110 protein-coding genes, 3 tRNA genes and 1 pseudogene (2 of these 114 only partly in view) are annotated in these 113,639 nt (G+C 62.6%); 47 read left to right on the top strand and 67 right to left on the bottom strand.

Translation table 11 applies throughout. The features are described from left to right. On the top strand, positions 1-1,455 hold the 3' portion of the coding sequence (locus P3T42_RS05235) for a PAS domain S-box protein (protein WP_429305352.1). The gene continues 894 nt to the left of window position 1, outside the view; the window shows 1,455 of its 2,349 coding nt (coding positions 895-2,349); its start codon lies beyond the left edge, outside the window; the stop codon is at positions 1,453-1,455. Between the two features lie 24 nt (positions 1,456-1,479). Here the strand turns inward: P3T42_RS05235 and P3T42_RS05230 are convergent, their stop codons facing one another. From P3T42_RS05230 to P3T42_RS05215, 4 genes are all read right to left on the bottom strand, one after another. Next, entirely contained in the window at positions 1,480-1,707 is a 228-nt protein-coding gene (locus P3T42_RS05230; RefSeq protein WP_074301701.1) for a sulfurtransferase TusA family protein, read from the bottom strand. Positions 1,708-1,863: 156 nt separating this feature from the next. Beyond that, positions 1,864-2,898, bottom strand: coding sequence for a Gfo/Idh/MocA family oxidoreductase (locus P3T42_RS05225; RefSeq protein ID WP_429305615.1), 1,035 nt, complete (start codon positions 2,896-2,898; stop codon positions 1,864-1,866). Further along, on the bottom strand, positions 2,898-3,920 hold the full coding sequence (gene iolG / locus P3T42_RS05220) for an inositol 2-dehydrogenase (RefSeq protein WP_074300182.1): 1,023 nt from the start codon (positions 3,918-3,920) through the stop codon (positions 2,898-2,900). The genes P3T42_RS05225 and iolG overlap by 1 nt, the downstream gene beginning before the upstream one ends. Then, entirely contained in the window at positions 3,913-4,794 is an 882-nt protein-coding gene (locus P3T42_RS05215) for a MurR/RpiR family transcriptional regulator (RefSeq protein ID WP_074300183.1), read from the bottom strand. Before P3T42_RS05215 ends, iolG begins: the two co-directional genes overlap by 8 nt. A 279-nt stretch (positions 4,795-5,073) precedes the next feature. Between P3T42_RS05215 and P3T42_RS05210 the strand changes: the two genes are divergently transcribed. The 7 genes from P3T42_RS05210 (at position 5,074) to iolB (ending at position 14,173) form a co-directional block, all read left to right on the top strand. Further along, positions 5,074-6,120, top strand: a complete 1,047-nt coding sequence (locus P3T42_RS05210; protein ID WP_074300184.1) for a sugar ABC transporter substrate-binding protein — start codon at positions 5,074-5,076, stop codon at positions 6,118-6,120. 203 nt (positions 6,121-6,323) lie between these two features. Then, positions 6,324-7,496 (top strand): ABC transporter permease, encoded by a 1,173-nt coding sequence (locus P3T42_RS05205; protein ID WP_429305351.1) that lies wholly within the window; start codon positions 6,324-6,326, stop codon positions 7,494-7,496. 14 nt (positions 7,497-7,510) lie between these two features. Next, the gene (locus P3T42_RS05200; RefSeq protein WP_253190211.1) at positions 7,511-8,353 is read left to right on the top strand and encodes an ATP-binding cassette domain-containing protein; all 843 of its coding nucleotides are present in this window, start codon (positions 7,511-7,513) and stop codon (positions 8,351-8,353) included. A 97-nt stretch (positions 8,354-8,450) separates the two neighbouring features. Further along, positions 8,451-10,484: a bifunctional 5-dehydro-2-deoxygluconokinase/5-dehydro-2-deoxyphosphogluconate aldolase gene (locus P3T42_RS05195; RefSeq protein WP_429305350.1), complete on the top strand. Its 2,034-nt coding sequence runs from the start codon at positions 8,451-8,453 to the stop codon at positions 10,482-10,484. Beyond that, the gene (gene iolD / locus P3T42_RS05190; protein WP_429305349.1) at positions 10,481-12,442 is read left to right on the top strand and encodes a 3D-(3,5/4)-trihydroxycyclohexane-1,2-dione acylhydrolase (decyclizing); all 1,962 of its coding nucleotides are present in this window, start codon (positions 10,481-10,483) and stop codon (positions 12,440-12,442) included. Before P3T42_RS05195 ends, iolD begins: the two co-directional genes overlap by 4 nt. Positions 12,443-12,452: 10 nt before the next feature. Next, positions 12,453-13,379, top strand: a complete 927-nt coding sequence (iolE, locus tag P3T42_RS05185) for a myo-inosose-2 dehydratase (protein WP_074300188.1) — start codon at positions 12,453-12,455, stop codon at positions 13,377-13,379. Continuing rightward, on the top strand, positions 13,376-14,173 hold the full coding sequence (iolB, locus tag P3T42_RS05180; RefSeq protein WP_074300189.1) for a 5-deoxy-glucuronate isomerase: 798 nt from the start codon (positions 13,376-13,378) through the stop codon (positions 14,171-14,173). The genes iolE and iolB overlap by 4 nt, the downstream gene beginning before the upstream one ends. A 666-nt stretch (positions 14,174-14,839) precedes the next feature. Here the strand turns inward: iolB and P3T42_RS05175 are convergent. The 6 genes from P3T42_RS05175 to P3T42_RS05150 form a co-directional block, all read right to left on the bottom strand. After that, complete coding sequence (locus P3T42_RS05175; protein ID WP_429305348.1) at positions 14,840-17,098, bottom strand: hypothetical protein; 2,259 nt, start codon at positions 17,096-17,098, stop codon at positions 14,840-14,842. A 431-nt stretch (positions 17,099-17,529) separates the two neighbouring features. Then, positions 17,530-17,979 carry an acyl-CoA thioesterase gene (locus P3T42_RS05170; protein ID WP_429305347.1) on the bottom strand — a complete coding sequence of 150 codons (450 nt, stop codon included), beginning with the start codon at positions 17,977-17,979 and terminating at the stop codon, positions 17,530-17,532. Positions 17,980-18,017: 38 nt separating this feature from the next. Continuing rightward, a complete protein-coding gene (locus P3T42_RS05165; RefSeq protein WP_429305346.1) occupies positions 18,018-19,169 on the bottom strand; it encodes an iron-containing alcohol dehydrogenase in 1,152 nt (383 codons plus the stop codon). Between the two features lie 197 nt (positions 19,170-19,366). Continuing rightward, a complete protein-coding gene (locus P3T42_RS05160; protein WP_074300193.1) occupies positions 19,367-19,897 on the bottom strand; it encodes an NUDIX domain-containing protein in 531 nt (176 codons plus the stop codon). 78 nt (positions 19,898-19,975) lie between these two features. After that, positions 19,976-21,007 carry a threonine aldolase family protein gene (locus tag P3T42_RS05155; RefSeq protein WP_074300194.1) on the bottom strand — a complete coding sequence of 344 codons (1,032 nt, stop codon included), beginning with the start codon at positions 21,005-21,007 and terminating at the stop codon, positions 19,976-19,978. 94 nt (positions 21,008-21,101) lie between these two features. Further along, positions 21,102-22,340: a YbfB/YjiJ family MFS transporter gene (locus P3T42_RS05150; protein WP_429305345.1), complete on the bottom strand. Its 1,239-nt coding sequence runs from the start codon at positions 22,338-22,340 to the stop codon at positions 21,102-21,104. 154 nt (positions 22,341-22,494) lie between these two features. On the opposite strand from P3T42_RS05150, the gene P3T42_RS05145 reads away from it, so the two are divergent. Further along, complete coding sequence (locus tag P3T42_RS05145; protein ID WP_074300196.1) at positions 22,495-23,415, top strand: LysR family transcriptional regulator; 921 nt, start codon at positions 22,495-22,497, stop codon at positions 23,413-23,415. A 177-nt stretch (positions 23,416-23,592) separates the two neighbouring features. On the opposite strand, the gene alaS is transcribed toward P3T42_RS05145, so the two are convergent. Continuing rightward, positions 23,593-26,217, bottom strand: a complete 2,625-nt coding sequence (alaS, locus tag P3T42_RS05140) for an alanine--tRNA ligase (protein ID WP_429305344.1) — start codon at positions 26,215-26,217, stop codon at positions 23,593-23,595. A 334-nt stretch (positions 26,218-26,551) separates the two neighbouring features. Between alaS and P3T42_RS05135 the strand changes: the two genes are divergently transcribed. After that, entirely contained in the window at positions 26,552-27,772 is a 1,221-nt protein-coding gene (locus P3T42_RS05135) for a CaiB/BaiF CoA transferase family protein (RefSeq protein WP_429305343.1), read from the top strand. A 64-nt stretch (positions 27,773-27,836) separates the two neighbouring features. On the opposite strand, the gene P3T42_RS05130 is transcribed toward P3T42_RS05135, so the two are convergent. Together P3T42_RS05130 and ggt are read right to left on the bottom strand one after the other, a co-directional pair. Next, complete coding sequence (locus tag P3T42_RS05130) at positions 27,837-28,400, bottom strand: RBBP9/YdeN family alpha/beta hydrolase (RefSeq protein WP_429305342.1); 564 nt, start codon at positions 28,398-28,400, stop codon at positions 27,837-27,839. Between the two features lie 38 nt (positions 28,401-28,438). Beyond that, positions 28,439-30,184: a gamma-glutamyltransferase gene (gene ggt, locus P3T42_RS05125; protein ID WP_429305341.1), complete on the bottom strand. Its 1,746-nt coding sequence runs from the start codon at positions 30,182-30,184 to the stop codon at positions 28,439-28,441. A gap of 251 nt (positions 30,185-30,435) precedes the next feature. On the opposite strand from ggt, the gene P3T42_RS05120 reads away from it, so the two are divergent. Both P3T42_RS05120 and P3T42_RS05115 read left to right on the top strand, forming a co-directional pair. Continuing rightward, positions 30,436-32,145 carry a glutamine--tRNA ligase/YqeY domain fusion protein gene (locus P3T42_RS05120; RefSeq protein WP_074300201.1) on the top strand — a complete coding sequence of 570 codons (1,710 nt, stop codon included), beginning with the start codon at positions 30,436-30,438 and terminating at the stop codon, positions 32,143-32,145. 151 nt (positions 32,146-32,296) lie between these two features. Next, entirely contained in the window at positions 32,297-33,211 is a 915-nt protein-coding gene (locus P3T42_RS05115; protein WP_429305614.1) for a transporter substrate-binding domain-containing protein, read from the top strand. Positions 33,212-33,234: 23 nt separating this feature from the next. Here the strand turns inward: P3T42_RS05115 and P3T42_RS05110 are convergent, their stop codons facing one another. Together P3T42_RS05110 and P3T42_RS05105 are read right to left on the bottom strand one after the other, a co-directional pair. Continuing rightward, positions 33,235-33,684 carry an NUDIX hydrolase gene (locus P3T42_RS05110; RefSeq protein ID WP_429305340.1) on the bottom strand — a complete coding sequence of 150 codons (450 nt, stop codon included), beginning with the start codon at positions 33,682-33,684 and terminating at the stop codon, positions 33,235-33,237. Between the two features lie 88 nt (positions 33,685-33,772). Beyond that, positions 33,773-34,162, bottom strand: a complete 390-nt coding sequence (locus P3T42_RS05105) for an RT0821/Lpp0805 family surface protein (RefSeq protein WP_429305339.1) — start codon at positions 34,160-34,162, stop codon at positions 33,773-33,775. A 177-nt stretch (positions 34,163-34,339) separates the two neighbouring features. On the opposite strand from P3T42_RS05105, the gene P3T42_RS05100 reads away from it, so the two are divergent. The 5 genes from P3T42_RS05100 (at position 34,340) to yfcF (ending at position 38,633) form a co-directional block, all read left to right on the top strand. Then, positions 34,340-34,570, top strand: coding sequence for a hypothetical protein (locus P3T42_RS05100; RefSeq protein ID WP_074300205.1), 231 nt, complete (start codon positions 34,340-34,342; stop codon positions 34,568-34,570). 140 nt (positions 34,571-34,710) lie between these two features. Beyond that, positions 34,711-35,334 carry a glutathione S-transferase family protein gene (locus tag P3T42_RS05095; RefSeq protein WP_429305338.1) on the top strand — a complete coding sequence of 208 codons (624 nt, stop codon included), beginning with the start codon at positions 34,711-34,713 and terminating at the stop codon, positions 35,332-35,334. 184 nt (positions 35,335-35,518) lie between these two features. Further along, entirely contained in the window at positions 35,519-37,471 is a 1,953-nt protein-coding gene (locus P3T42_RS05090) for an AI-2E family transporter (protein WP_429305337.1), read from the top strand. Then, complete coding sequence (locus tag P3T42_RS05085) at positions 37,459-37,965, top strand: YgjP-like metallopeptidase domain-containing protein (RefSeq protein ID WP_074300208.1); 507 nt, start codon at positions 37,459-37,461, stop codon at positions 37,963-37,965. Before P3T42_RS05090 ends, P3T42_RS05085 begins: the two co-directional genes overlap by 13 nt. 35 nt (positions 37,966-38,000) lie before the next feature. Next, positions 38,001-38,633, top strand: a complete 633-nt coding sequence (gene yfcF, locus P3T42_RS05080) for a glutathione transferase (RefSeq protein WP_429305336.1) — start codon at positions 38,001-38,003, stop codon at positions 38,631-38,633. A gap of 41 nt (positions 38,634-38,674) precedes the next feature. Here yfcF and P3T42_RS05075 read toward each other — a convergent pair whose 3' ends face one another. From P3T42_RS05075 to P3T42_RS05060, 4 genes are all read right to left on the bottom strand, one after another. Then, positions 38,675-38,914 carry a hypothetical protein gene (locus P3T42_RS05075; protein ID WP_074300210.1) on the bottom strand — a complete coding sequence of 80 codons (240 nt, stop codon included), beginning with the start codon at positions 38,912-38,914 and terminating at the stop codon, positions 38,675-38,677. Positions 38,915-39,008: 94 nt separating this feature from the next. Beyond that, entirely contained in the window at positions 39,009-39,218 is a 210-nt protein-coding gene (locus P3T42_RS05070; RefSeq protein ID WP_143788456.1) for a hypothetical protein, read from the bottom strand. Positions 39,219-39,398: 180 nt separating this feature from the next. Further along, positions 39,399-39,475 (bottom strand) — tRNA-Arg (locus P3T42_RS05065). Positions 39,476-39,729: 254 nt separating this feature from the next. After that, positions 39,730-40,560, bottom strand: coding sequence for an undecaprenyl-diphosphate phosphatase (locus P3T42_RS05060; RefSeq protein ID WP_074300211.1), 831 nt, complete (start codon positions 40,558-40,560; stop codon positions 39,730-39,732). A gap of 562 nt (positions 40,561-41,122) precedes the next feature. Here P3T42_RS05060 and P3T42_RS05055 point away from each other — a divergent pair. The 3 genes from P3T42_RS05055 (at position 41,123) to P3T42_RS05045 (ending at position 43,415) form a co-directional block, all read left to right on the top strand. Continuing rightward, positions 41,123-42,067: an aldose epimerase gene (locus tag P3T42_RS05055; RefSeq protein WP_429305335.1), complete on the top strand. Its 945-nt coding sequence runs from the start codon at positions 41,123-41,125 to the stop codon at positions 42,065-42,067. 175 nt (positions 42,068-42,242) lie between these two features. Next, the gene (locus tag P3T42_RS05050) at positions 42,243-42,971 is read left to right on the top strand and encodes a peptidoglycan DD-metalloendopeptidase family protein (protein WP_429305334.1); all 729 of its coding nucleotides are present in this window, start codon (positions 42,243-42,245) and stop codon (positions 42,969-42,971) included. A 117-nt stretch (positions 42,972-43,088) separates the two neighbouring features. Then, complete coding sequence (locus P3T42_RS05045) at positions 43,089-43,415, top strand: hypothetical protein (protein ID WP_074300214.1); 327 nt, start codon at positions 43,089-43,091, stop codon at positions 43,413-43,415. Between the two features lie 698 nt (positions 43,416-44,113). Here P3T42_RS05045 and P3T42_RS05040 read toward each other — a convergent pair. Beyond that, positions 44,114-44,824: a pentapeptide repeat-containing protein gene (locus P3T42_RS05040; RefSeq protein ID WP_074300215.1), complete on the bottom strand. Its 711-nt coding sequence runs from the start codon at positions 44,822-44,824 to the stop codon at positions 44,114-44,116. A gap of 188 nt (positions 44,825-45,012) precedes the next feature. Here P3T42_RS05040 and P3T42_RS05035 point away from each other — a divergent pair, with 188 nt between their 5' ends. After that, positions 45,013-45,321, top strand: coding sequence for a DUF2288 domain-containing protein (locus tag P3T42_RS05035; RefSeq protein ID WP_074300216.1), 309 nt, complete (start codon positions 45,013-45,015; stop codon positions 45,319-45,321). Between the two features lie 273 nt (positions 45,322-45,594). On the opposite strand, the gene P3T42_RS05030 is transcribed toward P3T42_RS05035, so the two are convergent. Continuing rightward, a complete protein-coding gene (locus tag P3T42_RS05030; RefSeq protein ID WP_429305333.1) occupies positions 45,595-45,792 on the bottom strand; it encodes a hypothetical protein in 198 nt (65 codons plus the stop codon). Between the two features lie 169 nt (positions 45,793-45,961). On the opposite strand from P3T42_RS05030, the gene P3T42_RS05025 reads away from it, so the two are divergent. Then, positions 45,962-46,135: a hypothetical protein gene (locus P3T42_RS05025; protein WP_171991714.1), complete on the top strand. Its 174-nt coding sequence runs from the start codon at positions 45,962-45,964 to the stop codon at positions 46,133-46,135. Positions 46,136-46,241: 106 nt separating this feature from the next. On the opposite strand, the gene P3T42_RS05020 is transcribed toward P3T42_RS05025, so the two are convergent. Beyond that, entirely contained in the window at positions 46,242-46,847 is a 606-nt protein-coding gene (locus tag P3T42_RS05020) for an XRE family transcriptional regulator (RefSeq protein ID WP_429305332.1), read from the bottom strand. Positions 46,848-46,970: 123 nt separating this feature from the next. Here P3T42_RS05020 and P3T42_RS05015 point away from each other — a divergent pair, with 123 nt between their 5' ends. The 4 genes from P3T42_RS05015 (at position 46,971) to P3T42_RS05000 (ending at position 49,949) form a co-directional block, all read left to right on the top strand. Then, the gene (locus P3T42_RS05015) at positions 46,971-47,717 is read left to right on the top strand and encodes an SDR family oxidoreductase (protein WP_429305331.1); all 747 of its coding nucleotides are present in this window, start codon (positions 46,971-46,973) and stop codon (positions 47,715-47,717) included. Beyond that, entirely contained in the window at positions 47,714-48,823 is a 1,110-nt protein-coding gene (locus P3T42_RS05010) for an S-adenosylmethionine:tRNA ribosyltransferase-isomerase (protein WP_429305330.1), read from the top strand. Before P3T42_RS05015 ends, P3T42_RS05010 begins: the two co-directional genes overlap by 4 nt. A 144-nt stretch (positions 48,824-48,967) precedes the next feature. Beyond that, a tRNA-Pro gene (locus P3T42_RS05005) sits at positions 48,968-49,044 on the top strand. 95 nt (positions 49,045-49,139) lie between these two features. Continuing rightward, positions 49,140-49,949 (top strand): AbiJ-NTD4 domain-containing protein, encoded by an 810-nt coding sequence (locus P3T42_RS05000; protein ID WP_429305329.1) that lies wholly within the window; start codon positions 49,140-49,142, stop codon positions 49,947-49,949. 102 nt (positions 49,950-50,051) lie between these two features. Here P3T42_RS05000 and P3T42_RS04995 read toward each other — a convergent pair whose 3' ends face one another. From P3T42_RS04995 to P3T42_RS04905, 19 genes and pseudogenes are all read right to left on the bottom strand, one after another. After that, positions 50,052-50,852 carry a hypothetical protein gene (locus P3T42_RS04995; protein WP_429305328.1) on the bottom strand — a complete coding sequence of 267 codons (801 nt, stop codon included), beginning with the start codon at positions 50,850-50,852 and terminating at the stop codon, positions 50,052-50,054. Positions 50,853-51,478: 626 nt separating this feature from the next. Further along, positions 51,479-52,150, bottom strand: a complete 672-nt coding sequence (locus tag P3T42_RS04990) for a hypothetical protein (RefSeq protein ID WP_429305327.1) — start codon at positions 52,148-52,150, stop codon at positions 51,479-51,481. After that, positions 52,150-52,479: pseudogene (locus P3T42_RS04985) on the bottom strand (bifunctional DNA primase/polymerase); the annotation flags it as partial. The gene P3T42_RS04990 and the pseudogene P3T42_RS04985, both read right to left, overlap by 1 nt. A 207-nt stretch (positions 52,480-52,686) precedes the next feature. Further along, the gene (locus tag P3T42_RS04980) at positions 52,687-53,322 is read right to left on the bottom strand and encodes a GIY-YIG nuclease family protein (protein ID WP_429305326.1); all 636 of its coding nucleotides are present in this window, start codon (positions 53,320-53,322) and stop codon (positions 52,687-52,689) included. A gap of 57 nt (positions 53,323-53,379) precedes the next feature. After that, a complete protein-coding gene (locus tag P3T42_RS04975) occupies positions 53,380-53,679 on the bottom strand; it encodes a hypothetical protein (RefSeq protein ID WP_429305325.1) in 300 nt (99 codons plus the stop codon). 320 nt (positions 53,680-53,999) lie between these two features. Beyond that, entirely contained in the window at positions 54,000-54,527 is a 528-nt protein-coding gene (locus tag P3T42_RS04970) for a hypothetical protein (protein WP_429305324.1), read from the bottom strand. Between the two features lie 25 nt (positions 54,528-54,552). Next, the gene (locus P3T42_RS04965; protein WP_429305323.1) at positions 54,553-54,816 is read right to left on the bottom strand and encodes a hypothetical protein; all 264 of its coding nucleotides are present in this window, start codon (positions 54,814-54,816) and stop codon (positions 54,553-54,555) included. Between the two features lie 19 nt (positions 54,817-54,835). Continuing rightward, complete coding sequence (locus P3T42_RS04960; protein ID WP_429305322.1) at positions 54,836-55,369, bottom strand: hypothetical protein; 534 nt, start codon at positions 55,367-55,369, stop codon at positions 54,836-54,838. A gap of 347 nt (positions 55,370-55,716) precedes the next feature. After that, a complete protein-coding gene (locus tag P3T42_RS04955) occupies positions 55,717-56,082 on the bottom strand; it encodes a type II toxin-antitoxin system VapC family toxin (protein ID WP_429305321.1) in 366 nt (121 codons plus the stop codon). Continuing rightward, positions 56,076-56,294 (bottom strand): ribbon-helix-helix protein, CopG family, encoded by a 219-nt coding sequence (locus P3T42_RS04950; RefSeq protein ID WP_429305320.1) that lies wholly within the window; start codon positions 56,292-56,294, stop codon positions 56,076-56,078. Before P3T42_RS04950 ends, P3T42_RS04955 begins: the two co-directional genes overlap by 7 nt. 181 nt (positions 56,295-56,475) lie before the next feature. Next, positions 56,476-57,180, bottom strand: a complete 705-nt coding sequence (locus P3T42_RS04945) for a tyrosine-type recombinase/integrase (RefSeq protein ID WP_429305319.1) — start codon at positions 57,178-57,180, stop codon at positions 56,476-56,478. 251 nt (positions 57,181-57,431) lie between these two features. Beyond that, entirely contained in the window at positions 57,432-58,181 is a 750-nt protein-coding gene (locus P3T42_RS04940; protein WP_429305318.1) for a hypothetical protein, read from the bottom strand. A gap of 39 nt (positions 58,182-58,220) precedes the next feature. Continuing rightward, positions 58,221-58,937 (bottom strand): hypothetical protein, encoded by a 717-nt coding sequence (locus P3T42_RS04935; protein ID WP_429305317.1) that lies wholly within the window; start codon positions 58,935-58,937, stop codon positions 58,221-58,223. Beyond that, entirely contained in the window at positions 58,934-59,221 is a 288-nt protein-coding gene (locus tag P3T42_RS04930) for a recombinase family protein (protein ID WP_429305316.1), read from the bottom strand. Before P3T42_RS04930 ends, P3T42_RS04935 begins: the two co-directional genes overlap by 4 nt. 200 nt (positions 59,222-59,421) lie before the next feature. Beyond that, the gene (locus tag P3T42_RS04925; RefSeq protein WP_429305315.1) at positions 59,422-59,913 is read right to left on the bottom strand and encodes a hypothetical protein; all 492 of its coding nucleotides are present in this window, start codon (positions 59,911-59,913) and stop codon (positions 59,422-59,424) included. Between the two features lie 14 nt (positions 59,914-59,927). Further along, positions 59,928-60,917 carry a hypothetical protein gene (locus P3T42_RS04920; RefSeq protein ID WP_429305314.1) on the bottom strand — a complete coding sequence of 330 codons (990 nt, stop codon included), beginning with the start codon at positions 60,915-60,917 and terminating at the stop codon, positions 59,928-59,930. Further along, positions 60,917-62,440 carry a DUF4150 domain-containing protein gene (locus tag P3T42_RS04915; RefSeq protein WP_429305313.1) on the bottom strand — a complete coding sequence of 508 codons (1,524 nt, stop codon included), beginning with the start codon at positions 62,438-62,440 and terminating at the stop codon, positions 60,917-60,919. The genes P3T42_RS04920 and P3T42_RS04915 overlap by 1 nt, the downstream gene beginning before the upstream one ends. Then, positions 62,433-63,854: a DUF2169 family type VI secretion system accessory protein gene (locus tag P3T42_RS04910; RefSeq protein WP_429305312.1), complete on the bottom strand. Its 1,422-nt coding sequence runs from the start codon at positions 63,852-63,854 to the stop codon at positions 62,433-62,435. Before P3T42_RS04910 ends, P3T42_RS04915 begins: the two co-directional genes overlap by 8 nt. A 7-nt stretch (positions 63,855-63,861) precedes the next feature. Beyond that, complete coding sequence (locus P3T42_RS04905) at positions 63,862-65,958, bottom strand: type VI secretion system Vgr family protein (RefSeq protein ID WP_429305311.1); 2,097 nt, start codon at positions 65,956-65,958, stop codon at positions 63,862-63,864. A gap of 146 nt (positions 65,959-66,104) precedes the next feature. Between P3T42_RS04905 and P3T42_RS04900 the strand changes: the two genes are divergently transcribed. The 4 genes from P3T42_RS04900 to P3T42_RS04885 all read left to right on the top strand — a co-directional run bounded on the left by P3T42_RS04900 (position 66,105) and on the right by P3T42_RS04885 (position 70,681). After that, entirely contained in the window at positions 66,105-67,271 is a 1,167-nt protein-coding gene (locus tag P3T42_RS04900) for a hypothetical protein (protein WP_429305310.1), read from the top strand. A gap of 9 nt (positions 67,272-67,280) precedes the next feature. Continuing rightward, positions 67,281-68,051: a hypothetical protein gene (locus P3T42_RS04895; protein ID WP_429305309.1), complete on the top strand. Its 771-nt coding sequence runs from the start codon at positions 67,281-67,283 to the stop codon at positions 68,049-68,051. A gap of 39 nt (positions 68,052-68,090) precedes the next feature. Then, on the top strand, positions 68,091-69,917 hold the full coding sequence (tssF, locus tag P3T42_RS04890; protein ID WP_429305308.1) for a type VI secretion system baseplate subunit TssF: 1,827 nt from the start codon (positions 68,091-68,093) through the stop codon (positions 69,915-69,917). A gap of 392 nt (positions 69,918-70,309) precedes the next feature. Continuing rightward, positions 70,310-70,681: a Rap1a/Tai family immunity protein gene (locus P3T42_RS04885; RefSeq protein ID WP_074300228.1), complete on the top strand. Its 372-nt coding sequence runs from the start codon at positions 70,310-70,312 to the stop codon at positions 70,679-70,681. A 186-nt stretch (positions 70,682-70,867) separates the two neighbouring features. Here the strand turns inward: P3T42_RS04885 and P3T42_RS04880 are convergent, their stop codons facing one another. Next, positions 70,868-71,185 (bottom strand): DUF4148 domain-containing protein, encoded by a 318-nt coding sequence (locus P3T42_RS04880; protein WP_074300229.1) that lies wholly within the window; start codon positions 71,183-71,185, stop codon positions 70,868-70,870. Positions 71,186-71,400: 215 nt separating this feature from the next. Here P3T42_RS04880 and P3T42_RS04875 point away from each other — a divergent pair, with 215 nt between their 5' ends. Both P3T42_RS04875 and P3T42_RS04870 read left to right on the top strand, forming a co-directional pair. Continuing rightward, a complete protein-coding gene (locus P3T42_RS04875) occupies positions 71,401-71,538 on the top strand; it encodes a hypothetical protein (protein ID WP_171991715.1) in 138 nt (45 codons plus the stop codon). Positions 71,539-71,711: 173 nt separating this feature from the next. Continuing rightward, a complete protein-coding gene (locus P3T42_RS04870; protein WP_171991716.1) occupies positions 71,712-71,882 on the top strand; it encodes a hypothetical protein in 171 nt (56 codons plus the stop codon). Between the two features lie 127 nt (positions 71,883-72,009). On the opposite strand, the gene P3T42_RS04865 is transcribed toward P3T42_RS04870, so the two are convergent. From P3T42_RS04865 to P3T42_RS04855, 3 genes are all read right to left on the bottom strand, one after another. After that, a complete protein-coding gene (locus tag P3T42_RS04865; protein WP_429305307.1) occupies positions 72,010-72,414 on the bottom strand; it encodes a hypothetical protein in 405 nt (134 codons plus the stop codon). 289 nt (positions 72,415-72,703) lie between these two features. Continuing rightward, positions 72,704-73,024 carry a DUF4148 domain-containing protein gene (locus P3T42_RS04860; protein ID WP_074301705.1) on the bottom strand — a complete coding sequence of 107 codons (321 nt, stop codon included), beginning with the start codon at positions 73,022-73,024 and terminating at the stop codon, positions 72,704-72,706. A gap of 196 nt (positions 73,025-73,220) precedes the next feature. Then, positions 73,221-74,114 carry an AraC family transcriptional regulator gene (locus P3T42_RS04855; RefSeq protein ID WP_429305306.1) on the bottom strand — a complete coding sequence of 298 codons (894 nt, stop codon included), beginning with the start codon at positions 74,112-74,114 and terminating at the stop codon, positions 73,221-73,223. A gap of 159 nt (positions 74,115-74,273) precedes the next feature. On the opposite strand from P3T42_RS04855, the gene P3T42_RS04850 reads away from it, so the two are divergent. Further along, complete coding sequence (locus P3T42_RS04850; RefSeq protein ID WP_429305305.1) at positions 74,274-75,053, top strand: SDR family NAD(P)-dependent oxidoreductase; 780 nt, start codon at positions 74,274-74,276, stop codon at positions 75,051-75,053. A 55-nt stretch (positions 75,054-75,108) separates the two neighbouring features. On the opposite strand, the gene P3T42_RS04845 is transcribed toward P3T42_RS04850, so the two are convergent. Both P3T42_RS04845 and P3T42_RS04840 read right to left on the bottom strand, forming a co-directional pair. Beyond that, positions 75,109-75,267, bottom strand: coding sequence for a hypothetical protein (locus P3T42_RS04845; RefSeq protein WP_171991717.1), 159 nt, complete (start codon positions 75,265-75,267; stop codon positions 75,109-75,111). 199 nt (positions 75,268-75,466) lie between these two features. Beyond that, positions 75,467-75,793, bottom strand: coding sequence for a DUF4148 domain-containing protein (locus P3T42_RS04840; protein ID WP_074300233.1), 327 nt, complete (start codon positions 75,791-75,793; stop codon positions 75,467-75,469). A 318-nt stretch (positions 75,794-76,111) separates the two neighbouring features. Here P3T42_RS04840 and P3T42_RS04835 point away from each other — a divergent pair, with 318 nt between their 5' ends. The 3 genes from P3T42_RS04835 to P3T42_RS04825 all read left to right on the top strand — a co-directional run bounded on the left by P3T42_RS04835 (position 76,112) and on the right by P3T42_RS04825 (position 78,149). Further along, entirely contained in the window at positions 76,112-76,432 is a 321-nt protein-coding gene (locus P3T42_RS04835; RefSeq protein WP_253190213.1) for a hypothetical protein, read from the top strand. A 308-nt stretch (positions 76,433-76,740) separates the two neighbouring features. Next, positions 76,741-77,199 (top strand): phosphohistidine phosphatase SixA, encoded by a 459-nt coding sequence (gene sixA, locus P3T42_RS04830; protein WP_074300235.1) that lies wholly within the window; start codon positions 76,741-76,743, stop codon positions 77,197-77,199. A gap of 134 nt (positions 77,200-77,333) precedes the next feature. Continuing rightward, the gene (locus tag P3T42_RS04825; RefSeq protein WP_074300236.1) at positions 77,334-78,149 is read left to right on the top strand and encodes a GNAT family N-acetyltransferase; all 816 of its coding nucleotides are present in this window, start codon (positions 77,334-77,336) and stop codon (positions 78,147-78,149) included. A gap of 144 nt (positions 78,150-78,293) precedes the next feature. Here P3T42_RS04825 and ppx read toward each other — a convergent pair whose 3' ends face one another. Next, complete coding sequence (gene ppx, locus P3T42_RS04820) at positions 78,294-79,874, bottom strand: exopolyphosphatase (RefSeq protein WP_429305304.1); 1,581 nt, start codon at positions 79,872-79,874, stop codon at positions 78,294-78,296. 211 nt (positions 79,875-80,085) lie between these two features. Between ppx and ppk1 the strand changes: the two genes are divergently transcribed. Continuing rightward, on the top strand, positions 80,086-82,149 hold the full coding sequence (gene ppk1, locus P3T42_RS04815; RefSeq protein ID WP_429305303.1) for a polyphosphate kinase 1: 2,064 nt from the start codon (positions 80,086-80,088) through the stop codon (positions 82,147-82,149). A gap of 3 nt (positions 82,150-82,152) precedes the next feature. Here the strand turns inward: ppk1 and phoR are convergent, their stop codons facing one another. From phoR to P3T42_RS04760, 11 genes are all read right to left on the bottom strand, one after another. Beyond that, positions 82,153-83,466, bottom strand: a complete 1,314-nt coding sequence (gene phoR, locus P3T42_RS04810; RefSeq protein ID WP_074300239.1) for a phosphate regulon sensor histidine kinase PhoR — start codon at positions 83,464-83,466, stop codon at positions 82,153-82,155. A 127-nt stretch (positions 83,467-83,593) separates the two neighbouring features. Beyond that, positions 83,594-84,295 (bottom strand): phosphate regulon transcriptional regulator PhoB, encoded by a 702-nt coding sequence (gene phoB, locus P3T42_RS04805; RefSeq protein WP_006051991.1) that lies wholly within the window; start codon positions 84,293-84,295, stop codon positions 83,594-83,596. 27 nt (positions 84,296-84,322) lie between these two features. Continuing rightward, positions 84,323-85,027 carry a phosphate signaling complex protein PhoU gene (gene phoU, locus P3T42_RS04800; RefSeq protein WP_074300240.1) on the bottom strand — a complete coding sequence of 235 codons (705 nt, stop codon included), beginning with the start codon at positions 85,025-85,027 and terminating at the stop codon, positions 84,323-84,325. A 29-nt stretch (positions 85,028-85,056) separates the two neighbouring features. Further along, on the bottom strand, positions 85,057-85,905 hold the full coding sequence (gene pstB / locus P3T42_RS04795) for a phosphate ABC transporter ATP-binding protein PstB (RefSeq protein ID WP_074300241.1): 849 nt from the start codon (positions 85,903-85,905) through the stop codon (positions 85,057-85,059). 16 nt (positions 85,906-85,921) lie between these two features. Next, positions 85,922-86,818, bottom strand: coding sequence for a phosphate ABC transporter permease PstA (gene pstA / locus P3T42_RS04790; protein ID WP_074300242.1), 897 nt, complete (start codon positions 86,816-86,818; stop codon positions 85,922-85,924). Next, positions 86,815-87,801, bottom strand: a complete 987-nt coding sequence (gene pstC, locus P3T42_RS04785; RefSeq protein WP_429305302.1) for a phosphate ABC transporter permease PstC — start codon at positions 87,799-87,801, stop codon at positions 86,815-86,817. The genes pstA and pstC overlap by 4 nt, the downstream gene beginning before the upstream one ends. A 111-nt stretch (positions 87,802-87,912) precedes the next feature. After that, positions 87,913-88,944, bottom strand: coding sequence for a phosphate ABC transporter substrate-binding protein PstS (pstS, locus tag P3T42_RS04780; RefSeq protein ID WP_074300244.1), 1,032 nt, complete (start codon positions 88,942-88,944; stop codon positions 87,913-87,915). Positions 88,945-89,328: 384 nt separating this feature from the next. Continuing rightward, positions 89,329-90,687 (bottom strand): phosphoglucosamine mutase, encoded by a 1,359-nt coding sequence (gene glmM, locus P3T42_RS04775; RefSeq protein WP_429305301.1) that lies wholly within the window; start codon positions 90,685-90,687, stop codon positions 89,329-89,331. A 28-nt stretch (positions 90,688-90,715) separates the two neighbouring features. Then, complete coding sequence (folP, locus tag P3T42_RS04770; RefSeq protein ID WP_429305300.1) at positions 90,716-91,615, bottom strand: dihydropteroate synthase; 900 nt, start codon at positions 91,613-91,615, stop codon at positions 90,716-90,718. Between the two features lie 78 nt (positions 91,616-91,693). Beyond that, positions 91,694-93,583: an ATP-dependent zinc metalloprotease FtsH gene (gene ftsH, locus P3T42_RS04765; protein WP_074300247.1), complete on the bottom strand. Its 1,890-nt coding sequence runs from the start codon at positions 93,581-93,583 to the stop codon at positions 91,694-91,696. A gap of 193 nt (positions 93,584-93,776) precedes the next feature. Continuing rightward, entirely contained in the window at positions 93,777-94,439 is a 663-nt protein-coding gene (locus tag P3T42_RS04760; protein WP_429269310.1) for an RlmE family RNA methyltransferase, read from the bottom strand. Between the two features lie 200 nt (positions 94,440-94,639). Here P3T42_RS04760 and P3T42_RS04755 point away from each other — a divergent pair, with 200 nt between their 5' ends. Continuing rightward, entirely contained in the window at positions 94,640-95,173 is a 534-nt protein-coding gene (locus tag P3T42_RS04755) for a YhbY family RNA-binding protein (RefSeq protein ID WP_429305299.1), read from the top strand. 247 nt (positions 95,174-95,420) lie between these two features. Here the strand turns inward: P3T42_RS04755 and P3T42_RS04750 are convergent, their stop codons facing one another. From P3T42_RS04750 to gloB, 7 genes are all read right to left on the bottom strand, one after another. Further along, a complete protein-coding gene (locus P3T42_RS04750; protein WP_074300250.1) occupies positions 95,421-95,936 on the bottom strand; it encodes a DUF4149 domain-containing protein in 516 nt (171 codons plus the stop codon). 32 nt (positions 95,937-95,968) lie between these two features. Further along, the gene (greA, locus tag P3T42_RS04745; RefSeq protein ID WP_074300251.1) at positions 95,969-96,445 is read right to left on the bottom strand and encodes a transcription elongation factor GreA; all 477 of its coding nucleotides are present in this window, start codon (positions 96,443-96,445) and stop codon (positions 95,969-95,971) included. Positions 96,446-96,597: 152 nt separating this feature from the next. Then, positions 96,598-99,852 carry a carbamoyl-phosphate synthase large subunit gene (gene carB / locus P3T42_RS04740; protein ID WP_074300252.1) on the bottom strand — a complete coding sequence of 1,085 codons (3,255 nt, stop codon included), beginning with the start codon at positions 99,850-99,852 and terminating at the stop codon, positions 96,598-96,600. Between the two features lie 215 nt (positions 99,853-100,067). Next, positions 100,068-101,231 (bottom strand): glutamine-hydrolyzing carbamoyl-phosphate synthase small subunit, encoded by a 1,164-nt coding sequence (carA, locus tag P3T42_RS04735; protein ID WP_074300253.1) that lies wholly within the window; start codon positions 101,229-101,231, stop codon positions 100,068-100,070. Positions 101,232-101,677: 446 nt separating this feature from the next. Next, the gene (locus tag P3T42_RS04730) at positions 101,678-102,919 is read right to left on the bottom strand and encodes an MFS transporter (protein ID WP_074300254.1); all 1,242 of its coding nucleotides are present in this window, start codon (positions 102,917-102,919) and stop codon (positions 101,678-101,680) included. A 192-nt stretch (positions 102,920-103,111) separates the two neighbouring features. Then, complete coding sequence (locus tag P3T42_RS04725) at positions 103,112-104,815, bottom strand: transglycosylase SLT domain-containing protein (protein ID WP_074301706.1); 1,704 nt, start codon at positions 104,813-104,815, stop codon at positions 103,112-103,114. Positions 104,816-104,970: 155 nt separating this feature from the next. Then, entirely contained in the window at positions 104,971-105,762 is a 792-nt protein-coding gene (gene gloB, locus P3T42_RS04720) for a hydroxyacylglutathione hydrolase (RefSeq protein WP_074300255.1), read from the bottom strand. A 19-nt stretch (positions 105,763-105,781) separates the two neighbouring features. Here gloB and P3T42_RS04715 point away from each other — a divergent pair, with 19 nt between their 5' ends. From P3T42_RS04715 to P3T42_RS04675, 9 genes are all read left to right on the top strand, one after another. Then, positions 105,782-106,597 (top strand): class I SAM-dependent methyltransferase, encoded by an 816-nt coding sequence (locus P3T42_RS04715; protein WP_074300256.1) that lies wholly within the window; start codon positions 105,782-105,784, stop codon positions 106,595-106,597. Then, positions 106,594-107,040 (top strand): ribonuclease HI, encoded by a 447-nt coding sequence (rnhA, locus tag P3T42_RS04710; protein ID WP_429305298.1) that lies wholly within the window; start codon positions 106,594-106,596, stop codon positions 107,038-107,040. The genes P3T42_RS04715 and rnhA overlap by 4 nt, the downstream gene beginning before the upstream one ends. A gap of 95 nt (positions 107,041-107,135) precedes the next feature. Continuing rightward, positions 107,136-107,870 carry a DNA polymerase III subunit epsilon gene (gene dnaQ, locus P3T42_RS04705; protein ID WP_074300258.1) on the top strand — a complete coding sequence of 245 codons (735 nt, stop codon included), beginning with the start codon at positions 107,136-107,138 and terminating at the stop codon, positions 107,868-107,870. Positions 107,871-107,918: 48 nt separating this feature from the next. Further along, positions 107,919-107,993, top strand: a tRNA-Val gene (locus P3T42_RS04700). Positions 107,994-108,634: 641 nt separating this feature from the next. Then, positions 108,635-110,524: an ABC transporter ATP-binding protein gene (locus P3T42_RS04695; protein ID WP_074300291.1), complete on the top strand. Its 1,890-nt coding sequence runs from the start codon at positions 108,635-108,637 to the stop codon at positions 110,522-110,524. A gap of 157 nt (positions 110,525-110,681) precedes the next feature. Next, the gene (locus tag P3T42_RS04690; RefSeq protein WP_074300292.1) at positions 110,682-111,248 is read left to right on the top strand and encodes a TetR/AcrR family transcriptional regulator; all 567 of its coding nucleotides are present in this window, start codon (positions 110,682-110,684) and stop codon (positions 111,246-111,248) included. A 171-nt stretch (positions 111,249-111,419) separates the two neighbouring features. Then, positions 111,420-111,845 carry an organic hydroperoxide resistance protein gene (locus tag P3T42_RS04685; protein ID WP_074300293.1) on the top strand — a complete coding sequence of 142 codons (426 nt, stop codon included), beginning with the start codon at positions 111,420-111,422 and terminating at the stop codon, positions 111,843-111,845. A gap of 35 nt (positions 111,846-111,880) precedes the next feature. After that, positions 111,881-112,909 (top strand): alpha/beta hydrolase, encoded by a 1,029-nt coding sequence (locus tag P3T42_RS04680; RefSeq protein WP_074300294.1) that lies wholly within the window; start codon positions 111,881-111,883, stop codon positions 112,907-112,909. Between the two features lie 135 nt (positions 112,910-113,044). Next, entirely contained in the window at positions 113,045-113,320 is a 276-nt protein-coding gene (locus P3T42_RS04675) for a hypothetical protein (protein ID WP_074300295.1), read from the top strand. 105 nt (positions 113,321-113,425) lie between these two features. On the opposite strand, the gene P3T42_RS04670 is transcribed toward P3T42_RS04675, so the two are convergent. After that, positions 113,426-113,639, bottom strand: partial view of an NAD-dependent epimerase/dehydratase family protein gene (locus P3T42_RS04670; protein WP_429305297.1) — the final stretch only. The gene runs 656 nt beyond the window's last position; the window shows 214 of its 870 coding nt (coding positions 657-870); its start codon lies beyond the right edge, outside the window; its stop codon occupies positions 113,426-113,428.

Below are 113,639 nucleotides of genomic sequence, written 5' to 3'. Positions count from 1 at the left end.
CGCGGCAACCTCGAACTGCTGGACAAGCGTCATGCCGGCGACGTCTGGACGCGCGAACGGCTCGACAAGGCCCTCGACGCCGTCGAGCGCGGCGCGAAGCTCGCCTCGCAACTGCTCGCGTTCGGTCGCCAGCAACCTTTGCAACCGGTGGTGATCAACCTCGCACCCGCGATCCGCGGCATGGACGACCTGCTGCGGCGCGCCCTCGGCGAGACCATCGAAATGGAAACGGTGGTGGCCGGCGGTCTGTGGAACACGCTGGTGGACATCCATCAGCTCGAAAACGTCATCCTGAATCTGGCGATCAACGCGCGCGACGCGATGCCCGACGGCGGCAAGCTGACCATGGAACTCGCCAACGCGATGCTTGACGACCAGTACGTGACGGGAGTCCCCGACGTGCCTGCCGGTCAATACGTCATGCTGGCCGTGACCGACACCGGCACGGGCATGCCGCCCGAGGTGGTCGAGCAGGCCTTCGAGCCGTTTTTCACCACCAAGGCGGAGGGCCAGGGAACCGGCCTGGGCTTGAGCACGGCCTATGGCTTCGTGCGACAAAGCGGCGGACACGCCCGGATCTACAGCGAGGTGGGATACGGTACGACCATCAGGATCTACCTGCCGCGTTCGACCGAAACTGCCGTCGAACCGCCGCCGCGACCGAGCGTCAAGCTGCAGGGCGGCACTGAAACGATCCTCGTCGTGGAAGACGACCTGAAGGTGCAATCCACGGTGGTCGACACGCTATCCGGCCTGGGCTACCGCGTACTGAAGGCGGACAGCACGGAGGAGGCGCTGACGGTCATTCGCAGCGGCGTTCACCTCGACCTGCTGTTCACCGATGTCGTCATGCCGGGCTTGCCGCGCAGTCCCGAGATGGTGGCCCAGGCGGTACGGCTCCTGCCGGGCCTGAAGGTGCTGTTTACGTCCGGCTATACGCAGAACGCGATTGTGCACGGCGGACGGCTGGACCCCGGCGTCGAGCTGTTGAGCAAGCCCTACAGCCGCGAACAACTCGCCGCCAAGATTCGCCAGATGCTGCGCGCCACCGGCGCGACCGAACCCGACCGGCCGGCAACCCTAGCCGCAGCGCACGCGCGCACGCCAGGTCTGCGCGTGCTGCTGGTCGACGACGACGTTGCCTTGCTGGAGGCCACGAGCGAATTGATCAGGATGCTCGGTCACGAGCCGGTGATAACCGGTTCGCCGGACGAGGCGCTGCGCTGGCTCGGCGAGCGGACCTTCGACGTGCTGCTCGCCGATCTCGCCATTCCGGGCAAGTCGGGTATCGAACTGGCGGCAAAAGCGGTGCAATTGCGGCCGGCGTTGCGCGTGATCTTCGCCTCGGGCAACGAAATGCCCGACGCGCCGGCGCTGACATTCAACTGGAAGGCCTTGCGCAAGCCCTATACGTTAGACCAACTGAGCAAGGTCCTGGACAGTTCCCGGCCTTGATGGATAGAGCATGCGCCGCGCCGCTCAGCGGCGCCGCATCAGGAACACGAACACCTTGTCCTGGCTCGACACTTCGACGATCTCATTGCCGGTCTGTTTGGCGAACGCGGCGAAATCGCGCTGCGAGCCGGGATCGGTTGCAAGCACCTTGAGGATCTGGCCGCTTTCCATGTCGGCGAGCGCCTTCTTGGCGCGCAAAATGGGGAGCGGGCAATTCAGCCCGCGCGCATCGACTTCCTTGTGAACCTGAATTTGCATCGACGATGACCTTCGGGATGAGGCGCCGCGAACGGCGCCGGACAGAGGGGCAATTCTACCGCAGCCGTCATATCCACGCCGGAAGCGGCCTGGATATGAGCGCCATCGCAGAGGCGCCCGCGCAGCGCCTTTGCCGCCCCTCGCGCCCCGTTACAGCGTCACCGCCTGCCCGGTCTGCAGCGACTGCCGCAGCGCGCTGCCGATGCGCGTCGCCTCCAGCGCGTCGGCCAGTGTCGCGCCCGCGGACGCCCCGCCCTGCACCGCCGCGACGAACGCCCGCGCTTCGTACAGAAACGCGTCTTCGAAGCGGTCGAAGAAGGTCGGCGTGCATTCGTTGCGAATGCCGGTGGCGTCGGTAATTTCCACGCGGTTCGAACGCGGATTGTGACCGATCGACAACGCACCTGCCGTGCCGATCACCTCGCTGCCGCTGTCGTTGCCGTGCGCCATCGTGCGCGAGGCGTAGAACATCGCGAGACGCCCGTCCTCGAATTCGCAGATCGCCACGCCATTGTCGACGTCGCCGAATTCGCGCAGCCCTTCATGCAGCGCGATCGTGCCGCTCGCAAACACGCGCCTGGCGCGCGGCTTGCCGAGCAGCCAGCGTGCGACGTCGATGTCGTGTACCGTGCAGTCGAGAAAAATCCCGCCCGAGGTCGGCGCGAAGCGCACGAAAAAACCATCGGGATCGTTCTTGTCGGTGGTCTGCGAACGCACCATGAACGGCCGGCCGATCACCCCCGCCTCGATCTTGTCGAACGCGTCGCGATAGCTCGGATCGAAGCGGCGCATGAAGCCGATGGTGGCCTGCAGATGCGGGTGCCGTCCGGCTTCCGCGAGCACGCGCTCGCACTCCGCCAGATCCAGCGAGAGCGGTTTCTCGCAGAACACATGCTTGCCGGCGCGCAGCGCGTCGACGATCTGTTGCGCATGCAGCGCCGAGGGCGTGACGAGCCACACCGCGTCGACGTCGCGGTCCGCCAGCAACGCGGCGTAGTCTTTGTACAGACGCGGTGCCGGCAACGCTTCGCCGGCCCATGCCAGTTCGTCTTCCACGGGACTGCAGGCGGCGACCAGCGCCGCGCCCGGCACACGATACGCCAGGTTCTCCGCGTGACGCTTGCCGAGCCGCCCGAGCCCGACCACACCCACACGCACGGGCGCGCGATTGGAGGCTGTCGTCATCATGCGCTCTCCCCAAGACGCACCGGCCGTCCTTCGCGCCACGAACGGGTTGCGGCATCGGCCAGTTCCAGCGCCTTCAGTCCGTCCGCCACGGTGGTGCGAACCGGCTTGCCTTGCGTGACCGCTTCGAAGAAATGCGCGATTTCCGCGGCGTACGCCGCGCGATAGCGTTCGAGGAAGAACGCTTCGGGCACGTCGCTCGACACTTCCGTCTTCGAATACGCCACGACTTCCGTAGGACGCACGTTGCCGGCTTGCAGCATGCCGGTACTGCCCAGTACTTCGAAGCGTTGGTCGTAGCCGTAGGCCGCGCGCCGCGCCGTGTTGATCTGGCACAGGCGCCCGCTCTTCGTGCGGATCGTCACGGCCGTGGCGTCGATGTCGCCCGCCTCGGCGATCGCCGGGTCGCTCAGACAACTGCCGGTGGCATGCAGCGTCTCGGCTTCGTCGTCGAGAATCCAGCGGAAAATATCGAAGTCGTGGATCAGCATGTCCTTGAAGATGCCGCCCGAGTGCTTGATGTACTCGACGGGCGGTGCGCCCGGATCGCGGCTCGTGACGATCAGCATTTCCGGCGTGCCGATCTCGCCCGCATCGATGCGCGCCTTCAAGGCGGCGAAGGTCGGATCGAAGCGGCGCTGAAAGCCGATCATGCACACCACGCCCGCGCGTTCCACAGCCTGCGCGCAGGTGCGCGCGCGTTCGAGCGTGAGATCCACGGGTTTCTCGCAGAACACGTGTTTCTTCTGCGCCGCCGAGTACTGGATCAGGTCCGCGTGGGTGTCCGTGCTCGAACAGATCACCGTCGCGCCGATCGACGCGTCGCCCATGGCGCCGTCGATATCCGCCACCTGTGCGCCGTGCAAGGCGGCCAGCGACGCCGCCGCGTCCTTGTTCACGTCCACCACATACTTGAGCCGCACGCCCGGTTGCCGCGCCAGATTAGCCGCATGAATCCGGCCGATGCGTCCCGCACCGAACACCGCTACGTCGATTGTCTTGCCGCCTGCCACGTCAGTCATCGTATCCTCCAGTGTCTTTCGATTCTTCTACGTTTAATTCCAGCTTGTACGCGAGCGCGATGAACAGCGCCTGGCACAAACAGATGGTGCTGGTGAGCGAGCGGAACGCAAACGCACTCCCCTCTTTCACATAAAGTTGCGTGGTGGCGTAGCGCGCGAGCGGCGACAACTGACTGTCGGTGATCACAAGCGTCTTCGCCTGATGGTGATGCGCCACACGTAAGCAGTACTGCGTTTCCTTACCGTACGGCGCAAAGCTGATCGCGATCACCACGTCGCCCTTGCGGACGCTGCGGATCTGCTCGCGATACATGCCGCCGAAACCGGATACCAGATGCACGCGCTTGGGCGTGTGCTGCAGCGCGTAGACGATATAGCTCGCCACCGGAAACGAACGCCGCACTCCGACCACGTAGATGTTGTCGGCCTGCTGCAGCATCTTCACGGCTGCGTCGAACTCCGTGTCGTCGAGGCCCGCTTCGAGTTCTTCGAGTCCGCCGCGCGAGGCCGCGATGAATTCGCGCGCCACCGCGCCGCCCGAAAGCGCGCCCGGCTTTTCGTCGATCAGCTTGCGGATACGCTGCTGATAGCTCGGCGACGACGTGCCCTGCCCCGTGTACGCCTGACGAAACACCGCCTGCAGATCGGAGAAACCCGAGAAGCCGAAGCGCTGCGCAAAACGCACGACCGCCGACGGATGCACGCCGCAGCTCGCGGCGATATCGCTGGTGCGATCCACCATCACGCTCGAGCGATGCTGCTCGATATAGGTCGCGACACTCTTCAACTGGCGCGGCAACGACTCGTAGTTTTCTGCGATGCGCTGCATCAAATCGTCGACGCTCGGCAATTCTTCTGTGCTGTCTTCCGCCATGGCTGTTCCTTTGCTGCCTTATTGCGCTGCAAAACGGCCCCCACAAAGGCTCTATGCACCGCACTGACGCTGCCGATTATAGGCAGGCACCCCGTCAAATGGAACATATTTTCCATTTTTCTTTGTCATGAAATTTTCATTGCAACACGACGGAAGATGGCCTAATCTTGGTTCTGAGCGATGGTGTTGCGAGCTGCGCGATAGCGCGAAGAGGGCTCGCAGGTATGAGGAAAGACCAGACGCTCCCTTCAATAACGAAGACCGAGAAAGGTGGAGACAATGAGACTTTGTAATGGCAAGGCAACGCTGAGGATTCTGGTAGCGGCACTGGCACTGACGGCGGGATTGGCCGCCACAACCGCGGCCCGCGCGGCCGATGCGCACTTCGTGTTGATCAGCCACGCGCCGGATTCCGATTCCTGGTGGAACACCATCAAGAACGCCATCAAACAGGCCGACGAGGACTTCAACGTCGAGACCGACTACCGCAACCCGCCTAACGGCGACATCGCCGACATGGCCCGCCTGATCGAACAGGCCGCGGCTCGCAATTACGACGGCGTGATCGTCACCATCGCCGATTACGATGTGCTGAAGGGCTCGATCGGCAAGGTCACCGAGAAGCACATTCCGCTGGTGACCATCAACTCGGGCACCGAGCAGCAGAGCGCCGACCTGGGCGCGATCATGCACATCGGCCAGCCTGAATACACCGCGGGCAAAGCCGCCGGCGAAAAGGCCAAGGCTGCCGGCGTCAAGTCGTTCCTGTGCGTGAACCACTACGCCACCAACCCGGCCTCGTTCGAACGCTGCCGCGGCTTTGCCGACGCGCTCGGCGTCGACTTCAAGACCTCCACGCTCGACGCCGGCACGGACCCGACCGGCATCCAGTCGAAGGTGAGCGCGTATCTGCGCAATCACCCGGACACCGGCGGCGTGCTCGCCCTCGGGCCGCTTTCGGCGGCGCCGACCATCAAGGCGCTGCAGCAGATGGGTCTGGCCGGCAAGCTGTGGTTCGCAACCTTCGACTTTGACGACGACATCGCCAAGGCCATCAAGGACGGCACGATCAAGTTCGCCATCGACCAGCAACCGTACCTGCAGGGTTACATCGCGGTAGCGGTGCTGGCCATCGCCAGGCACGACCACACCACCGACCCGGTGAAGATCCGCGAGGCCCTGCAGGCCAACCCGAAGTTCCAGGCACGTCTGTCCACCTACGGTCTTGCCCCTTCCTACGGGCCGCGCAATATCGGCTCGGGCCCGGGCTTCATTACCAAGGAGAATATCGACAAGGTGATCAAGTACGCAGGTCAGTACCGCTAATCAATGTCGCATTGACTTCGGGCACGAGAGAGCCGTCCCCGCAGGCATGAAGGAAGCGCGTGCGGTCAGCCGCCACGGGCCGGGCCGCACCCGCCTCCCTTCGCAGGGTTTCATTCGCACTTCACTGCACTTCACTTGCATCAAGCGCCTTTCAGCGAAGCGTCGTCACGACGCCTTCCGCCGGCGCATCAAGGAGAGCTTCAATGGGCGTCGCCAACCCCTTCCACGCCAAACATCCCCCTTCCGAGCAGGATGCCGCAGCAGCTGCGGCAGCGGGCTCCGCAGCAGTATCGGACGAGCGCGTGCGTCGCGAATCGTGGTTCAAACACCTGTTGAGCCGTCCGGAATTCGCCGCGCTTGCCGGCACCGTAATGGTGTTCCTGGTGTTCGGTCTGTCCGCCGGCAACTCCGGCATGTTCAACCTCGACGGCGTGATGAACTGGTCGCAGGTGGCCGCGTATCTCGGCATCATCTCGGTGGGCGCATGTCTCCTGATGATCGCCGGCGAGTTCGACCTCTCGATCGGCTCGATGATCGGCTTTTCCGGCATGATGGTCGCGCTGCCCACCATGTACTTTCACTGGCCGATCGCGCTGTCCATCGTATTCGCGTTCGCCGGTTCGATGCTGCTCGGCGCGCTCAACGGCTATCTGGTGATGCGCACCCGGCTGCCCTCCTTCATCGTCACGCTGGCCTTCCTGTTTATCCTGCGCGGCCTCACGCTTGCGCTCTCGGTGATGTTTGCCGACCGCACCATCATCTCCGGCGTCGGCGACGTCGCCGCGCACGACTGGCTCGCGCATGCGCTGTTTCAGGGCGTCGCCTTCAAGGGCCTGTTTACCTGGCTCGGACATATCGGCGTGGTCAAGCTGCTCGACAGCGGCCTTCCTCTCGTACCTGGGATTCCGAAAGTCATCCTGTGGTGGTTCGCGCTGGCCGCGGTCTGCGCCTTCATCCTTGCCAAGACGCAGTTCGGCAACTGGATCTTTGCGGTGGGCGGCGATTCCAATGCGGCAAAGAACGTCGGCGTGCCGGTGCGCCGCGTGAAAATCTCGCTGTTCGTCCTGACCGCGTTCTGCTCCTGCCTCTATTCGGTGCTGCAAGTGTGCGACATCGGCTCGGCAGCCGCCGACCGCGGTCTGCAGGCGGAATTCGAAGCCATCATCGCGGCGGTGATCGGCGGCACCTTGTTGACCGGCGGCTACGGTTCGGTGGTCGGCGCATCCTTCGGGGCACTGATCTTCGGCGTCGTGCAGATCGGCATCACGTATACGAACATCGATTCGGACTGGTTCCGTGTGTTCCTCGGCGCCATGTTGCTGTTCGCGGTGCTGTTTAACCACTACGTGCGCAGCCGCGTCGCAGCGTCCCGCTAATCGAGGAGTCCACGATGAACACCCCCTTGAATACGACACCGGGTACGGCTGCGGGTTTGCCCCAGGCCGCGGACACCGACTACATCCTCGCGCTCGAAAACGTCAGCCGCTATTTCGGCAACGTGATTGCGCTGAAGGACATCACCCTGCGGTTGAAACGCGGCGAAGTGCATTGCCTGTTAGGCGACAACGGCGCCGGCAAGTCCACCTTGATCAAGACGCTCGCCGGCGTGCACCAGCCGAGCGAAGGCACCTACCTCGTCGACGGCAAGCCGGTGCGTTTCACCTCGCCTAAAGACGCACTCGATCTCGGCATCGCCACCGTCTATCAGGATCTCGCGCTGGTGCCGCTGCTGTCGGTGGCGCGCAACTTCTTCATGGGACGCGAGCCGCAGAAAAAGCTGTTCGGCTTCATCAACGTGATGGACCTGGACCATTGCGCGACCGCCTCGCGCGACAAGCTCGCCGAAATGGGCATCAATGTGCGCGACCCGCATCAGCCGATCGGCACCATGTCGGGCGGCGAGAAGCAGTGCCTCGCGATTGCGCGGGCGATTCACTTCGGCGCGCGCGTGCTGATTCTCGACGAACCGACCGCGGCGCTCGGCGTGAAGCAAAGTTTCAACGTGCTGAAGCTGATCCACACCGCGCGTGCCAAAGGCATTTCGGTGATCTTCATCACGCACAACGTACATCACGCCTACCCGATCGGCGATTCGTTCACGCTGCTCAATCGCGGCAAGTCGCTCGGCACCTTCACCAAGGACACCATCAGCAAGGACGAAGTGCTCGACATGATGGCCGGCGGCGCCGAGATGCAGAAGATGATCGGCGAACTCGAAGGCGCGACGATCTGATTTGCGCCACGCGGCGCTCGCACGGCTTAAGCCCTGCCCTGCGCTCGCCGCGTGCCCCCTTGCCGTCAGTCCAGCGCTAAGACAAACAGGATATTCCATGGCCCTCACCAGCACTCCCACGCCGTCCGTTGCCAGCGCCACCAGCCGCTTTGCGCCGGATCGCAGCCGCGACATCATCTGCCTTGGCCGGCTCGCGGTGGATCTCTACGCACAACAGGTCGGCGCCCGTCTCGAAGACGTATCGAGCTTTGCCAAGTATCTCGGCGGCTCGTCGGCCAATATCGCTTTTGGCTGCGCGCGGCTCGGGCTCGCCTCGGCGATGCTCGCGCGCGTCGGCAACGACCATATGGGCCGCTTTCTCACCGAAACGCTCACCAGGGAAGGTTGCGACGTCAGTCACGTGCGCGTCGATCATGAGCGCCTGACCGCGCTCGTGCTGCTCGGCCTGAAAGACCGCGACACCTTCCCGCTGATTTTCTACCGTGAAAACTGCGCCGATATGGCCGTGGACGAAGCCGATTTCGACGAGGCGTTCATTGCTTCATCGAAAGCGCTGCTGATCACCGGCACGCACTTCTCCACCGAACAGGTCAACCGCGCGAGCCGCCGCGCGCTCGATTACGCGCGTCGCAACGGCGTGCGCACCGTGCTCGACATCGACTACCGTCCCGTGCTGTGGGGACTCACCGGCAAGGCCGACGGCGAGACGCGTTTCGTCGCCAGCGAAGACGTCACCGCACATTTGCAGCGCATCCTGCCGTTGATCGATCTGGTGATCGGCACCGAAGAGGAATTTCGCATTGCCGGCGGCAAGACCGACCTGATCGACGCCCTCGCGATGGTGCGCGCGGTCACGCCGGCGACGCTGGTGGTCAAGCGCGGCCCGCTCGGCTGCCAGATCATCGACGGCGACGTGCCCGCGTCGCTCGACGACGCGCCGATTCAGGGCGGCGTCGAAGTTGAAGTCTTGAACGTGCTCGGCGCAGGCGATGCCTTTGCCTCCGGTTTCCTGTCCGGCTGGCTGCGCGATGAGCCTCTCGAAGCGTGTGCCCGCGCGGCGAATGCGAGCGGCGCGCTGGTCGTGTCGCGACATGGCTGCGCCCCGGCCATGCCGACGCCCGCCGAACTCGACTATTTCCTTGCCGAAGCGAAAGCCGATCCGCAGCGCATGCGCCGCCCCGACCGCGATGCGAAGCTCGCGCGGCTGCACCGCGTCTCTCCTGCCCGCAAGCAGCGGGACGAAGTGCTCGGCTTCGCGTTCGATCACCGCAACCAGTTCTTCGATCTGGCCCAGCAGACCGGTGCGGACGAAGCACGTATCGCGCGCCTGAAGAGCCTGTTTGTCGAGGCCGTCGCGCAGACCGAAAGCAAGCTCGGCTTGCAAGGGCGCATAGGCGTACTGATCGACGACCGCTACGGCCAGGATGCGCTGAACGCGGCCACCGGCCGCGGCTGGTGGATCGGCCGCCCGGTGGAGTTGCCGGGCTCGGTGCCGCTCGTGTTCGATCACGGCCGCTCGATCGGCACCACGCTCACCAGTTGGCCGCAGGAACACGTGGTGAAGTGCCTCGTGCAATTCCATCCCGACGAGCCGGTCGAGCAACGGCTCGAACAGGAAGCGCAATTGCGCGCGCTCTACGACGCCACCCAGGCGAGCGGCCACGAACTGCTGCTCGAAGTGATTCCGCCGAAGCACGCCCATTTGCCGAGCGCGCCGGACACCGTGTATCGCGCGTTGAAGCGTCTCTACAACATCGGCATCTATCCGGAGTGGTGGAAGCTGGAACCGATGGAAGCTGCGCAATGGCAGAGTGTCGACGCCCTGATTGCCGAGCGCGATCCGTACTGCCGTGGCGTGGTGTTGCTTGGGCTGTCGGCCGCCGTCGAACAACTCAACGAGGGCTTTCGCGCCGCGGCGCAATCGGCCACCTGCCGTGGCTTCACCGTCGGCCGGACGATTTTCCACGAGCCGAGCCACGCCTGGCTCGCCGGCTCGATCAACGACGACGAACTGATCGCCCGCGTGCGGCAGACCTTCGAAACGCTGATCGATTCGTGGCGCAGCGCGCGCGGCAACGCCGCGCCGCATAGCGCCCCACCGCATCACGCACACCAGGAGCAGGCTGCATGAACCAGCGCATCTTGCATCACGATACGACCTCTGCCCACCATGCCTCCGCGACGCCATCGACTGCGCCGGCAACTGGCACGCTGCGGCTTACCACGGCGCAGGCGCTGGTCCGCTACCTCGCGGCGCAGCGCGTCAGGACCGAAGACGGCACCGCTACCGAGCCGCTGTTCGGCGGCGTCTTCGCGATCTTCGGGCATGGCAACGTCGCGGGACTTGGCGAGGCGCTGTACCAGCATCGTCATGAGCTGCCGACGCTGCGCGCGCACAACGAGCAGGCGATGGCACATAGTGCGATTGCGTATGCGAAGGCGCATTTCCGGCGCCGGATGATGGCGGTCACCACCTCGATCGGACCCGGCGCCACGAATCTGCTGACCGCAGCGGCGCTCGCGCACGTCAACCGTTTGCCGGTGCTGCTGCTGCCCGGCGACGTGTTCGTCTCGCGTGCGCCGGATCCGGTATTGCAGCAGGTCGAGGACTTTCACGACGGCGGCATCTCGGCGAACGATGCCTTCAGGCCTGTGTCGCGCTACTTCGACCGCATCGTGCATCCCGCGCAATTGCTGACGGCCTTGCCTCGCGCGCTGCGCGTGCTGACCGATGCGGCGTTGTGCGGACCCGTCACGCTCGCGTTGCCGCAGGATGTGCAGGCCGCCGCGTGGGATTTTCCGGCTGACTTCTTCGAACCGCGGGTGGTCGGCTTTCATACGCCGGCGCCGGTTGCCGAAGAAATCAGCGCGGCGGTCGAGCGTTTGCGGCAGGCGAAGCGACCGCTGATCGTCGCCGGAGGCGGCGTGCTGTATGGCCACGCAACCGATGCCCTCCACGCGTTTGCCGCCGCACATGGCGTCCCCGTTGCTGAAACCCAGGCCGGCAAAGGTGCGCTGGCCTGGAACGATCCGCTCAATACCGGCGCGTTAGGCGTGACCGGCTCGCCCGCAGCGAACGCACTCGCGCACGACGCCGATTGCGTGCTGGCCATCGGCACCCGCCTGCAGGACTTCACCACGGGCTCGAACACGCTGTTCACCCAGGCCGACGTAATCGGCATCAATGCGAACGCATTCGATGGCCTCAAACATCGCGCGCTGGTGGTGGAAGCCGACGCCCGCCTCGCACTCGCGGCGCTCGCGGCGGAGCTAGGCGGCTGGCATGCCGACCGCGCCTGGACTGCGCGGGCCCACAAGCACGCCGCGGACTGGCGCGACACCGTCGGCATGCTCACGCATGCGCCGCAACACGAAACGGTCCTGCCGTACGACGCGGACGTGATCGGCGCGGTGCAGCGCTCGAGCGCCACGTCGGCGACCGACGACATCGTCGTGTGCGCGGCGGGCACCCTGCCCGCCGAGTTGCACAAGCTGTGGCGCGCGGGCCGACCGGGTGCGTACCACGTCGAATACGGCTATTCGTGCATGGGCTACGAGATCGCCGGCGGGCTCGGTGCGAAGCTGGCGCGTCCCGAACGGGACGTGATCGTGATGGTGGGCGACGGCAGCTATCTGATGATGAACAGCGAGATTGCCACTTCGGTGATGCTCGGCGCGAAGCTGATCATCGTCGTGCTCGACAATCGCGGCTACGGCTGCATTAACCGCCTGCAACAGGCCTGCGGCGGCGCACCGTTCAACAACATGTTCGACGATTGCGAGCAAGGCCCGCTCGGCGCACCGCCGATCGATTTCGCCGCGCACGCGCGCTCGCTCGGTGCGCAAGCCGAGCACGTCGCGAACGTGGCCGAGTTCGAAGCCGCGCTGCAACGCGCGCGCGCTGCCGACCGCACGTATCTGATCAGTATCGACACCGACGCGGCCCGCACCACGGACGACGGCGGCTGGTGGTGGGAAGTGGCCGTGCCGGAAGTGTCGGCGCGCGAAGGGGTACGCGCCGCGCGTGCGCAATACGAAGCCCAGCTTGCCGTGCGCGCCCAGGCCGCCGGCGACACCGAAAACGAATGAGGACGCTCGCATGACTCAGTTCGACGTACGCATTGGCATCAACCCGCTGTCGTGGATGAACGACGACCTGCCGTCGCTAGGCGGCGAAACGCCACTCGAAGTGGCGCTGACCGAAGGACGCCAGATCGGTTATGACGGGTTCGAACTCGGCAACAAGTTTCCGCGCGAACCGCTGGCGTTGAAAGCACTGCTGGCGCAATACGACCTGGCGCTGGTCTCCGGCTGGTATTCGGGAAGACTCGCGCGACGCAGCGTCGCGGAAGAGATCGCCTCGGTGGACGCGCATCTGGAACTGCTGTCGCGCAACGGCTCGACGGTGATGGTGTACGGCGAGGTAGCGGATTCGATCCAGGGCGCGCCGCAACCGCTCTACCAGCGCCCGCGCTTCTTTAGCGAAGCGCAGTGGGACGCGTATGCGGCACGTGTGGACGAGTTCGCCCGTTACACGTTGAGCCGCGGCGTGCGGCTCGCGTACCACCATCATATGGGCGCTTACGTGGAAACGCCGGCGGACGTCGACAACCTGATGGCGCGCACGAGTAACGCCGTCGGCTTGCTGTTCGATGCAGGCCACATCACGTTTGCGGGCGGCGATCCGCTGACGGTACTCGACAAGTATATTGGGCGGGTCTGTCACGTCCATTGCAAGGACGTGCGGCCGGCGGTGATGAAACTTGCGCGCAACCGCAACTGGAGTTTTCTGGACTCGGTGATCAACGGCGCGTTTACGGTGCCGGGCGATGGCGCGGTGGATTTCCCGGCGATTATCGACCGCCTGAAACGGCACGGCTATCGTGGCTGGCTGGTGGTGGAAGCGGAACAGGACCCGGTGATTGCGCGGTCGTATGCTTATGCGGAGAAGGGGTATCGGACGTTGCGTTCGCTGGTGGATGCGCCGCTCGATGCGGGTGCGTCTGCAACGAAGGAGGCAGCATGAGTTTGCTGGTGAAGGCACAGCGCGAGGGCCAGACAATCGCGCGGGTCACGCCTGAGACGGCGGCATGGCGTTATGTGGGGTTTGCGGCTTATCGCATGAGCGCGGACGAAGTCGTGCATGTGTTCGAGCCGGCGCGCGAGGTGTGCATCGTGGTGCTGGCGGGCGCGGTGGACATTGAGACGGCGGATCGCAAATGGAGCAGCCTTGGCTCGCGCGACAGCGTGTTTGAGGATGCGGCGCCGTATGCGGTGTATTTGCCGCCAGGCGTACGGACGACGGTGCGGGCGGTGCGCGATGCGGAGGTGGGTGTGGCGAGCGCGCCGGCCAAGGGCGGGTTTCCGGCGCGGCTGATCGAACCTGCGCAGATGAACCGCTCGACGCGCGGCAAGGGGCTGAATACGCGCTACGTATGCGATATTTTGCCGCAGACTGAGGCTGCGGAGTCTTTACTGGTGGTTGAGGTGCGTACGCCGGGTGGGCATGCTTCGAGTTATCCGCCGCATAAGCATGACACGGACAATGTGCCGCTCGAGAGCTCGCTTGAGGAGACTTATTACCATCGGCTTAATCCGGCGCAAGGGTTTGCTTTTCAGCGGGTGTATACCGATTCGCGGGATATCGATGAGTCGATGGCTGTTGAGGATCATGATGTTGTCATGGTGCCCAGGGGGTATCACCCGGTTATCGTTCCTTATGGGTATGATTCGTACTACTTGAATGTCATGGCTGGGAAGCAGCGGGTTTGGCATTTCAAGAACGATCCGGCGCATGAGTGGATTATTAATAAAGAGTAAGGGGGTGCCTGCGGCGCCTTGGGGGTTTTGCCTGCGGCGCCTTGGTTTTTTGCTGCTCTTAGGGTGTTGGCCTTTCCTTGCATTCGTATCGGTCTATTAGCTTCGCCCCTGTGCGGGGCAGCACTTACTTTCTTTGCCGCCGCAAAGAAAGTAAGCAAAGAAAGCGGGCTCACACCGCTAGCGTTTAGTGAGCCATCTCGGTCCACCACCGGAAACGGCCCAAGACGAGACCCGCCCTCGCATTTTCACCGCTCGTGACACAGCACTCATCCACCCCACTCCGCACTACGTGCGTCGCGGATGGGTTTGCAAGGGAAAGCGGGTTGCTAGCACGTATCGCGGCGACGGTGCCGAGTCAGCTTCCGCAGAAGGAGTTGTGCCCCACGGCGGGGCGCGCAGCGCAACGCTGGAACGGATGACAGCCTTGTCACTAACGGCTATGCCGCGAGGGCGCATCTCGTCTTGGGCCGTTCCCGGTGGCAGACCGGGATGGCTCACTACGGGCTAGCGGTGGCAGCCCGCTTTCTTTGCTTACTTTCTTTGCGGCGGCAAAGAAAGTAAGTGCCGCCCCGCACAGGGGCAACGCCAATAGACCACTAAGAATGCAAGAAAAGGCCAACACCGCAGGACCACAACCAAAGCGCCGCGCAAGGCAAAAAAAATGAATCACTTCCTCCGAGCCAAATCCACATCCAAACTCCCATCTTTAGCCATCCGAACAATCCCAAGAGCCACATCCCGCCGGTAGGCATAAAGATCAAACTTCATCACACCAGAACTGGAACCATCCCGAATCAAAGTCCTGGCATTAGTCACAAGCGAATCAAACATCTTGATATCCCCCGACTCGATCCAGACAAAACTCCCCCCCGCCCCCGCAGGCGGCCGCGCCACCACCGCCCCGCTCTCGCGCTGAAACTTCAACACCAACCCCTCATCCGTCACCGTGGCACTCACCAGATGCCCCTGCAAAACAGGCGGCGGAAACACCGTGTACTGATCGAACACCAGCTCATTCCCCTGCAACGCCACACCCTTGCGCACAAACGGCGTCAACGAAGCCAACGGAATATCCAGCGCCCGCAACAACCCCGCCTGCGGCACACCCAACACCTTCACCGACGTCGGCGCATACACCAGATGCCGCTCGTCACGCGCCACAATGGTCCCGCTCATCGTCGTCGGCAACCATACTCCTGGGAAGTGATTCCACAACTTGATGCCCCCCGTCACCTGCAACGCACCGTTATCCGGCGTCAGCTTCAGATCGTTCAGCGAACGCGGCGCGTAATCCAGCAGATACTCGTTGAACAACGCCGCCATCGCCGGCCAGGGTTCCACCACCTCGCCGCCTATGATGCGAATGTCGTACTGCTCAGGATCGTCAAGGTCCACCGGCTGCCCCGGCTTCTTCGGCACCATCTGTGCATCCAGCGAACGCACGTGAAAACCAATCCGCCCCGAGACGAAGAAGTCGACGTTCTCCATATGAATCAGCGGCGCCGGTCCCGCCGAGTGTCGTTCGTCCGTGAGCGCCGAACCCGGTGTGGCGCCATTAGCCCCCGCAAACGCGGCACGTGTCCCGACCGGTATCGCGCGCGCCTCCGCCGTGCGCAGGTCCTGCGGGACGTGCTGCCATTGCAGCCGCGCCTCTGCTAGCGACGCCTGCTGCTCCCGGATAAAGCTATCGTTGAAACGCGCGCTCGCGCTGCCGGTTTGCTGCACGCTATCGTGTGCGGCACCCGCCAGCGTGTTGTAAGACGGTAGATGCACATCCAGTGCGCCCGCTTCATCGAACGTGAAATACCCCGCCGCCATCTGCTCGCGGTAGCGATACAGGTCCAGCACAAACGGCGCATTCGTATCGATCGGAGTCAGCGCCATGTCGATGTTCATCGGCATCGAGCGCATGAACTTCACATCGCCCCCCTCCACCAGCATGCCGCGTGGCGGCATCGTCGCAGGCCACACGATGTCGTGCAGCGTGTGATCGTCAAGCGTAAAGCGCACGCCCGCCGACGAGGTGTCGATATGCGTGATGGTCATGCGCAGCGCCGGCGGTGGCGTCAGTTTGGCGACCTGCATCACAACGTCGTCGCCCTCAAGACGCGCAATCGGCGTGTCCACTTTCAGCAGATCGGCCATCTTCACGTGCGCCGCCTGCATCAGCTTGTCCGCCCCCACGCCCGCTACTTCGACGTGGTCCGCATGGAACACGAGTTCGTTCGCGTTGCGCATCGACAGCGTGCCGGCCAGTACGATCGGCACCCAGCTATCGCGATGCATTTCGCCGGTAATGCGCAAGGTGCCGCCATCCTGCGGCACGACCCGCATATTGCGCAGCGGCGAGTCCTGGTACTGGAACAGGTAGAGGTTGAAGATCGCCGTGAGCTTGGCACTGTCGAGCGTAACGTCGCCGCGGTGGACGTCGATAGAAACGCTCGTCGGATCGTCGAACACGATCGGCGCACCCGCATGCGTCGGCGTGAGCGTCGCGGCCATGCTGTGGATCATGAAGCCGATATCGCCGGTCACCCGGAAGTCCACATCGCGCGCAAACATCAGCGAGCCGTCGATGCCGGAGTCGCGCAGCGTCAAAGGACGGACACGTTGCTCAGTGAGACCGCTGATCGAGGGCACGCGCGCGGCAACGCGCTGTTCGTCGGCAAGCTGACGTTCTTTGGCAACTTCCAGCGCGGGGCGCGCGGATGCGGCCTGGGCGGAGGACGGCGCTGGAGACTGCGTACCCGGAGAGGCATCGCTCGCCGACGAACTCGCATCCGCGCAAGCGGATACAAGCAACGCCATCGTGACCAGCATCGCAGCCGGAACAACGCGCGCACTCCTTGCCGCTTGTAGCCGTGGCCGCTCTGGCTCGTCCACCGCGACGCCTCGCGCCTCGGCACCAACCTCTGCATTTCGCATGATGTCTCCTCCCTCCCGACACCACGGCGCGAGATCGCGAGCGCGGCACGGGGTTGTCTATGGCAGTAGTGAGGACGGCTTGAAACACCCTGCCGCCCGCTCGCGCCTATGACCTGATTGTCTTTATTTGAGGCCGCGCTGCCGACAAGATTTCTGGAGGACGCTCACCAAACGATCAAGCGTTTGAATCGGCGAGCCCCCTCGCCGCCAGGCCTTATGGACAAGGGCGCAGGCGGATTTCGGGAATACGGATTCAAACAGGAAGAATGGCCCCGCCGAACAACGGGCGGGCACCAGAGGAGGACACACGGGCTGGCCGACCTCGAAACGCCAGCGAAACATGCAATGCCGCAGCGCAATAACCCAGACATCGAACTATCCGACGCCCAGCCGCTACGACATCACATCACACGGTTCGCAGACCGTAGTAGCTACGCCGCGTCCGCGTCGACGACAAGCGGTTCAAGCGCCGCGCGCAATTCGCGAGGCAGCGCAACCGGCCGGCGCGTCACGCGGTCTACATAGACATGCACAAAATGACCCTGTGCGGCCGGCTGCGCTTCGCCGTCCTTGAACAGCCCCACCTCGTAACGCACGCTCGTCGAACCGAGACGCACCACCCGCAAACCGGCCTCGACACGCTCGGGAAACACCAACGGCGCGAAGTAGTTGCACTGCGTTTCGACCACCAGCCCGATCGTCGCGCCGTGTTCGACGTCGAGCACGCCGGCACGGATCAGATACTCGTTCACGACGGTGTCGAAATAGCTGTAATAGACGACGTTGTTCACGTGGCCGTAGACATCGTTGTCCATCCAGCGGGTCGTGATCGGCAGGAAGTGACGGTACGCCGTGCGCGGCGCGGGAGCGGGTTTGTTCATCGTCAGCAGGGTGCGGATGGTTGATTAGGGAGGCGTCGTCAGAGCGATTCGGTCAACATGCGGCGGTAGTCGTCGGCGCTCGCTTCGCGCGGGTTCGTCTTGTGGCAATGATCGGCAAGCGCGCCCTTGATCACCTTGTCGAACACGCTTTCGTCGACACCCATCTGCCGCAGACCGGTCGGCAAGCCGAGGCGCGCGGTCATGTCGAAGAGTGCCTGAGCGAGATCGGCGTTTTCCGGGAGTCCCATCACGCGCCGCATGCGCGCATAGCGGCGATTCGCCACCACCGTGTCCGCGTGCTCGTTAAAGCGCAGTACGGCCGGCAGCACGACCGCGTTGAGCGTGCCGTGATGCAGCGACGTGCGTCCGTTCACCGGCACACCGCCCAGCGGATGCGACAGCGAATGCACGCAGCCAAGCCCCTTCTGGAAAGCCATCGCCCCCTGCATCGACGCGCTCATCATGTGCAGGCGCGCATCGCGGTCGCTGCCGTCGTGAGTCGCGCGTTCGATGTTGGCCCAGCCGCGCTCCAGACCGTCGAGCGCGATGCCGTCGGCAGGCGGATTGAAGGCCGGTGCCAGGAAGGTTTCGATGCAGTGCGCGATGGCATCCATGCCGGTGGCTGCAGTCAGGAGCGGCGGCAGGCCGAGTGTCAGGCCGGGATCGCAGATCGCCGATTTAGGCAGCAGATGCCACGAGTGAAAGCCGAGCTTGCGACCGTCGTTGAGAATCACGATCGCGCCGCGCGCCACTTCGCTGCCGGTGCCGGAGGTGGTGGGAATCGCGATCAGCGGCGCGGCGGCGTCGGTGATCTTGCCGCTGCCGCCTTCGATGGTGGCGTATTCGGTCAGCGTGCCCGGATGCGTGGCGGCGATCGCGACGCCCTTCGCGAGGTCGATGGACGACCCGCCGCCCACCGCGATCAGGCCGTCGCAGCCTTCCTCCTTGTAGCGCGCCGCGGCGGCCGTCACCATCGCTTCAGTCGGGTTGGAGGGCGTGTCGTCGAAAACCGGCACCGCGCCGAGCCGCAGCAGCGCATCGAGCGCGCGCTGCGCGACGCCGGCGGCCACCACGCCCTTATCGGTAATCACCAGCGGCCGCTTGATGCCGACGCGCGCGCATTCCGAGGGCAGTTGCGCGAGGGCGTCATAGCCGAGATGGATGTGGGTGAGATAGTAGATATAGGCCATATCAGAGGTGCATTCCGGGTGAGGGGAAAGAAACGCATCGCCGGCGATTGGCTCGCCTCGCGATGCGTGCCTGCGTATTGCACGCGTTTCGCACGTGTTCTGCACACGCTCCGCACGCGTAGTGCATGGGTCGCGTGGGTTGCATGGGTTGCATACGCGCGCTCGATTCTGCCCGCGAGCGCCCGCGCTCTATCTCACTATTGACCGGGCCGCTCGACGAACTCGAACGGCAAGCCGCGCCGGCGCATCCATTCGCCAAGCGCTTGCCCGGTGCCGGCACGCCACGGCCGCAATTTGGCCGGCTCGACGAGCCGATACTCGAGCAGTTCCGGCGACAACGCAATCGTGCCATACGCCCGCACGTGATACGCAATAATCAGTTCGTTCTTCTTAATGAATTCGTAGACGCCGACCAGCTCGACGGTCTCGGCCTGCAGCGAGGTCTCTTCGCGGACTTCGCGCGCGATGCCCTCCTCCGGCGTCTCGCCATTCTCCAGAAAGCCGGTGATCAGCGCGAACATGCCTTCGGGCCACGCGGCATTGCGCGCGAGCAGAATCTTGCCTTCGTATTCGACAATCGCCGCCACCACCGGCAACGGATTGTTCCAGTGCACATAGCCGCAGGTTTCGTCGGGACAGGTCTGGCGTACGCGGCCGCCTTCGTGTTCGGGATCGGTGCGTTCGACGAGCGGCGTCGCGCAGCGGGGGCAGAATCGGTAATCACTCATGGCAGCAGGGCGTTGTCTCTTGGTGTGTCGTTGTAGCAGGTGCGCATGGCTGCGCGGATGGGTTGTGGGGCTCGGCGCTCACGCTGCGCACAGTTCACGCACCTCGCCCGCAAAGCGCGCGACGGTCTCGGGCTGCGTGTCCCACGCGCACATCAGACGGCAACCGCCGGCGCCGATGAACTCGTAGAACTTCCAGCCCTTGGCTCGCATGGCCTTCGCCACGTGGGCGGGCAACTGCGCGAACACCGCATTCGACTCGGTCGGGAACATGATGCTCACGCCGGGAATCTCGGCGAGGCGCGTTTCCAGCAGTTTCGCCATGGCGTTCGCATGACGCGCATTGCGCAGCCACACGTCGCCGTCGAGCAGGCCCAGCCACGGCGCGGAGATGAAACGCATCTTCGAGGCCAGTTGTCCGGCCTGCTTGAGGCGGTAAGCGAAATCGTCGGCGAGCGCGCGGTCGAAGAACACCACCACTTCGCCCACCGGCAAGCCGTTCTTGGTGCCGCCGAAGCACAGCACGTCGACGCCGGCGCGCCAGGTGATCTCCGACGGATGCACGTCGAGCGCGGCCACCGCGTTCGCAAAGCGCGCGCCGTCCATGTGGACTTTCAGATGGCGGCGCTTCGCAATCGCGGCGATCGCGCGCACTTCTTCGACGCTGTAGACAGTGCCCACTTCCGTCGACTGCGTGAGCGTCACGACCTTGGGCTTCGGATAGTGGATGTCGGCGCGGCGCGTGACGACTGCTTCGATCGCATCGGGCGTCAGCTTGCCGCCGAGGCCGGGTGCCGTCAGCAGCTTCGAGCCGTTCGAGAAGAATTCGGGGCCGCCGCACTCGTCGGTTTCGATATGCGCGAGTTCATGGCAGATCACCGAGTGATACGACTGGCACAGCGAAGCGAGGGCGAGCGAATTGGCCGCCGTGCCGTTGAAGACGAAGAACGCTTCGCAGTCGGTCTGGAACAGGTCGCGCAGGCGGTCGCAGACTTGCTGGGTCCAGGAGTCGTCGCCGTACGCGGGTTCGTGGCCGCTGTTGTTGGCGGCGATCAGCGCATTGAGCGCTTCGGGACAGATGCCCGCGTAGTTGTCGGACGCGAAATGTTGCATGGCTGGCGACGCGCCCGGCGACGGGCGCTAGAGAGATGACTGGAAAGCGGTCATTTTAGTGCGCCGGCCGGTAAATTGTTTTTGCCTCGTGCGATTAAGGCGGATCTGGCTTGCGCGGCAGGTGCGCGACCCCAGTCAAACCGAGCGCGCCGAGCAGCAACGCGGCTGCCGCCAGCCACAACGCCGGCGAGAACGAGCCGGTATGGACGGCAATCGGCGCGGCCACCAGCGGCCCGATGATCTGTCCGACGCCGTAGGCCGCGGTCGCATAGCCCATCAGGCCGGCCGCGTGATCGCCGCGCAGGCGGCGCGCCTCGCGCATCGCGAACAGGGTGATGGCGGTGAACGGCAGACCGATCAGCACGCTGCCGAGCGCAAAGCCCGCTGCCGTCGGCCAGACGATGCCCGCTGCCACGCCCACGGCCTGCAGGACGTAGCAAGCGGCGAGCAGCGTGCGGTTGTCCCAGTGATGCGGCAGACGCGCCGCGCCCAATGCGCCGACGATCAGCGCGAGGCCGAACATCGGCCAGAACAGGTCGGGCCATGCCGAGCCTGGCAAGGCATGGCGCGCAATCACGGGCAAGAAGGTCGCGGTGATGATGTAGCCGAAGCCCGGGACGCCGTAGAGCAGGACGAGCCAGAATGCGTCGATGCGGTGGGTTGGAGGGGCTGCGTGGGCGCTTGCGGGCGTTGCGTCGGGGCGGATCGAAGCGGTTGCGGGACCCATTGCCGGCACTGAAGCCGGGTGGCCGAACACCCGCCAGACCAGCGCCGACAACACCGCCGCCGCCAGCCCAAAACCCAGCCAGCCCGCGCGGGCGCCCCAACCGCCCGCCACGCTCACCAGTAGCCCGGTGGCGGCGATTCCCACCCCCGGGCCGGAATAGATCACACCGCCCCACCCGTGCGCGTGCAGCTCGGCAAGCCGCCGCAGCCCCCATTGCGAGGCGAACACGAAGGTCCACGCGCTGACGACGCCCGCCACGAAACGCACGATCGCCCAGATCCAGAACTGGTTGGTCAAGCCCATCGCGAGGGTCAACAGCACGGTGAGCACGAGCCCTGTGCGCACCATCCGCGCCGGTTCGACGCGCAGCGCGGCACACGTCACCGCTCCGACAAAATAACCCGCGTAGTTGAACGATGCTAGCCAGCCACCGTGGCGAATATCGAGTCCGCCGCCGTGCAGCATCAGCGGCAACAGCGGGGTAAATGCGAAGCGGCCGATCCCCAGCACCACCGCCAGCGCAACCATGCCGGCAATGGCCGCCTGGCGCGCAGCGTGGGGGCCTGTGGGGGCGACAAACTGATGGGGCGCGGCAAAGTCGTTCATACAGCACCGAAAGTGGCAAAAACGGGGGAAAAAGAAGGCCCATGTGGGACGGAGGCGCAGCGGGCGCCACGACAACCGATGAACCCATCTTAGCTTGACGTTTCAATCACGAAAAATGAATAATTACGATACAAACGATCACATAGAGAGAATTATGGATCTCGCCGCCCTAACGATTTTTCGCGCGGTCGTGCGCGAAAACGGGGTCACACGTGCTGCCGCGAAGCTCAACCGCGTGCAATCGAACGTGACCACGCGCATCAAGCAGCTTGAGGAACAACTCGGCACCGACCTGTTTATCCGCGACGGCCGGCGGCTGGTACTCACGCCCGCCGGCGAGACCTTGCTGCCGTATGCCGAACGCCTGCTCGCACTCGCCGACGAGGCCCGCCATGCGCTGCGCGAAAGCCGGCCCAGCGGCCGGCTGCGGCTGGGCACGATGGAAAGCGCCGCAGCCAGCCGCCTGCCCAGCCTGCTCGCGCACTATCACCAGAGCTGGCCCGAGGTGGCGCTCGAACTCGAAACCGGCACGACCGGCTGTCTGATCGAACGGGTCCGGGAGTTCGAGGTGGACGCCGCGCTGATCGCGACCCAACTCGACCCGGACCGGGACGGCGATCTGTTCGAGAGCGTGCCCGTGTTTCGCGAGGAACTGGTGATGCTGACGCCGCGCGGTCATCGGCCGATTCGCGAGGCGCGCGATATCGCGCTGTCGACGCTGATCGCGTTCGAGCGCGGCTGCGCGTATCGCAGCTACGTCGAGAAGTGGTACATGGAGCACGGCATTCGCCCGGCGCGGGTACTGGAGCTCGGCTCGTACCACGCGATCGTCGCCTGCGTGGCGGCCGGCGCCGGGGTGGCCGTCGCGCCGCGCTCGGTGCTCGAATTGCAGCACGACATGAACAACATCGCGATTCATTCGCTGGGCGATCTGGGCACCGTCGATACGCTGCTGATCTGGCGGCGCGGGCATTTCTCGTCGGCGCTCAAGGCGCTGCGCGAGACGTTGCTGGCGAACAGCAATCTGACGCAGCCTGAGGTGGGGGAGAGTGAGGTTGGGTTGGAAACGGTGTAGGGGTTCGAGTCCTCGTCACATGGTGACGCGGGTAGCTTATCGATACACCAAGGGTTACGGCAGCGGCAAGCAAAGCTAAGACCACCGCCGCATCAAAACAAAAGAGCCGCGAGTTTTTACGCTCGCGGCTCTTTTGCTTCGGGCGCCCTGCCAAGGAGGTAAGGCGATCCCGGTGACTTACAACTGCGCTTCGACCCAGCCCTTCACGCCTGCCAGCGCCGCCGGCAGATTGGCCGGTTCCGTGCCGCCGGCTTGCGCCATGTCGGGACGGCCACCGCCCTTGCCGCCCACCTGCTGCGCCACGAAGTTGACCAGTTCGCCGGCCTTCACCTTCTTGCTCGCGTCGGGCGTCACGCCGGCGATCAGGCTGACCTTGCCGCCTTCGACCGAAGCCAGCACGATGGCCGCGTTCTTCAGTTTGTCCTTGAGCTTGTCGACCGTTTCGCGCAGCGTCTTCACGTCCGCGCCGTCCAGCGTCGCCGCCAGCACGTGCACGCCGGCGACTTCGACTGCCTGGCCGACCAGTTCGTCGCCCTGGCTCGAAGCCATCTTCGACTTGAGCGCGCCGAGCTCCTTTTCCAGCGCCTTCACCTGGTCCTGCACCTGCACGATCCGCTGCGTGAGTTCCGACGGTTGCGCCTTCAGCGCAGCGGCTGCCGCGTTGATGCGCGTATCGAGTTCCTGCACGTAGCGCACCGCGTTGTCGCCGGTGATCGCTTCCACGCGACGGATACCGGCCGCCACGCCGCCTTCCATCACGATCTTGAAGAAGCCGATGTCGCCCGTGCGCTGCACGTGCGTTCCGCCGCACAGTTCGCGCGAGAAGCCGAGGTCCAGCACGCGCACTTCGTCGCCGTATTTTTCGCCGAACAGCGCCATGGCGCCGCCCTTCACCGCTTCGTCGAACGGCATCACGCGTACGATGCCCGGCGCGTTCGCGAGCACTTCCGCGTTGACGATAGCTTCGACCTGACGGATCTGCTCGTCCGTCATCGGCGAGTTGTGCGCGAAGTCGAAACGGGTTTTGTCCGGATCGACGAGCGAACCCTTTTGCTGCACGTGCGAGCCGAGGACTTCGCGCAAGGCCTTGTGCATCAGGTGGGTAGCCGAGTGGTTGCGCTCGGTGCGGGCACGACGCACCGCGTCGATTTCCGCCTTCACGACGTCGCCGATTTTCAGCGTGCCCTGCTCGAGCGTGCCGTGATGGCCGACCACATCCGCCTGCACCTTCAGCGTGTCCGCCACCGCAAAGCGCAGGCTCGCGTTGGCGAGCACGCCCGCGTCGCCCACCTGGCCGCCCGATTCCGCGTAGAACGGCGTGTGATCCAGCACGACCACGGCCTGCTGGCCCTGCGACACTTCCTTGACCGCTGCGCCGTCCACGTACAGGGCGATGACCTTCGCGTCGTCAAAGACGATTTCTTCGTAGCCGTGGAACGTGGTCTTCGCGCCCGAGTACTCGAGGCCCTGCGCCATCTTGAACTTGCCCGCGGCACGCGCCTGGTCGCGCTGGCGCGCCATGGCTTCGTCGAAAGCGGCTTCGTCGACCGTCACTTCGCGCTCGCGGCACACGTCCGCCGTCAGATCCAGCGGGAAGCCGTAGGTGTCGTGCAGTTTGAAGGCCAGTTCGCCGTCGAGCGTCTTGCCGCCCTTGGCATCCAGATCCGCCAGCGCGGCTTCGAGGATCGACATGCCGTGCTCGATGGTCTCGAAGAAGCGCTCTTCTTCCTGACGCAGCACGTCGGTCACGCGTTGTTCCGCGTCCTTCAGCTCAGGATAAGCCTCGCCCATCTGCGCGACCAGATCCGGCACCAGACGGTGGAAGAACGAACCCTTCTTGCCCAGCTTGTAGCCGTGACGGATAGCGCGGCGCACGATGCGGCGCAGCACGTAGCCGCGGCCTTCGTTGCCCGGGATCACGCCGTCGACGATCAGGAACGAGCACGCGCGGATGTGATCGGCGATCACCTTCAGCGAGTTGTTGGTCAGGTCGGCCACGCCGGTTTCACGGCCCGCCGCCTTGATCAGCGCCTGGAACAGGTCGATCTCGTAGTTGCTGTGCACGTGCTGCAGCACCGCTGCGATGCGTTCCAGACCCATGCCGGTGTCGACGCACTGCTTGGGCAGCGGCGTCATGTTGCCCTGGGCGTCGCGGCTGAATTGCATGAACACGAGATTCCAGATCTCGATGTAGCGGTCGCCGTCTTCTTCCGGCGATCCCGGAGGGCCGCCCCACACGTCCGGGCCGTGGTCGTAAAAGATTTCCGAGCACGGGCCGCACGGGCCGACGTCGGCCATCTGCCAGAAGTTGTCCGACGCGTAGCGCGCGCCCTTGTTGTCGCCGATGCGGATGATCCGCTCCACCGGCACGCCCACTTCCTTGGCCCAGATATCGTGCGCTTCGTCGTCTTCGTGATAAACCGTGACCCACAGCTTGTCTTTGGGCAACTGGTACACGCCCGTCAGCAATTCCCACGCATAGTGGATCGCGTCGCGCTTGAAATAGTCGCCGAACGAGAAGTTGCCGAGCATCTCGAAGAACGTGTGGTGACGCGCCGTGTAGCCGACGTTCTCCAGATCGTTATGCTTGCCGCCGGCGCGCACGCTGCGCTGCGACGTTGTGGCGCGCGAGTACGGCCGCGATTCGGAGCCGAGGAACACATCTTTGAACTGCACCATCCCCGAATTGGTGAAGAGCAGCGTGGGGTCGTTGCCGGGCACAAGGCTCGACGAGCGAACGATCGTATGGCCCTTCGATTCGAAGAACTTGAGGAATTTCTCGCGGATTTCGGCGGCTTTCATAGCGTACTGGGGGACGGTCCTGGCTGGATCTGGCGACATGCGGGGGTGATATCCCGATGCGCCAACCGAAGGTTGCTGAAACGACCGATTATACGGGATCGGAGCCCTTAGGCGACGGCGCGCGCCGCCTCGCGAGCAGGATTAGCCGTTCGGCCAGGGTTTGGCCCCGGCTGCCGCGTTTGGGGCATGTCATTCGTCCTATGCCGTCCGGCCGAATGGGCCGGCACCCGGGAATCGCTTAAGATTCTGGACATCGACGCCGCGACGACATCGGCATCGTCACCACAACGCGCGCCGGCGTCATAGCCGGCCAACCTGGAGACATCGAAAGAATATGGGCGCTCTCAGTCATATCCGCGTGCTGGATCTCACCCGCGTACTGGCCGGTCCGTGGTGCGCGCAGACACTCGCCGATTTCGGCGCGGACGTCATCAAGGTCGAACGTCCGGAAGTCGGCGACGACACGCGCCACTGGGGGCCTCCGTACCTGAAAACGCCGGACGGCGCGGATACCCACGAGGCCGCCTACTACCTCGCGGCGAACCGCAACAAGCGCTCGGTGACCGTGGATATCGCCACGCCCGAAGGGCAGCGCATCATCCGCGAACTGGCCGCGCAAAGCGACGTGGTGCTGGAGAACTACAAGGTCGGCCAGTTGAAGAAATACGGGCTCGACTACGCGTCGTTGAAAGAGGTCAAACCGGACATCGTCTACTGTTCGGTCACGGGCTTCGGTCAGACCGGACCGTACGCACAGCGGGCGGGCTATGACTTCATCGTGCAGGGCATCGGCGGCTTCATGAGCATCACCGGCGAGCGAGACGGCTTGCCCGGCGGCGGTCCGCAGAAAGCCGGCGTGGCGATCGCGGACCTGATGACCGGCATGTACTCGACGATCGCCGTGCTCACCGCCCTCACCCACCGCGACCGCACGGGCGAAGGCCAGTACATCGACATGGCGCTGCTCGACGTGCAGGTCGCCATGCTGGCGAACATGAATTCGAACTTCCTCGCGAGCGGCCAGCCGCCGGTGCGCTGGGGCAACGCGCACCCGAACATCGTGCCGTACCAGACCTTCCAGACCCGCGACGGCTGGATCATCGTCGCCGTGGGCAACGACGGGCAATTCCGCAAATTCGTCGAAGCCGGCAGCCGGCCGGAACTTGCCGACGACGAGCGCTTCGCCACCAACCCCGAGCGCGTGCGCAACCGCGACACGCTGGTGCCGATTCTCGCGGAGATGGTCCGCACGCTCGGCAAGCAGCAATGGATTTCCGCGCTCGAAGCCGCCGGCGTGCCCTGCGGTCCGATCAACGATCTGGCCGAGGTGTTCGAGAACGAGCAGGTGGTCGCGCGCGGGATGCAGGTCGATCTGCCGCATCCGTCAGGCGGCAAGGTGAAGCTGGTACGCAATCCGATCAACATGAGCGGAACGCCGCCGCAAGCGCTCGCCCACCCGCCAACGCTCGGCGAGCACACGAACAGCATCCTGCGCGACGTGCTGGGGTACGACGACGAACGCATTGCGCAGTTGCGCGGGAAGTCGGTGATCTGAGCAGCGGTCTGGGCAGTGCCCTGAGCGAGCCGGGCCGCGACACTCGGCCCGCCGCGCCGGCCCGTCACCCGCCCGCGGCACCCCGCGCGAGCGACGCCAGCCACTGCTGACCCTCGTCCCAGTCGCCCAGGCCGCTGTCGGCATTGATATGCCCGCGCGCGCCGATCTCGCGCCAGCGGCTGCCCCACGCCGCGGCACACTCCTGCGAGAACGGGATGCCGCCATACGGATCATCCGTACTGGCAACCACCACGCTGGGAAACGGCAACGCCACCATGGGCACCGGCGCAAAACCGCCGGCATCCCGCGGAAACCCCGGACCCGCCGGATCGGGTACCGCCACCAGCAGTGCGCCCGTCACTTTCGCGAGGCTCCCAGCACTCGCATACTGCGCGGCCCAAAACGCCACCGTGAGGCACCCCAGGCTATGCGCGGCGAAAGCAACCGGCCCAGCCGACGCCACCACCGCGGCCTCGAGCGTACGGCACCACGCATCGCGCACCGGATGATCCCAGTCCGGCATCCGCACGCGCTCATAACCCGCGTGCAAGTGTTCCCAACGCGTTTGCCAATGCCCTTCACCCGAGTTCATATAACCCGGCAGGACCCAAACCTTCTGCTCGATCATCGCGCTTCCCCGTCGCTATGTGATGGCGGCTGCGCCGCCTACTGAAACACCTTCCCCACGCCCACGCCACGTGGATCGGCAACCGGTTGCGGCGTCGCGCCGTCAACCCGGATCAACTGCACGTCGCCGTTGAACGACTGCCCCTCGAGCGTATAGCCCTTGGCCTTCAACTGCTCGGCCAGATCGCCCGTAAGCGGATGATACGGCTCCCAGTAGATCGTCTTCTGCGGCAGCAACTGGTGATGAAAGCGCATTGCGGCCACGGCGTCGGCCGGCGGCAGGCCGAAATCGTAGATATCCGTCATCACCTGGAAAATCGTCGTGAAGATCCGCGAGCCGCCCGGCGTGCCGATCGCGAGGGCCACCTTGCCGTCCTTGAGCAGGAGGGTTGGTGTCATCGACGACAGCGGCCGCCGGCCCGGCGCAATCGTGTTGAGCTCGTCGCCCGTCGTGGCCGAAGCGCCGCTCGCGCTCGCGGGACTCGCGGCACGCGGCGTGGTGACGAAATCGTCCATCTCGTCGTTGAGCAGGAAACCGCCGCCGTCCACCACCACGCCCGAACCGAACGAGCCGTCGAGCGTAGTGGTATTCGAAACCGCATTGCCCCATTTGTCGACCACCGAGAAATGCGTCGTCTGCGGCTTTTCGGCAGTCGCGTCGGCGAGGCCCGGTTTGACGGGCGCCGCGCCCGGCGCCTCGTCGGGGCTCACTTCGTCGGCACGCTGCGCGAGGTAGGCGTCGCCGGTCAGCTTGTCGAGCGGCACCGGCGTCGCATCCGGGTCGTCCAGGTATTGCTGGCGGTCGGCGAACACCCGGTCCTCGATCTGCGCGATCAGGTGGATATACGGCGCGGAATTCAGATCGAGACCGCCGAAAGCCTGCTTCAGATCGGCCTTCATCTTGAGCATCTGGATCAGCCCGACCCCGCCCGAACTCGGCGGCGGCGCAGTGACGACCTGGTAGCCGTTCCAGTCGGCGCTCAAAGGCTGACGCCAGATTGCCTTGTATTGCTGCAGGTCCTGTTTGGTGACGAGCCCATGTCCGTACATCTGGCTCGCGATCAGATCCGCCGTGCGGCCCTCGTAGAATTCGCGCCCGCCGTCACTGGCGATACGCGCAAGCGTCTGCGCCAGCTCGGGTTGCGGGAAATTGACACCCGCCTTCAGGTTGGCGAAGTACGCGTCGAAATTGGTCTTGCCGGCGAAGCCGGTGGCGGCGTCGTCGCGGGCCTTCTGCAGACGTGCATCGACCTTGAAGCCGTCGGTGGCGTAGCGGATGGCCGGCGCCAGCACCTGCTTCCACTTCAGCTTGCCGAAGCGCCGCTGCGCCTCCCACAAGCCGTCGACCGTGCCCGGCACGCCCACCGCACGTGCGCCCACCTGGCTCATGCCTGGGACCGCCTTGCCCTTGTCGTCGAGGTACATGTCGCGCGTCGCCGTCTGCGGCGCGCGCTCGAGGTAGTCGAGGAAATAAGGCTTGCCGTCCACGTACAGCGTCATGAACCCACCGCCGCCGAGATTGCCCGCGTCGGGATAGGTCACGGCCAGCGTGAAGGCAATCGCCACGGCGGCATCCACCGCATTGCCGCCTTCGGCAAAGATCTGCTGCGCCGTGTCGGCGCTGTAGCTATCGGGCACCGCGACGGCCGAACCGTCCAGAACCGGTTTCGGCACCGCCGTTTTGGCCAGCGCCGGCGGGGCTGTCACGAGACTCGCGGCGCAGGCGGCAAAAAACAGCACCGCGGCCGCAGTCAGTTTCAGCCCGATGGGAGTGGCCTTGCTCATGATGGATTCCTTTCAGACGAGTTTCAGGTGCTGCCAGGCGGCCGGTGCGGCGCCGCGTCGGTCGCATCCTAAGGTCGCCGCTCATGCGCCGACAAAGCGATTTACCTCCTGTTACAGCGTGCAACGGCGCCCGAAAAGCCCCTGATCGTTGGCTGGAAGCCGCACTCGGTCTGCCGGAAGGGAAGCTGTCAGGTAGAATTGACAGATAAGTGAGCGCACTGCGCGCCCTCGACCGACCTTCTCCATCTCGCATGAATACCGAACGCAACGACGCGCCAGCGGCATCCAATTTCATTCGCAACATCATTGACGAAGACAACCGCTCCGGGAAGTGGGGCCAGCGCGTGGAAACGCGTTTCCCGCCCGAACCGAACGGCTATCTGCACATTGGCCACGCCAAGAGCATCTGCCTGAACTTCGGCGTGGCGAGCAGCTATGGCGGCGTCTGCCATCTGCGTTTTGACGACACCAATCCGGAAAAGGAAAGCTTCGAATACGTCGAGTCGATTATCGATGCCGTGAAATGGCTCGGTTTCGAATGGAAGAAAGACGATAACGAACATCTCTACTACGCCAGCAACTACTACGACAAGCTGTACGAGTTCGCCGAGCTGCTGATCGAGCGCGGTCGCGCGTATGTCGACAGCCAGTCGGCCGAAGAGATGCGCGCCAATCGCGGCTCGGCCACGGAAGTCGGCACGCCCTCGCCGTTCCGCGAGCGCTCGGTGGAGGAGAACCTCGATCTGTTCCGCCGCATGAAAGCCGGCGAGTTCAAGGAAGGCGAGCATGTGCTGCGCGCGAAGATCGACATGGCATCGCCGAACTTCAACATGCGCGACCCGGTCATCTACCGGATCCGTTTTGCCCATCACTACCGTACCGGCGACACGTGGTGCGTGTACCCGATGTACGACTACACGCACTGCATCTCGGACGCGCTGGAAAACATCACGCATTCGTTGTGCACGCTGGAGTTCGAAGATCACCGGCCGCTGTACGACTGGATCCTCAACGAGCTGGCCGACGCCGGCATCTTCACGCGCCCGCTGCCGCAGCAGATCGAGTTTTCACGCCTGAACCTGACGTATGCGATCACCAGCAAGCGCAAGCTGCTGCAACTGGTCACCGAAGGCCATGTGGACGGCTGGGACGACCCGCGCATGCCCACCATCGTCGGCGTGCGCCGCCGCGGCTTCACGCCGGAGGCGATCCAGTTGTTCTGCGAGCGCATCGGCGTGACGAAGGTCGATTCGTGGATCGACATGAGCGTGTTCGAGGGCGCGCTGCGCGACGACCTCGACGCCAAGGCGCCGCGCACGGCCGCCGTGCTCGATCCGGTCAAGCTGATCATCGACAACTTCCCCGAAGGCGTCACCGAGGAATGCAACGCACCCGTGCATCCGCATCATCCGGAGCACGGCACGCGCGTCTTCCCGATCTCGCGCGAACTGTGGATCGAACGCGACGACTTTACCGAAACGCCGCCCAAGGGCTACTTCCGTCTGTTCCCGGGCAACAAGGTGCGTCTGCGCTACGGCTACGTGATCGAATGCACGGGCGCGGACAAGGACGAGAACGGCAACGTGACCGCCGTCCACTGCAATTACTTCCCGGACAGCAAATCGGGCACGGAAGGCGCGAACACCTACAAGGTCAAGGGCAACATCCACTGGGTCAGCGCCGCGGGCGCCGTGCCGGCCGAAGTGCGGATCTACGACCGCCTGTTCAAGGAACCGCAACCGGATGCCGGCGGCCGCGACTACCTCGAAGCGCTCAATCCGGATTCGAAGCGGGTGGTCAATGCCTATCTGGAACCGGGCGCGCGCGACGCGCTGCCGGAGCAACGCTATCAGTTCGAGCGGCATGGTTACTTCGTCGCGGACCGCGTCGATTCCAGGCCGGGCAAGCCTGTATTCAACCGCATCGTGACGCTTCGCGACAGTTGGGGCAAGCCGGCGTAAGCTGAGTCTGCCAGGCGTGCGGCCGATTGCAGCCGCACCGCGTCCCGGCCGGAGCGCGTGGGTGTCCAGGATGTCCACGCAGTCCGGTCCGTTCGTCGCACAACGGTCCAGCTAGAGTGACGGTGCGCGCACCGCTCCGGGAGGAACGATGATGTTTGCAGCCCGCCGTCCGTCACGCATGCGCACCGCGCTGGTCGCGCTGGCTACGGCATGGCTAGCAGGCTCGTCCGCGCACGCGCAGGAGCTCAGCGGCACACTGCGGAAGATCCACGACAACGGCGTGGTTCTGCTTGGCGTGCGCGAGGCCTCCATCCCGTTCTCCTACTTCGACGGCCACGGCACCGTGGGCTATTCGCAAACCATCGCGCTCGCGATTGTCGATCAGATCAAGAAAACCCTCGGTCTGTCCGAGCTCAAGGTGCGCGAAGTCGCGGTGACTTCGTCGAACCGCATCCCGATGCTGCAGAACAGCCAGATCGACCTGGAATGCGGCTCGACCACGCACACGCATGAGCGCGAAAGCGAAGCCGCCTTCTCCGACAGCTTCTTCCAATATGCAGTACGGATGATCGTGCACCGCAGCAGCGGCATCAGCGACTTTCCCGATCTGGCCGGCAAGGCCGTGGTGACCACGGCAGGCACGTCCGATGAACGGCTGCTACGCGAGCTGAACGTGGACAAGCATCTCAACATGCGCATTGCCAGTGTGCGCGATCATTCGGATGCGTTTGCCGCGCTCAAGGAAGACCGCGCGGTGGCCTTCGTGATGGACGAGCCGATCGTCTACGGCTTCAGGGCCACCGACCCGCACCCCGACGACTTCGTGGTGACCGGTACGCCGCTTGGCTATGAGGTCTACGCGTGCATGTTCCGCAAAGGCGATGCGCCGATGCGCGAGCTTGTGAACGGCGTGATCGAGCGGATGCAGACGTCCGGCGATGCGGAACGTCTCTACAACGTGTGGTTTACACAACCGATTCCGCCCCACGGGATCAATCTCAATTTCCCGCTGTCGGCGGCGATGCGCGCGTTGTTTGCGCATCCGAACGATCGCGCGCTGGACTGAGCGCGCCGCGCCCGGACTCGCACTTACACGCTGCGATGCAGTTCTGCTAGCGACAAGGTCGTCTGGAACAGACGCGTCAGACTGCGGCTCGCATAGCGCTCGACTTCCTCCGGCGCGGCCCAGCGATAAGCGTCCATTTCGGGAATCAGCGTGCCGTCCGAGCGACGTGGAAACATCGACGTGCAGACGCAGTGCGTCAGATCGAGCTCGTCGTCATGGGCGCGCGCGGCGAACAGATGCAGATCCTTGTCGCGCCGGTAGACGAACAGGCCGAGGTCCTTCAGACGCTCGGCCGCGATCACGATGCCGGTCTCCTCGACCATCTCGCGCAGCGCCGTGACGTGCGGCGCCTCGCCCGCCTCGCCATGCCCTTTCGGGATATCCCAATGAGAGGTTTCGGTGGCATGCGCGAGCAACACGCGACCGTGCGGATCGAGCAGCACGACACCGCAGGAGACGACGCGCGCGCTCACTATTCGGCGCCGCCGCGCAGCCGCAGCGCCCAGACAACAAGTTCAAGCGGTCGTGATGCCATCATGGCCAAGCGCCTTCCGCGCCCGCTCAATGCTTCTTCTGAAGTTGCCACGCGCCGCTGCCTTCGCGGCAGAACTGCGGACGCAACGTCATCGACTGCCCTTTCGCGTTCAGTACCACCGCCAGGTCGCGACAGGTGCGATCGCCGTCCTTCGCAGTGCTCTGCGGGGTGATGGTGGCGTCGATATGCACGCTGTTACCCGTGCCGTCGTTGACCCAGGTGGCGGCTTCGCCATCCTGTTTGGAATCGAGCGCGCCCATCGCGGCCGCCTTCACCGAGTCGATGTCGCGCTGTTTCATGTAGCTGATCGGCGTGTCGCTGAGGAAGCCGAGATTCGCTGCGTAGGCGCCGACGGTTGCAGCCAGCAGCAGTCCGCCCACGGTGACGTGAAACAGGACACGGGTTCGCATCGACATTGAGTGTTCTCCTCGAGAGATCGTTCGGGCGGTCACGAAGCAGTTCGTGATCTGGACCTGAAAAGCATAGCATGTGCCCGACGATTTCGGACTCGTCTCATAGTCGTCGTCTCCACGAATTCATAAGATTGGCTGTTTAGCGCAAAGCCTATGCGCCCACACTATTCCGCCGCCGTCATGGATCTCTCCTTCGCTCTCAAGTTTTTCTCGTTTACGCTCGCGCTCTTCTGCATCGCGCTGGTGCCGTTCTTCGTGCGGCGCGACCCGGCGCCCGTGCCGAGCATCGTCAGCATCGAGGCCCTGCCTCGCCCGAAGTGGCCGAGCCTCGTCACGCGCATGGGCACCGTCACGTTGCTTGCGTCGTTTGTGCTGCTGGTCGGCGGCTGCTATCTGCTGATCAACGGCTGATTGCCGAAGCAGGCGGCCCGTGTAGTCCGCATCCCCACGCGGGCGGTTTGAGTGCACCGCCCGCCCCTCCCCAAACTGTATCTGTCCGCTCTCGCCTCGCTCCCCTAGAATGACGCATGCCGCCACCCACTGGACTGCGCATGCTGCAACTACTCGGAAAAATCACGTCGATCAACGTCCGCAAGGTGCTCTGGACCTGCGCGGAGTTGCAACTGCCGTTTGAACAGGAAGACTGGGGCGCCGGTTTCAGGTCAACCGAAACCGCGGACTTTCTCGCGCTCAATCCCAATGCCACCGTGCCCGTCATCAAGGACGGCGACTTCGTGCTCTGGGAATCCAATTCGATCATTCGCTACCTCGCGTCCCGTTACGGCGGCGCGCGGCTTTACCCGGCAGATCCGCAAGCGCGGGCGCGTGTCGATCAGTGGATCGACTGGCAAGCCTCGGAACTGAACCGCTCGTGGAGCTACGCTTTCCTTGCGCTCGTCAGAAAATCACCGGTTCATCAGGATGACGAAGCGATCAAGGCATCGTCCGCGAATTGGACGCGGCATATCGGCATGCTGGACAGGCAGCTCGAAGCGACGGGCGCGTTCATCGCCGGGAGGGATTTCTCGCTCGCGGATATCCCGATCGGCCTGTCGCTCAACCGCTGGTTCAGTACCCCGCTGGACCATCCACACTTTCCCGCGGTGTCAGACTATTTCCAGCGGCTGACGGATCGGCCGGGCTTTCTCGCCTATTGCCGTAACGGCACGCCGTGAGTACCGCCCCCAGAACGCAAACGGGCTAGCGCATTCCCTGCCCTGAAAGCCGGGCCTCAGGAGCCGCCCCCAGCGGCTTGCGCCCGAAACTGCGCCCCGGGCGTGTGGATTGCTATGCTCTGCAGTTGTATCCTCGGAGCCCTGGGGATGCTGTCCCCGTCCCGCCAACCAGAATGTCGCCAAAATGAAACTTCCGTTGCCGCCCCACGGGCGGTCAAACCGCGTGTATCCGCCGGGCTCGCCCAGCCTGCACGGCCTCGCGTCGGTGATCACCGGCGTCGTCGTGGTGTGCGGGCTGTATTTCGGCCGCGCCGTGCTGATTCCGATCACGCTGTCGGTGCTGCTCAGCTTCCTGCTCGCGCCGCTGGTAGCGGCGCTGCGGCGCTTGCGCATGGGGCAGTTGCCGTCGATTTTCATTGCGGTATTCTTCGCGCTCGCCATCGTGCTCGGCGCAGGCGCGCTCATCACGGCGCAAATCGTCCAGCTCGCCGCCGATCTGCCGCAATATCAGGTCGCTATCGAACGCAAGATCGAGACCGTGCAGGAAAAGACCGTCGGCCGGGCCGATGTCCTGCTGGGCCGCGCCGCGCTGACGCTGCAACGGGTCGCGCCGTCGCGCCCGGCGGCGCCGCGCAGTTTCGGCAAAGCGAACCGCAACGCCCCGCCGGCGCCCATGCCGGTCGAAGTGCACGAGCCGGCCCTCACGCCGATGCAACTGGCCCAACGGGCGTTTTCGCCGGTCATCGCACCGCTGGAGACGACCTTCATCGTGCTGGTCGTGACCATTTTTATCCTGCTGCAACGCGAAGATCTGCGCGACCGCCTGATCAGCCTGTTCGGCTCGCGCGACCTGCACCGTACCACCACCGCCATCAACGACGCCGCGAGCCGTCTGAGCCGCTATTTCGTCGCGCAACTGGGCCTGAATCTCAGCGTGGGCGGGGTGCTCGCCATCGGTCTCGCGGGCATCGGCGTGCCGGGCGCACTGCTGTTCGGCGTGGTCGCCGCGCTGCTGCGCTTCGTGCCGTATATCGGCATCTGGATTGCCGCCTTGCTGGCGGTGTGTCTCGCCGCCGCCATCCAGCCGCAGTGGACCATGGCCGTGTGGACGCTGGTCCTGTTCGTGGTCGTCGATCTGGTGGCCGGCCAGGTGGCCGAACCGTACCTGTACGGCCGCCGCTCGGGCCTCTCGCCGCTCGCCGTGGTGGTGGCTGCGATCTTCTGGAGCTGGCTGTGGGGGCCCGTCGGGCTCGTGCTGTCGACGCCTTTGACGCTGTGCCTCGTCACGCTCGGCCGCTATGCCGACCGGCTCAACTTCCTGACCATCCTGCTCGGCGACCAGCCGGCCCTGACACCGGCGCAGACGTTCTATCAGCGGCTGCTGGCGGACGATCCGCATGAAGCCATCGTGCAGGCCGACCGGCTGCTCGGCGAGATGTCGGTGCTCGACTACTACGATCAGGTGGCGCTGGAAGGGCTGCGACTCGCCCGCAACGACGCGCTGCGCGGCGTGCTGACCGCGGAACAACTGATGCGTTTCAACGAGGCGGTGATCGACATCATCGAGAACCTCGAAACGGTAGACGGCCTGCCGGACGGGATCGGGACGACCGGGACACCGGAGACGAACGACGCCGCGCACGCTCACGGCCGTACCGAGCCGCATTACGGCGGCGCTGAAAAGCCGGACCCGCAGCAGGCGCACGGCGCGGACACGGCCACGGTGCTGTGCATCTCGGGACGCGGCGCGTTCGATGAAGTGGCGGCGGCAATTGCCGTGCAACTGCTCGGCCGGCAAAACATCACGACGGTCGCGACGACCTACGAGCAATTCCGCAGCACGCGCAGCGAAACGCGGGAAGCGGACAGCGCGACGATTCTCTGCGTGGTGACGCTCGACGCCGCCGAGTCGCCGCCGTATCTGCGCAACCTGCTCCGGCGCATCCGCAATCAACCTATGCCGGCGACGGTGATCGTCGGCCTGGGCGGCCTGTCGGAAAGCGCCGCGGACGACGACGCAGCGGGCAACGCGAGCAACACGCGCAATGCCACGACGTTTCGCGACCTGATCGAGGAGTGTCGGGCCGCCGCATTCGCCACGCCAACCGAACCCGCGACCCCGCCATGCAGCATCTGAAATACCTTAGCGCCTATCCGGCCGCGCTCCAGGACAAGGTTCGCCGGCTGATCGCCGAACAGCAACTGGGCGCCTACCTCGCCGACAAATATCCCCAGCGGCACACGGTGCAAACGGACCGCGCGCTGTACGAATACGTCGCCGACCTGAAGCGCGAATTCCTGCGCAGCGGCCCCGCCATCGACAAGGTCATCTACGACAGCAAGCTCGACGTCCTGCGGCACGCCCTGGGACTCCATACGACCATCTCGCGGGTCCAGGGCGGCAAGCTGAAGGCGAAGAAAGAGATTCGCATTGCTTCGCTGTTCAAGGAAGGCGCGCCCGAGTTTCTGCAGATGATTGTCGTGCACGAACTCGCGCATCTGAAAGAAAACGACCACAACAAGGCCTTCTACCGGCTTTGCGAGTTCATGCAGCCGGGCTACCATCAGACCGAGTTCGACCTGCGTCTCTACCTGACGCATCGCGAGCTGGTGCGCGAGCAGTCCGCCTGATTTCCCACGCTCCACTCCCCGCAGAGGACAACCCCGTGTCATCCACGAATCTTCGGCTCTACACAGACGCGCAATTCGCGAGCCCGTATGCGATGTCGGTCTTCGTCGCCTTGCATGAAAAAGGCTTGCCGTTCGAGCTTTCGACCGTCGACCTCGCCTGCCAGGCCAATCGCGCACCCGACTTCGCCGCGCCGTCGCTGACGCAGCGCGTGCCGATGCTGGTCCACGACGACTTCATGCTATCGGAGTCGTCGGCGATCACGGAATATCTCGACGAGGCGTTTCAAGGCACGCCCCTGTATCCGGCCGATCGGCGCCAGCGCGCGCGGGCGCGCCAGGTGCAGGCCTGGCTGCGCAGCGATCTCATGCCGATCCGCCAGGAACGTTCGACGGAAGTGCTGTTCTACGGGCCTTGCGACACCCCGCTTTCCGATGCGGCTCGCACGGCCGCCGGCAAGCTGTTCGCTGCGGCCGAGGCGCTGCTTGCGAGCGGCTCGCCGAATCTCTTCGGCGAGTGGTGTATTGCCGACGTGGATCTCGCGCTCATGCTCAACCGTCTGGTGCTGAACGGCGATGCGGTGCCGCAACGGCTCGCCGACTACGCGACGCATCAGTGGCAACGAGCGTCGGTGCAAGCCTGGGTCAAGCGGGAGCGGCCGGCGCGTTAACGGTTCGCAGTCCTGCTGTTAAAGGCGCGCGGCTTACGCTGCTAGTGCAGGTCGCAAAAGACCCCGGTCTGGACGTCGATCCATAACATCTGTCCGTTCGTCCTGTGGCTGTACACGAGCGCGCGCGATTCGCGCTGGTTGCGCAGAAAACCCAGTACCGCGTGCAGCGTATGTTTGCCGCGGTAACGCAAAGAGCGCGTAGCCTCGCCGCTGCCAATGACAATCACGATCGGGTTGATACGCACTTTCTGTGCAATCTGATCAAGCGTTGCTGCCGACATATGAGCCTCCGGTGTAGGGTGACACACGGGATAACGTCGACGCCGCTGCAAGCTTGAGCTTCAGGAAGGCACGGTAAGGCAGCGGAGCACTGCGTCACGTGTACAGATTGATCAGACGATCGCGGTAGACCACGGCAGCGTCGGGCGAGGCCGCTTCATGGATCGGCTTGCCGGCGTAGAAGACGACGCAGCCGTGCACGGAGAGTTCGGGGAGCGGGTCGTTGGGCACAAACCTGGCAACGGCGCGGCGCTCATCGACGCATGCGGGCGTGAGAGACAGGAGTGCTGATTTTGCGGTTGACAATGGCCGGTCCGGTCATATGGCGAGAGCCGCATAATCTCACCGCATTCCAGATAGGTTGATGTCCGATAAATTTCCGTTTCTTTCCTGATTGCGCAGACTTGCGCGAGTGTCGCGCCGCGCGATTGGCGAGGGAGATGACGATTGAATCGCCGCAGTGCAATCTCTGCGACTGGGGATGGGTGGCCCGCCCTACACGATTCGAACGTGTGACCTACGGCTTAGAAGGCCGTTGCTCTATCCGTCTGAGCTAAGGGCGGAAAATACGAGGCGCCGCTGAAATTTTAACCGACCGGCCACTAAACGCCTCGGCCGATCAATAAGCGGCCGTGTGGGACGGCCGCTGCCGGCTACCCGGCCGCTGTCGCACGACAGCCCGACCAGTACCGCATGTCAGCCATCCGGCAAGCCTCAACAGCGAGACAGGGGCCGGATTATAACCGAACCGGCCACACAGGCCAGCGCGGCCCCGTCCGGCTGCCGCGCCCCTCCCCGCATCATCGCCGCTGTGCGCTCAGACCGGTTGCGCGTGCAGCATGAACCAGCCGAGACAAACGATACCCGCGATCACGCAGTACACGCCGAAGCTCGCGAGGCGCCCGCGTCCTTCGAAAAAGCGCATCAGGAAGCGCACGCTGAGATACGCGGCAATCGCGGTCAACACGCCGCCGAGCAGCGCGTCGCCGAGCTGGCCCGGCGCATGAAACAGCTTCGGCAGCTCGAGGATGCCCGCCGCGAAAATGATCGGCGTGCCGAGCAGGAACGAAAACTCCGCCGCCTTTTCCGCGCTGAGACCGGCCGCACCGCCGGCGATCATCGTCAAGCCGCTGCGCGAAAAGCCCGGAATCAGCGCACCGATCTGCGCCAGCCCGACAAAGAACGCCTGGCGAAAGGTCAGCTTCTCCGGCGCCTGATGGGCACGCGCGCGTTGCAGGCGGTCACCGAACCACAACAGCACGCCATTGACGATCAACGCGATCGCCACGATGCGCAGATCGTGGAACAGCCGCTCGAGGCGCTTTTCCAGCACCAGACCGACGAGACCCGCCGGTATCGTGCCGATGATCAACGCCCACATCATGTGGCTGTCGTCGTTGCGGCGGCCACCGAACGAGGCGAAGAAGCCGCCGATCAGCGCGATCCAGCGCTTGCGGAAGTACCACAGCAGCGCGAGCGCCGTGCCGAGATGCAGCGCGACGAGGAACGGCAGCAACTGCGGCGCGTGCTCGTCAATATGCATGCCGAACAGCGCGGGCACGAGCAGGGTGTGACCGAGGCTGCTGACGGGGAACAGTTCCGTGACGCCTTGCAGCACGCTCAGAAAAATCAGAAACGACAAGCTCACGCGGCGGTCCTTTTAGTGAGTGAAGAATCAAGGAACAGCACGCCGGCTGACTGCAGCCGACGCCTGGAAGCGCACCGATTATGCCTGGCCGCTATGTCAGCGCCAAGCGTTTGAGCCACGTTTGGGGAAATTTTGCGGCATTGCGTCACAACTCGAAACGGTTGTTACGCCGTAGCAAGCCATCTGGGCCGCCCGGGCGGCCAAGCTATGCGAGGTGACGAACGGGAGAGACTCGCGTCGCAGGCGGCGGCGCGGCAGGTATCAGGACAGCGGCGCTCAGCGTCCGAGCTGGTAAAAGAAGTACACCGTGCTGACGGCAAACATGCCGAACAGGGCCACGCCCATTGCCATTGCGAGATCCATGACGCCTCCGGGAGCCAGTCAGGCCCGGCGCTTTAAACGGCCGGGCGGTCAGACGAATTATCGTCACCCTTGCCGGCGGCGCGAACCCGTAATTGCCCGAGAAGGGTTTCCCCGTAGCCCAAAGCAGCGCAAAATCGGCCTCGCGGCGCCCTTTTGGCGCCGCGCAATGAATCCACCGCTTCCAACCAGACCGTCGAACATGGCCCAATTCCAGCATCAGGACATCATCGAGATCGCACAAGGCGCATCGCTCTTGCGCTTCGCGCCGCAAACCGGCGGCCGGCTACTGTCGTGGCATATCGACGGCCAGCCGGTGATCCACTGGCCCGACGTGGCCGACTGGGACCATCCCACCAAAATCCGCGGCGGCAATCCGCTGCTGTTCCCGTTTCTCGGACGCCATCGCGTCGACGGCCAGATCGGCCGCTGGCGCGACGCCGCCGGCACGGTGCGCGATCTGCCGATGCACGGCTTCGCGCGCGACCTGCCGTTCGCCGCGAGCTTCGAACCTGCCGCAACGGCTGCCACGGCCGCCACCGGGCCCGGTGCAAGCGCCACGCTGCGCATGACGCTCACCGACAGCGACGCCACCCGCACGGGCTACCCGTTCGGCTTCCGCTTCGAAGCGGCCTACCGCCTTACCGACGATCACACGCTCGACGTCGAACTCACGACCGTCAACACCGGCAGCGCGGCGCTGCCCTACTACGCCGGCCATCACTTCTACTTCTCGCTGCCCCACACGCAACGCGGCGAGACCGTGCTGGAACTGCCGCGCACCGTGCGACGCTACCAGCAGGCCGACGGTTCGATCAGCGCCGCCGAGCCTGGCGAGCCGCGCTACACGCTCGACGAGGCAGGCATTCTCGACCGCTTCCACTGTCTCGACGGCGTGCCGGACCAGCCGTTCAAGCTCGTCGCACCCGGCCTGAACCGCACCATCACGATCGACCTGCAACGACCGGGCTCCGTGCCCTGGTACGCGGTCACGACGTGGACCGAGGCGGCCGGGTCGGACTTCTATTGCATCGAACCCTGGCTCGGCCTGCCCGATGCGATCCACAACGGCCTCGGCCTGCGCTGGCTCGAACCGGGCCAGACAGAGACAGCCGCGCTGCGCATCACCGTCGGCGCGCTGCGCTGATTCGCCACGCATAAAGCCCGCCGCCCACGGCGGTGCGGCTTTTGTGTGCCCGCCGTACCATCCGCGCGGCGCCATTCCGTTTCGCGTGTTGCGCTGCAAAACCGTTAGAATCGGACGTTTTTGCCCACCTGTCGCGTGATCGGGATCGGCGCGCGGCAGCGCTTTGCGAGGTCCAATGTTGGGAACAAGAAGAATGAAACGGCTCGCGTGCGTGTCGTTGCTCGCAGTACTCGCCGCGTGCGGGTCTGCACCAGTCGGTCCGGGGTTCTATCGCGTCGAACGGGGCGATACCTTGTCGAAGATCGCCCGCAGCAGCCGGCAGTCGGTCCAGAGCATCGTGCGCTGGAACAATCTGGCGAATCCGGACAGCATCGAGGTCGGCCAGGTGCTGCGCGTGGCGCCCCCCGGCAGTTCGGCGCCAATCACGTCGGCGACGGCGAGCAGCGGCGCGCGCAGCAGCAGCCGTGGCGGCGCCGCGGCCGCGCCAGCACCGCGTAGCGCGCCGGACGACGTGTCGCCGTCCCCAACGCCCGCCACCTCGATCTCGCTGATCTGGCCGGCCAACGGCACGGTGATCCGCCGCTTCGACGGTTCGAGCTCGAAAGGCCTCGACATCTCCGCTGCCGCCGGCACCCCGGTCGTCGCGGCCGCCGCCGGGACCGTGGTGTATGCCGGCAATGGTCTGCGCGGCTACGGCAACCTGCTGATCATCAAGCACAATGCCGACTATCTGACCGCGTATGCGCATAACCGCGTGCTGCTCGTGAAGGAAGGCCAGAGCGTCACGCAAGGCGAGAAGATCGCCGAAATGGGCGACACCGACACGGACCGCGTGATGCTCCACTTCGAATTGCGCTATCAGGGCCGCTCGATCGACCCGTCGCGCGCGCTACCGGCACGCTAATTGCGTCTCCAGTGGTTTGGACTGCGCGCACGGGAACCTCGGCTCCCGTGCGACGCTCCATCTGAAATGGACCCGGCGAACCGCCGGGTCCGCCACCCCACCTGTGAGGAGCCTCCGATGAAATCTGGCTGGACCGCAACGGCCGTCGCCGTGGTGACGAGCTGCGCCGCCCTGACGCTCGCGAGCCTCGGCGGCTGCGCCAGTTCGACCAAAATGACCTACCTTCCCAGTGGCGACACCGGCTTTGCCATCAATTGCAGCGGCAGCGATGCGAGCGAGAGTTGGGCCGAATGCTACAAACGCGCAGGCGAAGTGTGCGGTGCGTACGGCTACGACGTGATCTCGAAAGACGTCGACAATGGCGCGACTTCCGGCGGGACCGTCGGCGGCATCTTCGGTGCGAACGTCAAGAACCGTTCGATGGTGGTCCGCTGCAAGCAGTAACATCGGACAGATTGCGTGGAAACTCGCGCTGAATGTCAATTAAAGCGAATTAGCCGCATCGAATGCAATTTCCATAATCACACGAAAAAAAGCCCGGCTCGAGGGCCGGGCTAACGGGGGTTCGGCGCATATCGGTAAAGGACCGGTTCACCATGCGCCAACACGGAATCTATCAACGCAATGCAGTCCGCGCAATCAATTAATTTGACAGACAGTGTGACTCTGCGCACGGAGTACGCATTCCGTGAACGTAAATAATGAGATAAATCGAATAAAACGAGTCGAATGAAACGGGGCGGTGGCCGCGAACGGGCCACGAAAGGCATCGACCGAATAACGTCAAACCCTTACTGGGCAGGGCACAAAAGGCAATCTCCCGGCACGAAAGTTCAGCCTGACCAGCTAGAAACGTTAAATGTTAAAACGCGCCAATTCTGATTACTGCGACCTGTCGGCTTTAGTGCGAAAGCGCACCCTTCAGTGGATTAAATCGCAAAGTCATCTGGATGCCAGAACCGACTATCATCAGATTTTTTGGATTTATTCGCATCGTGCGGAGCATTTTATCTGTTAAATATGTCGAGATAAACCGCTGATTGAGCGCTTCCGCACATTCGAGATCGACTCGCGCCGGGATTACAGCTCGCCTCGAATGACGCCCGGCGCCGGGCATCGTTCGCTGGCCTGTTGCGGTCGCCTCAGAGGACGCGCAAACCTAGTTCCGTCACCAGCACGGCGGCTTGCTGATGCGAAATCGTCGCGCCCTTGAAGAGTCCCGCGTCGACGAGCCGCACGCCGCTCAGATCGGCGAGGCGCAGGTCGGCGCCGTCGAAGCGGGCGCCCTTGAGGCTCGCGTCCTTGAGACTGCCGCCTTCGAAGATCGCCTCGCGAAAATCGGCGCCGGCCAGATCGGCATCGGAAAAATCCAGTTCCTGCAGCGTGGCCTTGCGAAACGACAGGCCACGCAGATACGCGCCGATCAGCAGCGTTTCGGCAAAGCTCAGACCGAGCGCGCTGCAATCCTCGAAGTTCGCGCCGGTCAGCTTGCAACCGCTGTAACTGACCGAGGCAAGCTTGGCACGACGCCAGCTCGTGTTGTTGAGATCGCTGGACTGAAACACGGCATCGACGAGGTCTGCGGAGGCAAAATCCGCCTGCCGTGCGCGGCAGCGCAGCCAGCGAGTTTGCGTCAACGCGGCGCCGAAAAATGATGTCTCGACGATGCTGCAACGATGAAATTCGGCGCTGCGCAGATCGAGCCGCGACAGGTCCGCGCCCTCGAAGTCGCAGTCTTCGAAGCGCAGCGGCTGGCGGTGGGCGCCGATCAGTTGCTGCACGTCTTCGCGTGCGAGGGTCGCGTCGGCGACGGTGTGAACGCCGGCGGCCGGCGTTGAAGAAGTGAGCGACATGAAAAAGTTGTTCCTGTTCGGTGCCGGCGCGTGCCGCCCCAAAGACCATCACGGTCCGGTAAGGTAAAAACAAAAACCGCGCGCCAATCAGGCGCAAAATCGCAAGCGTACCGGAACCCGCGGCAGCCATGGCGGCCGCGCTCCGATGGTTTATAGTAACGGCCGCCGATCAGCCACCCTCTACTCCGATGACCTCGAACGAAGCCGCCCACAGTCCGCTCTACCTCTCGCTGCTTGCGGAAACCGCGCAAATCGGCTGGCCGGAGCTCGAGCGCTTCTTTGCCCGCGGCATCCTGCTGCACGTCGCACGTGACCTGGATCTGGTGAGCGTCGCCGAGGCCATCGCCAGCGACGATACTACGCAGGTCACCCAGTGGCTCGCATCGGGACTGCTGGAGCGCATCCAGGCCGAGACCGCCGCCGATTTCGCCGCGCGCGATCCGGAACTCTGGGCGGTGGTGGTGTCGCCGTGGGTCTGCGTGCAGGAACGCGGTTGATCTAGCCGCTCGCGCTCGCGTGCCCAAGGCGCTCGGCGCTGCGTATTCCGGTTACGGGTTGAAACAAGCGCATACATATCGCGCGGGCCGCGCACCCTAGAATGGGGTCAGCCCGCGCTCTCCGCGCGAACAGTCTGCGCGGGTCAGAAGTGTCGGCGTGCCCGCGCCGGCGCTTCGCCTCCTCTTTTCTCCGGCAGCGACCCATAACGCATGATGCCTGATGCCTGCACAGGCATCCCAGGGCGCTGCCGGCCCCCTCCACCCAGCCGTACGCTATTGCGGCGCGGCCTGCTGCGGCGCAGTTTGCACCGTATCCGGCGTGTCCAGCATGGACGGCGGACGGTCGTCGGTGGGTACGCCGTGGTAGTCAGGCGGATCTTTCGGGGGCGGACCGTGATGACCGGAAGCGGGATCGTTCGAGCAGCCCGCAAGGGCCACCGCAGCAAGGACAAGCAAAAGGGCGCGATTCATAGACTCTCTAAAATAATTAATGCTGGCGCGCCGAGAGTCTACCTGCAAAGGGCCGGCCGCTGCAGCGCCGCATTCTTTCCGCGCCACGTTGCGATGTGTGCCGCATGCCCCATTTCGCGGAGTCTGAACTACTATGTACGCATGGCTGCAATCGTCGAAGGAGGCTGCCATGGACACCGAATCGATCGCGGGTTTCATCGGGCTCGGCGTGGGCCTGCTCGTGCTGATCGGCCTGTCGATTTTCGAATCGCGGACCTACCGGCACGAACACAACGGTGAAGGGATGATGCACCACTGGTTGTCCGAGCATCACATGCTCGACCGGATACGGCGCAAACACTAAGCTGCGTGGCCGTCGCGGTGCGCGATCCGCGCAACGTGCCACCACCTGTTATTGCGACTGAGCTTGCTCCGAGGTATTAAAGCCTGGGCGGCAAGCTTGAGTGCGGCTATACACCCGCCTTCGCCAGCACCACGATCGACACCCCCAGCGCCCCGCTCTGCATATCCTCATTGCGATACGAATGCGGCACATGCCCCGGAAACGCGAGCACGTCGCCCGTCGTCAGTCCGTGCCGTTCTCCCGCCACGAAAATCGCGACTCGCCCTTCCATGCAGGTGAAATACTCGCGCGTGCCGGGCAGATGCGGCGTGCCGCGCATATAGGCGCCCGGTGCGAAAGCCATCGTCTCGAGGATGCCGTCCGGCATCGGCTCCGGGACCAGCGGACGGATCGTCAAACCATTGCCGCGATTTTGCGCGGAGATATCGTCGACGGACCATTTGCGCACCTTGGCGCGCGGCGAGGCGAGCAACTCGTCGAGCGGCGCGCCGAGCGCACCCGCCACCTTCATCAGCACCGCCAGCGACGGATTGCCCTCGCCCGACTCCAGATTCGCGACCGTCGAACGCGGCACGCCCGACGCTTTGGCGAGCCCCTCCTGCGTGAGCGCGCGGGCATGCCGTAACGCCACCAGATTGCGCGCCAGATGCTGGGCCGCGTGTGCCGTATCCGGTGCGGTCTCGCGAGCGGGTTCGTAAGCGGTCTCGTCCATCGTATCGACTTTCTGACAAGGAGTTGGACATCGCACTCGGCCGTGCGGCGTGGGGTTCCTATTATCGGGCCATCGAGACAGCGCAGGTAAAGCGATCGTCTCGCCCTGAACCGGAGAACCCGCATGAAACGCACCCCCAAGACCCTGCATGGCATCCGCGTCGCGCTCACAGGCGGCACGTCGGGGCTCGGCCTCGCCTTGCTGGACGAACTGCTGGCGCGCGGCGCGAGCGTCGCCTTCGTCGCACGCCACGAGCGGCGCGTGGCCGAAGTGGCCGCGGCGCGCTCGCGAGTGGCCGGGATCGTCGGCGATATCGCGGACAAGCAAGACATCTATCCGCTGGCGACGCAGATCAGCGGCCTGCTCGGCGGCGTCGACGTGCTGGTGAACAACGCGTCGGCGCTGGGGCCCGTGCCGCTCGCGTTGCTCGCCGACACCGAGTGCGAAGACTTCGAGACGGCACTCGCGACCAATCTGCTCGGACCGTTCCGCCTCACGCGCGCCTTGCTCGGCTCGCTCACCGCCGCGACACGCGAACGAGGCGGCGCAGTGGTGCTGAACGTCTCGAGCGATGCGGCCATCGAGCCGTATCCGACGTGGGGTGCGTATGGCGCCAGCAAGGCTGCGCTGCGGCATCTGAGCCGCATCTGGGACAAGGAGCTGGCGGCACAGCGCGTGCGCGTGCTGTCGCTCGATCCCGGCGACATGGACACGCCGCTGCATGCACTGGCCGCACCCGGCGACGACCCTGCGACCTTGAAGCGCCCCGCCGAGGCCGCCCGTGAATTCGCCGATGCCATCGAAGCGGCATTGCGGGCGCTGCGGCAGGCCACCACCGAGACCACTAACGTTGACGGAGTACGAGCATGAGCATGCGCGCTGCCACCCTGCCTGTTCAACGCCCCCACGATGCGCGGCTGCTGGTGATCGATCCGCGCGGGCACATCGAGCATCGTCCCCGTAGCGCCTTCGCGGACTTGTTGCGACCGGGCGATTGCGTCATCGCGAACGACGCGGCAACGCTGCCTGCGAGTCTGCAAGGCATCCACCTGCGCAGCGGCGCGCAGATCGAAATCCGCCTCGCGGGACGTGCGTCGCTCGACCCCGAAGACGTCCAGCGCTTTACCGCCGTGGTATTCGGCGCAGGCGATTTCCGCACGCCGACCGAAGCGCGCATCGGCCCGCCTGAGCTCGCGCCCGGCGATCAACTGACGCTCGGAATACTTGCAGCAACCATCGTGCGGATGCTGGATCATCCGCGGCTGGTCGAACTGCAGTTCCATGGCGATGCGGCCCACATCTGGCGCGCGCTGGCTGAACAAGGCAAGCCGGTTCAGTATTCGCATCTGCACGACCCGCTCGCCTTGTGGGACGTCTGGACACCGATCGCCGCGCAACCGGTGGCGTTCGAACCTCCGTCGGCGAGCTTCGTGCTCGACTGGCGCACCCTCGATGCGCTGCATGCCCGCAGCATCCCGTTTGCGACGCTCACGCACGCAGCAGGCCTGTCATCCACGGGCGATGCGGCGCTCGATCAGCGTTTGCCATTCGACGAGCCGTACCGCATTCCTGCGGCCACTGCCGCGCTGATCGCGGCGACCCGTGCGCGGCAAGGACGCGTCGTGGCGATCGGCACGACGGTGGTGCGGGCGCTGGAACATGCGGCGAGCCGCGACGGCATCGTGCATGCGGGCGACGGCATCGCGACGCAACGGATCGGGCCGCAGACCCGGTTGCGCGTCGCCGATGTGATCGTCTCCGGCACGCATGAACCGGATACGAGCCACTACGCGTTGCTGCGCGCCTTCACGGATACCTTGACGTTGCTGGGGGCGAGCGAGGAGCTCGAGGCGCATCGTTATCGCACGCATGAGTTCGGCGATTCGGTCTGGATCGAACGACGCGCTTGTGTGCTGCGCGATGGGCAGAAGCGACCCGTCGATGCGCGGGAACGGGAACGGAGTGTGACGTGTTGATGGTGGCCACGAGGGTGGCGCGCGTGTGGACCGCATGTAGACCGCGTGTTGACCGTGTGTCGCCTTTTTAGCGGCCCCGCTTCAGGTTTTTCTCATTTCGAGATTGACGGCGCCAGGTCAGACAAGATATGATCTTTGATTCGTCGGAGCGTAGCGCAGCCTGGTAGCGCATCTGATTTGGGATCAGAGGGTCGTAGGTTCGAATCCTATCGCTCCGACCAGTACCAGTAAGGGTTTGAGGCCGTTTGGTCTCAAACCCTTTTTCGTTGGGGTAACGCGGGGGTAACTTCCGCGATCATTACCGGGGTGACGAACGATGCGTTTCAGCGAAAGGAACGGGCTTGTGAAGACGCCAGAGGCGCTACGCCCGGAAGCAATGCCGGACGAGTTGAGAAACACTCTCTGGAACGCCATATGTTCTGTTATTGATTTGGGCCGCGACCCTAACCCCATCACAGAGAGCTACTGGCGCGACTGCCTTAAGAAGCCCGTCGATTCTCGTCCCCCTACTTCAACGGCATGGGGTATGTTCAAAGCTGACTTTCTCGCGGCGAACTACGCGGGGGTTTATGACCGCGTCGAATTTCTCCTCGACCAAATTGACGGTATGTGGGTACCCATTCACGGGAAACGAGTTGGGAAGCTCACAAAGGCGATCAATTGGGCTCTTGAGCGAGAATTAGCGGCCTACCGCTTAGTGAATGGACTAATCGTCCCGGTGACCTCACAGCAGGAGGTTGACGCGCTCGACGAAGCGCTTTCCCTGAAGGGGCCGTTCTCCGGCGCGCAGACACACATTGCATCCGCGCTTACCCATCTGAGTAACCGCCAGAATCCTGATTTTCGCAATTCGATCAAAGAGTCAATTTCCGCAGTAGAGGCAGCGGCATCCGTGGTTGCTGGGAAGCCCGGCGCAACTCTAGGGGCGGCGCTTGCTACTCTAGAGAAAGAACGAAAGCTCCATGGCTCGCTCAAAGCGGCTTTCTCTTCTTTGTACGGCTATACGAGCGATGCAAATGGCATCCGCCACGCGCTGATGGATGAGCCGGACCTCACTGCGGCAGACGCCAAGTTCTTCTTGCTCACATGCTCATCTTTCGTCAACTACTTGAAATCGCTTAGCTGACGCAGCAGTCTGGCGTCGCGACCATTTGACTTAATTTTGCGCGCGGATTGGGATAGAGAGGAAAGTGCTGCGCGCGCTGATTTTGGCACCGCTTCGCCAGTTCTAGCCAAGCGGCTTTGGGTTTAGCTGTGCATCGAACATACTCACAAGGACCTCTCCCGGGGTGCCCGCAATTTTCTTGATTGAGAACGTGTACTGCCAGACGGCGTCCCGAAGCGCACTGAATTTGGAAGCAAACACAAGAACGTCCTCTGCCCGGTAACGATATTTCGCGGTAGTGCCAGAAAACGGGTCTTCCGCAATGGCCTGCGGATAGGGATGGTTGCGGTTCGCGATGTACTCGGACGCGAACAAGAAATTTCCATACGAGCGACTGTTCACAGTGAAGCCGTAGGCTTGGCCGTGAGCGATCTCGTCCCGGCGACGCGAAGCCTCTCCGAAAGCATCGATCAGGCTACGCAATCGCTTCCCGGCCTTCGCGTTCCAGTGATGCCCGAAATATATTTCCGCTGCCGCTTTGATCGCTTCTCGACGTGCGCCACCGCTAACGATTGAGCCGAACGTACGCCTGACTGCTACGTACGACCCCGATTCGCACTCGCAGAGAATCAGGTACAACGTCACGAGCGCTGATTCCGCACTTTCCCAGGCGCTCAAAGCCGCGCCGACTGCGTGGAATATTTCATCTTGGGTCTTACTGCCGACCGTAGCTGGCGACGGCGCTTCCCAGTATTTTTTGGAGAATGGAGATTGGTCGGCGGCCAAGGCGGCTCGCACAGCATCAAGCTGGGCCATGATTTCATTTATATCTGGCGTCAAATCGCTCAATCCAATTGATTGATCAGATTCGAGGAAGATCCAGCATTGTTCTGCCCGGGTGATTCGCGGCGTCTGCTGTTTCAATACCTTCGAGGCCGCCCGGATAGACAACAACAGCTACCTGCGGGCCTAGCACTGTCTGACCTTGTACGGGAAATACCGTCCATACCTCGTCGCCGCCTTGGATAGCATCCACCGCGCGAATTACCTCGTCAATACCCGGGCCAGCAGGGTTAGTCCACTGGTTGTTCCGAGGGTTGACCTGCCCCCATCGAACGTGTGTAACGCGGTCATTTGCGGCGTTAATTCGTACCCGATCGATTACGTAGATGGACATGCCGGTCTCCGAATCTATCTTTTCCTCATATCATCGTAGCACGCACCCGCCCCGTCGCAGTTGGAGGCATGTGTGGGCTCGCCGCTAGTTCCGCGCGTCTCTGATTCCGGCCTCAAGCGCCTCGTTGACTCGCTTGCGCTTCCAGCAGTTCAGTATCCCACCGGCCTAATCGCATCACCCTGAGTCAAATTCGGATCGTAGACGCTCCCGGCAGTCCCGTCGATATGAAGTGAGCCCAGCACACGCGACAGGCGCGACGTGAAGTCCACCGTGAGTCGCCCCTGCCCGTCGAAGCACTGCATTCCTGCTGGCATTGCATCCCCCTTGATCGATCGATATTGGATGAGGCGGCGCAAGGCCGCCCCGGCTCTCATCAATTAATCCGCCGTCCATCTGCCGCGAACACGCCCGCATGCATGTAACGTCGCTCACGCGGGTCGGTCGGCTCGCCCTCGATCACACGCGGCCCTTGCGGCACGGTGCGCGCGAAGTGTGTCGAACCAGCCGGAATAGACCTTGGGTCGAAGGGCTTGGAAACGTCCAGTCCCGCCGCAGCAAGACGCTCTAGCTCCACGTCACGGCGGCGCAAGGCAGAAGTACCTCTCGCAAAGTGCCGCGCAAGGTCCGAGAACGCGCTGCCCTTGAACATCTCTTCCATCCTTCCCGCTGTCTCGCTCTGCGAATCGCCGCGCCGCTGTAGACGGTCTGCAACCATCTCATCGGTCGCCGCAGCGAGCGCCGTGTGGCAGGCGTATCGCATCGCTCCTTCTGCCAGAAGCCGCTCCTGTTCAGCAATAACACGTTTGATCGCCCCCACCTCCGCATTGATCTCCGTGACCTCCGCAGCATGGCGAGAACGCGCCGCTGCACGCTTCTCCTCGAACGCAGGCTCTGCCTCCTTTGCCGCCTCAAGTTTCGCCTGATATGCGGCAAGGTCAGCTTCCGCCTGGCTAATCGCTTTGTCGAGCTTCGTCGTGACCGGCTTGCGGCCGTCCGCGTGTGCCGTGCCGATCTCAACAGTCCGTGCCGCTCTAAGGTCACGCATCACACGTTCAAGTCGCTCGCCCTCATCGGCGGGAAGTCGTCGAGCATGCAGCGCGCGCCAATACCTTTGCGATCCGCCCACGCGTAGAGTCTTCCTGACGCATGGCGAGAGGGCGGAAGTACAACGTATCTGTCACCCCGTTGAAGGTCGATGCCCTTTGCCAGCTTGCCTGGAAGGTGAGCGTCTGCGGGAGCGCGGAAGTAGAGATGCTTGCCGCCGCCACCCGTCAATGCCTCCATCTCTGCCGCTATCGGACCATGCTCGCGCTGTAGCTGCGCAAAGCTCTCATTGCCGCCGTTGCGCGGATCGATGTCGATGACTGCCACGCCGGATTGCCATCCGGCATCGTGCTGTTACGCAGCTTTGCCGTTACTTGCTCCCCAACTGTCGGCTGCGCTTGCTTGCGTTGTTGAAACCGCGCGTGCGCTGCCTCGAATTCCTCTTCCGTTTTTGCGGCACGCAGGTCAACCATCAGATCAAGTATAGACATAGTGTTCTGCAGTGCCGCGCGCAGCGGCGAGTTTCCTTAATTTTTCCTACGTACGCTTCCACGCACCGGGGGCGGACTGGATACGCTGGTGAATTTCGGCAATCTCACTGACGAACGGCAACGCATCTTCTGAAAAAAACTCGCGAGCGTTGTTGAGCCGAAACGGTGCGAGCAATTTATGCAGAGCTTGTTCGAGCAGATCGTAGTTGTCCACTCGGTACGATGCCAGTTCCTCGAATTGAAACATGGCCCCAGTCGTGTAGAGTTGACGGATGCGGGTAGCAATATCTTGCGTCGTGTAACCGATCTTCACGATGCGCTTCCCTTCTTTGGTAAATACGCCGGTGCCAAGAACATATACGAGCCCGGTGACTTGCTCGGGATCCTCACCGTCAGGAGTTTCCAACGCCTCCTCGACGGCTTCGCTGGATTCCACTGATACCCGATAGGGCTTTGTCGATCTATCGATGAGGTATCGGTCGTCGTTCCGAACCGTCGTGTAGATCGAGGCTAGAAGCGCATGATCAATGTCTTTGTAGTGGCCGGCTTCGACACTACGGTTTGCGGCTTCGGTACCGTACAAAGCGGGAAACTCTTGCTTTATCCGACCTCGGATATCTTGCGGCGTGATGCTTTGGTTCTCGTTGGCGACGATCGAGTATATGGTGTCTGATAACTTCATGGGCGCTCTTGGTTTCCCTGTTCACCAATGCCGCGCGTGGCGGCGAATCTTCCGTGGTCAATGTTCAGTCACATCAAAGAGTTCCGAGAAGCCGGGTGCAAGCTTGTCCAGTTCGCCATTCCGCGCCATTTCGCGTAGCTTCGACACGTTGCCGGTGTCGAGGTCTTCTTCGCCGCAGTGACTGCAAATGAATGCTTGGCGACTCTTGTCGAACCAGCCGCTCGGATGCTCGGCTCGCAGTTCGGTGTTGCCGCAGTGGACACACGAAGTCGCGTTGATATCGAATGTCGCATCGTTGCAGATGCTCGTTGACAGTAATTTCATCTTCGAGCGACATGGCGGTGATGCGGCCGCCATAGAAATTTCCAGACAGCGGCAGCGCGGCTGTTACCGCCTTGCGTTGTTCCGGGTCATCCGGCAACTGGATGACGACTGTCAGATAGTCTTTCGGCATTTCTCTTGCTCCGATCATCGGCTACCGGCCGTGCGGGACGCTCGCGCGCCGAATGCGCTTCCTATCAAAGCCGATTGCATCCACGCCTCGTGCACCGGGCACCGTCTGGAACGGCGTGACCGCACCGGGAGCAGATCAATTTGGCGTCGCCATCTATTCCACCAGTCGTATCCGGCTTGCGGCACTGCGGCCCCGTTCGTACACCCATCGCCCCCGAGCACGGTCAATCCATGTAATCAGTCGCCGCGTCTTGGGCGTATGTAAGCGACGGCGGGAAGGCAGTCGTATAGTTCGCCCATGCCGCCCGCGCGTCTTGCGCGTTTGCGGCATCGGCAATATCGGCGATCCATGGCATCAATTCCGTCTCAAGCGCGACCCAATAGCCGCGGCCCACTTCTGCAAGGTGCGTAATCGCAGCCAGCGCTTGCAGGTGCGGCGGCAGCGCACTCAATGTGACGTTGTCCCCCTCATACCAGTCACGAAAAGTTTGCGCCGCTTGCCTCCCGCCGTCTTGCTGACCCGACGCCCATGCGGCTACATCGGCGTAGCGGTGGCTCCTGCCACCGACCCGAATTACTGGATCGTCTGGCTGCCATCCTCTACTCAGCCTTATCGGAAGCGGCACACTGGTGAAGATACCGTTGAGGTGTTGAATTAGCCCATCCCTTGCAACGTAATCGGTGCCGAGTTTCACTTTGGCAAACCAGAACCTCCCGTACCCAATCAGCTCATCCGCCTCTGCTCTAGACATATGAATTTCGCTCCGTGTCTTCGATTCAACGCGATAGATTCATCGCCGGATAGACGAAGTCGGCGTCGGGCGTAAATTCGTACCTGGCCGAATCGCTCTCGAAAACCACGTATCCCTCGACGCCTTTCTCCCGAAGCATATTTACTGCGCGACGGGTGCTCGCGACTTCAAATTCGTGAAGTTTACCAGGGTCGGCACGCTGACCACCGGTCGATGCTCCATCGCTGCTAATCAGAAGGTCCATCCCAGACCCTGAACCGACCTTGCGTCCGAAGATTTGGCTTTTCATCGAATTTTTCCGTGGTGAATCAACCTGGCCGCGCTGTATGGTGACAAGTAGAGGATTTTGGACTGGCCTCACTCTTGGGAACGTGAGCGAACACGTTGGCCCATTCTGGCGCTGCCATACCCTCGAACTCCGCGTTTGCCCGCTCCGTCAGCTCCTGCCATGCCGCTGTTACCTTCGTGATCGCCTCGTGGGTACAAGGGATCGGACAGTCGTAGATGAGGTAATTGTGCAAGAACTGCAACGCGTCTTTCCGACGATAGTATTGGTTAGCCTTCGTCTGAAGCTTGAGACTAGCCGCGATCGCTGCGATGACACCCGGCAGCAGGGCCAGCGCGCCGACAGCCTTGTTGCTAGCCAGATCCAAGATGCCAAGGATGCCACCGAGCAGGCTCACACCAATCGCTGCACAGAGTAAGCCGACGTTTAGTCTGTAGTTACGTTTCGCGAGCGCCCGATAGTGAGCGACTGTAGAAGCGATGTCATCCATGAGAAGCTTCTTTCGCCTCTCAATCTCTGCGGCGGTGGCCGACGCACTATTGCCGATGTCTCCCATAGCGTCTCCTATGCTGTTTTCCTGATTTTCCGTTGAATTCTTCGGCTATCTTTACAATCAACTCGCGCGAAAGCAGTGGGACGTGGTTACGCGCGCTTCCCGTCAACTCCGCTCTTACGCGTCGTCTTTGACATAGATCGTAGTCGGGCCATCATTCGAACTCTGAACAGCCGTCACCAGATACCTTTTGCCTGACGTCAGCGTAATCCGCTGTCCCGCCACTGGCTCGAATCCAAACTCCTGGACGCCAAAATTCGTGGGAGTTCCGCTGGCATGCGTATGAATTACCTTTATCTTCACTGTCATCTTCGTCTCAAGTCTGTCATTCATCGGTGGTTATACTTTTCCTAAATTTTGTACGGCACGCGGACACCCGGCTCGTCTGCTGGAAAGTCCTTCGTATTTCGCGAAACAAGCAACAGCGAGTGAACCTGTGCTGACGCCCACACGATGGCATCGGGCAAACGAATCTTTTTAGTCCTGCGAATCTCGACGGCGCGATTGGCGATCGCACTGTCTACTGCAATGACATCGAATGTATCGAGCCATGCGCGGATCGCGGCGTCTTCCTCAGCGGATGCTCCGACCAGCACTTCCATCCAGGTAATCGCGCTGATCGCGCGATACTCATAGCGCGCCAGTTCCTTCTTGGCTGCGCCGACCCCGTTGAGATAGTCAATGAGGATGTTCGTATCGAAGAGCGCCTTCACCATTCGGAACGAAGCTCCTGCTGGTACGCAAGGCCATCCGTCGTCCGGCTCTTCCACAGACCGAATACTTCGGTTCCGAGCGCGCGCTTGCGCTGCGATATATATGCCTCAATGGCATCGCGGATAACGGCTGCGCGGGGCCGCTGTTCGGCCTCCACAATCACCGCGAGGTCGTCAACCTGCGACTCAGGCAGGTCAACCAGGATACGACTCATAACCACCTCCATTTCATGATATACATATCGTATATCATGTGACGGTCTTTCGCAAGCGATGTGTCCGGTTTATCGGCAGGGAAGCGACTTTTCTACAGTCACATGTTGCGCAGCCGCGCATTCAGGGACTTACCTCACACACGGGACTCATAGTACTTCGCAAAACATCTGCCGAAGCTTTCTATCGGACACAGCCAGATAAGGCCGGACGTGCATAATGTTCCGCATGACCTAAAAGCTGCTGCACCGTCTCGATATCGTGCCCTTGCTCAACGAGGTTACTGGCAAACGAGCGTCGGCCAGAGTGGGACGATCCACCGCGTATACCCGCATCCCTGTAGAGCTTTGTGACGTAGGATTGCAGGCTGTCACATGCAGAATAGTCAACCTGTTCCCCGGCCTCGTTGATGCGCCGTTTGCTGTTCATCGCAAATTTGCGGCCCTTGCCTGCAAGGACTAGGCAACTTGACGGCGCGAGTCCGCGATAGCGCTCTGCGGTTAGCTCGGTTCCCATGTCGCGCGCTATGCGATGGCTCACATAGCACTCCAGAGCCGAAACCGTTTTAGGATGCGTGAGATAGACGCACCGCTGCCGACAGCCCTTCGTAATTGCAGCCCGAAGACTGACCTCTGAACGGATCGCGCCCGAAGGGAATAGCACGTCTTGGACCTCGATTTGAGCTATCTCGCTGACGCGCATTCCGCACGTAATGCCTAGCAGGAGAACGAGACAATCGCGCTCGGGGTGGCGCGATGTTGCCGCCGTGACGGAGAGTAGATGCCGGATTTGAGCCGGGCGAAGTATTGCAGCTTGGGCCATGCGCACCTCTGAATGGAATCGGTTGATGACGTATTCAGAGAGAGATTTGATGAGGGTCTTTTTCAAGCGTATCACGGCTTGTTTATTCGATTCCTCGGAAAATTCCCCGGGACACACGGGCGCCCAGGCGCATTCAATCCGCATAGTTTTCTCATTTGCTCCCAACACGCGGGGTGTGGGGTCTTGCTAAAGCCGAAGTGGCCGCTTATCGAAGATCGGCAGTCGCGGCACGTGTTGACCCGCCCATTCGTACCAGTTCGGTTCGCTCCTGGCTAACGGGGTCGGGCACCTGCGGCTTTTGGTAACGGTCTTCGAAGTCAGTGATGGTGTGTGAGTCCTAGCACCTTCAAAAAGCCGCTGAAACTAATGTCACGCTTCGGATTTGGCTTGAGGATCAGTGGAGCGTTGTCTACCTGCTTCACCAGCACGACGCTACCGGTTTGAGTCTCGTAAATCACAAAGGTATCGTTGACATAGCCGATGTACATCAGTGGGTGATCTGGCGTACCCATCAAATCCGCCGCGACTCCCTGCTTATCAACGATCCTGGGGCTGAGTCCCATTTTGAGTCCTTCGGCGCTGAGTGCCCCGCCCAACGCTGCCAGAAGTGGAAATGCAGCGAACATCAGAACAGCCGTAAATCGGCGGCTAGAAGCCGGGATATAACGGCGTGACACCGGTAGGTCGGAGACTTGAAAGATGGCCGGGGATGCAAGAAAAATACAGGCAATCCATGTCCAAGGTTTGGACCAGATCAGTATTGGCAGAGGGGCGAGAACGACTGAAGCGACTGCCGCCACCCGCAGACGCGCGGCCCCGCTGACACTCAACCCGGCTGTTTCCTGGCTTTCGGAAACGCGAAAAAGAAGCATGCTCACGAAAAGCCCAATCCCCCAGCCCAGCGTCGACATTAGCAGCGGATAAACGGCCAGTTTGGCGAAGTCGGTTAAGCCCGCGAACTGAAACACGTCGATATCAAACGCCCCCCAGTAACTGCGAAGATAGCTGGCAGAGACCACTAGCCCAAACAGCCCCAAGGCGGTTGTAACCCCTAGTTTTTCGTTCATTGCCCTCGGCCCGTTCTTATGCGGATGCACAGCAGGATATCAGGCGTGGTCAATGGATGAATGAAACCTGTAGTCGGCGTCGCAAAGCCATATCTGATCGAATCTGTGCACGGGTAGACCACTTCCCACGGTCTGAACAAGCGCCTGCCAGTCATCGGACATGTAAAGGCTGTTCAACGTACATTGAACAATCAGCGTGGTGCGATCCGGGTAGCCAGCGGCTATCTTGGACCGAATACTGTCGAGTACGATTTGGCTCATGGTGTCCACAAAATCCAGACCGCTGTGAACAACTACTTCCGAAGTGATTTTGCGGTTCCTGCTTCCCTTCTTGCCAGTGACGCTTAGACCGTCAACCGCGTACACAACACCCTCTGCCTCCAGTCGCTCGCGTAACAGGTAGTCGTTCCCGTGCATGGCGCTGGTGACTTCAAGGTAGCCGCTCCTCGCAAGGTGGTAGTGTTCCACGTACGCGCCACGCTGCAAAATTTCAGCGTCGTACGGTTGACTGCCGCTACGCCAGCGAAGCGAGATATAGCGCCCAGTCCGGTAGTGCGCCTGGATGTACCGGCAGATCGGCAATAGCTCCTCCAGCAACCTCTTTTCGAACTGCGAGGGGCGCATTCTGAATCGCGTCGTTGCATCGGGTTGATGGCGCAGGGCTTCGTACGTCGCATAAACGTTGGCGCAGAACTGTAGACCGTCAAGCCAGACTTCATCAACAGCAGCATATGAACATCCATAGTCGGCACTCACGCTGGCTGCTCGGCAAGAATGCGCTGCACGGTCGATACCCCGCATCCTGCGGCCTTGGCGATCATGTCGAACTCCCTGCGGGATGCGGCCTTTAACAGTTTGTCGAACTGCGGACGGCCATCACGGCCCTTGCTGCCGCTCACGCCCTTGTCCACGTATTCGGCTACCACCTCCCAGCCTGCACGCGCAGCGACGGCGCGTAGCTCCACTAGCTGATTCTCGGTCGTCTGGGAGTCGGTGCTTACTCGGGCGTACAACGCTACTCGTCTGGTTTTGCTGATCATGCTGGCCTCCATACGGTGAGAACCGTATAGGTCACTCCATATGGAAAACAAGTGTTTATCGGATAGTCCGAAGACCGGGCACAAACCCGAGTGGTGTCATGGACGAAACCCAGAAGGATTTCCGTATAGACCGGGGAGCGCAGCACGTACAACTCTCCCACGCCGCTGCCTCACTAATCGCGGCCCAATATTTCAATCCGTCAGTTATCCTGACCTACGTGTCCGCTCGATACGAGTCTGCTCCACGACTGCTCGCGGCCTAGGCGGACAACCGTTACTTCTTCGATACCTTGGCCTACATTCCGCAACACCAACTCAACCACCCGGAAGTCAGGAAGGAAAAACGATACTCGCGGCGGTATACCAACCATATCACCACTGAGCCTGCGTTTTGCGGATTCGACGGTTTCCGATAGGGCATCCAGGTGAAATGGCAAGTTCAAACCATGCCGAAAATGTGCGGAAACGAGAATCCAGCGGGATGGGTCTGCAACTTCCGAATAGCCGGCATGTGGATGGCGAAAGGTGAGCGTGATGCCGTGCTGCGGAGCACGCAGCAAGTATTCCTCTCGCGCATCCCTGGGAAGGAGCGCCTCTTCGTCCAGATCGAGCCACTGTGCCAACTCGGGCAACCACTCCTGGAGATCGAAACAATTGATCCTCGACGCCACCTCATCCGGCCAGCTTCGCATGTCGTACCCTGCTTCTAGCGAATGGGGGGGTTGTCAGGATGGTCGACTCGGGTCCAAGCGGAACCATCAAAGCGCACGATGTCTTTTTCTCCAATCGACCAAAGTACCTTGCCGGCGGTATCGACCGTAACGGTGTCTCGAACCGGTGGTATCAGACCCGTTACAACCTCCCGAATCTTGGCCTGAGGATCATTGAGCTTGTACTCGTAAAGCCCAAGATTCGAAGCCAAATATAGCTTCTGCCCGAAGCGCGCCATGGAGTAGAAGAGTTGATTGTCCTCCACACTGGACATGTCTTTGAAGCCGCTTCGCGCATTGCCATTTAGCAATGCTCCATTGTGGCCACAAATCCAGATGCTATCCGGCGACTCGATCAGGATGCGGTTCAGGTAGCCTGTCTCCGGAATATCGACCCGGCGCCATGTGGCTCCCTCGAAATGGAACAATCTCCCCTCCAATCCTGCGGGTCCCGGAAAACTCCCGCAGACATAGATGTCTCGCTCACTCGGCCCGTCAATGTCGCTCAACAGCAATCGATCCGTTATGGGTGGCGTCTGCAACAGTCCTGCATCCATGTGCTCCCAAATGTTGGTGCTCACACGTTTGTAGATCTGCCCTCCGCCTCCACATACGAACAGAAAATCGCCTATCTGTCTGATCGAGCTAACGTAGCCCCAACCAACCGCATCGGGAACGAATACCCCTGCCCCTGCGATTTTCTCTTCCACAACCGAGTCCCTAAAGCTGAACTCGACGTGACCTTCCTGCGACATGCCAACCAACGCCCAGTCGCCCGTCTTGTCGACGCCAGGCGGGAAATAGGTCGTGGCGCTCCGCGCCCACCAATTCGTCTCTTGATGCGTCCACGGCTGAGCATCACCATGGATATATTGAAACCAGCGAGTAAACGACGTGTACGGTTCGTCTTCGTCCGGAGATCCGGCGATAAGCAACCAATCGTCCTCAATGACTTTTGCTACGGTAAATGTAATGTCCGTTGCCATTAGCGCCTCCGTCCACGCCACGGTGCAGTTGTCGTGTGGCTTTCGCCTCGTTCCAGCGTCCCACGCGTTTCGCCCTCAGGCAAAGACTGTGTAGTACGGCCATATTTGTTTCGATCGACGTCCTTGAAGGTTTTGCGGACCTCTCGCTCAATCTCTTCCTTACAGTGCGGCTTGACCTTCGACACCTCCTCGACCGAAATGTCCAGAATGTCACCCATTGGTGCGGCTCCAATGGGACCTTTCTCCCGATTTCGCCCCACGGCAGCAATTCTCGGGTCAGTGCCTTCGTGCGCGAGATTATGCTCGCTACCCGCAACCTTTGATCCTCCAGAAAGACATATGCTCGGACCGTCATCCAGACTTGGCATGCCGGGTATCCGGCTTCCCTTATCTTTTCGGGTCCCATAGCGAAGCGTGTAGTCAGGAACAATGTGATGGGCCTGTTGCCCCGGTGGACACTTCTGGTCCTTAAACGGCTTTATGCCACAGGGACTACCGCCGTCCCCACTTCCAGGAATGTTCACGTTGTTGCCAATATCCGAGGCAACCTGATCCTGTACCGCTTGCTCAGCCTGCTTTTTTTCCTGCTTAACCTCGTTCTCGACGGCATGGGTCTCGGTCTTTACCTCCGTCTTCAACGCCTTGGCTTCTGACACTATCGCTTTGCCGCCCGGGATCATCGAGGTGATTCGATTGATTACAGCGTTTTCGACAATGCCCACAGCGGCACCAACAAAGTTGGGCGCCCTGCCGGTCAATATCCAGTCAGCCGCCGTATCCATTGTGCTCGCGCCAGCGTCCGTTACGCCCCCGACCGTACTAACGACGCCCCCGACCGTTACCCCAGCACCACCGACAACTTCCATTCCGGCGGCGACCGGCGCACCTATTCCTGTGGCGGCTACCCCTCCGCCGGCCAGCATCGTCAATCCGCCTGCGCCAGCCACCTTGCCGCCAGCATCCATCGCCTTGTCAGCAGCGTCGTGCAGCGAAGGTGATACGTTGTCCTTGTACCCTTGGGCCAACTCCTTCGCAGTCTGCTTCACCTTGTCCATGAACGTCTGCTCGGCAGGCGTGGCATTCTGGGCAGGAGGCTGGTCCGCCCCACCGACGGCAGCCTTGGCCGATGTGCCGGAAGGCGCCGGAGCGGCAATGTAGATGCCCGGGTTGTTGCCGCCATTCATCGTGTTGCTATCACCGACACGCACCACATACTTGCCGCCCGCGCGTACCGAGCCGCTGGCACTGGTCGGCTTTACTTCCCCGTTCACCGTGCCGGACTTCACCCCCTTGAGCCCACCGGGACTGTCGCCCGTGCAACTGGGCTGGGTACTCTGATCGAGAACATACGCGGGCGTGCCACGAAAAAGCACAGTAGGCACAACCCCGACGCTGCTTCCCAGGTCCTGCGTGGTGGGGTATGGAAGCGGCACCACGCTGCTTCCCACCTGGGTCTTGTTGATCGATGGGGCGGTCGATACCGCCTTGAACTCGCCGACCTTGTGTGCGCCGAGCTTAGGCATGCCGGACCTCCATCTGGCGAGCCTGTTCATCGAATTCGGCGAAAAGTCGATCACGTTCACGGCGCTGGTCGACGGACAGCACACCCGCTTCAAGCACGCGGATCGGCGCATCAACGGTTTTGCCTACGATTCGCCGCCAAACCATCGACAATTGCCGGCGGTCGGTGTCGATCGACACCGTGTCCAGCCACATCGGCAATCGAAAATAGGCACCGCTTTCAAGACGCACGCGTACGAACGCCTGGTGCTCCGGCAAGGCAAAGCGCATCGTAGTATCGCCCTGCTGGTCGATACTCACGCCAGGGGCATCAGGTGGAAACAGGTTCGTCAACTCGACAATCTCTCCTCCACTCGGATAATCGATCTGCTGGTCCGGTGGCGCAGCATTCCAGATTGCGAAGTCGAAGTCTTCGGGTAGCCACCTGTCGCTCGTGACGAACGCCTCGTCGATCGTGCCGATAAGGGCCGCCCGATCCGGATGGCCTTTGGGGCGCACACCCCAGCAAACCGACTGCTGTTTAGGCAACGCCCCTCCGGACACTGCCTGCCTGAATACCGCCAGGTCAAATGTCGCATCCGGGCACTCGATCCGCGGTGCCGGCATTCGCGTGACATCTGCGGCTTCCAGATACCAGTTTTCCGACCACCCCACTCCGATAGGGTTGGCAGCGAATGCCGAATGTGCGACCAGACCTGGACCTTCGTCATCGTTGGAATTCGGAAGACGATGTTTGGCTGGTACGCGACGCGCCGCCGGGGAATCACCGGACACGCGGCACTCCCCTCCAAATGCCAGTTCTGGCCGTAGCGGAACGCTCAGGCAGGGAACGGGCGTCGACAACGTCCACGGAACGGGGCGCAGCAAACCCAGAGTCAACCGGCGGCATACCCGAGCGCCCCAGGACGTTGCGAATGACGACCTCTCGAGAAAGCGCTCACCCGTGATGACCAGCGTTTTGTCAACGATCGTCTGCCCCGATTGGTTACGGCCCCGCAGTGCTGAACATTCACGCTCCCAATGTGCAACGGCTTCGGGCGACGCAGGCATCAACGGATTCAGCCCATGAGGCGGCTCGGGCAACGGAAGCGGAGAGCCGTCGGGTTTGCGGAGGGTTAGGCCGACGCGAAAGCTCCGTGCCGGACGATCTCCTGGAGCATGCGCTGTCCCGTTGACGATGACGTCGCATTTCGGTTTGAACTGACAGAGGTCGCTCTCCTCACGGATACCGCTACGACCAATCTCACCGAAATACGCATCTTCCTCGCGCAAAGGCAATTGCTCGTCAGCATACAACGGGCCGTCCTTTGTGAGATCGAGCGTCTGGCGAAGCACAACGACATGAAAGTGCTGGTCGCGTTGGTCAATTCCCTCGAACGCCAGCGCCGGAAACGGCGTATGGTTTTTGAATTCCATGACCCGCTCAGTTGATATCGACGTCTTTACCGTTGATCTGAACCGGCCCGGAGCCTTCGATCAGCAACTGCGCACCGCGTAGCGTGATATGTCCGTTGCTCTCCAGAATCAGCGACGCGCTACCGGTCCTGAGCTCGATCCGATCCCCAGCGGTAACCGTATAGCTCTTGCCCACCATGGTGGTTTTCGATAGCCCGACTTCCTCGGCGCTCGCGAGACCGGCCGCGGAATTGATCGCGCCCGCCACCGTCACGGTATAAGCCCCACCCACCGTGAGCGCCTTCGCAAGCCCCACCGTCTCGGTCGATGTCAGCGCAACCACCAGGTTGTCCATCCCGCTGATGGTCTCATTGCGATTCCCCCCTACCGACAGCGTCTCATTACCGCCCACCTGCTCGGTACGATTCACACCAACAGTAATCGTCTCGTTGTTGCCAACCGTCTCTGTGCGGTTGTTGTTGACCTGCACGGTTTCATCATGGTCAACGGTCTTCGTACGATCGTTACCCACCGTATGCGACTCATCGTTCTCGACCTCGATACGCTGGTCCTTCTCCGCGTGAATCCAGACCTCTTCTTGCCCCTTCATATCCTCGAAGCGGATCGCGTTGGCATTCGCGACTGTCGCGCCCTTGCTCGAACGCGTCAAAAAACCGCTCTGTGTCGCATTGGCCGGCAAATCCCACGGCGGCATGTTCTGCGCGTTGTACACCCGCGAGATGATGAGCGGACGATCCGGATTGCCGTCGAGGAATGAAACGACAACCTCGTCGCCAACGCGCGGAATCTGGATCGCCCCGAATCCCCCGCCCGCCCATGGTTGCCCCACACGTACCCAGCACGAACTGCGATTGTCCTTCTGTCCCAGACGGTCCCAATGGAACTGCACCTTCACGCGACCCAGCGAGTCCGTGTAGATTTCCTCGCCCTTCGGACCAACCACGAACGCCGTTTGTGGCCCCGCAATCATCGGCTTCTGGGTACTCAGCGAAGGTCTGAACGGGATCTTCTTGCGGATGCACACGAAGCTGTTCGAGTACGTCGCAGAACCCTCATGCGACTGATAGTTATTCGTTCCATGATGGCTGACGGAGAGAATCAGAAACTGGCTGTCCTCCTGCGTGCCGGAGTCATGGTCGTAATGCCCGGTCAACTGGAAAAACCGTCCGGGGCTAAGCGTCCGGCAATTGCTCGCGCCAATGAAAACCTTGCCCGCCGCTTCCAGTGCTTCCAGTCGAAACCGCGTCAACTCCTCGCCGCGATCCGTCGAGTCGAATCCGTGCAAGCCAACGTAATCGTAAATCTCGTAGCGCTCGGCATCGCCCTGATCCGTGGTCGTATCGGCCGACACAAAGCGGCGCGCAGCCGGTGCCTTGTAGTCGAACGTTTTCATGCTGATGCGGCCCGACTCGAGTTGCCGGTCGGCGCGCCAGCTCGTCACCACGCTCTCGTTGTCGAGCATCTCACCCGTCGCATATCGCAGCGTGGAGTCGCCATCGATTGCCTTGGCTCCCTGCGAATCGTCCGTGATGATCAGCTTGTGAGCGTCCTTCGTATGCTCGAAATAAAAGTAGAGTCCTTCCTGCTCGAGCAGCCGGCGCACAAAGTTCAGGTCCGATTCGCGATACTGGGTGCAATAGCTATAGGGCTTCGGATCCTTGCGAACGCGAAATTCATAGGACGCCAGCTTCGAGTATTGCGAGAAGACATCGCCAAGGATGTCCTCCACGGTTTTGTCCTGGAAAATACGCGTGTCGAAGCGCCGGCCCAACATCCAGATCCACGGGCGCACCGTTGCCGAGTAGGTGGACAGACCGCCGTCGGTACCAAGGTGAATAAATCGCGTGACGTAGCCGTTAAAATAACGTGTCGATCCGTCATTAATCTGTAACTCGATTGACACCTTCTGGGCAATCAGTTGTTTCAGCTGGATGGTTGCATCCTGCGAGACCAGCCCGACCTCAATATTGAAGAGCTGGGACAGCTCGTCACTGCAGCTGAAATCGCTAACCAGCAGCTGGGACTGGCCGGACAGCGGGGTATCGATCGAAAAGAGCCTGCTGTTCTGCAGTCCAAAGAAACTGCTTGGATCAGACATCTGCATGGCGTTCCCCCGTTTCCTGGTGGTCAGTTATGCGCATACAATGTCGAAGCCCTGAGAGTCCGACAAAATCCGCCTCGCGATTATATTGCGCGTTTCAGGCTATGAACAATCTCAGCAAAAATTAACAATTTAGCGAATGCTTATTAATGCGCAGCAATAATTGCTTCACATTATGCATGTTGAATAAACCAGTAATTTTTTCGCCCACGATTGATCCGATAACGCAGGTAAATATGAGCGATACCGAGTTTTACGCTTGCACCGCCGACAACCCGGGCCCACTCATGGGTAATGGGGGCATGCTCGGGCCCAGCGCATTGCCGGGCGTCGGATCCGGCGGCGCTCGCCAATCGGAGGTAACGCCCGTCCTCGTCGATCTCGGCGGTGTCTATCCGGCCGACTCGAGGGCGGTGTCGCGTTATCTCATCGCCGAGCTCAAATACGACGACAGCCTGACGGCCGAACAACGCGCGAACGATCTGGTGATGCTTCAACAGGCGCTCAGAGAGGTCGAACAGGAGTTCAACAAGACCGAGTTCGGCAAACTGTACAAGGAAGCACAGACGGTCCCGGGTCTCACCGGGGACATTCTCAACGCGTTCTACGCGCCGTCGAATATCGGCGCCACCGCCGCCACTGCTGCGGGCTCCGCGTTGTCGCTGGTGCCCAAAGCGCCGACCTCCGACTTGCTCGATATCCCGGACCAGGCCAGGCAAAAGCTTCTTGCGTGGGCAAGAAAAGGCGGAAACCAGGGCATCAAATCGGCGCAGAAGCGCTTCGGCAGTACGCTCAAGCTCGTGCGTATCGACGGCAAGTGGGCCTTCGAAATTCCAGCGGGCAAAAAGGCAGCCGGTTACGTCATCAAAGGGCGTGCGGCGGCCAATGTCGTGCGTATTCCTGCGTATCGCCAGGCGGCACTTGAAGCGCTCGAGGCGAAAAACCGCGTCAACCTCGAAGGGTTTGGAGAAACCCTGGGCGGACGCATTACCGGCGTGGGTGCGGGCGGATTGCTTGCGCTAGGTCCGCAGGCCATCCTGGACTCGATTGATGCGGACAATCTGCATCAGTTTGCAAGCCTGGAAGCACACAGCCAACCCGCTAACGCAGCAGGCTGGCTGGCCGGCTGGGGCGCTGGCGCCGCGGTGCCTGGCGTCGTGGCGCTGGTGGTGGGGGCGCCGGTGGAGGTGCCGGTCCTTGCCGTACTCGCGGTCGGTTTCGGCGTGGGGCTGACGGTTCAGGTCTTCGTGTCGCGCCACTATGGAAAGCGGATTGGCGGCTGGTGGGACGGCCTGGCGGCACGTCACCACTGGTAAGCTGATCCTATGGAAAAGACCCTGATCAGAATGCCGTTCGGCATGTTCGTATTCAATGCCGTCGCCGGCTTCATGATTGCGACGAGTTTCCCCGTCCTCGTGTGGCTGGTGCCGGTGATGCTCGTGGCTGCCTTGGCCTTCAGCATCTTTGCGGCATTTTTTGCGACCCGCTATAGCGCCTACCACCGGGGCATGAGCACACTCATGCGGCTCAATTTCAGTCTCTTCGCAGCGGCTGTGTGCGAAACCATTGCGGAACCGTTCGGTCTGTCGCAGCGGTCGGTGGTGGCCGTCGTTCTTGCGTACCTCGTGTTGCTGAGTGCCGTCTACCTTATCTACTTCCACAGCGAAAAACGCGCGCACTGGCTTCAATTCGCTACGAGCCTGGCCAGCCCGACCCTCGTCGTCAGAGAAGAGAGAGTCGCCAGGATTGTGCGCCCGCGCACAGCCGGCCGCAGGCCGTCGTCAAGCTGGTATGCGCCGATTGGCTCGGCAATCGGCGTGGCCATGCTGTCGATTGCCGGTGCGTCGCTCGGCACGCACGGCAACGATCAGTTTCAGGCCGCTGTTGGTGCGGCGCTCATCCTGTCGCCGCTGGTGTTTCTGCGCTACATGATGCCGTATTTCGTCGGCATTTCAGAAGTCAGGCGGGTCGAACGGCTGCGCGGCGCGCGTTTCGCTTTCGACAACCTCGAAGCCCTGCAACGCGAGCGTGCCACACTCGGCGTGGCACGCCTGCTTAATCCCCTGTTAAGACAGCCGCCCCGCCCTTCCCGGTAATATCCGCAGGTCCACTGAGCTCGAAGCGGCAACCCGCAAATGGAAGAACTGCTGCCTTTTTACGAACGCGAACTCTCGCTGCTCAGGCAGTACGCGCGCGCGTTCGCCGAGCGTAACCCGAAGATCGCCGCCCGCCTCGCCATGGCGAGCGACAACTCGGAGGACCCGCACGTCGAGCGCATGATCGAATCCTCGGCACTGTTGGGTGCCCGCCTCGGCGCCAGGATCGAGGACGAGTACCCGGAATTCACCGAGGCGCTTCTGGACATGCTGTACCCGCACTATCTGCGGGCAATTCCATCCTGCTCGATCGCGCAGTTCGCGACGGATTCCCGCACCGGCCAACTGACCGAAGCGGTCACGGTCAAGCGCGGGGCGGCGCTGGAGGCTCGCGTGGGCGAGTGCCGGTTTCGTACGGTCTACGATGTGACCGTGCTGCCGCTGCGTTTAACGGAGGCCCGCTATTCCGCGACAGCGACAGCACCGATGAGTACCCAGCTTCCGGCGCACACAACCGGTCTGGTCTCGATCTCATTCGAACCGGCCACCGAAGCCGAAGCATTTGCCGCGACGCAAGGCGGCAGTCCGGTGCGGATACACCTAACCGGGCAGCAGAGCTTCGTATCGGCACTCACCGATACCCTGCTGATGCGCCCTACCGCCGCGTTTGCCGAAGCGGATGGGTCCGGTCGGTGGAAAGCGCTCTCGCACCTACCGTTTAGTGCCGTCGGCTTCGAAGATCAGGACGCGCTGATCGGCGGGGAACCGGATGCTCCGGCGGCGTTTCGCCGGCTGATGGAGTTCTTCGCGTTTCCCGAGAAGTTTTACTTTATCGACCTCGATTTCGCGCGCCTGCTGCGGGCCACCGGCTCATGCAAAAAGTTGACGCTGCATATCGCCGTCGCCAACGTGCTGAAGGACTCGTCCGCGGCGCACGTATTGGGAACCCTTCGGGCCGACAATCTTCGGCTCTTCTGCACGCCCGTCATCAACCTGTTTAAACGCGAAGCGCTGCCGCTTCGAGGCGCGCGCGACGCCCTTTCGTACCCGGTGATCCCCGAAGCACCGCGCGTTCCGAACACTGAGATCTACTCGATCGATTCCGTCTATACGATCGAGCAGACCGCGGCAGGCAAGGTGGTGCGGGAAATTCCGCCTTACCGTTCGATGCGGCACGACGAATCGGCCCAGTCGTCACGAACGTACTGGCTCGCCCGTCGCGATCGATGGGTCGCGCAGCAGCGCCCCGGCTATGAGACCGAGATTTGCTTCGTGAGTATCGGGGCGACACCCGCCGAGCTGGACCCGGGTCCGTTGGGCATCGAACTGACCTGCACCAATCGGGACTTGCCGCCGGCCATGCCGTTCGGCATGCCGGGCGGCGATCTGTTGAATGAGGATGCTTCGTTTGCCTGCACGATTTCCATGCTGCGGGCCCCGACTCGAAGCGCGACGCTGGCGCAGGGCAACAGGAGTCTCTGGCGTATCGTTGCGCAGCTCACGCCAAATGCGCTGTCACTGGACCTTGCCGGTCTCAAAGCCCTGCTTTACCAGCATGCTCATTCGGCGTCGACATCGATGTCGACGCTGATCGACGGAATCGCCGGACTCGATCACCGCCCCTGCATGCGATGGATGCCCGCCAAGCCTCTGGCAAACTTCGTCCGCGGTATAGAAGTGCTGTTGACGATCGACGAGCCCGCCTTCAACGGCGTGAGTCTCGGCGTCTTCATCGGCGTGATGGAACGTTTCTTTGAACCGTACGCGCATTCGAACAGTTTTACCCAACTGGTCGTGCTTTCAAAAAATACGGGTAATGAAATCCGGCGTTGCGCCCCTCGTCAGGGCACCTCCCCGCTACTTTGATACCGAAACTCGCCTTGCCCGACGTCTCCTTGCTACAGTCCCATATCCGAAGCTGAACCCACCGTCCGAAGTCATTGAAGGATCGATCCGTGCGCAAATCTGTATTGCTCATCCTGCTTGCGGCGTGCGCCGCAGCATTCGCACCCGTTAGCGCCGAGGCGCATCCCCGTGTTGTGTGCAAACGGGTCTGGTATCGCGGCCATCTCGTGCGCCGCTGCCGTCAGGTGCCGCCGCCCCGTCATCACCCGCATCGCCGACCGCCCCAGCATCGCCGGGGCAACTACGTCTGACAGGTCCAGGAAGACTATCGGATGCGCATTTGGAAGGCCGCCGCAGCATCGTCACAATGGCGGCACACAATAGCGCACCCTATTCTTTTGAACCGACAGCAGATGAACAAATCGATCGCCGCCCTGGCACTCATCGCACTTTGCTCCACCGCGCAGGCCAGTCCGGCATCCGATGCCGACAACGGGTTTCTCACCGGCAACTACTTTCGAGGCGGAAGCCAATCGATGCGTGCTGCCTACGTCATTGGCATCCTCGACGGCTTCTCGTACTCCACGGTGTTCGGCGCGCCGGACGCGAGGGTCGAGAAGCTCCGCCGCTGTATCGGCGCCATGAATGCCAATACCCGGGCAGTCGGCACGATCGTGGATCAATACCTCGACGCACACCCTGAGTCATGGAATGAGAAGATGCAGCCGATCGTCCTGCGCGCCATGCGGCAGGCTTGTGCAACGCATGGCGTAGCGATCGATTAAAGGCCGCCAAGGCGTACGAACCGACGAACGGCCGTCCAATACGAACATTGGCCCGCTACCGCCCATTGCGGCGGTAGCGGGCCAATTTAGCCATGAGGCGCCCAGAGGGTACTGCGCGTTCAGCGGGCGATGCCAGCCACCGGATCAGTCGCTAACGGCTCGCCGATCTGACGGCTGGGTCGTGGCTTAGTGACCTACGTAAAGCGAACGCTCGCCGGGATAGCTCGACACGGCTGCGGCGGGCGCGCCCGATTCCGACGAGCCGCTCACGACACCACCGACACCGCTCGTCGAGCCATTCTCAGCAGCAACGCGCGCTTCGGCAGCCTCGATCTGAACGGGGTAAGTAGCTTGGTCGCCACCCGGACGATAGCCGGCCTTTTCAAGCTGGACCAGTTGCGCACGCACTTCGGCGCGCGTCAGCGGCTGGTTCGATTGGGCGAACGACACGACCGGAGCGGAGAGAGCAACAGCAATAGCGACAGCCTTGATAAGCGAGTTCATGATAACGACCTCCAGAGATTGTCTTGGACAGCGCTGCAAACGGGTTTGTGTGCAGCCAGTGATCACAGTGTAGAAAGACCATGACCCAGGGTAAATACCTAAGTTATGAAATCACTTTTCTCGCAAACAGGACAATGGAGAAGTCGCTTAACGGACGACGATCAGGTACGAAAACTGCTGTGTCTTCTATCGGTATCTTTGTGAGGAGCCAAGCTATGAAGAAGATCTGTATCGCCGTGGTGGTCGCTATGACAACGCTGTGTGCGACGGCGCCGGCATTCGCCGATTACGACCATCATCGTCATTGCCATTGGGAGTGGCATCACCATCATCACGTCCATGTCTGCCGGTAAGCCAGCAGCATAAGCGGACGAGTACACGCCCGGCCTGCTCGCCGGGAGGTCGGTCAGTTGCCCGATGAACGAGACGGACGAACGGGACAAAGGGGGCGAGACAAGCGGCGCAAAAAGGCCTAGACTTTTCGGGCAAGCCTTCCCTATGCGTAAGCAGACACTGGAGGTCAAGCATGACTGCGCCGCAAAAACTGTACGGTGTGACGCTAAAGCCTCGCGCCAAGACACCTCCGCGCAGGCTGATTGAAACGCCTGCCTCCGAAACCCATCCGGACCTGATGGAAGCGGTTCGCCGAGCGGTAGCCGAGCATCGCGAGCTGGCCGATCGGCCGTCCCCACGTTAAGCCTATTCTTTTTGTTTCATGAAGGCCCGCCTCGAGCGGGCTTTCGGCATTGTTGCCGCGGGGTTGTCACGTTGTTGCCCGATGGCGGCGCGCGGCGCTCGAGACAGGATCAAGCAGGTCTAACCGATCAATACCGCCGCCTCCGACGACTGGCCATACGCAGACCAAGTCCGCCCATGATCGCGCCGGCGATACCCGTAATCGCCCCCACGATGCCCGCAATGACGGCCACGTAGTTGATCCATTCCGTCTCAGGTGCCTTGGCGGGTGAAGGTGCTGCCGTTGCCGTCGCGACGATCGAAGGAGCGGCTGCAGGCACTTTGTCCGGCGGTGCTTCCGACGGCAGCGGGGACGCTGTGATTACCGGCGTCGCCACGCTCGATACGGCTGCGGATGGCCCAGGCGCCGCATACAGCCCTTGCGCGAGCGCCATGGACGCGGCTGGGGTATCCCGCGCGATATCGCCGGCTAATGCAGTCGCGCAATGCAGTGAGACAAGCAGCGTTGCCGCGAGCGGGAACAGAGGCCTCATCGAACGTCGCGCTGAATCCGACTCCGCGGCATTTCGTGTGGTGGGCAAGACGTGCTTGATGGACAGATGGGTAAGGGTCGATAGGCGCGCCATCCGGTCGCTCCGGTGGAAATACGATCGGGCCATTGTAACGGCTACCCGACGTCTTTCCCGTTACGCTGGTGGGCACGCCCTAAGCAATTGGCCCGCTCCCGCACATCTGCGCGGGAGCGGGCCAATCGGTCCAACAGAACCTGCCGCACACCCTGGCTTCAGACGCACCGCCAGGGAGTCGGCTAAAACGCGTGGCTTAGTGGCCGGCGTAGACCGAACGCGAGTCGCTCACTGCCGACAACGCAGAAGTGCGAACACCGGATTCCGACGAGCCGCTAACCGCACCGCCGACGCCGCTCGTCGAACCATTCTCAGCAGCAACGCGTGCTTCGGCGGCCTGAATGTTCGCCGGATAGGTGGGGTCGTTGGAAATGGACGGGTTGTAGCCGGCCTTCTCGAGCTGGACCAGTTGCGCACGGACTTCGGCGCGGGTCAAAGGCTGGTTCGATTGAGCGAATGAAGCGACCGGGGCAGCGATAGCAACAGCAAGGGCGACAGCTTTGATGAGCGATTTCATGATTATTACCTCCAGAGATTGTTTTTAACGGCGCTGCAAACTGGTTTGTGTGCAGCCGGTAAGGACAGTCTAGAGAGCGACAGACCTAGGGTAAATACCTAAGTTATGAAATCACTTTTCTCCTAAACCTCACAATCGGAATAGGCGCCTGGCATCCGCTCGACGCAGACCGCACGCCGCGCAACGGAACAGGACGCTAAACGATGGCGGCCTTCAACGTCGCCATATCGCGACGCGGTGGCGCGCCAAACATGCGCGCATATTCACGGCTGAATTGCGAGGGGCTTTCATAGCCCACCTGATAGGCAGCCGCTTCGGCGTTCGCTTCGCCCGCCGCCATCAGATTGCGCGCTTCGAGCAGGCGCAACTGCTTCTGATATTGCAGCGGCGTCATCGAGGTGAGCGCCTTGAACTGCCTGTGGAAGGCCGACGGACTCATCTGCGCCACGGCGGCCAGCTCCTCGATGCGTATGGTTTCGGTGAACTGGTCGCGCAAGGCATGAATCGCCGTCACGACTCTTTGCGCATGGTCGTTCGCCAGCACGACTCGCGCGACCTCATTTCCATCAGGACCGCTTAGCAACCAGTAGCAGATCTCCCGCATGATCATCGGCGCGAGGATCGGAATGGCGCGAGGCGTATCGAGCAGGCGCACCATGCGCAATACGCAGTCGGTCAGCGGGCCGTCGAAATTGGCGACAAAAACGCCATGCCCGAGCGGGTCTTCCGGCGTGGGTGGCGTATCGAGGCGCTCCATCACATCGCGCATGACGGCAAGGTCGAACTCGATCACCACGCCGAGAAACGGCTCGGCCGGACTGGCCTTCGCCACCCGGCTGAGCGCCGGCATCTCGACGCTGACCACCAGCGCCTGCCCGGCCCGATAGTCATAGCGCCGGTCGCCGAAGGTCGTCCACTTCGCGCCTTGAACCACGACACAGAGAGCCGGCCTCATGATCAGATGAGAAGGCGGCCGCTCATGGTCCGAGCGGAGAATAGCCATCCCTTCGATGGCCGTCATATACGGGTTTTGCTGGTCGGCGTGCTGATCGGTATAGCGTTTGACGGCTTCGAGCAAGGCATTTGACATGGGAACACCCTCCGCATCTGCATGGCCGCATGTTAGCGCCTCTTGTGGCCCGAGGTGGGCGTGCTGGCAGGATCAGGCAAGAAGTGAGGCAGTTCGGGCATTCAGCGCCGGGAGCGGCCGGCATAAGCTTGCCTCTCCCCACCTAACGCGGAGCGCAGCATGACAGCAGGAAAATCAGCAGAGACCACACCGAAGATCGCCATCGTCACCGGCGGCAGCCGCGGCCTGGGACGCAACACGGTGCTCCACCTCGCGAAGCGCGGCGTCAGTTCCATTTTCACCTATCGAGCCAATCAGGCGGAGGCCGAGAAGGTCGTCGGTCTCGTGGCCGAGGAAGGTCGGCAAGCGGTCGCGCTGCCGCTCGATACCGGCAAGATCAGTACGTTCGACGCGTTCGTCGGACAGGTTCGGGACTCGCTCGCACGGTTGGGCGCCGAGCGCTTCGACTACCTCGTCAACAACGCCGGCACGTCGCACCACGCACCGTTCGAGCAGACCTCCGAGGAAGAGCTGGACAGCCTCTACAACGTCCATTTCAAGGGGGTGTTTTTTCTGACGCAGAAGCTCGTTCCGCTGATCCAAGACGGCGGCCGCATCGTCAATATTTCGTCGGGGCTCACTCGCGTCGCCGTGCCGGGCAGCGCGTCCTATGCGTCCATGAAGGGGGCGGTCGAAGTGCTGACCCGCTATCTGGCGAAAGAGCTCGGCCCGCGCCGGATCGCCGTCAACACCGTCGCGCCGGGCGCGGTCGCCACCGACTTCAGCGGCGGCATGGTGCGCGACAATCCGGAGATCAACAAGCGCGTGGCGGAGTGGACGGCGCTCGGCCGTGCGGGCCTGCCGGACGACATCGGCCCGATGATCGCCTCGCTGCTCGCCGACGACAACCGCTGGGTCAACGCCCAGCGCATCGAAGTCTCGGGCGGCATGGTGATCTAAACGCCCAAAGGCGCCGGAGCGGCGAGACTCGCCCCTCTGGCGCCGGGAAACCGGCTCAGTGTTTCGGCCGGCTGAACTCGTAAAGACGACGACGCTGCATTTCGCAAATCACCCGCTTGCGCGCAGACTCGCGCCGGTAGTGGCCGACGGCGAAAATCACGGCGAACAGCAACACACAACATCCCACTGCGGTGGCCAAAACAGTCGCGTCCATGGCGGCCTCTTCTCAGGTGCTGCGCTCAGCCGCAGCGGCGTTCAATTACAACTCCGACCCACAACAACCTGCGCGCCGCACGGCGATACCCGAGTGGCAAAACAGGCCAGCCTCTCCTGCGAGAGCCGACCTGCCTGTTACTCGCGAGCGCCCCGAAGGACGCCACGCGACAATCTTCCCGCCACGCTATCCGCGCGGCTTAGTGACCGTAGATCGCCACCGGGGCCGAGTACGTGCTCACTGCCGAGCTGGCGCGCTGGCCGGCTTGCGACGAACCGTTGCTGCCCGAACCATAGCCGGTTGCATCAGCCTGTGCGGCGCCCTTTTCGGCGGCGACGCGGGCTTCGGCAGCCTGAATGTTGTCGGGGTAGTGAATCCAGTCGTTCGGGTTGTAGCCGGCCTTTTCGACCTGAACCAGGTCGGCGCGCACTTCAGCGCGGGTCAACGGTTGGCTCGACTGCGCAAACGCGGCGAGCGGTGCAGCGATCAGGGCGGCAATAACAGCAGCTTCGATAAACGACTTCATGACGACTACCTCCGAAAATTGTTTTGTGCGGCGCTACAACCACTGGGATGTACGACCGATGAAGACAGTGTATGGCTGGGAAGACCTAGGGTAAATACCTAGATATTGAAAACACTGTTGTCAAAAACATCACAATTACGGGACAGGCCGTGCGCCGCCGGCCTCACTTTGCCAGGATCCGCCGGCCGGCGCCTGACCATTGTTGACAGTCCGCTTCCTCAGCTCGTCATAGCATCCCCGTACCGGGCCGTCGATCGTTGCCAGCCGCAGGCGCGGCCGCCCGCTAGCCGGCCACGGAACGTACGTGGTGTTTCGCACATGGATCAAAGGCAAAATCGGGAGGGCGCACACATGGTTCTGTTCCTTGACAAGGACATCGCGCACATCGCATGCGTGATGCCGGCAGCGCTGGCCGAGGGCCGCGGCGGATCGATCCTGTCGTCCGGCTACTGGCGGCGCCGGCTCAACCAGCTTCTCGACGCCGCTCATCTGACCCGCGCCCAGTTGGACGCACTGGATCGGCTGCTGCGTCAACTCGACGCCTTCGACGCCCGACAGCCGTCGCCCGACGCCGCGAATCCATCGTTCATGTCGCTGGACATCTCCACGACGCGCGTCAAACGACAGAAAACGTCCTGAGCCGCGCACGTCTTTTTGCGAACTGTTGGCTGGGTAACGTTGCTGCGGAATGCGGCTATCTAAGATGACTGCTGGCAAAATTCCGTCGAGTCACGCCATGCGCTATCCGTTTGATATCGCCGTTACCTATGCCTTACTGCTGCTCGTCATGTGTTGCGTTGTTAATCTGACACTCTCCTGAGCGGAGCCGACGGCGCTCAAGCCGCCTCCCCGTTGCCTCCTTGCCTTGCTGTCACGCGCCCCGCCGTGCGACAGTGGTACAACACAGCGTCGCGCGTGTTGCGCCGCTCAAGACCTGGGAGACAAACATGAATCTGATCCTCTGGCGCCACGCCGAAGCCGAAGAGATCGCCCCGAGCGACCTGGCCCGCCAGTTGACCGTGCGCGGCCGCAAACAGGCGCAAGCCGTGGCGAAGTGGCTGCGCGCGCGGCTCGACGACGACGCCGTGATCCTGGCCAGTCCCGCCGTGCGCACCATCCAGACCGTCGAAAGCCTGACCGATCAATACCGCGTGGTGCGCGAACTCGCGCCCGGCGCCAGTGCGGCTGACGTGCTCGGCGCCGCCGGCTGGCCCGAAGGCATTGCACCGACGGTGGTGGTAGTCGGCCATCAGCCGACCCTCGGTCACGTCGCGGCGCAACTGCTTGCCCAAAGCGACACAAGCTGGCCGCTCAAGAAGGCAGGCGTCTGGTGGCTGGCTAGCCGCGAGCGCGACGGCGACGAGCAGGTGGTGCTGCGCGCGGCGATCAGCCCCGATCTTTTGTAAAACACCGAAACGCAAATAAAGGGGGGACCTTACGGACTGTCACCCAATAGTCACGACGCTGCCATGCGAGCGTCACCGGGCGTTACTACATTGGCGAAAAAGCGAAAAACTCTTTTTCGACAAGGAACGCCCACATGCAAGATCTGCCGACGTCTTCCCTGCCGCTCGCTTCGAACCTCGAGACGCGCCGTCGTCTGCCGCGCGCCGAGGAAACCGTCACCGCGCAACACCGGCTGCAAGTGGCCTGGGCACGCACGGATGAAGAGCTTCGCGAAGCGCAGCATCTGCGCTACCGGGTGTTCGCCGACGAAATGGGCGCGCGCCTGACCGGCCCCGCGGGTCTCGACGTCGACGCTTTCGATCACTACTGCGACCACCTGCTGGTACGCGATCTCGATACGCTCAAGGTGGTCGGCACCTATCGTGCGCTGCCGCCGCACCAGGCGGCGCGCATCGGCCGTCTGTATGCCGAAAGCGAGTTCGACGTCTCGCGTCTTACGCATCTGCGCCCGAAGATGGTTGAAGTGGGCCGCTCGTGCGTGCATCCGGATTACCGCAGCGGCGCCGTGATCATGTCGCTGTGGGGCGGCCTCGCGTCGTACATGTTGCACAACGGCTACGAAACGATGCTCGGCTGCGCGAGCGTAGCGATGGCCGACGGTGGTCACTACGCGGCGAATCTGTACTGCGCGCTGCGCGATAGCGCGATGACCGCGCAGGAGTACCGCGCCTTCGCGCACACGCCGCTGCCGGTCGACGAACTGCAAACCGGCGCCCAGGTGGCGCCGCCGCCGCTCGTCAAAGGTTATCTGCGGCTCGGTGCGAAAATCTGCGGCGCACCGGCCTGGGATCCCGACTTCAACACCGCTGACTTTCTGACGCTGCTGCGCCTGTCCGAAATCAACGCGCGCTATGCACGCCACTTCCTCGGCGATGCCTTGCCGGGTTAAGCAGATCACTACGGGGTAGGTGCAAAACGGAAACAGCCCGGCAGAGCATGCGCTCTGCCGGGCTGTTTGCTGATCGCTTTGTGGAGCGTGACGCTCGACGTAGTGCCCATCGCACACGCATCGAGCCTCGCTTCCCGCGGATCGTCAGTCGTCCGTATAAACGACGCGATAGGGAATGCCCACCTTTTCCCATTCAGCCGCTTCCTGAATCAGGCTGTAGTCGGTCAGCGGATTGTTGCCCACCCACTCCTTCGGCAGACGCACTTCGTAGCCGTTGTTGACGCGCGCCACCGCGATACCCGGCAATCCGACATCCGCACGACGCCGGCACAGCAGTGCGGCGAGGCGCAAGCAGAACAGCAGCGGCCATTCCACTTCACGGGTTTGCGACAGCTTGCCGAGCTTGCCCGCATGCCCCAGCACGAGCGCCGCGAGACGCGCCTGGTCGGTGCGCGAAAAGCCCGGCATGTCGGCGTTGCTCGCGATATAGGCCGAGTGCTTGTGATACGCGCTATGCGAGATCGACAGACCGATTTCATGCAGCGAGGCCGCCCAGCTCAGGAACATGCGATTCTCGACACGCCGCTCCGTGTCCGGTTCGCCGAACTGATCGTAGAAGCTCACCGCCAGTTCGCCGATGCGGCCCGCCTGCGCGCGATCCACGCCGTAGCGGCGCATGAAGCCTTCCACCGTGACCGTGCGCATGTCTTCGTGCTGCGAACGGCCGAGCAGGTCGTACAGCACGCCGAGACGCAAGGCGCCGTCGGTGGTGTCGACATAGTCCACGCCCAGTTCGTCGAACACCGCGAGCATGATGGACAGACCGCCCGCAAGCACCGGAATCCGGTCGCTCTTCAGCGCCACCAGTTTCAGGCGGTTGACGTTCTCCGCCTTGATCAACGCCCGCTTCAGGCGTTCGAGGCCGCCACGCGAAATACCGTGGGTGATGCCCGGGTCGTTGAAGCCGTTCGCTTCGACCAGTTCCGCGAGCGCGCGAGCAGTGCCCGACGAGCCGATCGCCTGTTCCCAGCCGGTCTTCTTGTACTCGTTGGAAATGATCTGGATTTCGCGGCCGGCGGCGAGCTCGGCCTGACGCATCGTGTATTCGTCCACGTTGCCCGCCGGGAAGAAGGCCCGGCTATGGCTCACGCAGCCGATATACAGGCTTTCCATCTTGATGGGGGTGTAGTGCGAGCCGATGATGAACTCGGTCGAGCCACCGCCGATATCGACCACGAGGCGCTTGCCCGGACTCGCAGGCACCGAGTGCGCCGCGCCCGCATAGATCAGACGAGCCTCTTCGCGCCCGGCAATCACTTCGATCGGGAAGCCCAGTGCCGCCTGCGCCTCGCCGAGGAATTCGCCGGCGTTCTTGGCAATCCGCAAGGTGTTGGTGGCCACCGCCCGCACGTGATCGGGGTGGAAATCGCGCAGCCGTTCGCCGAAGCGTTTGAGCGCGTCCCAGCCGCGCACCTGCGAGGCGCGGTCGAGCATCTTGTCGCTCGACAGGCCTGCGGCCAGCCGCACGGGCTCGCGCAGCGCATCGACCTGGTAGATCTGGCTGCCGGCATCGGTTTCTTCGACCCGGCCCACGATCAGACGAAAACTGTTCGAGCCAAGGTCGACGGCAGCGAGAAGTTGTGGAGTGTTGACCATCGATTGAGCGGACTCCATACGCGCTAGCGCAGCCTGCTTGTTGCCGGCTCCGCCGTTCAAAGTCACCATTTTAAGCGTACCGGACCTCACGTTGTAACCTTCACGGTGAATGCCTGCGTTATGGTCCCATATGGTCCCATATTCATTGCGTCATATTTACGACACAAGACCGATACAGCGTAAGTTTATAATCAATCGATTGTCATAAGAGCGTCATCATACTGTGAGAATTTCCGAGCGTCTTTCGCCGTCCCTACCTGACCTTCCATTCTCGCTGCCGATGTCCACCCGCTACCCTCTGTTGAATCGCGAACTGGGCATCCTGGGTTTTAACGAGCGCGTGCTGGCGCAAGCCGCCGATCCCGCCGTCCCCTTGCTCGAACGCCTCCGTTTCATCTGCATCACCAGCAGCAATCTCGACGAATTCTTCGAAGTCCGCATGGCCGGGCTGCAGGAGCAGATGCGCGACAACCCGGGTGCGCTGTCGCCGGACGGCATGTCGCTGCAGCACGTCTACGACCTCGTGGTCGAGCGTGCGCAGAAGCTCGTACATCGCCAGTACCGCATGCTGCACGACACAGTACTCTCCGCGCTTGAACAGGAAGGGATTTATTTTCACGGCACGGAAGCATGGAACGAAGCGCAGACCGAATGGGCGCGCAATTACTTCTTCGACGAACTGCTGCCGGTCCTGACGCCGATCGGCCTCGACCCCGCGCATCCGTTTCCGCGCGTGCTCAACAAGAGCCTGAACTTTGTCGTCGAACTGGAAGGCAAGGATGCCTTCGGCCGCCAGGCGCTGATGGGCATCGTGCAGGCACCGCGTGCGCTGCCGCGGCTCGTGCGCATGCCGCAGGAACTGTCGGGCTATCCGCACGGCTTCGTGCTGCTGAGCTCGCTGCTACAGCGCTTTGTGGGCGAGCTGTTTCCCAATCTGGTGGTGCGTAGCTGCAACCAGTTCCGCATCACGCGCAACAGCGAACTGTTCGTCGACGAAGACGAAATCACCAATCTGCGCGTCGCGCTGCAAGGCGAATTGCCGGCGCGGCATCTGGGCAACGCCGTGCGCCTCGAAGTGTCGGCGGATACGCCTGCGCATCTGGTGCAGCGCCTGCTCGACGAAAGCAGCCTGTCCGACAAGGACTGCTACTTCGTCGACGGCCCCGTCAATCTGGTGCGGCTCATGCAGTTGCCGGAGATGGTGGACCGGCCCGATCTGAAATTCGTCCCGCACATTCCGTCCATCCCGCCGCAGATCGCCAATAGCGCGAGCCTGTTCGACGTGATCGATCAGGGCGACGTGCTGCTGCATCATCCGTACGAAAGCTTCCAGCCGGTACTCGAACTGCTGTTGCAGGCGGCCAAAGACCCGAACGTGATGGCGATCAAGCAGACCATCTATCGCACCGGCACTGACTCCCCGCTGATGGACGCGCTGATGCAGGCCGCGCGCAACGGCAAGGAAGTCACCGTGGTGGTGGAGCTGCTCGCGCGCTTCGACGAAGAAACCAATATCAACTGGGCGGCGCAACTGGAAGCCGTGGGCGCGCACGTCGTGTACGGCGTGGTGGGCCACAAGTGCCACGCGAAGATGATGCTGATCGTGCGGCGCGTGTCGCACAACGGCAAGACGACGCTCAAGCGTTACGCCCACCTCGGCACCGGCAACTATCATCCGCGCACTGCGCGTCTCTACAGCGACTTCGGCCTGATGACGTCGGACCAGAAGATCTGCGAAGACGTCCACCACGTGTTCCAGCAGTTGACCGGCATCGGCGGCGAACTGAAGCTGCATGAGCTGTGGCAGTCGCCGTTCACGCTGCATCCGAAGCTCATCGAGGCGATTCGCGCCGAGGCGGAGCATGCGCGCGCCGGCAAGAAGGCGCGCATCGTCGCCAAGATGAATGCGCTGCTCGAACCGACCGTGATTGCCGAGTTGTACGAAGCATCGATGGCGGGCGTGAAGATCGATCTGATCGTGCGCGGCGTGTGTTCGCTGCAACCTGGCGTGCCGGGGCTCTCGGAGAACATTACGGTACGCTCGATCGTCGGGCGCTTCCTCGAACACCACCGGATTTTCTACTTCTACAACGAGGGCAAGGAAAACGTGTATCTGTCCAGCGCCGACTGGATGGACCGCAATTTCTTCCGGCGTGTCGAAGTGGCGTTTCCGATCAACAATCGCCGCCTGAAGCGCCGCGTGATCGCCGAGGGTCTGTCGGCCTTCCTCGGCGACAATCAATCGGCGTGGCTCATGCAAAGCGACGGCCACTACCGCCGCCGTCGGCCGGGCAAGTCGTCGCGCAATGCGCAGATGAGTCTGCTGGGGAAGTTCTGTTCCTGAGCCTCAGGCCGGTGCGGGCTGGCGTCGCGCCGTGCGCGACACCGGGAAGCGCACGGTGAAGGTGCTGCCGCGCCCTTCTTCGCTCTTCACTTCAAGCTGTGCGTCGTGCCGCTGCAGCACGTGCTTGACGATCGCGAGGCCGAGGCCCGTGCCGCCGGTGTCGCGCGAGCGGCTGCGGTCCACCCGGTAAAACCGTTCGGTGAGCCTGGGAATATCCGCGGCGGGGATGCCGAGGCCGCTATCGGTCACGGAAAAGACCGCGCTGCCGCCATTGGCCTGCCACGTCACATGAATCTTGCCGCCGTCCGGCGTGTAGCGAATCGCATTGGTCACGAGGTTGCCGAGCGCGCTCAGGATTTCGGTTTCGACGCCAGTGACGGTAAGTCCCTCGTCCGCATCGAAGGTGATGCAATGGTGATCGCTGGACAGGCTCGCCGAGTCGTCGCGCAGATGCCGCAGCACCGCGCGCATGTCGATCATCTGCTCGCTCGGCGGCTTGTTGTCGCCTTCGAGCTTGGCGAGCACCAGCAGATCGTTGACGATATGCCGCATGCGCGCCGCCTGCTGTTCCATCAATTCGAGGTAGCGGGCACGTTCGGCTTCGCTCAACGGCAACTCGCGCATCGTCTCCAGAAAACCCGACAGCACCGTAAGCGGTGTCTTTAGTTCATGCGACACGTTGGCCACGAAGTCGCGCCGCATCGCGTCGGTACGCTCGAGTTCGGTGATGTCCTGCGAGAGCACCAGCTTGCGGTTTTCGCCATACGGAAACACCTGCACCGACAGCACGTTCTGGCGCTTCTCGCCCATCCCGCGCATGATCAGCATCTCTTCGTAATGATGCGAATTCAGATAGCGGACGAAGTCGGGCTGACGCACGAGGTGGGTGATGTGCTGGCGCAGGTCGCGCTTCGCATCGAGGCCGAAGTGCACTTCGGAGATCGAGTTGCACCATTCGATCTGATCGTGATCGTCGAGCATCGCGACGCCGTTCGGCGATGCCTGGATGGCCTGAATGAAACGCGAGTGCTGCTGCTCGACCTGGCGCACCTGGGCGTGCCAGCGCTTCGCGAGCTTGTGCAGCCGGTAGTAGATTTCGCCCCAGATACCCGGCGCGCTCGGCACTTCGCCGTAGACCGGCGCATCGAGCAGACGCCACAGACGCTGTTTGTGGAAGGTGCTAAAGACGCTCTGCGCGAGCAGCACGACGATCGCCACGATCAGTGCAGCCCTGACGTTGACGAACACGCCAAGCAACGCGCACAGAACAGCAAGCAGCACGACCGACACAATGGAACGCGCCCAGATGATGTTCATGTTCTAGCGATCGAAGAGAAGACAATACGCGCCGCGATGGCATCTCGCGGCGCGGGAGTACAAACGGCGCTAGCCGTGATGAAGACGGGCCGGACGCGCGCCAGGCCTATCCAGTCACCCAGCCGTATTACGCGCTCTTCGCGAGCCGGTAACCGCTGCCCCGCACCGTCTCAATCATAGCATCGCACCCTGCCGGCTTGAGCGCGGCACGCAGACGCTTGATATGAACGTCCACCGTGCGCTCTTCGACGAACACGTGGTCGCCCCATACCTGATCGAGCAACTGCGTGCGGCTATGCACGCGCTCCGGATGGGTCATGAAGAAGTGCAGCAGACGGAATTCGGTCGGCCCGAGATCGAGCTTGATCTCGCTGCCTTCCGCATGCGCCGCCACCCGATGCGTGGCCGGATCGAGCTTCAGGCCGTTGATCGCGACCACGTCCTCGGTCAGCTGCGGCGCGCGGCGGCGCAACACCGCCTTGATGCGCGCCATCAGCTCCTTCGGCGAGAACGGCTTGGTGACGTAGTCGTCCGCACCGATCTCGAGGCCGAGCACCTTGTCCTGCTCGTCGCCGCGCGCGGTGAGCATGATGATCGGAATGTGCTTGGTCCGCTCGTTGTTGCGCAGGTCGCGGGCGAACGCGATGCCCGACTTGCCCGGCAGCATCCAGTCGAGCAGGACGAGGTCGGGCAACACATCGCTGATCAGGTTCTGCGCCTGCTCCGCGTTATACGCGCGGATCGGGCAATGGCCTGCGTGCTGCAGGTTGACCGAAATCAGTTCGGAAATGGCGGGCTCATCTTCGATGACGAGAATGCTGCTGGGCATCGGCACCTCTTGACCTTTATGCAGGGGTTAACTAAGTGCTTCGCGTTCGAGAGCGTCGCGCGACTTGTGGCGCACGTCGGTTCCCTTGACGATGTAGATGATGAACTCAGCGATGTTCTTCGCGTGGTCGCCGATCCGCTCGATCGCCTTGGCGATGAAGAGGAAATCGAGGCCCACCGAAATCGAGCGCGGATCTTCAGTCATGTACGAAATCAGCTTGCGCACGAAGGCACGGAATTCCTCGTCGATCGCCTTGTCGTCGCGCACGATCTGCGCGGCCGCCACGGTATCGAGACGCGCGAACGCGTCGAGCGCACGGCGCAGGATCGACACCGCCATCTCGCCGGACAGCTTGATCTCGGCGATATTGATGGTGCGCGACGCGCCGTCTTCCATCAGACGCTTGGTGCGCTTCGCGATCTTCTCGGCTTCGTCGCCGGCGCGTTCGAGATTCGTGATGGTCTTCGAGATCGCGATCAGGAGGCGCAGGTCGCGCGCGGCCGGCTGGCGGCGCGCGATGATGTTGCTGCACTCTTCGTCGATATCGACTTCCATCTTGTTCAGGCGATCTTCGGCGGTAATCACCTGCTCGCACATGTCCAGATCGAAGTTATTGAGCGCGTTCATCGCATTGACGATCTGCGATTCCACGAGGCCGCCCATTTCGAGGACCTTGGACGAAACGAGATTCAGGTCGGCGTCGAACTGGCTTGAGAGGTGTTTGTCGGACATGTCGTGCTCCCTTATGGTGCTCGCCGGAGTTAACCGAAGCGGCCGGTAATGTAGTCCTCAGTTTCCTTGCGGACCGGCTTGATAAAGATCTTTTCGGTGTCACCGAATTCGATCAGCTCGCCGAGGTACATGTAGGCAGTGTAGTCCGAACACCGTGCGGCCTGTTGCATGTTGTGGGTAACGATCACCACGGTGTAGTCGCTCTTCAGTTCGGCGATCAGCTCTTCGATACGTCCCGTGGAAATCGGGTCGAGCGCCGAACACGGTTCGTCGAGCAGCAGCACTTCCGGACGGATCGCAATGCCGCGCGCAATGCACAGGCGCTGCTGCTGGCCGCCCGAGAGACCGTAGCCGCTCTGGCCGAGCTTGTCCTTCACTTCGTTCCACAGCGCGGCCTTGGTCAGCGCCCATTCGACGCGGTCGTCCATTTCCGAGCGCGGCAGCGTTTCGAACATCTTCACGCCGAACGCGATGTTGTCGTAGATCGACATCGGGAACGGGGTCGGCTTCTGGAACACCATGCCGATCCGCGCGCGCAGCAGCGAAATATCGCGCTTGGTGGTCAGCAGGTTTTCGCCGTCCATCAGGATCTCGCCTTCGGCGCGCTGCTCCGGATAGAGCGCGTACATCTTGTTGAAAGTACGCAGCAGCGTGGACTTGCCGCAACCCGACGGGCCGATGAACGCGGTCACCTTGCCTTCGGGAATGCGCAGGTTGATGTTCTTCAGCGCGTGGTACTTGCCGTAGAAGAAGTTGAGGTCGTTGACCTCGATCTTCGGCTGCGCCGACGCTTGGGCACTGTCGCCCTGGGCGGGGTCGAAACCGGCGGGCGCGGTGGGACGCGCGATCGGATTGAGTTGAGTTTCTGCCATGTTCATCGGATTTACTCCGCCCTTACTTTTTCGAAAAGATCGTGCGCGCGAGGATATTCAATCCCAGCACCCCGAGCGTGATCAGGAACACGCCGGCCCAGGCAAGCGATTGCCACTGCGGGAAGGCGCTCATCGCAAACTGATAGATCGTGACCGGCAGGTTTGCGACCGGCTGATTCATGTTCCACGAGAAGAACTGGTTCGACATCGCGGTGAACAGCAGCGGCGCCGTTTCGCCGGCAATCCGCGCGACACCGAGCAGCACGCCGGTGATGATGCCGGCCACCGAGGCCTTCAGCGTGATCGACATCACCATCTTCCACTTCGGTGTGCCGAGTGCGAAAGCGGCTTCACGCAAGGCGTTCGGCACCAGCTTCAGCATGTTTTCGGTGGTGCGGATCACAATCGGAATCTGCAGCAGCGCGAGCGCGAACACGCCGGCCCAGCCGCTGAAGTGCCCCATCTTCGCCACGAACAGCGCGTAGACGAACAGGCCCACCACGATCGACGGCGCCGACAACAGAATGTCGTTGATAAAGCGCGTGACGCTGGCAAGCCAGCCCTTCTGGCCGTATTCGGCGAGATACACGCCGGCCAGAATGCCGATCGGCGTGCCGACGAAGGTCGCCAGCACGATCAGCATCAGGCTGCCGACGATGGCGTTGGCGAGACCGCCGCCATCGGTGTTCGGCGGCGGCGTCGACTGCGTGAACAGCTCGATCGACAGACCGCCGATGCCGAGGCGCAGCGTCGTATAGAGAATCCACACGAGCCAGATGAGGCCGAAGGCCATGGCCGCGAGCGAGAGCGTCAGCGCAATCGCGTTCTTCACGCGCCGGCGGCCCTGCAGCTTGGTGCGCATGGCCTCCAGAACCGCGGCGTCGTCCGAACCGGGAATGTTCAAGGTGGACTGGCTCATTTCGCGCCCTCCCCTTTTTCGAGGCGAAGCAGCATGATCTTCGAGATCGCGAGCACGATGAAGGTAATCACAAACAGGATCAGGCCGAGTTCCATCAGCGCCGACGTGTGCAGGCCCGGGTCCGCTTCCGCGAATTCGTTGGCGAGTGCCGACGTAATGCTGTTGCCCGGCGAAAACAGCGAGACGTTATCGAGCAGGTTGGTGTTGCCGATGACGAAGGTCACCGCCATCGTCTCGCCGAGCGCGCGGCCCAGACCCAGCATGACGCCGCCGATCACGCCGCTCTTGGTGAACGGCAGGACGATCTTCCACATCACTTCCCAGGTCGTGCAGCCGATGCCGTACGCCGATTCCTTCAGCAGGACCGGCGTGACTTCGAACACGTCGCGCATCACCGAGGCGATGTACGGAATGATCATGATGGCAAGTATGACTCCGGCGCACAGGATGCCGATGCCGATGGGCGGGCCCTGAAAAAACGCACCGATGAACGGAATGCCGCCGAGCACGGTACCGAGCGGCTTTTCGAACCAGGTCGCGAAGATCGGCGCGAACACCAGCAAGCCCCACATACCGTAGACGATCGAAGGGATCGCAGCCAGCAGCTCGATGGCAATGCCGAGCGGCCGGCGCAGCCACGCGGGCGCCAGTTCAGTGAGGAACAGTGCGATGCCGAAGCTGACCGGCACCGCGATAACGAGAGCAATGATCGAGGTCGCGATCGTGCCGTAGATCGGCACCAGCGCGCCGAATTTCTGGCTGGGTGGATCCCAGTCGGCTGTCCACAGGAAGCTCAGACCGAATTGCTTGATCGACGGCCAGGAGGCGACGATCAGCGAGACGATGATGCCGCCGAGCAGCAGGAGCGTGATGATCGCGGCAAGTCGCGCGAGACCGCCGAAAATAACATCGCCGGCGCGACTCGGCGCTTTCTGCTGCGCCGTGCTGCCGGACGTGCTCGACACGAGGGGGATGTCGGACATGGGAACCTATGCACCTGTGACCAAACGCTGCATGACACGACGCCATGCAACCAGTACTACAGCCGCCCAGCCTCACATGAGGCGGGGCGGCTTGTTGCTACGTGCTAACGCTTACTCGGCGACCGGCTTGCCTGCAGCGTCCTTCACCTTGTCTTTCCATTGCGACTTGATTTCCGTCACAACCGATTCCGGCAGCGAGATGTAGTCGAGGCTGTCAGCAGCCGACGTACCGTTCTTGAACGCCCAGTCGAAGAACTTCAGCGTTTCGGCGCCTTGCGGTGCCTTGTCCTGCGTCGTGTGCAGCAGCACAAACGTTGCGCCGACGACCGGCCATGCGTCCTTGCCCGGTTCGTTCGTCAGGATCTGGTAGAACGACTTCGACCAGTCTGCGCCGGCAGCCGCTGCCTTGAACGTTTCCGTCTTCGGCTCGACCACGTTGCCTGCCGAGTTCTTCAGGTCGACGTAGACCATCTTGTTTTGCTTCGCGTACGCCCATTCGACGTAACCGATCGCGCCCGGCAGACGTTGCACGAAGGCTGCGACGCCGTCGTTGCCCTTGCCGCCCGTACCCGTCGGCCAGCTGACCGTTGCGCCTTCACCGACCTTCGACTTCCAGTCTGCGTTGACCTTAGACAGGTAGTTCGTCCAGATGAAGCTGGTGCCCGAACCGTCAGCACGGCGCACCACAGCGATATCCGTATCCGGCAGCTTTGCCTTCGGGTTCAGTGCAGCGATCGCCGGATCGTTCCACTTCTTGATCTTGCCCAGGTAGATGTCGCCGAGCACTTCGCCCGACAGCACCAGTTGGCCCGGGGTCACGCCCGGCAGGTTCACCACCGGCACCACGCCGCCGACGACCGTCGGGAACTGGAACAGGCCGTCCTTGGCCAGCTCGTCGTCCTTCAGCGGAGCGTCCGAACCTGCGAAATCGACCGTCTTGGCGATGATCTGCTTGATGCCGCCCGACGAACCGATACCTTGATAGTTGACCTTACCGCCGCCCGACTTTTGATAAGCGTCAGCCCACTTCGTATAGATGGGTGCTGCAAAGGTGCTGCCCGCGCCGGTAATGTCGGCGGCTTGCGCTGCGATCGCGAAGAGCGCGCCAGCCAGGCCAGCGAACGCGGTTTGCATCAATTTCATGAGACCTCCAGTGGTGTGAGCGGGTGTGAGCGGATTACACGACACCGCGAAGGATAGGGTCTCTTTATGACAGTAACGTGACTAACCGTGAATGAAGCGTGACAGTAGGGTTACTGTCGTGAAAGGCTGGGAGGTTGAATGAAAGCTGTCTGGACGGCGCTTTCGCCATGTCTGTAGAGAGTAGGCGAAAAATACGCGGCGCGAACGTTTGCTCGCAATTGAAGGGCTTCTGGAAGAGATTCCAGAGAAAAGAAAGCGTTTTGTAAGTGCTTTACGTCCTGGAAGCGGCGCGAAGAGGCGATGCGCCTGAGGACAGCATGCGGGCAGGCTGCCCCGCCGCGGCAATTCGCCGCGGCGAAGGCCGCCACCCGCTTGAGGTCCTGATCAAGCCGTCTCCTGCTTGACCACGCAGGCGATCGCCTCGGCATGATGGACCGCGTCATCCACGCGCTGGGCCTCGACCATCACGCGCAGCACGGGCTCGGTGCCGGATGCGCGGATCAGCACGCGGCCGTGGCCGTCCAGCGCCGCCTCGGCTGCGCCGATCGCGCGGCGGATCGCGTCGTTACCCTTCCAGTCGGCGCCCGCCTGCATGCGCACGTTGATCAGCTTTTGCGGGAACAGCGTGACGCCTTCGAGAAGCTGCGCCAGCGTCTTGCCGCTGCGCTTCATCGCGGCCAGCACCAGCAGCGACGAGACAATGCCGTCGCCGGTCGAATGGCGGTCGAGCGAGAGAATGTGTCCCGAGCCCTCCGCGCCGAGCTGCCAGCCGTGCTCGCGCAGTTGCTCGAGCACGTAGCGGTCGCCGACCGCCGCGCGCACGAACTGCACGCCGGCACGCTGCAACGCCACTTCCACCGCCATATTGGTCATCAAGGTGCCGACCGCGCCTTCCACCTTGCCGTCGGTCTCGATGCGGTCCTTGACCAGCACATAGAGCAGCTCGTCGCCGTTGTAGAGTCGGCCTGCAGAGTCGACCACCTGCAGGCGGTCGGCGTCGCCGTCGAGCGCAATGCCGAGATCCGCGTGATTCGCCCGCACCGCGCGCACCAGCGCGTCGGGCGCGGTAGCGCCCACGCCGTCGTTGATGTTGAAGCCGTTCGGCGCGACGCCGATGGGGATGACGTCGGCGCCGAGCTCATGGAACACGTGCGGCGCGATGTCGTACGCCGCGCCGTGCGCGCAATCGACCACCAGCTTCATGCCGCGCAGATCGAACGCGGCCGGGAACGTGCTCTTGCAGAACTCGATATAGCGACCGGCGGCGTCGTCGAGACGGCGTGCCTTGCCGAGCTGCTCGGAAGCCGCGCAGGCGAGCGGCTGGTCGAGTTGCTCCTCGATCTTCAGTTCGACTTCGTCGGGCAGCTTGTCGCCGTGCGCCGAAAAGAACTTGATACCGTTGTCGTAGTACGCGTTGTGCGACGCGCTGATCACCACGCCGGCGGCGAGCCGCAATGCGCGCGTGAGATAGGCGATGCCCGGCGTGGGCATCGGGCCGGCCAGCATGACGTCGACGCCCGCGGCGGAAAATCCCGACTCGAGCGCGGCTTCGAGCATGTAGCCCGAAACCCGCGTGTCCTTGCCGATCAGGACCGTGGGACGCTGGCCGCTATGGACCCAGCGGTCGCCGCCCGCCAACACCTTGCCGGCGGCGTAACCGAGCCGCAATACGAAGTCGGGCGTAATCGGCGCTTCGCCGACTTTACCCCGAATGCCATCGGTACCAAAAAAGCGACGTGCCATTGTGTAGTTTTCCTCTCTCTTCCAAGGGTCAGCCGCGACGGGTTGCGTCGTGCATGGCTGCCCAAACTTTTAATGCATCAACCGTTTGCGCGACATCGTGGACACGCAGTATGGCAGCGCCGCGCTCAGCGGCACAGACCGCCGCCGCGATGCTCGCCGCCAGCCGCTCGGGGGCGGCACGGCCAGTGACCGCGCCCAGCATCGACTTGCGCGACATGCCCGCCAGAATCGGAAACGGCGGTTCGCCACGTGGTGCAGTTTCAGGCAAGTGGGCAAGCAAGGCGTAGTTGTGTTCAACCGTTGCCTTGCCAAATCCAAAGCCGGGGTCGACGCTGATACGCCGTTTCGCGACCCCCGCCTGGGTGAGCGCCGCCACCCGCTCTTCCAGAAACGCCCGCACTTCGCTCACCACGTCCTGATAGGCCGGCTCGCCCGCCTGCATGGTCTGCGGCTCGCCGAGCATATGCATCACGCACAGGCCACATTGACTGTCGCGCACGGCGTCGATCGCGCCGGGCAGGCGAAAGCCCCAGATATCGTTGATCAGGTCCGCGCCGGCGGCCAGCGCGTGACGCATGACCTCGGGCTTGTAGGTATCGACGGAGAGCGGCACCTGGGCGCCACGCAATTGTTCGATGAGCGGGATCACCCGCTCCAGCTCTTCGTCGAGCGGCACCGGCGGCGCGCCGGGGCGCGTCGATTCGCCGCCGATGTCGATGATGTCCGCGCCATCGACCATCATCCGCTCGGCCTGGCGCAGCGCATCGCCGCGCATCGCGAACTTGCCGCCATCGGAGAAGGAGTCGGGCGTGACGTTCAGAATGCCCATCACCAACGGCCGTTCGAAGGTCAGCGTGAAGCGGCCGCATTGCAGCGGTTCAGGGGTAGGCAAGGACGAAAATGCGGCGTTCGACACGTAACGGGCCATACAGGCAGGCAAATGAGGATGAATGCAAAACGGGCCGGTGTGAAATCACACCGGCCCGTGCTTTGGACGTGGCTTCGATCAGGCCGGTGCAGTCGCGCTGCCCGGCTTCACCTCGGTACCCGTGCTGCCACCCGAGGAGGCGTCGGTCGCCGACGGCGGCGAGCTCTTCGGTGCGCGCGGCGGACGGCCCGCCATGATGTCGTTGATCTGATCGGCGTCGATCGTTTCCCACTCCATCAGGGCTGCGGTCATCGCTTCGACCTTGTCGCGGTTCTCGTCCAGCAGGCGCTTGGCGAGGTTGTACTGCTCGTCCAGCACGCGGCGGATTTCCGCGTCGACCTTCTGCTGCGTCGCTTCCGAAATGGTCCGCGTGAAACCGCGGCCGAACGGCGTAGCGTCGTTCTCGTCGTCGACGTAGACCATCGGTCCGAGCGCATCGGTCATGCCGAAACGGGCCACCATGGCGCGGGCCGTAGCCGTTGCCTTGTTGAAGTCGTCCGAAGCGCCGGTGCTGATCAGGTTCAGGAACAGCTCTTCCGCCACCCGGCCACCGAACAGAATAGCCAGACGATCCAGCAGGTAGTCCTTCGAATACGTTTCGTTGTCGTGCTCCGGCAACTGCCACGTCACACCCAGCGCGCGACCGCGCGGAATGATGGTGACCTTGTGCACCGGATCGGCCTTCGGCAACAGCTTGGCGATCACCGCATGGCCCGACTCGTGGTACGCCGTGGCACGCTTCGATTCTTCGCGGATCACGGCCGACTTGCGCTCCGGACCCATGAAGATCTTGTCCTTGGCATCTTCGAAGTCGATCATCTCGACGATGCGCTTGCCGCGACGCGCCGCGAACAGTGCCGCTTCGTTCACGAGGTTCGCCAGATCGGCGCCCGAGAAGCCCGGCGTGCCGCGTGCGATCACCGCTGCGTCGACGTCGTTCGAAATCGGCACCTTGCGCAGGTGAACCTTCATGATGTGCTCACGACCGCGGATGTCCGGCAGGCCGACATACACCTGGCGGTCGAAACGGCCCGGACGCAGCAGCGCCTTGTCCAGCACGTCCGAACGGTTCGTGGCAGCGATCACGATCACGCCCGAGTTCGCTTCGAAGCCGTCCATCTCGACCAGCATCTGGTTCAACGTCTGTTCGCGCTCGTCGTTGCCGCCGCCCATGCCGGCGCCGCGATGGCGACCGACCGCGTCGATTTCGTCAATGAACACGATGCACGGTGCATGCTTCTTGGCCTGTTCGAACATGTCGCGCACGCGAGCCGCGCCGACACCGACGAACATTTCCACGAAGTCCGAACCCGAAATGCTGAAGAACGGCACTTTCGCCTCGCCGGCAATGGCGCGTGCGAGCAGCGTCTTACCGGTTCCCGGCGGCCCGACCAGCAGCACGCCGCGCGGTATCCGCCCGCCGAGCTTCTGGAATTTCTGCGGATCGCGCAGGAAGTCGACCAGTTCCGAGACTTCTTCCTTGGCTTCGTCGCAACCGGCGACGTCAGTGAAATTGATTGCGTTGTTGTTCTCATCGATCAGACGTGCGCGGGACTTGCCGAACGAGAACGCACCGCCTTTCCCGCCTCCCTGCATCTGTCTCATCATGTAGAACCAGAATCCGATAATCAGGATTGTGGGTCCGAGGTAATACAGCGCGGACACAAGCGCGTTCGGTTCGTCATCGGCCTTGCCGCTCACCTGAACGCCATACTTCATCAGGTCGCCGACCATCCAGATGTCGCCGGGCGACACGATCTGGTACTTCTGGCCGTCTGCTGGAGTGACCGTGAGGTTACGCCCCTGAACGATGACGTTCTTGACCTTGCCGTTCTTTGCGTCATCCATGAACTGCGAATAGGAAACGCCTTCCTGGACACGGGGCTTATCGAACTGCTTGAACACCGTAAACAGCACCAGTGCGATAACCAGCCACACTGCTGCCTTCGAAAACATATTGTTGTTCAAAGCACCACTCCTTCACTCATAGACGGGCGCCTACATTTGCCTTGCGGCACCACTAAAGCATTCTAATCCAGACCGCAGACCCCTGCCATAACGTTTCTCTACCACAGAAATAGCGTCGGAGGCTGTCCCAGTGCCGCTTTTCCGGCAAATCCGAGACTCAAAAAGGTTGCGGAACGCCCGCCGGGCAACCCACCTAAGCGGGCCGTTTCAGATGCTTACCCAAAATAAAAGTTTCGGACGATTTGTCCCGCGACGCTTTCGGCTTGCGGGCTGCCACCGTCTTAAACTGCTGCTTGAACTTTTCGACAATCTGACTGTAACCGCTGCCGTGAAAGCATTTGACTAAAAGGGCACCATCCGGCTTCAGGTGATTCTGCGAAAATTCCAGCGCGAGATCGCATACATGCTCGATCCGCGCGGCATCCGCCAGCGCCACTCCCGACAGGTTGGGCGCCATATCCGAAATTACAAGGTCGACCTGACGCGCTCCGACCAAATCTTCGAGTTGGTGCAGAACGGTGTCCTCGCGGAAGTCGCCCTGAATGAAGATGACGTCGGCAATCGGCTCCATGGGCAGCAGGTCGAGCGCGATGATCGTGCCGTCGATCCCGCCTTCCCGCGTCGCGTCGCGCTTCGAACCCTGCGCCAGCTTGTTGCGGGCGTACTGGCTCCAGCTACCGGGCGCCGAGCCCAGGTCGACGATGACCTGACCGGGACGGATCAGCTTGTCCTGTTCGTCGATTTCCTTCAGCTTGTAGGCTGCGCGGGCGCGATAGCCCTCCCGCTGCGCCAATTTCACGTAGGGATCGTTGATGTGATCGTGCAGCCACGACGTGTTGAACTTGTTTTTTGCCATTAAACGTTGAACTCTTGCTGCGTAATGCAGCGCTTTTAGCGGATAATACGCGTTTAATTCGCGCGGCTGCCGCCCAATGGGTCATGAACCCCGGGGCCATCAACCGCGATTCTCTGTTGTTCTGACGCGCCGCCCTGCTCGATCGACCGAAGCGATCGGAACTGCAGGCGCCGCCATTTTAGTCGAGTCTCCCACTTTCCATGCCAGCCCTTAAAGTCTCTACCGATCAACGCGCCGAGTTGCGCTCCCAGGCACATGCGCTCAAACCGGTGGTGCTCATCGGCGCCGAGGGGCTGACCGATGCCGTGCTGGCCGAGATCAAGGTCCACCTGGCCGCGCACCAGTTGATCAAGATCCGCGTGTTCGGCGACGAACGCGAAGAACGTCTGGCGATCTACGAACAGATCTGCGACGCGCTCAACGCCGCGCCCATCCAGCATATCGGCAAGCTGCTGGTGATCTGGAAGCCGGAAGCGGCGGCCAAACCGGCCACCCGCGCCAAACGCGGCGAACTGCCGAGCGCCCGTGAAGCGGCATCTGACGACGCCCGGCCGGGTAAAGGCCGCGCCCCGCGCGTGGTAACGGTGGTCAAGCCCTCCGAAATCCCGATGCGCAAGCCGAAGCCGAAAAAGGTGGTGGTACGCGGCAACGAACGCGTCACGGCGGGCGGCAATATCAAGCGCGCCAAGAAGCGCCAGGCCAGCGCCAAGCGTCCGCATCAGTCGGTGAAGTAATCTGTGTTGCAACTGCGGGCGGCGCTGCCCGCAGCGCTGAAGTGCGACGGCCAGCGCCTTGTGTGCGTTGGCGTTTAGCGTATTCAGCACGTTTGAGCTCGCCGCTGAAGTCTGCGTGGCGAGCCGCGAGGCGGCAGAAAAAGATCCATAGTGCTTTGACGCCTGATACGCGTGGTCACCTGCCAGCCGGGAAAGTCTCTTAGTCCCCGCTTCTTAGTCCCGCTTCTTAGCCCCGCCTCCTGGCCCCTTAGCCGACGATGCCCTTGCCTGCCGCGTCTCGCGCGCCTTCTTGCCCAGCCAAAGTTGCACTCGCCGCGGTGGGCAGCTTCCACACCAGAGCGATAGCCAGCAGGCTCTCGATCAGATAAAACAGGCTCGACACGCCGTGCAATATGCCGAAGCGCATCGCATCAGGCGAATGGGCGACATCCGTGCCGGCCTCGAGCGCAGCCATGCGAATTGCATTCATGAACGGCTGCAGCGCAAAGTAACCAAGCAGCACGCACACCAGCATTCCGGCAATCAGCCAGCGCAGGCGGCGATAGGTGTCGTGGCCGCGGCGGATCAGCACATTGGCCAAGCCGAGCAACAAGACCCCGCAAACCACGCCCAGTACGCCTTCGATGCGAAACAACTGCGCGGCGACCGCGCCGGCCGAGATGCGGTCAAGCGCGGTAAACAGCACGGGCGCAACCGCATAACCGATGGTGAGCAGACTGCCGACCCAAACCACGGTCAACAGCCGGAACACCCTATGCGGCACGGAGGACAGCGAGGTAGACACCGGTGCGTCCTTCAGACGTAGCTGACGGCAATGATTTCGTACTCGCGCACGCCACCCGGTGCCTGCACCGAGGCCACGTCGCCTTCCGACTTGCCGATCAAGGCGCGCGAGATCGGCGAGCTGATCGAGATCAGGCCGTGCTCGAGGTCCGCTTCGTCGTCGCCGACGATCTGATACTTGACCGACGCACCCGATTTGAGGTCTTCGAGCTCAACGGTCGCGCCGAACACGATGCGGCCGTCCGCGTCCACCGCGGCGGGATCGATAATCTGCGCGCCGGCCAGCTTCGACTCGATTTCCGCAATGCGGCCTTCGATAAAGCCCTGCTTTTCTTTCGCAGCGTCGTATTCGGCGTTTTCCGAGAGATCACCCTGGGCACGCGCTTCGGCGATCGAGTTGACGACCGCCGGACGTTCAACCGATTTCAGGTGCTGCAGTTCATCGCGCAGCTTTTTCGCGCCACGCGTTGTCAGTGGAATAGTGCTCATAAACAGCTCTAGTGGCAAAAAACGGCCGTAAAAAAAATCACCGCGGTTAAGTGCATCCCCGCTGGCGCCTGAGCCCGGGCAAAGCCCATGCCGGTACCTTGAGGGACGCCGCTTAACCGCGGCACTTACATCTTGGACAGGTATTCGAAGCCTTAGTTTAGGCGAGCGTGGAGTCCTTGTAAATCATAGACTTCCAGGTCCTTCAAATACCGCAGACCTTCGACGGCAGCCCGCGCACCCGACATCGTCGTGTAGTACGTGACCTTGTTCGCCTGGGCGCTCATGCGGATCGAACGCGAATCGGCAATCGCAGCACGGGTTTCGTCGACGGTCGTGAAGACCAGCGCGATTTCGCCGTTCTTGATCATATCGACAATGTGCGGACGGCCGTCCTTCACCTTGTTGACCACCTTGACCGGCACGCCGGCTGCTTCGATGGCGGCGGCCGTACCCTTGGTCGCGACGATCGGGTAACCCAGTTCGTGCAGCATGCGGGCCACTTCGACGGCCTTCGGCTTGTCGGCGTCCATCACGGTCAACAGCACCGTGCCCGACTCCGGCAGACGCGAACCTGCCGCGAGCTGCGACTTGAACAGAGCCTCGCCGAAGGTCTGGCCGACACCCATCACTTCGCCGGTCGAACGCATTTCAGGTCCGAGCACCGGATCGACGGCCGGGAACTTGACGAACGGGAACACCGCTTCCTTCACGCTGAAGTACGGCGGGTCGATTTCCTTCGTCACGCCCTGCTGCGCCAGCGTCTGGCCGACCATCGCACGCGCCGCAATCTTCGCGAGCGGCAGGCTGGTTGCCTTCGACACATACGGCACCGTGCGAGAGGCGCGCGGGTTCACTTCGAGCACGTAGATCACGTCCTCTTTCGAACCGTCCGCCTGCGGCACTTGCTGGATCGCGAACTGCACGTTCATCAGGCCGATCACGTTCAGCGCCCGCGCCATCGCGCCGGTCTGGCGCTTCAGTTCGGCTACGGTCTCTTTCGACAGCGAGTACGGCGGCAGCGAGCAAGCCGAGTCGCCCGAGTGCACGCCCGCCTGTTCGATGTGCTCCATCACGCCGCCGATAAACACGGCCTCGCCATCGGAGATGCAATCGACGTCGCATTCGATCGCGTCGTTCAGGAAGCGGTCGAGCAGCACCGGCGAATCGTTCGACACCTTCACGGCCTCGCGCATATAGCGCTCGAGGTCGCGCGGTTCGTGGACGATTTCCATGGCGCGGCCACCCAGCACGTACGACGGACGCACCACCAGCGGGTAGCCGATTTCCTCGGCGAGCCTGAGCGCTTCGTCTTCGGCGCGTGCCGTGCGGTTCGGCGGCTGACGCAGACCGAGGTCCTGCAGCAGCTTCTGGAAACGCTCGCGGTCTTCGGCGGCATCGATCATGTCCGGCGAGGTGCCGATGATCGGTACACCGTTCGCTTCGAGATCGAGCGCGAGCTTCAGCGGCGTTTGGCCGCCGTATTGCACGATCACGCCGACCGGCTTTTCCTTGTCGACGATTTCCAGCACGTCTTCGAGCGTCAGCGATTCGAAGTACAGACGATCGGACGTGTCGTAGTCGGTCGACACGGTTTCAGGGTTGCAGTTGACCATGATCGTTTCGTAGCCGTCTTCGCGCATGGCGAGCGCGGCGTGCACGCAGCAGTAGTCGAACTCGATGCCCTGGCCGATCCGGTTCGGGCCGCCGCCCAGCACCATGATCTTCTTGTTGTTGGTGGGGTTCGCTTCGCACTCTTCCTCGTAGGTCGAGTACATGTACGCCGTCTTGGTGGCGAACTCGGCCGCGCAGGTGTCGACGCGCTTGTAGACCGGGCGCACGTTCAGTTCGATACGGCGGGCGCGCACGGCAGCCGGCTTCGCACCGAGCAGCTTCGCCAGACGGCGATCCGAGAAACCGCTTTGCTTCAGATACTTCAGTTCTTCCTTCGACAGGCTCGCAAGCGTGCGGCCAGCCAGCGCCTTTTCCTTCAGCACGATCTGTTCGATCTGCGCGAGGAACCACGGGTCGATCGAGGTCTCTTCGAAGATTTCCGCAGCGCTCATGCCGATACGGAACGCATCGCCCACGTACCAGATCCGGTCCGGACCGGCCTCGCCGATCTCGCGGATGATCTCGTCGCGGCTCGCGGTCTTTTCATCGAGACCGTCGACGCCGACTTCGAGACCGCGCAGCGCCTTCTGGAACGACTCCTGAAAGGTGCGGCCAATCGCCATCACTTCACCCACCGACTTCATCTGCGTGGTCAGACGCGGATCGGCTTCGCGGAACTTCTCGAACGCGAAACGCGGAATCTTGGTGACGACGTAGTCGATGGTCGGTTCGAACGAAGCCGGGGTCTGGCCGCCGGTGATTTCGTTCTTCAGTTCATCGAGCGTGTAGCCGCAGGCGAGCTTCGCCGCGACCTTGGCGATCGGGAAGCCGGTTGCCTTCGAAGCCAATGCCGACGAACGCGACACACGCGGGTTCATTTCGATCACGATCATCCGGCCATCGACCGGGTTGATCGAGAACTGCACGTTCGAGCCGCCCGTATCCACGCCGATCTCGCGCAGCACCGCGAGCGAGGCGTTACGCAGGATCTGGTATTCCTTGTCGGTGAGCGTCTGCGCCGGCGCGACGGTGATCGAGTCGCCGGTGTGGATGCCCATCGGGTCCAGGTTTTCGATCGAGCAGACGATGATGCAGTTGTCCTTCTTGTCGCGGACCACTTCCATCTCGTACTCTTTCCAGCCGAGCAGCGATTCTTCGATCAGCAGTTCGCGCGTAGGCGACAGGTCCAGACCGCGCTTGCAGATCTCTTCGAATTCGTCGCGGTTATACGCGATGCCGCCGCCCGAACCGCCCAGCGTGAACGACGGACGGATCACCACCGGATAGCCGCCGCTGCCGGTTTCCGTCGCGATCTGCGCCTGCACCTGCAGCGCTTCTTCCATCGAATGGGCGGTGCCCGACTTGGCCGAACCGAGACCGATCCTGGTCATCGCGTCCTTGAACTTCTGGCGGTCTTCCGCCTTGTCGATGGCTTCCGGCGACGCGCCGATCAGCTCGACCTTGTACTTCTCCAGCACGCCGTGCGCGTGGAGATCCAGCGCGCAATTCAGCGCGGTCTGGCCGCCCATCGTCGGCAGGATCGCGTCGGGGCGCTCCTTGGCGATGATGCGTTCGACCACTTCCCACGTGATCGGCTCGATGTAGGTCACGTCGGCCGTGTTCGGGTCGGTCATGATCGTCGCCGGATTGCTGTTGACGAGAATGACCTTGTAGCCTTCCTCACGCAGCGCCTTGCAAGCCTGTGCGCCCGAGTAGTCGAACTCGCACGCCTGGCCGATGATGATCGGACCCGCGCCGATGATGAGGATGCTCTTGATGTCTGTCCGCTTGGGCATAACGCTCTCGCTAATGTATTCCTGAATTCTTTCCGTTGGCGCGCTTCGCTGCGGCGGCCGGGGCCGGTGTTACTGCCCGGCCTCCCACTGCTGCTGCGGCGGCGCGCTCTGTTCTGTTCGCCTGGGGAGCGGCCCGGCGTTGCATTCTCCGGGGCTCCACCTGGCGTGGGCGACTTAGGTGGACACCGTCCTGGGTGACCACACAAGCTGACGCCTTAAGCCGCCGCTGCGGCTGCCGTCGTGCCGGCCTTTTTCTGGTCCATCAAGCCGGTGAAGCGATCGAACAGATACGCAATGTCGTGCGGGCCCGGCGATGCTTCCGGGTGACCCTGGAAGCAGAAGGCCGGCTTGTCGGTCAGCGCGAAGCCTTGCAGCGTGCCGTCGAACAACGACACGTGCGTGGCGCGCGCGTTGGCGGGCAACGTGGCCGCGTCGACTGCGAAGCCGTGGTTCTGCGACGTGATCACGACACGGCCGTCGTCCAGATCTTTCACCGGATGGTTCGCGCCGTGGTGGCCGGTCTTCATCTTCATGGTCTTCGCGCCAACCGCGAGGCCCATGATCTGATGGCCAAGGCAGATGCCGAAGGTCGGCACGCCGCGCTCGATCAACTCCTTCGTGGCCGCGATCGCGTAGTCGCACGGTTCCGGGTCGCCGGGGCCGTTCGACAGGAACACGCCGTCCGGGTTGAGCGCCAATGCGTCAGCCGCGGTGGCTTGCGCCGGCAGTACGGTGACGTGGCAGCCGCGCTCGGCCAGCATGCGCAGGATGTTGTACTTGACGCCGTAGTCGAACGCGACCACGCGGTACTTCGGCGCGTTCTGCGTGCCGTAGCCTTCGCCCAGACGCCATTCGGTCTGCGTCCATTCGAACGATTCCTTCGTCGACACGACCTTCGCCAGATCCATACCGGCGAGGCCCGGGAACGAGCGTGCGAGTTCGATGGCCTTGGCTTCGTCGTCCGAGCCCGCCAGGATCGCGCCGTTTTGCGCGCCCTTGTCGCGCAGCACGCGCGTCAGCATGCGGGTGTCGAGGCCGGCGATGGCGACCACGCCTTCGTCCTGCAGGTATTGCGAGAGCGTGCGCTCCATGCGGAAGTTCGAGGCGAGAACCGGCAGATCGCGGATGATGAGGCCGGCGGCATGGACTTTCGAGGCTTCCACATCTTCGGCGTTCACGCCGACGTTGCCGATGTGCGGATACGTGAGGGTCACGATCTGACGCGCGTAGCTCGGGTCAGTCAGGATTTCCTGATAACCGGTGATAGCGGTGTTGAAAACGACTTCGCCAATCGTATGGCCGGGGGCGCCGATCGAGTAGCCACGAAAGACCGTGCCGTCGGCGAGCGCGAGCAGAGCGGGAGAAAAAGACGGCAACACGGGAGACTCCTTGGGGGAACACCCTGATGCCGACCTGTCTATCCGAGCCGTGCGAGCCGCAGCGAGGCGCATCTTTGGATGCGCGCGCAGGCTCGCTCGCGTACCGCGGCAAACGTCGCAAGGGCGCGATGGATCCATTGTGTGGACTGATCGGCTGGGTGCGGTGCGTTGGCGGCGCGCGGCGGATGAACGGTGTGGGAGAGGTAGGCGCTAGGGTGCGGGTTGATAAGCTCAAACCTTGGAATTATAGCCCGAAACTGCCCTTCCCTCCAAATCCGAGATGGCACCGCGACAGGGTGCGAGGTTCCTCACGACGCCTCGGCGCCTTGTGGGGCTTGGCTCCCAGCCCGCCTGGTTGGGATCGAAGGAGCGGAATCGGGATACCGTGGTGGGCAGGTCAAACGGGGCTGAATCGGGGCCTGAATCGCGGCCTGACACGCCGCGCATCACGAATGCTGCCCGGTCTGCAGATGGGCGGGTTTGGCCAGCACGCCGCTTGGCAAGACGTACCAGATCGCGCTGGCAATCTGCAACGCGACCAGAATGCCCCACGCGGTGAGGTGCGCGGCGGCCGGATAGTGGCCGGCCGCCGCCGGCCACAGCGACAGCACCCCGCCGACGCCAATCTGGAAGCCGAAAATCAGCAGAAAGATAATCAGCGTGAGGGTGGTGTTGCCCCGGCCGATCAGATGCGCCGGGAAATGCCGCGCCAACACCGCGTAGCTGAGGATGCCCGTGCCGCCGAAGATGCCGTACGCGGCCCACAACAGGCCTGTCGGCAAGGGCGCACCGAACATGATCAGCAACTGGGTGACGACGAAGAGCGCCATGCCGATGCCGCAAAAGGTGTAGAGCGAGATGCCGCGCTTCTCCAGGCCGCGCGCCGCGGCCCCGAAACCGACACAACCGGCCATCATCGCAAAGCCGAGAATCGATACCTGAGCCGCGGCCTCGCGGGGCGCGAGGCCCATCACATCGCGCATCCAGGCGCCGACCCACAGCGATTGCATGGCGTAAAAGACGCCCTGCGTGACCACCGAGAATGACGCAATCTTCCAGAACGCCGGGCTTTTGAGGATATGCCACGTGCCCTTGAACTGCGTGCCGAGGCTCGCCTGACGATGGCCGTCGCGGGTCTCCGGCGCGAGGGTCCACAGGGCTAGCGCGACCACGATCGTCAGCACGCCCAGCGCGCCGCACACGGCCCGCCAGCTCGCGAAAGTCAGGACCCAGGTCAGCGGCGACCCCACGGCCACGCCGCCCAGACCGCCGACCGCCATCACGAGCCCGTTCATCAGCGGCAGCCGGGCCGCTTCGAAGTGCTGCGCCAGCGCCTTGAACGCTGCGCCCAGACAAACCGACACGCCCACGCCGATCAGCAGCCGCCCGAGCATCATCATGCCGATGCTATGCGCCGCCCCGAACACCCAGATCCCGGCGGCCGCGAACAGCAGCGTGCCGGCCGTCACACGACGCGAGCCGAAGTGGTCGAGCAGCACGCCCGCCGGCAACTGCGCGCCCGCAAAGCCGAGGAAATAGAGACTCGTCAGCAGACCCAGATCGGCGGCGGAGAGTCCCAGATCATGGGTGATCAGAGGCGCAAAACCCAGATTGACGCCACGAAACACATAGGAGACGAAGTAACCCGCGGAAAACAGCAGGAACACGCGAAACTGGGTGGACGACATAGGTAGCAAGCAGATTCAGGTCAGACGGAAGCAGGAACGATAAAGGAAAACGCGGGAAGTGGGCGCAAAGACCCCTCAAACGAAAACGCCGTCACCACAGGTGACGGCGCTGAAAAACGAGAAGTGATCGGAGCGCAATTCATGCGCTGCCCCCGCAACGCATGTGGCCACTTCCGTGGGAGCCGCTTTGCTTTAGTTTCCCTTCTTCGCCTTGGCCGCAGTCTTCGGGCGGCTTACTGCCGCAGCCTTCGACGCCTTGCTGGACGTGGCCGGCGCGGCCGCTTTCGACGTCTTGCCCTTGGGTGCGGCGCTCGACGCTGACGATTTGCTGGCCTTGCCCGCCGGGTCCGACACCTTTACGACGGCGGTGCGGCCACGACCTGATTTCTTATCGTAGCGCGAATCGCTCTTCGTGTCTGTGATCTGGGTCCCGATCCGTTCGACGCCACCGCCCTGCACGCTGGTCGCGATCCGTTCCGGTCCCGGTTCGCTCGGCATGGCCTTGCCCACCGGCACATGCAGCACGATCACCTGGCCCGGGTTCACCTGGTCGCGGCGCGTGCGGTTCCACGCCTTCAATTGCCCGATCGACACGCCGTAGCGAACGGCCAGCGCCGCCATGGTCTGCTTGCGACGCACGCGAATCAGCATTTTGCGCGTGTCGGGGACGTCCGGTTCCATCGCGAGGACGGCGCTTTCGGCGACGTCAGCGCTAATGTCTTCGTCGTCGTTGTCGTCGCTGCGCGGCACGACGATCGTCGAACCCGGCTTCAGACGCATGCCGACGGGAATCTTGTTGACTTCCATCAGCGTGTCCGCGTCGACGCCGATCTTCTGCGCAATCGCCGCCGGCGCGGCGCGCTCGGTCACCGTGTAGGTCGTCCACGACGACAGGTTACCGGTGAAGGCCTTCAGATTGTGTTCGAAAGCGCTCGCATTATCGAACGGCAGCAGAATCTGCGGCTGTGTCGCGCCGAGGATGACCGGCTTCTTGAACGAGGGGTTCAGCGAGCGGAACTCGTCGGGCGTCATGTTGGCGAGCTTGGCCGCCACGTCGACGTCCATATCGTGCGCGGTGGTCACCGTCACGAAATACGGATGGTTCGGAATGGACGGCAGCGTCAGGCCGTAGGCTTGCGGGTTCATCACGATGTTCTTGACCGCCTGCAGCTTCGGGACGTAGTTACGCGTCTCGTTCGGCATGCGCAGGTCCTGATAGTCCGTCGGCAAGCCCGCCGCTTCGTTGCGCGCGATGGCGCGCTGCACGTTGCCCTCACCCCAGTTGTACGCCGCCAGCGCAAGCTGCCAGTCGCCGAACATGTCGTGCAGACGCGAGAGATAGTCGAGCGCGGCACTGGTGGAGGCGAGCACGTCGCGACGCTCGTCCTGCCACATGTTCTGCTTGAGGTTGTAGGTACGGCCGGTGTCCGGCACGAACTGCCACATGCCGGCCGCCTTCGCCACCGACAACGCCTGCGGGTTGTAGGCGGATTCGATGAACGGCAGCAACGCGAGCTCAGTCGGCATGTGCCGCTCTTCGAGTTCCTCGACGATGTGATACAGGTATTTTTGCGACCGCTCGGTCATACGTTGAACGTATTCCGGGCGCTGGGCGTACCAGTTGGCCTGCATGTCGACGAGGTCGCTTTGCAGGTCGGGCATCTGAAAACCACGGCGAATCCGTGCCCATAGATCGGCATCGGGGCTCGTCAACTGATCGACAGAACCTTGATCGACATTGATCGTTTCTTTGGCAGAGGCTGTACTGCGAAGGGCGTCGGCTACGGCTTGCTGGGTGGCAGGATTCGGCGTGGCGGTATTGCTACTCGTCGTTGGCCCCTGGCTCGCGCACGCGGCGAGCATGAGGACCAACAACGCACTAAAGATAAATCTCATGAACGTCTCGGCTTCCACAGGACTGGAATTTGCAGCCGATAGTACGAAAGCGAAACGTTTACGTCAATCGGAAATATACGAAAAACCTAGGCAAATCTTAGGCTTGGCAGATTTTTCCGAAATTCAAGGTGAACATGACCCCATGAAACAGCGGGTCAGCGGAACCGGTTCTTCCATTCACGCAACAGTGTGAACGCAGTCAAACGATCCGGCACCGTTTCATGCAACTGTTCGATCAGCGTCGTGTGGATTGCCGGACTGTCGGCGCGCAAAAACGGATTGACCGCCCTTTCGTGCTCGATTGTCGTGGGCAGGGTCGGCACGCCGCGCTCGCGCAGCGCGGTCGCCTTGTCGCGCCACGCCTGCAAATCCACGTTGTCCGGCTCGCACGCCAGCGCAAAGCGGATGTTCGACAAGGTGTACTCGTGCGCGCAGTGGACCTGGGTCGCACCCGGCAGCGCAGCGAGTTCGTCCAGCGACTTGAGCATCTGCGTCGGGGTGCCCTCGAAGAGCCGGCCGCAGCCGCACGCAAACAGCGTATCGCCGCAAAACACGTGCGGCGTGCCGCCCGGATCGGCCGCCTGAAAGTAGGCAATATGGCCGCGCGTATGACCGGGGACGTCCAGCACACCCAGTTCGAGCGCCGGTGCGGCGATGCTCACGCGGTCGCCGCTTTTCAGGCGGTGGGTCAGGTGCTCGATCGACTCGCCGGCTGGTCCATACACCGGCACGGCCTGGCCATTCAGCAGATCGGCCACCCCGCCGACGTGGTCTTGGTGATGGTGCGTGAGTAAAATAGCGCTCAACCGCCAGCCCCGTTTCGCCAGATAGGCGCGAACCGGAGCGGCCTCACCCGGATCGACGACCACCGCATGGTGCCCGTCCGACACGAGCCAGATGTAATTGTCTTCAAAAGCCGGGACGGGTACGTACTCGAGCGCATTCATAGGCGACGCAATCTTCAATATGTCTGACCGAACGATTATAGACTGGCCCGCCTGGACCGATTCGCCACCCGGACGTTACGTGCTGGAATGGGAACAGGCGCAACTCGACCGCGTGGTGTCGGACGTGTTCGGCTACCACGCGCTGCAGCTCGGCCTGCCGCAGCTCGACGCGCTGCGCGAGAACCGCATGCCGTGCCGCGGTCTCGTGCTGGACGCGGCCAGCGGAGCCAGTGCGCCGTACCGCTTTCCGCGCGCGGGGGGCGCCGCCACGCCTGAACAACATGCCCCGCTCGGCCGCAGCGCGGTCTGGTGCGACCTGCTCGACTTGCCGTTCGAAGCGCAGAGCGTCGACCTGATCGTGATGCCGCACACGCTCGAATTCACCCGCGACCCGCACCGCCTGTTGCGCGAAGCCGAACGCGTGCTGATGCCGGAAGGCCAGCTGATCATCCTCGGCTTTAATTCGCTGTCGCTGTGGGGCGCCCGGCAATCGGTCGGCAAGGTCACCGGGCGGCCGTTCGTGCCGGCCACGCACGACCTGATTGCGTTCACTCGCCTGAAAGACTGGATTAAACTGCTCGGCTTCGACCTTGAGCGCGGACGCTTCGGCTGCTATCGTCCGCCCCTCGTCAGCGACCAGTGGCTCGCGCGCTACGGCTTCATGGAAGCCGCCGGCGACCGCTGGTGGCCGATCTTCGGCGCCACTTACATGGTGAAGGCGATCAAGCGCGTGCGCGGCATGCGTCTCATCGGCCCACTGAAGGTGAAAAAGCCCGTCCTCGCGGCGGGCCTCGCCCCCGCCGCCACCCCGAACACACGCAATCAGAGAAAATGACGTCCGAACTCATCGATATTTATACCGACGGCGCCTGCAAGGGCAATCCCGGCCCCGGCGGCTGGGGTGCACTGCTGCGCTTCGGCGCGCAGGAAAAGGAAATGTTCGGCGGCGAAGCGAACACCACCAACAACCGCATGGAGCTGATGGCGGTGATCGCGGCGCTCGAAGCGCTGAAGCGGCCCTGCAAGGCGGTCGTGCATACCGACTCGCAATATGTCCAGAAAGGCATCAGCGAGTGGATCCACGGCTGGAAGAAAAAAAACTGGATGACCGCGGCAAAGACACCGGTGAAGAATTCCGACCTGTGGAAGCGGCTCGATGCCGCGGTCCAGCAACATGAGATCGAGTGGCGCTGGGTGAAGGGTCACGCGGGACATCCGGAGAACGAGCGCGCCGATGCGCTGGCCAATCGCGGTGTCGCGTCGCTGGCGGAAATCTGAAGCGTGCGCTTGCGCCCTTCTGCGTGGGCAGCACCGCTTACGTGCTTCTGCTTTTATGTTTCATCAAGCCAAATTTTAGAGCGGGCTAATCCGACATGCGTCAACTCATCCTCGATACCGAAACCACCGGCCTGAATGCGCGCACCGGCGACCGCATCATCGAAATCGGCTGCGTCGAGCTGGTGAACCGCCGGCTCACGGGCAACAACCTGCACTTCTACGTCAATCCGGAACGCGACAGCGATCCGGGCGCACTCGCCGTCCACGGACTCACCACCGAATTCCTGCGCGACAAGCCGAAGTTCGCGGAGATCGCCAACGAGCTGCGCGATTTCATTCAGGGCGCGGACCTGATCATTCACAACGCGCCGTTCGATATCGGCTTTCTCGACGCCGAGTTCGGACTGCTCGGCTTGCCGCCGTTCAGCTCGCAGTGCGGCGAAGTGATCGATACGCTGGTGCGCGCCAAGGCCATGTTCCCCGGCAAGCGCAACTCACTCGATGCGCTGTGCGACCGCTTCGGCATCAGCAACGCACACCGTACGCTGCACGGCGCATTGCTCGACTCGGAGCTGCTCGCGGAGGTTTATCTGGCTATGACGCGTGGCCAGGAGAGCCTCGTCATCGACATGCTGGGCGAGGCATCGAGAGGCGGCGACGAAGGCGCACCGCGGGTGGCGCTCAACTCGCTCGAGCTGCCGGTGATCGTCGCCAGCGAAGAGGAGCTCGCCGCGCATCAGGCCGTGCTCGACGGCCTCGACAAGGCGGTCAAAGGGACGAGCGTGTGGCGTCTGCAACCGGTGGCAACCGCCGATGAGCAAACCGCTTAAAAAGTACTTTACGAACCCGAGATCCTCTGACATAATCTCAATCTCTTCGGGTGGTTAGCTCAGCGGTAGAGCACTGCCTTCACACGGCAGGGGTCACAGGTTCAATCCCTGTACCACCCACCAGAATTTCTGGTTTAGCGACCGAAGATTAAAGGCCCTCAGACGAAAGTCTCGGGGCCTTTTTCGTTGCTGCGTAACACGCGATGAATTCCGATGATGCAACGACGCGCGAAACCCAAAGTGGATGCGCACTCAACTATCGTATTTGCGTAGCTCTGCGAATTTGTTTGGCGCCGTCCCGAACAACTATGAGTGTATTGGGCGCACTACAACTACCCCGCAATCTCCTCTATACGACGCTATACGACGCGCAAAAATGCGACACGCATTTTCCACCCGCCGCCCCTCACCCGCACGCCCGCATTCTTCGTACCAAATCGGCCACATCCAGGCATCGGCCGCTTGCCACCGCAATAAAGCCACTATATATTCGAGGCTCGGACATCAGTTCCGATCAACATCTTCTTCACTTCACTCAACACTAAAGGGAGGCATCACATGTTGTTCAGCGTGCAGATTGCCACTCTTTACGTGGCCTCGCGACCTTAACTAGTCGCCTACGCAGGTCAGCCGTTTTGGCGAGCCTGCGCATTTTCCAGACGGTCCAAAGTCAGCACACCAGTTCATTCTGGCCCGCTGCGGCTGTCTATTCCTATTGCTCCTGACTGGAATCTCGGGGTCTCTGTGTCCCCAGGCCGTGACCAATGACTACTAAAAAACTCGACTTTCGCGGACAAGCCTTTAAGGACGTCCTCGGCTTCACCGTTCGCCACTGGCGCGAACAACCCTGGCGTATCTTTGCCGTCACTTCGCTGGTGCTGCTCTCGGCATTGGCCGACGTGCTCACGCCGATGTTCGCCGGGCATCTCGTCGACGCCATCGCCTCAGGCTCGGCGGGCAATCCGGCCGCCTGGCACGCGGCCATCACCGCGTTCTGCATTCTGGCCGGACTCGGACTCGGCGCCACGCTGCTGCGTCAAGGCGTCTTCATGAACATCATCCCGCTGACGCTCGAGATGATGAGCAAGATTGCCGCCAACGCATTTCATCGCGTGCAGCGCTTTTCGACCGACTGGCACGCCAACAGCTTCGCCGGCTCGACCGTGCGCAAGATCACGCGCGGCATGTGGGCGCTCGACATTCTCAACGACACGCTGCTGATCGCGCTGTTTCCGTCGCTCGTGATGCTGGTCGGCTCCACGGTGTTGCTCGGCGTGCGCTGGCCGCTGATGGGTGCGGTCGTCGGCATCAGTTCGTTGCTGTATATCGCGGTCACGGCAATGCTGTCGCTCGGCTTCGTCGCGCCTGCCGCGCGCCTCGCCAATGCCTGGGACACCCGGATGGGCGGCGCGCTGGCCGACGCCGTGAGTTGCAACACCGTCGTCAAGGCATTCGGCGCCGAAGTGCGCGAAGAAGCCCTGCTCGCCCGCATCATCGGCAAGTGGCGCCATCGCACCAAGCGCACGTGGGTGCGCGGGACGCTCAATGGCGGCGTGCAAGGCGGCATGCTGGTGCTGATCCAGGCGTCGATCCTCGGCGCGGCGCTGTTGCTGTGGGCACGCGGCGAAGCGAGCGTGGGCGACATCACGTTCGCGCTGACGATGTTCTTCATGTTGCAGGGCTATCTGCGCGAAGTGGGCATGCATATCCGCAACCTGCAGCGCTCGGTCAACGACATGGAGGAACTGGTCGCGCTCGACAAGCAAGCTCTCGGTATCGAGGACAAGCCGGGCGCTCGCGCAATCGCCATCGGCAAGGGCGAGATCCGTTTCGAGCATGTGACGTTCCACTATGGTTCGCTCGCTACGCCGCTCTACGACAACTTCTCCGTGCGGATTGCGCCGGGTGAGCGCGTCGGGTTGGTGGGGCATTCGGGCTCGGGCAAGACGACCTTCATCAAGCTGATCCAGCGGCTCTACGACGTGACGGGCGGCCGCATCACGATCGATGGGCAAGACATCGCCCTCGTCAGCCAGGCGTCGTTGCGCAGCCAGATCGCGATCGTGCAGCAGGAGCCGGTGCTGTTTCACCGCACGCTGGCGGAGAACATCGCCTATGCGCGTCCCGGCGCCACCCGCGCCGAGATCGAGCGGGCGGCGAAGCTCGCCAGCGCCCACGACTTCATCGTGACCTTGCCTCAGGGCTACGACACACTGGTGGGCGAACGCGGCGTCAAGCTGTCGGGTGGCGAACGCCAGCGCGTCGCGATTGCGCGGGCGTTCCTCGCCGATGCACCGATCCTGATTCTGGACGAAGCCACGTCGAGCCTCGACAGCGAAAGCGAAGTGCTGATCCAGCAGGCCATGGAACGGCTGATGGTGGGCCGCACGACGCTCGTCGTCGCGCACCGGCTGTCCACCGTGCGTGCGCTGGACCGCTTGCTGGTGCTCGACAAGGGCAAGGTCATCGAAGAAGGCAGTCACGAGGCGTTGATCCAGCTCGAGAAAGGCTTGTACCGCAGGCTGTTCGAACGTCAGGCGCTCGAATTGATCAAGGGCCTGTCCGAGCCGGACGTGAGGCGCGCGGCGCAGGGCGTCAACGCGAGCGCCAGCGCCAGGCAGATCGACGACCCGGAGATGCTCATGGATGAATAGTCGACCAGGCAACCGCCCCCAAACATGAGTCACTCCTCCGGCTGGCGTATCCCATACGCCAGCCTTTTTTATCCCACCCGCCACCGCACTTTTCCATTCGAAAATTTTTTTGCACCCATGCTTGACAATCTATCTATCAGTAGATAAAGTTCAGTCCATGGAAACGACAACGACAGTGCGCGAACAGATTCTCGACCACGCCATCACGCTCATCATGCTGCGCGGTTACAACGGTTTTAGTTACCGGGATCTGTCGAGTCTGGTCGGCGTAAAGACCTCGAGCATCCACTACTACTTCCCGTCGAAAGACGATCTGGTCCTGGAAGCGGTCAGCGAGTACAGCAAAGAGGTACTTAACGCCCTCCACGCTGTCGACGCTTCGTTGTCGGCCGATGCAAAGCTCAGCAAGTACGCGAAGCTGTTCGGCAGGACCCTTGGTGACGGCAATCAGATCTGCCTGTGCGGCATGCTGGCTGCGGACATCGAGTCACTGCCCGACACTATCCGGCAAGCCGTGCAGGCGTTTTTCAAGGCGAACGAAAGCTGGCTCGCGAAGGTTCTCGCACAAGGCGCGCAAGAAGGGACGCTGGCAGTGAACGGCAAACCGGACAATGCGGCACGCGCGCTGTTCGCAGCGTTTCAGGGCAGCGTGCTGGCGGCCCGCTTGTTTCACACCAAGGCTCGGCTTGAAGATGTCGAGGCTTCGGTGAGAATTGCGCGGTAAGGCAGTTCAATACGAGGTGGTACGCCACCTCTTTGTTTGGCCACATTATCTATCTTTGAGTAGATAGATAATGTGGCAGATGTGAAAGGGAAGTCATTGTTGTTTCGCGCCACAATCTATCTAGTAGTAGATAGCAAACTGGCAACCCAACCTACTGAAAGGAGTTTCACCATGTCCCTCGAAAAAGTTCTTTACCGCGCCCATGCCCACGCAACTGGCGGCCGTGACGGCCGTGCTGTTGTGCCCGCAGGCAACCTCGACTTCAGGCTGACCACGCCCAAAGAACTCGGCGGCGCAGGCGGCGAAGGCGCCAACCCGGAACAGCTGTTTGCTGCCGGCTACAGCGCCTGCTTCCTCGGCGCGATGAAGTTCGTCGCCGCCCGCGACAAGATCGCGATCCCGGCGGATGTCTCGATTGACGGCAGCGTGGGGATCGGCGTGATTCCGAACGGCTTCGGCATCGAAGTGGAACTGAAGATTTCGCTGCCGGGCATGGCGCGCGAAGCGGCGCAAGCGCTGGTCGACAAGGCGCACATCGTCTGCCCGTACTCGAACGCGACCCGCGGCAACATCGACGTCACGCTGACGATCGCCTAAGTCCCACACGTCAACCACACACACCAGAAGCCATCATGAAGACCTTGAAGCCCCTGCTCCTTGCAGCCGCCCTCGCTGCTCAAACGACCTTCGCAGTCGCCGCAACCCCGGCGGCACCCGCCGGACCCGATCAGGTGACGAGCCAGTTTCTCAAGGCGCTCAACAGCGGCACCGGACCGGCCATCAATACGTTGACCCCGGCGCAGGCGCGCGCGGTGCTGGTCGGTGCGCAGAACAGCGTCAAGGTGGATCTGTCAGGCATCGATGTGTCGAACCAGACCATCGAGCAGGACGGCATCACCGTGCCGATCACCATCGTGCGGCCGCAAGGCGTCACGGGTACGCCGCCGGTCTTCATGTTCTTCCACGGCGGCGGCTGGATCCTCGGCGATTTCCCGACTCACGAGCGGCTGGTGCGCGACCTCGTAGTGCAATCCGGCGCGGTGGCGGTGTTCGTCAACTACACGCCGTCGCCCGAAGCACGCTATCCGGTGGCGATCAATCAGGCGTACGCGGCCACCAAATGGGTCGCGGCGCATGGTAGCGAGATCGGGGTAGATGGCAGCCGTCTCGCGGTGGTGGGCAATAGCGTGGGCGGCAACATGGCCGCGGTGGTCTCGCTGATGGCGAAGGACAAGCAAGGCCCCGCGATCCGCTTCCAGGGTTTGATGTGGCCCGTCACGGACAACAATTTCAATGACGGTTCGTATAACGCCTATCCGGAAGGCCACTTCCTGACCCGTCCGATGATGCAGTGGTTCTGGGATGCGTATACCAAGGACCCGAAGCAGCGTAACGAGATTTACGCGTCGCCGTTGCGTGCTTCGCTGGCTGAGTTGAAGGGACTGCCGCCGGCGTTGATTCAGGTGGCGCAGTCCGACGTGCTGCGCGACGAAGGCGAAGCCTACGGCCGCAAGCTCGACGAAGCAGGCGATGACGCGACCACGGTGCGCTACAACGGCACGATCCACGACTTCGGTTTGCTCAACGCGCTGGCTGAAGACGCCCCGACGAAAGCGGCCATCAAACAGCTCGCCAACGAATTGCAGTCGCGCCTGAAGTAAGACCCGGGTGTCAGCAACACAAGCTTTATTCCGGCAGCGGCGCGGTCAACAAGCAGCACTGCGCCGCCGTCTCCGGTTAGCGGAGCGCCGCCGGACTCACAAGACATTTATTTAACGCACATTGGAGTGAATCTCATGAACCGCCATCTCATCACCGCCCTTCTGATCGCCGCAAGCGCCGCTGTGGCCGCCCCCGCATTTGCCAGCAGCGGCTACGGCCCTGCTCCGTCGTATAACCCGATCGCCGGCGCCCCGGCGTCGCAGCGCGGCCAGAGCGCGCAGACCGTCGCCGCCGAGCAGGCCGCGTACGGCGCGAATGGCAATGCGTATGGTGGCGTGGCGAGTGGGCTGTCGGACTCGGGCAGCCGCGTTCAGAGTCTGAATGTGCAAACGCCCTTTGCGCATCACTAAGCAGTCCCTTCGATTGGGCCGCTCACCTGGATCCGGTCAAGGCCGCGCGAATCGATGCCGCGCGTTCCCAACCGGACCGCTGTTCGGCAACGCTTTAGCAGACCGTCAGGCCTTCGGTTCCATCGGACCGGCCAGCACAAACGGGCCGCCCTGGAAGCGTTGGGTGGGATCGTCGAGGTTCGTGTCCGGCGCCTTGGGCGAGAACAGATGCTCGAACTCCACCGAACTGTCTTGCGGACGAAAACCGAGGAATGCCGCCTTCGTGTTGTCCACCCACTTGCTGCGATTGTCCGACACGCCGTACACGATCGCATGCCCC

The organism is Paraburkholderia sp. GAS38, assembly GCF_050434965.1.
GTDB classification, from domain to species: domain Bacteria; phylum Pseudomonadota; class Gammaproteobacteria; order Burkholderiales; family Burkholderiaceae; genus Paraburkholderia; species Paraburkholderia phenazinium_A.
The sequence above is the reverse complement of the archived record's forward strand: the minus strand, read 5'-3'. Positions and strand labels throughout refer to the sequence as shown.

Bases quoted from the DNA above. Each gene is read 5' to 3' on its own strand.
- P3T42_RS05225 (WP_429305615.1), bottom strand. From the start codon at position 2,898: ATGACGACAGCCTCCAATCGCGCGCCCGTGCGTGTGGGTGTGGTCGGG.
- iolG (WP_074300182.1), bottom strand. From the start codon at position 3,920: ATGACTGACGTGGCAGGCGGCAAGACAATCGACGTAGCGGTGTTCGGT.
- P3T42_RS05215 (WP_074300183.1), bottom strand. From the start codon at position 4,794: ATGGCGGAAGACAGCACAGAAGAATTGCCGAGCGTCGACGATTTGATG.
- P3T42_RS05210 (WP_074300184.1), top strand. From the start codon at position 5,074: ATGAGACTTTGTAATGGCAAGGCAACGCTGAGGATTCTGGTAGCGGCA.
- P3T42_RS05205 (WP_429305351.1), top strand. From the start codon at position 6,324: ATGGGCGTCGCCAACCCCTTCCACGCCAAACATCCCCCTTCCGAGCAG.
- P3T42_RS05200 (WP_253190211.1), top strand. From the start codon at position 7,511: ATGAACACCCCCTTGAATACGACACCGGGTACGGCTGCGGGTTTGCCC.
- P3T42_RS05195 (WP_429305350.1), top strand. From the start codon at position 8,451: ATGGCCCTCACCAGCACTCCCACGCCGTCCGTTGCCAGCGCCACCAGC.
- iolD (WP_429305349.1), top strand. From the start codon at position 10,481: ATGAACCAGCGCATCTTGCATCACGATACGACCTCTGCCCACCATGCC.
- iolE (WP_074300188.1), top strand. From the start codon at position 12,453: ATGACTCAGTTCGACGTACGCATTGGCATCAACCCGCTGTCGTGGATG.
- iolB (WP_074300189.1), top strand. From the start codon at position 13,376: ATGAGTTTGCTGGTGAAGGCACAGCGCGAGGGCCAGACAATCGCGCGG.
- P3T42_RS05175 (WP_429305348.1), bottom strand. From the start codon at position 17,098: ATGCGAAATGCAGAGGTTGGTGCCGAGGCGCGAGGCGTCGCGGTGGAC.
- P3T42_RS05170 (WP_429305347.1), bottom strand. From the start codon at position 17,979: ATGAACAAACCCGCTCCCGCGCCGCGCACGGCGTACCGTCACTTCCTG.
- P3T42_RS05165 (WP_429305346.1), bottom strand. From the start codon at position 19,169: ATGGCCTATATCTACTATCTCACCCACATCCATCTCGGCTATGACGCC.
- P3T42_RS05160 (WP_074300193.1), bottom strand. From the start codon at position 19,897: ATGAGTGATTACCGATTCTGCCCCCGCTGCGCGACGCCGCTCGTCGAA.
- P3T42_RS05155 (WP_074300194.1), bottom strand. From the start codon at position 21,007: ATGCAACATTTCGCGTCCGACAACTACGCGGGCATCTGTCCCGAAGCG.
- P3T42_RS05150 (WP_429305345.1), bottom strand. From the start codon at position 22,340: ATGAACGACTTTGCCGCGCCCCATCAGTTTGTCGCCCCCACAGGCCCC.
- P3T42_RS05145 (WP_074300196.1), top strand. From the start codon at position 22,495: ATGGATCTCGCCGCCCTAACGATTTTTCGCGCGGTCGTGCGCGAAAAC.
- alaS (WP_429305344.1), bottom strand. From the start codon at position 26,217: ATGAAAGCCGCCGAAATCCGCGAGAAATTCCTCAAGTTCTTCGAATCG.
- P3T42_RS05135 (WP_429305343.1), top strand. From the start codon at position 26,552: ATGGGCGCTCTCAGTCATATCCGCGTGCTGGATCTCACCCGCGTACTG.
- P3T42_RS05130 (WP_429305342.1), bottom strand. From the start codon at position 28,400: ATGATCGAGCAGAAGGTTTGGGTCCTGCCGGGTTATATGAACTCGGGT.
- ggt (WP_429305341.1), bottom strand. From the start codon at position 30,184: ATGAGCAAGGCCACTCCCATCGGGCTGAAACTGACTGCGGCCGCGGTG.
- P3T42_RS05120 (WP_074300201.1), top strand. From the start codon at position 30,436: ATGAATACCGAACGCAACGACGCGCCAGCGGCATCCAATTTCATTCGC.
- P3T42_RS05115 (WP_429305614.1), top strand. From the start codon at position 32,297: ATGTTTGCAGCCCGCCGTCCGTCACGCATGCGCACCGCGCTGGTCGCG.
- P3T42_RS05105 (WP_429305339.1), bottom strand. From the start codon at position 34,162: ATGTCGATGCGAACCCGTGTCCTGTTTCACGTCACCGTGGGCGGACTG.
- P3T42_RS05100 (WP_074300205.1), top strand. From the start codon at position 34,340: ATGGATCTCTCCTTCGCTCTCAAGTTTTTCTCGTTTACGCTCGCGCTC.
- P3T42_RS05095 (WP_429305338.1), top strand. From the start codon at position 34,711: ATGCTGCAACTACTCGGAAAAATCACGTCGATCAACGTCCGCAAGGTG.
- P3T42_RS05090 (WP_429305337.1), top strand. From the start codon at position 35,519: ATGAAACTTCCGTTGCCGCCCCACGGGCGGTCAAACCGCGTGTATCCG.
- P3T42_RS05085 (WP_074300208.1), top strand. From the start codon at position 37,459: ATGCAGCATCTGAAATACCTTAGCGCCTATCCGGCCGCGCTCCAGGAC.
- P3T42_RS05075 (WP_074300210.1), bottom strand. From the start codon at position 38,914: ATGTCGGCAGCAACGCTTGATCAGATTGCACAGAAAGTGCGTATCAAC.
- P3T42_RS05055 (WP_429305335.1), top strand. From the start codon at position 41,123: ATGGCCCAATTCCAGCATCAGGACATCATCGAGATCGCACAAGGCGCA.
- P3T42_RS05050 (WP_429305334.1), top strand. From the start codon at position 42,243: ATGTTGGGAACAAGAAGAATGAAACGGCTCGCGTGCGTGTCGTTGCTC.
- P3T42_RS05045 (WP_074300214.1), top strand. From the start codon at position 43,089: ATGAAATCTGGCTGGACCGCAACGGCCGTCGCCGTGGTGACGAGCTGC.
- P3T42_RS05040 (WP_074300215.1), bottom strand. From the start codon at position 44,824: ATGTCGCTCACTTCTTCAACGCCGGCCGCCGGCGTTCACACCGTCGCC.
- P3T42_RS05035 (WP_074300216.1), top strand. From the start codon at position 45,013: ATGACCTCGAACGAAGCCGCCCACAGTCCGCTCTACCTCTCGCTGCTT.
- P3T42_RS05030 (WP_429305333.1), bottom strand. From the start codon at position 45,792: ATGAATCGCGCCCTTTTGCTTGTCCTTGCTGCGGTGGCCCTTGCGGGC.
- P3T42_RS05025 (WP_171991714.1), top strand. From the start codon at position 45,962: ATGGACACCGAATCGATCGCGGGTTTCATCGGGCTCGGCGTGGGCCTG.
- P3T42_RS05020 (WP_429305332.1), bottom strand. From the start codon at position 46,847: ATGGACGAGACCGCTTACGAACCCGCTCGCGAGACCGCACCGGATACG.
- P3T42_RS05015 (WP_429305331.1), top strand. From the start codon at position 46,971: ATGAAACGCACCCCCAAGACCCTGCATGGCATCCGCGTCGCGCTCACA.
- P3T42_RS05010 (WP_429305330.1), top strand. From the start codon at position 47,714: ATGAGCATGCGCGCTGCCACCCTGCCTGTTCAACGCCCCCACGATGCG.
- P3T42_RS05000 (WP_429305329.1), top strand. From the start codon at position 49,140: ATGCGTTTCAGCGAAAGGAACGGGCTTGTGAAGACGCCAGAGGCGCTA.
- P3T42_RS04990 (WP_429305327.1), bottom strand. From the start codon at position 52,150: ATGCGTGACCTTAGAGCGGCACGGACTGTTGAGATCGGCACGGCACAC.
- P3T42_RS04980 (WP_429305326.1), bottom strand. From the start codon at position 53,322: ATGAAGTTATCAGACACCATATACTCGATCGTCGCCAACGAGAACCAA.
- P3T42_RS04975 (WP_429305325.1), bottom strand. From the start codon at position 53,679: ATGGCGGCCGCATCACCGCCATGTCGCTCGAAGATGAAATTACTGTCA.
- P3T42_RS04970 (WP_429305324.1), bottom strand. From the start codon at position 54,527: ATGTCTAGAGCAGAGGCGGATGAGCTGATTGGGTACGGGAGGTTCTGG.
- P3T42_RS04965 (WP_429305323.1), bottom strand. From the start codon at position 54,816: ATGAAAAGCCAAATCTTCGGACGCAAGGTCGGTTCAGGGTCTGGGATG.
- P3T42_RS04960 (WP_429305322.1), bottom strand. From the start codon at position 55,369: ATGGGAGACATCGGCAATAGTGCGTCGGCCACCGCCGCAGAGATTGAG.
- P3T42_RS04955 (WP_429305321.1), bottom strand. From the start codon at position 56,082: ATGGTGAAGGCGCTCTTCGATACGAACATCCTCATTGACTATCTCAAC.
- P3T42_RS04950 (WP_429305320.1), bottom strand. From the start codon at position 56,294: ATGAGTCGTATCCTGGTTGACCTGCCTGAGTCGCAGGTTGACGACCTC.
- P3T42_RS04940 (WP_429305318.1), bottom strand. From the start codon at position 58,181: ATGAACGAAAAACTAGGGGTTACAACCGCCTTGGGGCTGTTTGGGCTA.
- P3T42_RS04930 (WP_429305316.1), bottom strand. From the start codon at position 59,221: ATGATCAGCAAAACCAGACGAGTAGCGTTGTACGCCCGAGTAAGCACC.
- P3T42_RS04925 (WP_429305315.1), bottom strand. From the start codon at position 59,913: ATGCGAAGCTGGCCGGATGAGGTGGCGTCGAGGATCAATTGTTTCGAT.
- P3T42_RS04920 (WP_429305314.1), bottom strand. From the start codon at position 60,917: ATGGCAACGGACATTACATTTACCGTAGCAAAAGTCATTGAGGACGAT.
- P3T42_RS04915 (WP_429305313.1), bottom strand. From the start codon at position 62,440: ATGCCTAAGCTCGGCGCACACAAGGTCGGCGAGTTCAAGGCGGTATCG.
- P3T42_RS04910 (WP_429305312.1), bottom strand. From the start codon at position 63,854: ATGGAATTCAAAAACCATACGCCGTTTCCGGCGCTGGCGTTCGAGGGA.
- P3T42_RS04905 (WP_429305311.1), bottom strand. From the start codon at position 65,958: ATGCAGATGTCTGATCCAAGCAGTTTCTTTGGACTGCAGAACAGCAGG.
- P3T42_RS04900 (WP_429305310.1), top strand. From the start codon at position 66,105: ATGCGCAGCAATAATTGCTTCACATTATGCATGTTGAATAAACCAGTA.
- P3T42_RS04895 (WP_429305309.1), top strand. From the start codon at position 67,281: ATGGAAAAGACCCTGATCAGAATGCCGTTCGGCATGTTCGTATTCAAT.
- tssF (WP_429305308.1), top strand. From the start codon at position 68,091: ATGGAAGAACTGCTGCCTTTTTACGAACGCGAACTCTCGCTGCTCAGG.
- P3T42_RS04885 (WP_074300228.1), top strand. From the start codon at position 70,310: ATGAACAAATCGATCGCCGCCCTGGCACTCATCGCACTTTGCTCCACC.
- P3T42_RS04880 (WP_074300229.1), bottom strand. From the start codon at position 71,185: ATGAACTCGCTTATCAAGGCTGTCGCTATTGCTGTTGCTCTCTCCGCT.
- P3T42_RS04875 (WP_171991715.1), top strand. From the start codon at position 71,401: ATGAAGAAGATCTGTATCGCCGTGGTGGTCGCTATGACAACGCTGTGT.
- P3T42_RS04870 (WP_171991716.1), top strand. From the start codon at position 71,712: ATGACTGCGCCGCAAAAACTGTACGGTGTGACGCTAAAGCCTCGCGCC.
- P3T42_RS04865 (WP_429305307.1), bottom strand. From the start codon at position 72,414: ATGAGGCCTCTGTTCCCGCTCGCGGCAACGCTGCTTGTCTCACTGCAT.
- P3T42_RS04860 (WP_074301705.1), bottom strand. From the start codon at position 73,024: ATGAAATCGCTCATCAAAGCTGTCGCCCTTGCTGTTGCTATCGCTGCC.
- P3T42_RS04855 (WP_429305306.1), bottom strand. From the start codon at position 74,114: ATGTCAAATGCCTTGCTCGAAGCCGTCAAACGCTATACCGATCAGCAC.
- P3T42_RS04850 (WP_429305305.1), top strand. From the start codon at position 74,274: ATGACAGCAGGAAAATCAGCAGAGACCACACCGAAGATCGCCATCGTC.
- P3T42_RS04845 (WP_171991717.1), bottom strand. From the start codon at position 75,267: ATGGACGCGACTGTTTTGGCCACCGCAGTGGGATGTTGTGTGTTGCTG.
- P3T42_RS04840 (WP_074300233.1), bottom strand. From the start codon at position 75,793: ATGAAGTCGTTTATCGAAGCTGCTGTTATTGCCGCCCTGATCGCTGCA.
- P3T42_RS04835 (WP_253190213.1), top strand. From the start codon at position 76,112: ATGGATCAAAGGCAAAATCGGGAGGGCGCACACATGGTTCTGTTCCTT.
- sixA (WP_074300235.1), top strand. From the start codon at position 76,741: ATGAATCTGATCCTCTGGCGCCACGCCGAAGCCGAAGAGATCGCCCCG.
- P3T42_RS04825 (WP_074300236.1), top strand. From the start codon at position 77,334: ATGCAAGATCTGCCGACGTCTTCCCTGCCGCTCGCTTCGAACCTCGAG.
- ppx (WP_429305304.1), bottom strand. From the start codon at position 79,874: ATGGTGACTTTGAACGGCGGAGCCGGCAACAAGCAGGCTGCGCTAGCG.
- ppk1 (WP_429305303.1), top strand. From the start codon at position 80,086: ATGTCCACCCGCTACCCTCTGTTGAATCGCGAACTGGGCATCCTGGGT.
- phoR (WP_074300239.1), bottom strand. From the start codon at position 83,466: ATGAACATCATCTGGGCGCGTTCCATTGTGTCGGTCGTGCTGCTTGCT.
- phoB (WP_006051991.1), bottom strand. From the start codon at position 84,295: ATGCCCAGCAGCATTCTCGTCATCGAAGATGAGCCCGCCATTTCCGAA.
- phoU (WP_074300240.1), bottom strand. From the start codon at position 85,027: ATGTCCGACAAACACCTCTCAAGCCAGTTCGACGCCGACCTGAATCTC.
- pstB (WP_074300241.1), bottom strand. From the start codon at position 85,905: ATGAACATGGCAGAAACTCAACTCAATCCGATCGCGCGTCCCACCGCG.
- pstA (WP_074300242.1), bottom strand. From the start codon at position 86,818: ATGAGCCAGTCCACCTTGAACATTCCCGGTTCGGACGACGCCGCGGTT.
- pstC (WP_429305302.1), bottom strand. From the start codon at position 87,801: ATGTCCGACATCCCCCTCGTGTCGAGCACGTCCGGCAGCACGGCGCAG.
- pstS (WP_074300244.1), bottom strand. From the start codon at position 88,944: ATGAAATTGATGCAAACCGCGTTCGCTGGCCTGGCTGGCGCGCTCTTC.
- glmM (WP_429305301.1), bottom strand. From the start codon at position 90,687: ATGGCACGTCGCTTTTTTGGTACCGATGGCATTCGGGGTAAAGTCGGC.
- folP (WP_429305300.1), bottom strand. From the start codon at position 91,615: ATGGCCCGTTACGTGTCGAACGCCGCATTTTCGTCCTTGCCTACCCCT.
- P3T42_RS04760 (WP_429269310.1), bottom strand. From the start codon at position 94,439: ATGGCAAAAAACAAGTTCAACACGTCGTGGCTGCACGATCACATCAAC.
- P3T42_RS04755 (WP_429305299.1), top strand. From the start codon at position 94,640: ATGCCAGCCCTTAAAGTCTCTACCGATCAACGCGCCGAGTTGCGCTCC.
- greA (WP_074300251.1), bottom strand. From the start codon at position 96,445: ATGAGCACTATTCCACTGACAACGCGTGGCGCGAAAAAGCTGCGCGAT.
- carB (WP_074300252.1), bottom strand. From the start codon at position 99,852: ATGCCCAAGCGGACAGACATCAAGAGCATCCTCATCATCGGCGCGGGT.
- P3T42_RS04730 (WP_074300254.1), bottom strand. From the start codon at position 102,919: ATGTCGTCCACCCAGTTTCGCGTGTTCCTGCTGTTTTCCGCGGGTTAC.
- P3T42_RS04725 (WP_074301706.1), bottom strand. From the start codon at position 104,815: ATGAGATTTATCTTTAGTGCGTTGTTGGTCCTCATGCTCGCCGCGTGC.
- gloB (WP_074300255.1), bottom strand. From the start codon at position 105,762: ATGAATGCGCTCGAGTACGTACCCGTCCCGGCTTTTGAAGACAATTAC.
- P3T42_RS04715 (WP_074300256.1), top strand. From the start codon at position 105,782: ATGTCTGACCGAACGATTATAGACTGGCCCGCCTGGACCGATTCGCCA.
- rnhA (WP_429305298.1), top strand. From the start codon at position 106,594: ATGACGTCCGAACTCATCGATATTTATACCGACGGCGCCTGCAAGGGC.
- dnaQ (WP_074300258.1), top strand. From the start codon at position 107,136: ATGCGTCAACTCATCCTCGATACCGAAACCACCGGCCTGAATGCGCGC.
- P3T42_RS04695 (WP_074300291.1), top strand. From the start codon at position 108,635: ATGACTACTAAAAAACTCGACTTTCGCGGACAAGCCTTTAAGGACGTC.
- P3T42_RS04690 (WP_074300292.1), top strand. From the start codon at position 110,682: ATGGAAACGACAACGACAGTGCGCGAACAGATTCTCGACCACGCCATC.
- P3T42_RS04685 (WP_074300293.1), top strand. From the start codon at position 111,420: ATGTCCCTCGAAAAAGTTCTTTACCGCGCCCATGCCCACGCAACTGGC.
- P3T42_RS04680 (WP_074300294.1), top strand. From the start codon at position 111,881: ATGAAGACCTTGAAGCCCCTGCTCCTTGCAGCCGCCCTCGCTGCTCAA.
- P3T42_RS04675 (WP_074300295.1), top strand. From the start codon at position 113,045: ATGAACCGCCATCTCATCACCGCCCTTCTGATCGCCGCAAGCGCCGCT.